Origin of the sequence: Comamonas sp. E6 (genome assembly GCF_001010305.1) — a bacterium.
In the GTDB taxonomy this organism is placed as follows: domain Bacteria; phylum Pseudomonadota; class Gammaproteobacteria; order Burkholderiales; family Burkholderiaceae_C; genus Comamonas; species Comamonas thiooxydans.
Genome location: NZ_BBXH01000008.1, coordinates 113736 through 228184 on the forward strand (window position 1 = coordinate 113736; position 114449 = coordinate 228184).

The 114449-nt window shown below is 61.8% G+C and carries 98 protein-coding genes and 2 riboswitches (1 of these 100 only partly in view); of the genes, 46 read left to right on the top strand and 52 right to left on the bottom strand.

What is annotated here, in order from left to right; all coding sequences use genetic code 11:
* Nucleotides 1-201: 201 nt before the first annotated feature.
* The 5 genes from CSE6_RS07230 (at nucleotide 202) to CSE6_RS07250 (ending at nucleotide 7974) form a co-directional block, all read left to right on the top strand.
* Complete coding sequence (locus CSE6_RS07230; RefSeq protein ID WP_003055529.1) at nucleotides 202-3081, top strand: 2-oxoglutarate dehydrogenase E1 component; 2880 nt, start codon at nucleotides 202-204, stop codon at nucleotides 3079-3081.
* A 64-nt stretch (nucleotides 3082-3145) separates the two neighbouring features.
* The gene (gene odhB / locus CSE6_RS07235; RefSeq protein ID WP_034352343.1) at nucleotides 3146-4387 is read left to right on the top strand and encodes a 2-oxoglutarate dehydrogenase complex dihydrolipoyllysine-residue succinyltransferase; all 1242 of its coding nucleotides are present in this window, start codon (nucleotides 3146-3148) and stop codon (nucleotides 4385-4387) included.
* A gap of 81 nt (nucleotides 4388-4468) precedes the next feature.
* A complete protein-coding gene (gene lpdA / locus CSE6_RS07240; RefSeq protein ID WP_034352346.1) occupies nucleotides 4469-5896 on the top strand; it encodes a dihydrolipoyl dehydrogenase in 1428 nt (475 codons plus the stop codon).
* 151 nt (nucleotides 5897-6047) lie between these two features.
* Nucleotides 6048-7145 carry a cell division protein ZapE gene (gene zapE, locus CSE6_RS07245; protein WP_034352349.1) on the top strand — a complete coding sequence of 366 codons (1098 nt, stop codon included), beginning with the start codon at nucleotides 6048-6050 and terminating at the stop codon, nucleotides 7143-7145.
* Between the two features lie 67 nt (nucleotides 7146-7212).
* Nucleotides 7213-7974 (top strand): hypothetical protein, encoded by a 762-nt coding sequence (locus tag CSE6_RS07250; protein WP_059440215.1) that lies wholly within the window; start codon nucleotides 7213-7215, stop codon nucleotides 7972-7974.
* A gap of 118 nt (nucleotides 7975-8092) precedes the next feature.
* Here the strand turns inward: CSE6_RS07250 and CSE6_RS07255 are convergent, their stop codons facing one another.
* Nucleotides 8093-8866 carry a PP2C family serine/threonine-protein phosphatase gene (locus tag CSE6_RS07255; RefSeq protein WP_034395207.1) on the bottom strand — a complete coding sequence of 258 codons (774 nt, stop codon included), beginning with the start codon at nucleotides 8864-8866 and terminating at the stop codon, nucleotides 8093-8095.
* Nucleotides 8867-9002: 136 nt separating this feature from the next.
* On the opposite strand from CSE6_RS07255, the gene CSE6_RS07260 reads away from it, so the two are divergent.
* Nucleotides 9003-11081, top strand: coding sequence for an ATP-dependent DNA helicase (locus tag CSE6_RS07260; protein ID WP_059440216.1), 2079 nt, complete (start codon nucleotides 9003-9005; stop codon nucleotides 11079-11081).
* A gap of 56 nt (nucleotides 11082-11137) precedes the next feature.
* Here CSE6_RS07260 and CSE6_RS07265 read toward each other — a convergent pair whose 3' ends face one another.
* Entirely contained in the window at nucleotides 11138-11929 is a 792-nt protein-coding gene (locus CSE6_RS07265; RefSeq protein ID WP_059440289.1) for an outer membrane protein assembly factor BamD, read from the bottom strand.
* A gap of 240 nt (nucleotides 11930-12169) precedes the next feature.
* On the opposite strand from CSE6_RS07265, the gene dnaE (CSE6_RS07270) reads away from it, so the two are divergent.
* The 3 genes from dnaE (CSE6_RS07270) to clpA all read left to right on the top strand — a co-directional run bounded on the left by dnaE (CSE6_RS07270) (nucleotide 12170) and on the right by clpA (nucleotide 18654).
* Nucleotides 12170-15703: a DNA polymerase III subunit alpha gene (dnaE, locus tag CSE6_RS07270; protein ID WP_059440217.1), complete on the top strand. Its 3534-nt coding sequence runs from the start codon at nucleotides 12170-12172 to the stop codon at nucleotides 15701-15703.
* A gap of 198 nt (nucleotides 15704-15901) precedes the next feature.
* Nucleotides 15902-16267, top strand: a complete 366-nt coding sequence (clpS, locus tag CSE6_RS07275; protein WP_034349666.1) for an ATP-dependent Clp protease adapter ClpS — start codon at nucleotides 15902-15904, stop codon at nucleotides 16265-16267.
* Between the two features lie 62 nt (nucleotides 16268-16329).
* On the top strand, nucleotides 16330-18654 hold the full coding sequence (gene clpA, locus CSE6_RS07280) for an ATP-dependent Clp protease ATP-binding subunit ClpA (RefSeq protein ID WP_034352360.1): 2325 nt from the start codon (nucleotides 16330-16332) through the stop codon (nucleotides 18652-18654).
* Between the two features lie 351 nt (nucleotides 18655-19005).
* Here the strand turns inward: clpA and CSE6_RS07285 are convergent, their stop codons facing one another.
* Together CSE6_RS07285 and CSE6_RS26410 are read right to left on the bottom strand one after the other, a co-directional pair.
* A complete protein-coding gene (locus CSE6_RS07285; RefSeq protein WP_059440290.1) occupies nucleotides 19006-19257 on the bottom strand; it encodes a hypothetical protein in 252 nt (83 codons plus the stop codon).
* A gap of 73 nt (nucleotides 19258-19330) precedes the next feature.
* Nucleotides 19331-19483, bottom strand: a complete 153-nt coding sequence (locus CSE6_RS26410) for a hypothetical protein (RefSeq protein ID WP_238585653.1) — start codon at nucleotides 19481-19483, stop codon at nucleotides 19331-19333.
* A 244-nt stretch (nucleotides 19484-19727) separates the two neighbouring features.
* On the opposite strand from CSE6_RS26410, the gene CSE6_RS26010 reads away from it, so the two are divergent.
* Nucleotides 19728-19895, top strand: a complete 168-nt coding sequence (locus CSE6_RS26010; RefSeq protein WP_193751109.1) for a hypothetical protein — start codon at nucleotides 19728-19730, stop codon at nucleotides 19893-19895.
* 12 nt (nucleotides 19896-19907) lie between these two features.
* Here CSE6_RS26010 and CSE6_RS07295 read toward each other — a convergent pair whose 3' ends face one another.
* The 7 genes from CSE6_RS07295 to cyoA form a co-directional block, all read right to left on the bottom strand.
* On the bottom strand, nucleotides 19908-20444 hold the full coding sequence (locus tag CSE6_RS07295; protein ID WP_003069919.1) for a response regulator transcription factor: 537 nt from the start codon (nucleotides 20442-20444) through the stop codon (nucleotides 19908-19910).
* Nucleotides 20445-20459: 15 nt separating this feature from the next.
* Complete coding sequence (locus CSE6_RS07300) at nucleotides 20460-21761, bottom strand: ATP-binding protein (protein WP_059440218.1); 1302 nt, start codon at nucleotides 21759-21761, stop codon at nucleotides 20460-20462.
* A 120-nt stretch (nucleotides 21762-21881) separates the two neighbouring features.
* Complete coding sequence (locus CSE6_RS07305; protein ID WP_059440219.1) at nucleotides 21882-22664, bottom strand: SURF1 family protein; 783 nt, start codon at nucleotides 22662-22664, stop codon at nucleotides 21882-21884.
* Nucleotides 22665-22672: 8 nt separating this feature from the next.
* Nucleotides 22673-23098, bottom strand: a complete 426-nt coding sequence (gene cyoD, locus CSE6_RS07310; RefSeq protein ID WP_034379645.1) for a cytochrome o ubiquinol oxidase subunit IV — start codon at nucleotides 23096-23098, stop codon at nucleotides 22673-22675.
* Nucleotides 23099-23731, bottom strand: coding sequence for a cytochrome o ubiquinol oxidase subunit III (cyoC, locus tag CSE6_RS07315; RefSeq protein WP_003055501.1), 633 nt, complete (start codon nucleotides 23729-23731; stop codon nucleotides 23099-23101).
* The gene (gene cyoB, locus CSE6_RS07320) at nucleotides 23724-25730 is read right to left on the bottom strand and encodes a cytochrome o ubiquinol oxidase subunit I (protein WP_034352370.1); all 2007 of its coding nucleotides are present in this window, start codon (nucleotides 25728-25730) and stop codon (nucleotides 23724-23726) included. Before cyoB ends, cyoC begins: the two co-directional genes overlap by 8 nt.
* A 62-nt stretch (nucleotides 25731-25792) precedes the next feature.
* On the bottom strand, nucleotides 25793-26848 hold the full coding sequence (cyoA, locus tag CSE6_RS07325) for a ubiquinol oxidase subunit II (RefSeq protein WP_034352372.1): 1056 nt from the start codon (nucleotides 26846-26848) through the stop codon (nucleotides 25793-25795).
* A 338-nt stretch (nucleotides 26849-27186) separates the two neighbouring features.
* Here cyoA and CSE6_RS07330 point away from each other — a divergent pair, with 338 nt between their 5' ends.
* Entirely contained in the window at nucleotides 27187-28527 is a 1341-nt protein-coding gene (locus CSE6_RS07330) for an MFS transporter (RefSeq protein WP_034352375.1), read from the top strand.
* 117 nt (nucleotides 28528-28644) lie between these two features.
* Here the strand turns inward: CSE6_RS07330 and CSE6_RS07335 are convergent, their stop codons facing one another.
* Entirely contained in the window at nucleotides 28645-29643 is a 999-nt protein-coding gene (locus tag CSE6_RS07335) for a tripartite tricarboxylate transporter substrate binding protein (protein ID WP_034352378.1), read from the bottom strand.
* Nucleotides 29644-29831: 188 nt separating this feature from the next.
* On the opposite strand from CSE6_RS07335, the gene CSE6_RS07340 reads away from it, so the two are divergent.
* A complete protein-coding gene (locus CSE6_RS07340) occupies nucleotides 29832-30743 on the top strand; it encodes a LysR family transcriptional regulator (RefSeq protein ID WP_034352381.1) in 912 nt (303 codons plus the stop codon).
* 145 nt (nucleotides 30744-30888) lie between these two features.
* Here the strand turns inward: CSE6_RS07340 and CSE6_RS07345 are convergent, their stop codons facing one another.
* Nucleotides 30889-31677, bottom strand: coding sequence for an IclR family transcriptional regulator C-terminal domain-containing protein (locus CSE6_RS07345; RefSeq protein WP_059440220.1), 789 nt, complete (start codon nucleotides 31675-31677; stop codon nucleotides 30889-30891).
* Between the two features lie 180 nt (nucleotides 31678-31857).
* On the opposite strand from CSE6_RS07345, the gene pobA reads away from it, so the two are divergent.
* From pobA to CSE6_RS07365, 4 genes are all read left to right on the top strand, one after another.
* Nucleotides 31858-33033, top strand: a complete 1176-nt coding sequence (pobA, locus tag CSE6_RS07350) for a 4-hydroxybenzoate 3-monooxygenase (RefSeq protein WP_059440221.1) — start codon at nucleotides 31858-31860, stop codon at nucleotides 33031-33033.
* Nucleotides 33034-33230: 197 nt separating this feature from the next.
* Nucleotides 33231-34010, top strand: a complete 780-nt coding sequence (locus CSE6_RS07355) for a 2OG-Fe dioxygenase family protein (protein ID WP_059440222.1) — start codon at nucleotides 33231-33233, stop codon at nucleotides 34008-34010.
* Between the two features lie 189 nt (nucleotides 34011-34199).
* On the top strand, nucleotides 34200-34673 hold the full coding sequence (locus CSE6_RS07360; protein WP_059440223.1) for a hypothetical protein: 474 nt from the start codon (nucleotides 34200-34202) through the stop codon (nucleotides 34671-34673).
* 157 nt (nucleotides 34674-34830) lie between these two features.
* Nucleotides 34831-35268 (top strand): universal stress protein, encoded by a 438-nt coding sequence (locus CSE6_RS07365; protein ID WP_034352575.1) that lies wholly within the window; start codon nucleotides 34831-34833, stop codon nucleotides 35266-35268.
* A 66-nt stretch (nucleotides 35269-35334) separates the two neighbouring features.
* Here the strand turns inward: CSE6_RS07365 and CSE6_RS07370 are convergent, their stop codons facing one another.
* The 16 genes from CSE6_RS07370 to CSE6_RS07445 all read right to left on the bottom strand — a co-directional run bounded on the left by CSE6_RS07370 (nucleotide 35335) and on the right by CSE6_RS07445 (nucleotide 52878).
* Nucleotides 35335-35892, bottom strand: a complete 558-nt coding sequence (locus CSE6_RS07370; RefSeq protein ID WP_224650880.1) for a bacteriohemerythrin — start codon at nucleotides 35890-35892, stop codon at nucleotides 35335-35337.
* Between the two features lie 85 nt (nucleotides 35893-35977).
* A complete protein-coding gene (locus tag CSE6_RS07375; protein ID WP_059440291.1) occupies nucleotides 35978-36961 on the bottom strand; it encodes a tripartite tricarboxylate transporter substrate binding protein in 984 nt (327 codons plus the stop codon).
* A gap of 523 nt (nucleotides 36962-37484) precedes the next feature.
* Nucleotides 37485-38249: an SDR family NAD(P)-dependent oxidoreductase gene (locus tag CSE6_RS07380; RefSeq protein WP_080771240.1), complete on the bottom strand. Its 765-nt coding sequence runs from the start codon at nucleotides 38247-38249 to the stop codon at nucleotides 37485-37487.
* Between the two features lie 92 nt (nucleotides 38250-38341).
* On the bottom strand, nucleotides 38342-39055 hold the full coding sequence (locus tag CSE6_RS07385; protein WP_034352393.1) for an ABC transporter ATP-binding protein: 714 nt from the start codon (nucleotides 39053-39055) through the stop codon (nucleotides 38342-38344).
* Nucleotides 39055-39822 (bottom strand): high-affinity branched-chain amino acid ABC transporter ATP-binding protein LivG, encoded by a 768-nt coding sequence (gene livG / locus CSE6_RS07390; protein ID WP_003079486.1) that lies wholly within the window; start codon nucleotides 39820-39822, stop codon nucleotides 39055-39057. The genes CSE6_RS07385 and livG overlap by 1 nt, the downstream gene beginning before the upstream one ends.
* Nucleotides 39823-39877: 55 nt before the next feature.
* Nucleotides 39878-41116, bottom strand: a complete 1239-nt coding sequence (locus CSE6_RS07395; RefSeq protein ID WP_039048678.1) for a high-affinity branched-chain amino acid ABC transporter permease LivM — start codon at nucleotides 41114-41116, stop codon at nucleotides 39878-39880.
* Nucleotides 41116-42039 (bottom strand): high-affinity branched-chain amino acid ABC transporter permease LivH, encoded by a 924-nt coding sequence (livH, locus tag CSE6_RS07400; protein ID WP_004340658.1) that lies wholly within the window; start codon nucleotides 42037-42039, stop codon nucleotides 41116-41118. Before livH ends, CSE6_RS07395 begins: the two co-directional genes overlap by 1 nt.
* 96 nt (nucleotides 42040-42135) lie before the next feature.
* Entirely contained in the window at nucleotides 42136-43257 is a 1122-nt protein-coding gene (locus CSE6_RS07405; RefSeq protein WP_034352399.1) for a branched-chain amino acid ABC transporter substrate-binding protein, read from the bottom strand.
* Nucleotides 43258-43607: 350 nt separating this feature from the next.
* Entirely contained in the window at nucleotides 43608-44270 is a 663-nt protein-coding gene (locus tag CSE6_RS07410) for an RluA family pseudouridine synthase (RefSeq protein ID WP_034352402.1), read from the bottom strand.
* 20 nt (nucleotides 44271-44290) lie between these two features.
* A complete protein-coding gene (locus tag CSE6_RS07415) occupies nucleotides 44291-46471 on the bottom strand; it encodes an ATP-binding protein (protein WP_034405429.1) in 2181 nt (726 codons plus the stop codon).
* Nucleotides 46458-46664 carry a hypothetical protein gene (locus tag CSE6_RS07420; RefSeq protein WP_193751101.1) on the bottom strand — a complete coding sequence of 69 codons (207 nt, stop codon included), beginning with the start codon at nucleotides 46662-46664 and terminating at the stop codon, nucleotides 46458-46460. Before CSE6_RS07420 ends, CSE6_RS07415 begins: the two co-directional genes overlap by 14 nt.
* Nucleotides 46665-46713: 49 nt before the next feature.
* Entirely contained in the window at nucleotides 46714-49617 is a 2904-nt protein-coding gene (gcvP, locus tag CSE6_RS07425; protein ID WP_059440224.1) for an aminomethyl-transferring glycine dehydrogenase, read from the bottom strand.
* 90 nt (nucleotides 49618-49707) lie between these two features.
* The gene (locus CSE6_RS07430) at nucleotides 49708-50256 is read right to left on the bottom strand and encodes a MolR family transcriptional regulator (RefSeq protein ID WP_059440225.1); all 549 of its coding nucleotides are present in this window, start codon (nucleotides 50254-50256) and stop codon (nucleotides 49708-49710) included.
* Nucleotides 50257-50303: 47 nt separating this feature from the next.
* Nucleotides 50304-50678: a glycine cleavage system protein GcvH gene (gene gcvH / locus CSE6_RS07435; protein WP_059440226.1), complete on the bottom strand. Its 375-nt coding sequence runs from the start codon at nucleotides 50676-50678 to the stop codon at nucleotides 50304-50306.
* 122 nt (nucleotides 50679-50800) lie between these two features.
* Nucleotides 50801-51937 (bottom strand): glycine cleavage system aminomethyltransferase GcvT, encoded by a 1137-nt coding sequence (gcvT, locus tag CSE6_RS07440; protein WP_193751102.1) that lies wholly within the window; start codon nucleotides 51935-51937, stop codon nucleotides 50801-50803.
* A gap of 64 nt (nucleotides 51938-52001) precedes the next feature.
* Nucleotides 52002-52127: riboswitch (glycine riboswitch) on the bottom strand.
* A gap of 19 nt (nucleotides 52128-52146) precedes the next feature.
* Nucleotides 52147-52256, bottom strand: a riboswitch (glycine riboswitch).
* A gap of 88 nt (nucleotides 52257-52344) precedes the next feature.
* Complete coding sequence (locus CSE6_RS07445) at nucleotides 52345-52878, bottom strand: energy transducer TonB (RefSeq protein WP_238585654.1); 534 nt, start codon at nucleotides 52876-52878, stop codon at nucleotides 52345-52347.
* A gap of 192 nt (nucleotides 52879-53070) precedes the next feature.
* Between CSE6_RS07445 and CSE6_RS07450 the strand changes: the two genes are divergently transcribed.
* The 3 genes from CSE6_RS07450 to CSE6_RS07460 all read left to right on the top strand — a co-directional run bounded on the left by CSE6_RS07450 (nucleotide 53071) and on the right by CSE6_RS07460 (nucleotide 56056).
* Entirely contained in the window at nucleotides 53071-53604 is a 534-nt protein-coding gene (locus tag CSE6_RS07450) for a 2,4'-dihydroxyacetophenone dioxygenase family protein (protein ID WP_059440292.1), read from the top strand.
* 89 nt (nucleotides 53605-53693) lie between these two features.
* Nucleotides 53694-54959 carry an MFS transporter gene (locus CSE6_RS07455; RefSeq protein WP_052057572.1) on the top strand — a complete coding sequence of 422 codons (1266 nt, stop codon included), beginning with the start codon at nucleotides 53694-53696 and terminating at the stop codon, nucleotides 54957-54959.
* Entirely contained in the window at nucleotides 54956-56056 is a 1101-nt protein-coding gene (locus tag CSE6_RS07460; protein ID WP_059440229.1) for a 2,3-butanediol dehydrogenase, read from the top strand. The genes CSE6_RS07455 and CSE6_RS07460 overlap by 4 nt, the downstream gene beginning before the upstream one ends.
* A 28-nt stretch (nucleotides 56057-56084) precedes the next feature.
* Here CSE6_RS07460 and CSE6_RS07465 read toward each other — a convergent pair whose 3' ends face one another.
* Entirely contained in the window at nucleotides 56085-57065 is a 981-nt protein-coding gene (locus tag CSE6_RS07465) for a helix-turn-helix domain-containing protein (RefSeq protein WP_059440230.1), read from the bottom strand.
* Between the two features lie 157 nt (nucleotides 57066-57222).
* On the bottom strand, nucleotides 57223-58335 hold the full coding sequence (locus CSE6_RS07470; RefSeq protein WP_059440231.1) for an MBL fold metallo-hydrolase: 1113 nt from the start codon (nucleotides 58333-58335) through the stop codon (nucleotides 57223-57225).
* 150 nt (nucleotides 58336-58485) lie between these two features.
* On the opposite strand from CSE6_RS07470, the gene CSE6_RS07475 reads away from it, so the two are divergent.
* Nucleotides 58486-58815: a hypothetical protein gene (locus tag CSE6_RS07475; RefSeq protein ID WP_012838243.1), complete on the top strand. Its 330-nt coding sequence runs from the start codon at nucleotides 58486-58488 to the stop codon at nucleotides 58813-58815.
* 69 nt (nucleotides 58816-58884) lie between these two features.
* Here CSE6_RS07475 and CSE6_RS07480 read toward each other — a convergent pair whose 3' ends face one another.
* The 5 genes from CSE6_RS07480 to CSE6_RS07500 form a co-directional block, all read right to left on the bottom strand.
* Entirely contained in the window at nucleotides 58885-60498 is a 1614-nt protein-coding gene (locus CSE6_RS07480) for a DHA2 family efflux MFS transporter permease subunit (RefSeq protein WP_004340679.1), read from the bottom strand.
* 15 nt (nucleotides 60499-60513) lie between these two features.
* The gene (locus CSE6_RS07485; RefSeq protein WP_059440232.1) at nucleotides 60514-61824 is read right to left on the bottom strand and encodes an HlyD family efflux transporter periplasmic adaptor subunit; all 1311 of its coding nucleotides are present in this window, start codon (nucleotides 61822-61824) and stop codon (nucleotides 60514-60516) included.
* 151 nt (nucleotides 61825-61975) lie between these two features.
* A complete protein-coding gene (locus CSE6_RS07490; protein WP_059440233.1) occupies nucleotides 61976-63460 on the bottom strand; it encodes an efflux transporter outer membrane subunit in 1485 nt (494 codons plus the stop codon).
* Between the two features lie 61 nt (nucleotides 63461-63521).
* Nucleotides 63522-64097, bottom strand: a complete 576-nt coding sequence (locus CSE6_RS07495; RefSeq protein WP_012838247.1) for a MarR family winged helix-turn-helix transcriptional regulator — start codon at nucleotides 64095-64097, stop codon at nucleotides 63522-63524.
* 220 nt (nucleotides 64098-64317) lie between these two features.
* Nucleotides 64318-64788 carry a CopD family protein gene (locus CSE6_RS07500; RefSeq protein ID WP_059440234.1) on the bottom strand — a complete coding sequence of 157 codons (471 nt, stop codon included), beginning with the start codon at nucleotides 64786-64788 and terminating at the stop codon, nucleotides 64318-64320.
* Nucleotides 64789-64943: 155 nt separating this feature from the next.
* On the opposite strand from CSE6_RS07500, the gene CSE6_RS07505 reads away from it, so the two are divergent.
* On the top strand, nucleotides 64944-65192 hold the full coding sequence (locus CSE6_RS07505) for a hypothetical protein (protein ID WP_034352444.1): 249 nt from the start codon (nucleotides 64944-64946) through the stop codon (nucleotides 65190-65192).
* A gap of 106 nt (nucleotides 65193-65298) precedes the next feature.
* Here CSE6_RS07505 and katG read toward each other — a convergent pair whose 3' ends face one another.
* Nucleotides 65299-67500, bottom strand: coding sequence for a catalase/peroxidase HPI (katG, locus tag CSE6_RS07510; RefSeq protein ID WP_034405450.1), 2202 nt, complete (start codon nucleotides 67498-67500; stop codon nucleotides 65299-65301).
* Nucleotides 67501-67843: 343 nt separating this feature from the next.
* Nucleotides 67844-68386, bottom strand: a complete 543-nt coding sequence (locus tag CSE6_RS07515) for a PAS and helix-turn-helix domain-containing protein (protein WP_003055436.1) — start codon at nucleotides 68384-68386, stop codon at nucleotides 67844-67846.
* Nucleotides 68387-68460: 74 nt separating this feature from the next.
* Here CSE6_RS07515 and CSE6_RS07520 point away from each other — a divergent pair, with 74 nt between their 5' ends.
* The 9 genes from CSE6_RS07520 to CSE6_RS07560 all read left to right on the top strand — a co-directional run bounded on the left by CSE6_RS07520 (nucleotide 68461) and on the right by CSE6_RS07560 (nucleotide 82253).
* Nucleotides 68461-69159: a CoA transferase subunit A gene (locus CSE6_RS07520; RefSeq protein WP_003079441.1), complete on the top strand. Its 699-nt coding sequence runs from the start codon at nucleotides 68461-68463 to the stop codon at nucleotides 69157-69159.
* 3 nt (nucleotides 69160-69162) lie between these two features.
* Nucleotides 69163-69639: a DUF3806 domain-containing protein gene (locus CSE6_RS07525; RefSeq protein WP_059440235.1), complete on the top strand. Its 477-nt coding sequence runs from the start codon at nucleotides 69163-69165 to the stop codon at nucleotides 69637-69639.
* 30 nt (nucleotides 69640-69669) lie between these two features.
* Nucleotides 69670-70308, top strand: coding sequence for a 3-oxoacid CoA-transferase subunit B (locus tag CSE6_RS07530; protein WP_012838252.1), 639 nt, complete (start codon nucleotides 69670-69672; stop codon nucleotides 70306-70308).
* Between the two features lie 197 nt (nucleotides 70309-70505).
* Nucleotides 70506-71858 (top strand): HD-GYP domain-containing protein, encoded by a 1353-nt coding sequence (locus tag CSE6_RS07535; protein WP_034352451.1) that lies wholly within the window; start codon nucleotides 70506-70508, stop codon nucleotides 71856-71858.
* 283 nt (nucleotides 71859-72141) lie between these two features.
* Complete coding sequence (imuA, locus tag CSE6_RS07540; RefSeq protein WP_059440236.1) at nucleotides 72142-73065, top strand: translesion DNA synthesis-associated protein ImuA; 924 nt, start codon at nucleotides 72142-72144, stop codon at nucleotides 73063-73065.
* Nucleotide 73066: 1 nt separating this feature from the next.
* Nucleotides 73067-74575: a hypothetical protein gene (locus CSE6_RS07545; protein ID WP_059440237.1), complete on the top strand. Its 1509-nt coding sequence runs from the start codon at nucleotides 73067-73069 to the stop codon at nucleotides 74573-74575.
* Nucleotides 74568-77978: a DNA polymerase III subunit alpha gene (gene dnaE, locus CSE6_RS07550; RefSeq protein ID WP_059440238.1), complete on the top strand. Its 3411-nt coding sequence runs from the start codon at nucleotides 74568-74570 to the stop codon at nucleotides 77976-77978. The genes CSE6_RS07545 and dnaE (CSE6_RS07550) overlap by 8 nt, the downstream gene beginning before the upstream one ends.
* A gap of 181 nt (nucleotides 77979-78159) precedes the next feature.
* A complete protein-coding gene (locus CSE6_RS26680) occupies nucleotides 78160-80295 on the top strand; it encodes an autotransporter-associated beta strand repeat-containing protein (RefSeq protein ID WP_274522618.1) in 2136 nt (711 codons plus the stop codon).
* A 407-nt stretch (nucleotides 80296-80702) separates the two neighbouring features.
* Nucleotides 80703-82253: a methyl-accepting chemotaxis protein gene (locus tag CSE6_RS07560; protein WP_034352489.1), complete on the top strand. Its 1551-nt coding sequence runs from the start codon at nucleotides 80703-80705 to the stop codon at nucleotides 82251-82253.
* A gap of 183 nt (nucleotides 82254-82436) precedes the next feature.
* On the opposite strand, the gene CSE6_RS07565 is transcribed toward CSE6_RS07560, so the two are convergent.
* Together CSE6_RS07565 and CSE6_RS07570 are read right to left on the bottom strand one after the other, a co-directional pair.
* Nucleotides 82437-84650 carry an AsmA family protein gene (locus CSE6_RS07565; protein WP_059440240.1) on the bottom strand — a complete coding sequence of 738 codons (2214 nt, stop codon included), beginning with the start codon at nucleotides 84648-84650 and terminating at the stop codon, nucleotides 82437-82439.
* A gap of 279 nt (nucleotides 84651-84929) precedes the next feature.
* The gene (locus CSE6_RS07570; RefSeq protein ID WP_059440241.1) at nucleotides 84930-85880 is read right to left on the bottom strand and encodes a LysR family transcriptional regulator; all 951 of its coding nucleotides are present in this window, start codon (nucleotides 85878-85880) and stop codon (nucleotides 84930-84932) included.
* A 113-nt stretch (nucleotides 85881-85993) separates the two neighbouring features.
* Between CSE6_RS07570 and CSE6_RS07575 the strand changes: the two genes are divergently transcribed.
* From CSE6_RS07575 to CSE6_RS07605, 7 genes are all read left to right on the top strand, one after another.
* The gene (locus tag CSE6_RS07575) at nucleotides 85994-87109 is read left to right on the top strand and encodes an aryl-sulfate sulfotransferase (RefSeq protein WP_059440242.1); all 1116 of its coding nucleotides are present in this window, start codon (nucleotides 85994-85996) and stop codon (nucleotides 87107-87109) included.
* A 29-nt stretch (nucleotides 87110-87138) separates the two neighbouring features.
* Nucleotides 87139-88134 carry a tripartite tricarboxylate transporter substrate binding protein gene (locus CSE6_RS07580; protein ID WP_034405535.1) on the top strand — a complete coding sequence of 332 codons (996 nt, stop codon included), beginning with the start codon at nucleotides 87139-87141 and terminating at the stop codon, nucleotides 88132-88134.
* A gap of 85 nt (nucleotides 88135-88219) precedes the next feature.
* Nucleotides 88220-89137, top strand: a complete 918-nt coding sequence (locus CSE6_RS07585) for a pseudouridine synthase (protein WP_059440243.1) — start codon at nucleotides 88220-88222, stop codon at nucleotides 89135-89137.
* Nucleotides 89138-89222: 85 nt separating this feature from the next.
* Nucleotides 89223-89771, top strand: a complete 549-nt coding sequence (locus tag CSE6_RS07590; protein ID WP_034352504.1) for a TetR/AcrR family transcriptional regulator — start codon at nucleotides 89223-89225, stop codon at nucleotides 89769-89771.
* Between the two features lie 5 nt (nucleotides 89772-89776).
* Nucleotides 89777-91957 (top strand): MFS transporter, encoded by a 2181-nt coding sequence (locus CSE6_RS07595; protein WP_034384046.1) that lies wholly within the window; start codon nucleotides 89777-89779, stop codon nucleotides 91955-91957.
* A 16-nt stretch (nucleotides 91958-91973) separates the two neighbouring features.
* Complete coding sequence (locus tag CSE6_RS07600) at nucleotides 91974-93197, top strand: HlyD family secretion protein (RefSeq protein WP_059440244.1); 1224 nt, start codon at nucleotides 91974-91976, stop codon at nucleotides 93195-93197.
* Nucleotides 93194-94642, top strand: coding sequence for an efflux transporter outer membrane subunit (locus CSE6_RS07605; protein WP_059440245.1), 1449 nt, complete (start codon nucleotides 93194-93196; stop codon nucleotides 94640-94642). Before CSE6_RS07600 ends, CSE6_RS07605 begins: the two co-directional genes overlap by 4 nt.
* A 55-nt stretch (nucleotides 94643-94697) precedes the next feature.
* Here CSE6_RS07605 and CSE6_RS07610 read toward each other — a convergent pair whose 3' ends face one another.
* From CSE6_RS07610 to CSE6_RS07620, 3 genes are all read right to left on the bottom strand, one after another.
* Nucleotides 94698-95402: a ribosomal protein L7/L12 gene (locus tag CSE6_RS07610; RefSeq protein ID WP_059440246.1), complete on the bottom strand. Its 705-nt coding sequence runs from the start codon at nucleotides 95400-95402 to the stop codon at nucleotides 94698-94700.
* A 37-nt stretch (nucleotides 95403-95439) separates the two neighbouring features.
* Entirely contained in the window at nucleotides 95440-96204 is a 765-nt protein-coding gene (locus CSE6_RS07615; RefSeq protein ID WP_059440293.1) for a YwqG family protein, read from the bottom strand.
* A 127-nt stretch (nucleotides 96205-96331) separates the two neighbouring features.
* Entirely contained in the window at nucleotides 96332-97114 is a 783-nt protein-coding gene (locus CSE6_RS07620) for a type 1 glutamine amidotransferase (RefSeq protein WP_059440247.1), read from the bottom strand.
* A 218-nt stretch (nucleotides 97115-97332) separates the two neighbouring features.
* Between CSE6_RS07620 and CSE6_RS07625 the strand changes: the two genes are divergently transcribed.
* Complete coding sequence (locus CSE6_RS07625; RefSeq protein ID WP_193751103.1) at nucleotides 97333-99246, top strand: potassium transporter Kup; 1914 nt, start codon at nucleotides 97333-97335, stop codon at nucleotides 99244-99246.
* Nucleotides 99247-99297: 51 nt separating this feature from the next.
* Here CSE6_RS07625 and CSE6_RS07630 read toward each other — a convergent pair whose 3' ends face one another.
* Nucleotides 99298-99627: a carboxymuconolactone decarboxylase family protein gene (locus CSE6_RS07630; RefSeq protein WP_059440248.1), complete on the bottom strand. Its 330-nt coding sequence runs from the start codon at nucleotides 99625-99627 to the stop codon at nucleotides 99298-99300.
* A 126-nt stretch (nucleotides 99628-99753) separates the two neighbouring features.
* On the opposite strand from CSE6_RS07630, the gene CSE6_RS07635 reads away from it, so the two are divergent.
* From CSE6_RS07635 to CSE6_RS07645, 3 genes are all read left to right on the top strand, one after another.
* A complete protein-coding gene (locus CSE6_RS07635) occupies nucleotides 99754-101514 on the top strand; it encodes a VRR-NUC domain-containing protein (protein WP_083994689.1) in 1761 nt (586 codons plus the stop codon).
* Complete coding sequence (locus CSE6_RS07640) at nucleotides 101511-103955, top strand: ATP-dependent DNA helicase (RefSeq protein WP_059440249.1); 2445 nt, start codon at nucleotides 101511-101513, stop codon at nucleotides 103953-103955. The genes CSE6_RS07635 and CSE6_RS07640 overlap by 4 nt, the downstream gene beginning before the upstream one ends.
* A 99-nt stretch (nucleotides 103956-104054) precedes the next feature.
* Nucleotides 104055-105182 (top strand): suppressor of fused domain protein, encoded by a 1128-nt coding sequence (locus CSE6_RS07645; protein ID WP_034384066.1) that lies wholly within the window; start codon nucleotides 104055-104057, stop codon nucleotides 105180-105182.
* 81 nt (nucleotides 105183-105263) lie between these two features.
* Here CSE6_RS07645 and tsaA read toward each other — a convergent pair whose 3' ends face one another.
* Both tsaA and CSE6_RS07655 read right to left on the bottom strand, forming a co-directional pair.
* Nucleotides 105264-105746 carry a tRNA (N6-threonylcarbamoyladenosine(37)-N6)-methyltransferase TrmO gene (tsaA, locus tag CSE6_RS07650; protein WP_034384069.1) on the bottom strand — a complete coding sequence of 161 codons (483 nt, stop codon included), beginning with the start codon at nucleotides 105744-105746 and terminating at the stop codon, nucleotides 105264-105266.
* Entirely contained in the window at nucleotides 105746-106171 is a 426-nt protein-coding gene (locus tag CSE6_RS07655) for a molybdopterin-binding protein (protein ID WP_034384072.1), read from the bottom strand. Before CSE6_RS07655 ends, tsaA begins: the two co-directional genes overlap by 1 nt.
* Before the next feature lie 145 nt (nucleotides 106172-106316).
* Between CSE6_RS07655 and CSE6_RS07660 the strand changes: the two genes are divergently transcribed.
* Nucleotides 106317-106850, top strand: coding sequence for a GNAT family N-acetyltransferase (locus CSE6_RS07660; RefSeq protein ID WP_034395324.1), 534 nt, complete (start codon nucleotides 106317-106319; stop codon nucleotides 106848-106850).
* 165 nt (nucleotides 106851-107015) lie between these two features.
* Entirely contained in the window at nucleotides 107016-107297 is a 282-nt protein-coding gene (locus tag CSE6_RS07665; RefSeq protein ID WP_034384078.1) for a YkvA family protein, read from the top strand.
* Nucleotides 107298-107353: 56 nt separating this feature from the next.
* Here the strand turns inward: CSE6_RS07665 and CSE6_RS07670 are convergent, their stop codons facing one another.
* Nucleotides 107354-107554 (bottom strand): hypothetical protein, encoded by a 201-nt coding sequence (locus tag CSE6_RS07670; protein WP_034384081.1) that lies wholly within the window; start codon nucleotides 107552-107554, stop codon nucleotides 107354-107356.
* Between the two features lie 181 nt (nucleotides 107555-107735).
* On the opposite strand from CSE6_RS07670, the gene CSE6_RS07675 reads away from it, so the two are divergent.
* Entirely contained in the window at nucleotides 107736-108146 is a 411-nt protein-coding gene (locus tag CSE6_RS07675) for a hypothetical protein (protein WP_034352538.1), read from the top strand.
* A 167-nt stretch (nucleotides 108147-108313) separates the two neighbouring features.
* On the opposite strand, the gene CSE6_RS07680 is transcribed toward CSE6_RS07675, so the two are convergent.
* Both CSE6_RS07680 and CSE6_RS07685 read right to left on the bottom strand, forming a co-directional pair.
* Nucleotides 108314-109945 (bottom strand): ATP-binding cassette domain-containing protein, encoded by a 1632-nt coding sequence (locus CSE6_RS07680; protein WP_059440250.1) that lies wholly within the window; start codon nucleotides 109943-109945, stop codon nucleotides 108314-108316.
* A gap of 169 nt (nucleotides 109946-110114) precedes the next feature.
* On the bottom strand, nucleotides 110115-111032 hold the full coding sequence (locus CSE6_RS07685; protein ID WP_034352546.1) for a LysR family transcriptional regulator: 918 nt from the start codon (nucleotides 111030-111032) through the stop codon (nucleotides 110115-110117).
* Between the two features lie 439 nt (nucleotides 111033-111471).
* Between CSE6_RS07685 and CSE6_RS07690 the strand changes: the two genes are divergently transcribed.
* Nucleotides 111472-111894 (top strand): VOC family protein, encoded by a 423-nt coding sequence (locus tag CSE6_RS07690; RefSeq protein ID WP_059440251.1) that lies wholly within the window; start codon nucleotides 111472-111474, stop codon nucleotides 111892-111894.
* 111 nt (nucleotides 111895-112005) lie between these two features.
* Nucleotides 112006-112644, top strand: a complete 639-nt coding sequence (locus CSE6_RS07695) for a DUF2625 domain-containing protein (RefSeq protein WP_059440252.1) — start codon at nucleotides 112006-112008, stop codon at nucleotides 112642-112644.
* A gap of 87 nt (nucleotides 112645-112731) precedes the next feature.
* Here CSE6_RS07695 and CSE6_RS07700 read toward each other — a convergent pair whose 3' ends face one another.
* From CSE6_RS07700 to CSE6_RS07710, 3 genes are all read right to left on the bottom strand, one after another.
* A complete protein-coding gene (locus CSE6_RS07700) occupies nucleotides 112732-113271 on the bottom strand; it encodes a DUF1697 domain-containing protein (protein ID WP_045838915.1) in 540 nt (179 codons plus the stop codon).
* Between the two features lie 334 nt (nucleotides 113272-113605).
* Nucleotides 113606-114313: a hypothetical protein gene (locus CSE6_RS26015; RefSeq protein WP_193751104.1), complete on the bottom strand. Its 708-nt coding sequence runs from the start codon at nucleotides 114311-114313 to the stop codon at nucleotides 113606-113608.
* 79 nt (nucleotides 114314-114392) lie between these two features.
* Nucleotides 114393-114449, bottom strand: partial view of a hypothetical protein gene (locus CSE6_RS07710; RefSeq protein ID WP_034384266.1) — the final stretch only. Its footprint extends 618 nt past the window's final position; 57 of the gene's 675 nt are visible here — the last part of the coding sequence; the start codon falls outside the window, past its right edge — the gene reads right to left on this strand; it ends in the stop codon at nucleotides 114393-114395.

The window sequence follows — 114449 nt, forward strand, 5'->3', positions numbered from 1 at the left end:
GTTCCCGCAATGTAAGCGACTCCCAGGGGTGTAAACATCTTGTCTTTTATAAGACCAAGACTTTGAACAGTGGCACAATGGCTGCCGCAACTCAAGGCCCTTCCCCAGCCACAGTCGCATCCGCCAATCGGTACAGCCGTGTCGCGGGAGGTTCTACAAACCAGCTAATGCTTTCCGAAGGAAAGCGGAGGTCAGCGAGATATGAGCGATCAGTCAACGATCTATCAAGCCTATCAAGGCAACACCTATCTGTTCGGCGGCAATGCGCCCTATGTCGAAGAGATGTACGAGAACTACCTGGCCAACCCCGGCAGCGTTCCCGATTCCTGGCGTGAATACTTCGATGCCCTGCAGCATGTGCCTGCAGTCGACGGCACCGACAACAAGGACGTTCCCCACCTGCCCGTGATCAATGCTTTCGCAGAGCGCGCAAAGCAGGGCGGCACCAAGGTGGTGGTGGCCTCGGGCGCTGACTCCGAGCTGGGTCGTAAACGCACGGCCGTGCAGCAACTGATTGCAGCCTACCGCAACGTGGGTCAGCGCTGGGCCGACCTGGATCCTCTGAAGCGCACCGAGCGCCCCGAAATTCCCGAGCTGGAGCCTTCCTTCTACGGCTTCACCGACGCCGACCAGGAAGTGGTGTTCAACACCAGCAACACTTTCTTCGGCAAGGAAAGCATGACTTTGCGCGAGCTGATGAATGCTCTGCGCGAAACCTACTGCGGCACCCTGGGCGCCGAGTACATGTATGCCACCAATCAAAATCAGAAGCGCTGGTGGCAGCAACGCCTGGAATCCATCCGTTCCAAGCCCGTCTTCAACGCCGACGAGAAAAAGCGCATCCTGGACCGCCTGACCGCTGCCGAAGGTCTGGAGCGCTATCTGCATACCAAGTATGTGGGTCAGAAGCGCTTCTCGCTGGAAGGTGGTGAGTCCTTCATCGCCGCCATGGACGAGCTGATCAACTCTGCCAGCGCCAAGGGCGTGCAGGAAGTCGTGATCGGCATGGCTCACCGTGGCCGTCTGAACGTGCTGGTCAACACCCTGGGCAAGGCTCCCAAGGATCTGTTCGCCGAGTTCGACCACACTGCTCCCGAAGATCTGCCTGCCGGTGACGTGAAGTATCACCAGGGCTTCAGCTCCGACGTGTCTGCCAAGGGCGGTCCCGTTCACCTGTCGCTGGCCTTCAACCCCTCGCACCTGGAAATCGTCAACCCCGTGGTGGAAGGCTCGGTGCGCTCGCGCATGGACCGCCGCGACGACCCCATGGGCAAACAAGTGCTGCCCGTGCTGGTGCACGGTGACGCAGCCTTCGCCGGCCAGGGCGTGAACCAGGAAACCCTGGCGCTGTCCGAAACCCGTGGCTATACCACCGGCGGTACGGTTCACATCATCATCAACAACCAGATCGGTTTCACGACCTCTGACCCTCGCGACCTGCGCTCCACGCTGTATTGCACCGACATCGTCAAGATGATCGAGTCGCCCGTGCTGCACGTGAACGGCGATGATCCCGAAGCCGTGTGCCTGGCCATGCAGCTGGCCCTGGAATTCCGTATGGAATTCTCCAAGGACGTGGTGGTCGACATCATCTGCTTCCGCAAGCTGGGTCACAACGAGCAAGACACTCCTGCACTGACACAGCCTCTGATGTACAAGAAGATTGCTGCCCACCCCGGCACTCGCAAGCTGTACGCAGACAAGCTGGCCACTCAAGGCCTGGGCGACACGCTGGGCGACGACATGGTCAAGGCCTATCGCGCCGCCATGGACGAAGGCCGTCACACCCAGGACGTGGTGCTGACTAACTTCAAGAGCAAGTACGCTGTGGACTGGAGTCCCTTCGTGGGCAAGACCTGGACCGACGCTGGCGACACAGCTATTCCCTTGACCGAGTGGAAGCGCCTGGCCGAGAAGATCACGACTCTGCCTGCCAGTGTGAACCCTCACGCCCTGGTCAAGAAGGTGTACGACGATCGCGCAGCCATGGGCCGCGGCGATGTGAACGTGGACTGGGGCATGGGTGAAACCATGGCCTTCGGCTCCCTGGTCGCTTCGGGCTATCCCGTGCGACTGTCGGGTGAAGACTCGGGTCGCGGCACCTTCACGCACCGTCACGCCGTGGTTCATGACCAGAAGCGTGAAAAGTGGGACGAGGGCACATATATTCCTTTGCAGAACGCTGCCGAGAATCAGGCTCCGTTCGTCGTGATCGACTCCATCCTGTCCGAAGAGGCGGTGCTGGGCTTTGAATACGGCTATGCATCGAACGATCCCAACACCCTGGTGGTGTGGGAAGCCCAGTTCGGCGACTTCGCCAACGGCGCCCAGGTGGTGATCGACCAGTTCATCGCATCCGGTGAAGTGAAGTGGGGTCGTGTCAACGGCCTGACACTGATGCTGCCTCACGGCTATGAAGGCCAGGGCCCCGAGCACAGCTCGGCGCGTCTGGAACGCTTCATGCAGCTGGCTGCCGACACCAATATGCAGATCGTGCAGCCCACAACGGCCAGCCAGATCTTCCACGTGCTGCGTCGCCAGATGGTTCGTGGCCTGCGCAAGCCGCTGGTCATCATGACTCCCAAGTCGCTGCTGCGTAACAAGGATGCCACGTCGCCCCTGTCCGAATTCACCTCTGGTGGTTTCCAGACCGTGATCCCCGAGCAGGACGAAACCATCGTCAAGAACGCTGCCAAGGTCAAGCGCATCATCGCCTGCTCGGGCAAGGTGTACTACGATCTGGTCAAGAAGCGTGCCGAGAAGGAATCCAAGGACGTCGCCATCATCCGCGTCGAGCAGTTGTATCCCTTCCCCCACAAGGCGTTCGCCGCCGAAGTGAAGAAGTACGCCAACGCTACTGACATCGTGTGGTGCCAGGATGAGCCTCAGAACCAGGGTGCCTGGTTCTTCATCCAGCACAACATCCACGAGAACATGCGTGAAGGCCAGAAGCTGGGCTACTCCGGTCGCGCTGCGTCCGCTTCGCCCGCCGTTGGCTACGCACATCTGCACCAAGAGCAACAAAAGGCACTGGTGGAAGGCGCATTCGCCAAGCTCAAGGGCTTTGTCCTGACCAAGTAATACAGGCGACACCCCCTGTCCGAGGACAGGGGGGCACAAGAAACATCTTTGGAAAGAATTCAAAATGGCAATCGTTGAAGTTAAAGTCCCCCAGCTGTCCGAATCCATCACTGAAGCCACCATGCTGACCTGGAAGAAAAAGGTCGGCGAGGCCGTGGCCGTCGATGAAATCCTCATCGAAATCGAAACCGACAAGGTCGTGCTGGAAGTGCCTGCTCCTTCGGCTGGCGTGATCACTGAAATCCTGCAAGGCGACGGCGCAACCGTGGCCGCCGAGCAAGTGATCGCCAAGATCGACTCCGAAGCCGTCGCCGGTGCCGCTGCTCCTGCTGCCGCCCCCGCTGCTGCTGCGACTCCTGCCGCAGCCCCCGTGGCCGCCGCACCTGCCGGCGCCGACAAGAGCGGCGTGGCCATGCCTGCTGCTGCCAAGATCCTGGCCGACAACAACCTGTCCGCTGCCAACGTGGCCGGCACAGGCAAGGACGGCCGCGTGACCAAGGGTGACGCTCTGGGTGCCATCAAGGCCGGCGCAGCCATTCCCACCGGTGCTCCCAAGGCGGCTCTGCCTCAGGTGGCAGCTCCCGTGACCAAGGAAAACCTGGGTGACCGTCCCGAGCAGCGCGTGCCCATGACACGTCTGCGTGCCCGTATTGCCGAGCGTCTGCTGCAATCCCAGGCTACCAACGCTATCCTGACCACGTTCAACGAAGTGAACATGGCTCCCGTGATGGAACTGCGCAAGAAGTTCCAGGACCAGTTCACCAAGGAACATGGCGTGAAGCTGGGCTTCATGTCCTTCTTCGTCAAGGCTGCAGTGCACGCCCTGAAGAAGTTCCCCGCAGTCAATGCCTCCATCGACGGCAACGACATCGTCTACCACGGCTACTTCGACATCGGTATCGCTGTGAGCTCGCCTCGCGGCCTGGTGGTGCCCATCCTGCGCAATGCAGACCAGATGAGCTTCGCCGACATCGAAAAGAAGATTGTCGAATTCGGTCAGAAGGCCAAGGAAGGCAAGCTGGGCATTGAAGAAATGACCGGCGGTACCTTCTCCATCTCCAATGGCGGTACCTTCGGTTCGATGATGTCCACCCCCATCATTAACCCCCCTCAGTCCGCCATTCTGGGCGTGCATGCCACCAAGGATCGCGCCGTGGTCGAGAACGGTCAGATCGTGATCCGTCCCATGAACTACCTGGCCATGTCCTATGACCACCGCATCATCGACGGCCGCGAAGCCGTGCTGAGCCTGGTGGCCATGAAGGACGCGCTGGAAGATCCTTCTCGCCTCCTGTTTGATCTGTAATTCAGCAGATCGAGCTTCTACAAAGCCCACCACCAAAAGCGGTGGGCTTTTTTCGAGTTAAACAGAGAAAAGATTCAAATCATGAGCAAGCAATTTGACGTCGTCGTGATCGGCGCAGGCCCCGGCGGCTACATCGCTGCCATCCGCGCTGCACAACTGGGTTTCAACGTCGCCTGTATCGACGAGTGGAAGAACGCCGCTGGCGGCGCTGCCCCCGGCGGCACCTGCACCAACGTGGGCTGCATTCCCTCCAAGGCGCTGCTGCAGTCTTCCGAGCATTTCGAGCATGCCAAGCTGCACTTTGCTGATCACGGCATCTCCACCGGCAAGGTCGAGATGGACGTGGCCAAAATGATCGCCCGCAAGGAAGCGATCGTGAAGCAGAACAACGACGGCATCCTGTACCTGTTCAAGAAGAACAAGGTCACCTTCTTCCACGGCCGCGGCTCCTTCGTCAAGGCTGTCGAAGGCGGCTACGAGATCAAGGTTGCCGGCAAGGAAGAGGAAGTCATTACCGGCAAGCAGATCGTGGTGGCCACTGGCTCCAACGCCCGTGCCCTGCCCGGCGTGGCTTTCGACGAAGAAAACATCCTGTCCAACGACGGCGCTCTGAGCCTGGGCAAGGCTCCCAAGAAGCTGGGCCTGATCGGCGCCGGCGTGATCGGCCTGGAAATGGGCTCGGTCTGGCGCCGTCTGGGCACGGAAGTGACCGTGCTCGAAGGCATGGACAAGTTCCTGCCCGTGGTGGATGAGCAGATTGCTAAGGAAGCCAAGAAGGCTTTCGACAAGCAAGGTCTGAAGATCGAGCTGGGCGTGAAGATCGGTGAAGTCAAGTCCGGCAAGAAGGGCGTGACCGTTGCCTACACCAACGCCAAGGGCGAAGCCCAGACCCTGGAAGTGGACAAGCTGATCGTGTCGATCGGCCGTACCGCCAACACCATCGGCCTGAATGCCGAAGCCGTGGGCCTGGCCCTGGACGAGCGCGGCGCCATCGTGGTGGACGATCTGTGCAAGACCAATCTGCCTGGCGTGTGGGCTGTGGGCGACGTGGTGCGTGGCCCCATGCTGGCGCACAAGGCCGAGGAAGAAGCCGTGGCCGTGGCCGAGCGCATTGCCGGCCAGCACGGCCATGTGAACTTCGCCACTCTGCCTTCGGTGATCTACACCAGCCCCGAAGTGGCATGGGTGGGTCGTACCGAGCAGCAGCTCAAGGCCGAAGGCGTCAAGTACAAGGCTGGCTCCTTCCCCTTCCTGGCCAACGGCCGCGCGCGTGCACTGGGCGATACGACCGGCATGGTCAAGTTCCTGGCCGACGCCGAGACTGACGAAATCCTGGGCGTGCACATGGTGGGTCCCATGGTGTCCGAGCTGATTTCCGAAGCCGTGGTGGCCATGGAGTTCAAGGCATCGAGCGAAGACATCGCCCGTATCTGCCACGCTCACCCCTCGCTGTCCGAATCCACCAAGGAAGCGGCTCTGGCTGTGGACAAGCGTACCCTGAACTTCTAAGTTTTTTCAGTCTTGCGCGCAGGTTTTGACATGGCTGTGAAGTGCCCGCGCGCAGGCTGAGTTTCTTTTAGAATTCAGAACAAAATGGCTGCTAACGCTTAGTGCATAAGCGGTAGCAGCTATTGTTTTTTGAGCATCTGGAGACAAGACGGTGAATGTAAGACAAGCCTACGAGGCGGAACTGGCCGCCAAGGGTTTCAAAAGCGATCCCGCGCAGTTGCGTGCAGTCGATGCGTTGCAGCGCTGTGCCGACGAGTGGGCCGTGTACAAGGGCAAGCGCTCCAATGCTCTCAAGAAATTGATCAATCACCCCGATCTGCCCAAGGGCGTCTATATGTACGGCGGGGTGGGGCGCGGCAAGAGCTTTCTGATGGAATGCTTCTTCAATGCCGTGCCCCTCAAGCGCAAGGTGCGACTGCACTTTCACGAATTCATGCGCGAGGTGCACCGCGAGATGCATCTCATGCAAGGCACGCAGAATCCGCTTGATGCCCTTGGCGCCAAGATCGCCAAGAAGTACAAGCTGATCTGCTTTGACGAGTTTCATGTCGCCGACATCACCGATGCCATGATTCTCTACAAGCTGCTCGAGTCGCTGTTTGCCAACGGCGTGGGCTTTGTGACGACCTCCAACTTCGAGCCCGACGGTCTCTATCCCGGTGGCTTGCACCGCGACCGGATCCTGCCTGCGATTGCCCTGCTCAAGGAGCGCATGGAAGTGGTGAACGTGGACAACGGCACCGACTATCGCCGCCGCACTCTCGAAGATGCCAAGCTCTATCATTGCCCATTGGGCCCGGAAGCCGATGCTGCGATGCAGGAGACCTTCGATCGCCTGGCCGAAGCCCATGACGAAGAGCCGGTGATGCAGATCGAGACCCGCAAGATCGCGGCCAAGCGCCGTGCCGGTGGCGTCGTGTGGTTTGACTTCCGCGAACTCTGCGGCGGCCCGCGCTCGCAAAATGACTATCTGGAAATTGCCACGCAGTTTCACACCATCTTGCTGTCCGATGTGCCAGAGCTGCATGTGAACATGGCTTCGGCCGCACGGCGCTTTACGCTGCTGGTGGACGTGCTCTACGATCGCCATGTCAAGCTCATTCTGTCGGCTGCCGTGCCGCCCGAGAAGATCTATACCGAAGGTCCTCTGTCCCACGAGTTCCCGCGCACCGTCTCGCGTCTGAATGAGATGCGCTCCAAGGAATATCTGGCGCTTGAGCGCCGCGTGGTGGACACCAGCTTGACCTGATCGCCTGCGGGCAACTGCCTGCGGCTTTAAGATGCCAGCCTGTACTTCGAGTTCTGAGTTGATGACGATGCCCACTATCCTTGCCCAGCTGATCCGCCGCCGCATTGCAGGCTTTGCACTGGCGCCTCTGGCAGCCATCTGGCTGGCTTGTGTGCCGGCCATGGCCCAGGTAAAGGTGGATTCGGTGCAGCAGACCGACAAGCAGGCGCAGAAGGAGGTTGCCGACAAGGCGCGTCAGCAACTGCACCAGCAGCGTGAAGCCGAGCGCGACGAGATTCTCAGCAAGCGCGCCGTCATCGAGCAGCAGCGCGTGGCTGATGAAAAGCTCTGCTACCAGAAGTTTGCCGTGGAGGGCTGTCTGGCCGATGCCCGTAGGGCGGCACGTGAAAAAGATGCGCCGCTGCGTGCGCGCGAGCTGGAAATCAACGACGCGGAGCGCAAGGAAAAGGCGACGGCCAAGCTGAAGGCTATTGAAGAGAAAAAAGCCGAAAACGCTGCCGTTCCCATGAAGTCGCAGCAACGCGAGAAGAACGGCAAGAGCCAGCCCCAGCCCACCGGCCCGGGTGCCAAACCTGCGGTTGACGAGCAGGCGGCGCAGGCCCAGCGCCAGACCGAGGCTCAGCAGCGTGCCAGCAAGCAGGCCGACTATGTGCGCCGCCACGAGCAAAACCGTGTCCAGGTCGATCAGGGGCGAGCCGAGCGTGAGGCCAAGGCCCGGGCAGATCATGAGGCCAAGCTAAAGGCTGCAGCCGAGCACAAAGCCAGGGCTATGCAGCAGGCCAAGGAGCGCGGTCAGACGGCAGCGCCGCTGCCAGCACCTGCTCCCTGATGCATTTGAGGATAGACAGTGCTCTACTAGCAGGGTGCTACCGAAAGCATTGCTGCAAGCGCCCGTTTCCAACGGCGCTCAAGCAGTCTTGTCTGGATTGTCCGGACTGAATAGCTCTTCAAGCGTTTGCTGCTGCGGCTGAGGTATCCAGCTTGAGTATTGCCAGCGAGAGGTTGTCACCACCCCCTGCCGCGCGCCGCCTGGCTTTTTCAATCAGAAATTGCGAGGCTTCGCGTGGAGAGAGTCCGTCAAGCACAGTGCCCAGCTCCTGTGCGGTGAAGTAATGCCACAAGCCGTCCGAGCAGGCCATCAAGCTGTCGCCCGGCAGCAGTTTCTCAATCATGTGGTGGCTCATGGGCGGCGGCGGCTCGGCACCCAGGCAGCCCAGCAAGATATTGGACTGTGGGTGGTGCTGAGCCTCGGTTTCAGTGAGCTCGCCGCGGTCGACCAGTGCCTGTACATAGGAGTGATCAAGCGAACGGTGCATGAGGGAAGAGCCGCGAAAATGGTAGAGCCGTGAATCGCCTGAGTGCATGAAGTGGCAGCGACTGTCGGGCAGGACCACAAAGACCGCGATGGTGCTGTGGGGCTCCTGTTCCGCTGCTATGGCGGTAAGGCGAATGACGGTGTGGGCATCCTGCACAATGGTGCGCAGCATGCGTGTGCAGTCTTCCTTGGCGGGCTCAAAGCGCTCGAAAACCTGGCGGGCCGTCAGCATGACCTGATCGGATGCCTTTCTCCCGCCGCTGCGCCCGCCCATACCATCGGCTACCACGCCGAGAATGCAGCCCTTGGCATAGGGATGCGCCATGAGCAGAACCTGGTCCTGCTGGTATTCTCGGTCACCGCGATGAATGCCGGTGGCCGCCTGAATGCGGTAGCTGGATGACATGAGTGTGTGCGAGTGCGCTCGCGGAGCGAGATTTAACGTTGCGTTACATTTTATCGGCCAGAGGCTGGGCCTCGGCGAACATTTGCGATCTTATGTGAGCTTGCGCTGACTTGGCTTGTTGGAAGGTGAAACGGTTTTGACTCATTTGCAGGAGGCGGTCGCGCAGGTGTTTGCACAGCAAGGTGCGCTCTCGCTGGCTGAGCCCGCATTCACGCCACGCCCAGGCCAGACCCGCATGGCCCTGGCGGTGGCTCAGGCCATAGAGACGGGCGGGGTGCTGGTGGTGGAGGCCGGCACGGGTGTTGGCAAGACCTACGCTTATCTGGTGCCTGCCTTGCTCAGCGGTCAGCGCGTGCTGGTGTCCACGGCCACCAAGGCGCTGCAGGACCAGCTGTTTGCCCGTGATCTTCCGCGCCTGGTTCATGGTCTGGGCCTGCCTCTGCGCATGGCCAGGCTCAAGGGGCGTTCTTCCTATCTATGTACGGAGCGGCTGGAGCGTGTGCGCCAGGGCCGCACGGCTCCCCAGGATCCGCAGGTGCTGCGCGCCGTGGCCGATGTGGAGCGCTGGGCCAGGGTCACGCGTACCGGCGATCTTGCCGAGCTGACGGCGCTGGATGAGCGCTCCCCTGTGATGCCCTTGGTGAGCTCCACCAAGGACAATTGCATGGGGTCTGACTGCCCGCACTGGCAGGGCTGCCATGTCAATCAGGCGCGTCAGCAGGCGCTGGAGGCCGACGTGGTGGTGGTCAACCATCACCTGCTGTTTGCCGATCTCGATGTACGCGACAGCGGCATGGCTCATCTTTTGCCCAGCACCGGCGTGGTGGTGATCGATGAAGCCCATCGGCTCAACGACATCGGCGTGCAGTTTGCTGGAGAGGCTCTGTCCAGTCAGCAGTTGGTGGGGTATGCACGTGATGTCCTCAGGCTGACGCAGGAACATGCGCGCGGCATGGCCGACTGGCTGGTTCTCTGTGCCACGCTGGAGCAGGCCATGCGTGAGCTGCGCCTGCAGGCCGGCAAGCCTCCGGTCGGAGGGCGGCTTGCGTGGCAAGCGGTGACCCCGCAAGGACTGGATGCAGTGAAATGGCGTGCGGCACTGGTGCGGCTGGGGCAGAGCCTGCGTGGCCTGTTGATTCCACTCTCAAGCCTGGAGGGGGCAGGGGCAGAGCTGCAGCGTCTGTATGAGCGCGGCGCAGAGTTGCTCGCGCGACTGGCACGCTTTGCTGCTCCTGCAGATGATGAATGCGTGCGCTGGCTGGAGGTCGGAGCGCAGTATCTGCGCATGCTGGAGTCTCCGCTGTCGATTGCCCGCATCATGCAGCAGCGGCTGCTTCAGCGCTCGCTGGAGGATGCCGGCACGGACCAGGGCGAGGAGCCCGATTCTTCAAGGAAGAAGGCCTGGATCTTCACCTCGGCCACGTTGGGCAATGACGCCCAGCTGAGCTGGTTTGTCGAGTCCTGCGGCCTGCGCGGAGCACAGGTGCTGCAGGTGGAAAGCCCGTTCGACTACCATCGGCAAGCCGGTGTCTATGTGCCCCAGCCCTTTGCTGCGGCCGGCAGCGCACAGCACAGCCAGCAGGTCGCCCAGTTGGTGCTGGATGCGGCGCAGCGCATAGGCGGCCGCACCCTGGTGCTGACTACCACCCTCAAGGCCTTGCATGCGATCAGCGCATCGCTGCGCACCAGCCTGGGCCTGTTTGCTGATCTCGATGTGCTGGTGCAGGGCGAGGCGCCCAAGCTGGCCTTGATTCAGCGCTTTATGGCCGCCGGGGCAGCCGCCGGACGAGGAGCTGTTCTGGTGGCTTCCGCCACTTTCTGGGAGGGGGTGGATCTGCCCGGCGACATGCTGCAGCTGGTGGTGATCGACAAGCTTCCGTTTCCGCCACCTGACGACCCGCTGGTCGAAGCCCGTTCGCGACTGCTGGAGAGCGTGGGGCGAGGGGCGTTTCATGATTACATGCTGCCCGAGGCGGCACTGGCCCTCAAGCAAGGGGCCGGACGTCTGATCCGTAGTGAAGCCGATCGTGGCGTGCTGGTCATCTGCGACAGCCGCTTGATGACTATGGGCTATGGAGCGGAGTTGATGTCGGCGCTGCCTCCCATGCGCGTGCTGGGCAGTCAGCCGGAGTTCGAGGCGGCGCTGGAGCAGTTGTCGGCGCAACATGCCAGGCGCGACGGCGAGCAGACGCCGGCGCAGGATTCAGAGGCGTAGAAATGAAAAAGGATGCGCTTGACGCATCCTTTTGTCCCTTGGGCGGCAAACGCTGCTTACCAGAGCTTCCACCAGGATTCTTTTTTCTTCTCTACGCTTTGCTCGGTGTTGGTGCCATAGCTGCTCTCCAGCACGCGTTGGGCGTCGTCACGCAGCTGGGTCATGCCCAGGGCGTCATAGGATTTAACGAGGATCACCATGGCTTCGCGCACCGCAGGCACGTTCTGGTAGTCCTTGATGGCAGCCTGCGCACGGGCAATGGCCGCCACATAGGCGCCTCGGCTGTAGTAGTACTTGGCGACATGGACTTCGTACTGGGCCAGCGAGTTCACGATGTACTGCATGCGCTGGCGGGCATCATCGGAGTACTTGGAATCTGGAAAGCGGGTCACCAGTTCGCGGAAGGACTCGAAGGAGTCCTTGGCGGCTTTCTGGTCGCGCTCGGACAGATCCTGGCGGGTCAGCCAGCCGAACATGCCCAGGTTGTCATTGAAGTTGACCAGGCCCTTGAGGTAGAGGGCATAGTCCATGGCAGGGCTGGCAGGATGCAGCTTGGTGAAACGGTCCAGCGTGGCCAGAGCCTGCACTTTTTCGCCGGCCTTGTACTGGGCATAGGCTTTTTCCAGCTGAGCCTGCTGGGCCAGTGGCGTGCCGGCGGCACGGCCTTCGAGCTTTTCAAACAGCGGCACGGCCTTGTCATAGGCACCGGAGGAAGATTCATCGCGCGCTTCGGTATAGATGCGCTCGGGTGTCCACTTGGCCGTCGGGTCGTCCTTGGTGCTGGAGCATCCCGCCAGCGTGGCGGCGATTAACACGGCAGGGACTAGAGTCAGTGAAATACGCGGCATGGTGGACAGTTTTCTGACAATCATTAGCGGTAATAGGAGGCAGGCCCGTCGCATCTGGCGGCAAGGCGCAAAACCTACACCATACACCACCAGGACCGGACCTTCCTGAAAAAGGATCGACGCATTGTAATGGGCCGCCGGATCGCGCTCGCGAGTTGCTGGCGTCTTTACGCTACGGCTGCAGCGAATCTAGAGGCATTGAGTCCGCAGGGACGAAGCGCTCTTCCTACAATAGCGGCCATGTTTGTCCATCTGCGCCTGCACACCGAATTCTCCGTCGTCGACGGAACCACCCGCGTCAATGCCATGATCAAGGCCGCTGCCGAAGACGGGCAGGTGGCGATGGCCATTACCGACTTCAACAATCTGTTTGGCGGCATCAAGTTCTATCGCGAAGGCCGTGGCAAGGGCGTCAAGCCTCTGCTGGGCGCCGAGATCATGCTCGAAGGGCTGGGCGATGCGCCGCCTTCGCGGATCATCGTTCTTGTGCAGAGCAAGCAGGGCTACCACAATATTGCCGAGCTGCTGGCACGTGGCTGGACGCGCAATGTAGTGCGTGATCAGGCGCAGCACAAGTGGGAATGGCTGCAGGAACTGGGCGAGGGACTGATCGTGCTGTCCGGTGCGCAAGCCGGCCCCGTGGGCATTGCTCTCACCCGTGGTGATGAAAAAGGGGCGGCCGAGATTGCCCAGCGCCTGGCCACCATGTTCCCGCACCGCTTCTATATCGAGCTGCAGCGCGCGGGCCGTGCCGATGACGAGTCACATGTGCTGGCGGCCGTGAAGCTGGCCAGCCGCTTGAATCTGCCGGTGGTGGCGACGCACCCGATCCAGTATGCCAAGCCCGACGATTACGAGGCCCACGAGGCCCGCGTTTGCATTGCCGAAGGCGAGATCCTGGGCAATGCCAAGCGGGTGCGCAAGTTCACCCGCGACCAGTATTTCAAGACCGCTGCCGAAATGGAGCAGCTGTTTGCCGACATTCCGAGCGCGATCGAGAACACCATCGAAATTGCCCGCCGCTGCAGCCTGACGCTGGAGCTGGGCAACCCGCAGTTGCCCAATTTCCCCGTGCCGTCCGGCATGAGCATGGACGAGTTCTTCCGCCACGAGTCCTACCAGGGGCTGGAGGAGCGCCTGGTCCACCTCTATCCCGATGCGGCCAAGCGCGACGCCCAGCGTTCGCGCTATGTGGAGCGGCTGGAGTTCGAGCTGGGCACCATCATGAAGATGGGCTTTCCGGGCTACTTCCTCATCGTGTCGGACTTTATCAAGTGGGCCAAGGCCAATGGCTGCCCAGTGGGGCCGGGCCGTGGCTCGGGTGCCGGCTCGCTGGTGGCCTATGTGCTCAAGGTGACCGACCTGGATCCGCTGGAATACAACCTGCTGTTCGAGCGTTTCCTGAACCCCGAGCGCGTGTCCATGCCCGACTTTGACGTGGACTTCTGCCAGCAGAACCGCGACCGCGTGATCGACTATGTCAAGGATCGCTACGGCCGCGATGCTGTGAGCCAGATCGCCACCTTCGGCACCATGGCCGCACGTGCGGCCATCCGCGACGTGGGCCGCGTGCTGGACATGAGCTACACCTTCTGCGATGGCATCTCCAAGCTGATCCCGAACAAGCCCGGCCTGCATGTCACGCTCAAGTACCCGCCCAATCCGCCCAAGGAAGGCGACAAATACACCTATGCCATCAAGGAGGAGCCGATTCTGGCCGAGCGCATCGAGCGCGAGGAGGACGTCAAGACCCTGATCGAGATGGCGCAGAGCCTGGAGGGCATGACGCGAAACATCGGCATGCACGCCGGCGGCGTGGTGATTGCGCCGGGCAGGCTGGCCGATTTCTGTCCGCTGTACCAGCAGCCCGGCAGTACCTCGGCCGTGGCCATGTACGACAAGGACGACGTGGAAGCCGTGGGCCTGGTGAAGTTCGACTTCTTGGGTCTGGCCACGCTGACGATCCTGGAGATCGCGCGCGAATTCATCATGAAGCGCCACAAGGGTCAGGAGAACTTCCAGTTCGAGAACATTCCGCTGGACGACTACCCGACCTACAAGCTGTTCTCGGACGGCAAGACCGAAGCCGTCTTCCAGTTTGAATCGCGCGGCATGCAGCAGATGCTCAAGGAGGCCAAGCCCTCGCGCCTGGAAGACCTGATTGCGCTGAACGCTCTCTACCGCCCCGGTCCCATGGACCTGATCCCCACCTTCATTGCCCGCAAGCACGGGCAGGAAGTCGTGGAGTACCCGCATCCGCTGGTCGAGTCGGTGCTGGCCGAAACCTACGGCATCATGGTCTACCAGGAGCAGGTGATGCAGACCGCCCAGGTGCTGGGCGGCTACTCGCTGGGCGGCGCCGACTTGCTGCGCCGGGCCATGGGCAAGAAAAAAGTCGAGGAGATGGTCAAGCACCGGGGCATCTTCCGCGAGGGTGCAGCCAAGAACGGACTGAGCGAGGAAAAGGCCGACGAGGTCTTCGACCTGATGGAGAAGTTCGCGGGCTACGGCTTCAACAAGTCGCACGCGGCAGCCTACTCCCTGCTGGCCTATCACACGGGCTGGCTCAAGGTGCACTACACGGCCGAGTTCTACTGCGGCAATATGACCGTGGAAATGGACAACACCGACAAGCTCAAGGTGTTGTACGAGGACGCGCTCAAGATGGGCATCACTTTCGAGATGCCCGATGTGAACCGCGGCGTGTACCGCTTCGAGCCGGTGACCGACAAGGTCATACGCTACGGTCTCGGAGCCATCAAGGGAACGGGGCAGGCGGCCATCGAAGCCATTGTGGCTGCGCGCAACGGCGAGGGCACAGGCCCCAACGGCCACGAGAAAGGCCCGTTCAAGAGTCTGTTCGACTTCTGCCTGCGCGTGGATCGCAGCCGCATCAACAAGCGCACCGTGGAAGCCTTGATCAAGGGCGGCGCCTTTGACACGATAGACATGAACCGCGCCTCGCTGATGGCGACGCTGGACACGGCCTTCGGCTTTGCCGCCACCTCGATTGCCAATGCCGACCAGGGTGGACTGTTCGACATGATGGGCGATGACGCGCTGGGCTCGAGCACGGCGGAGCCACCCATGGCCGATGTGCTGCCCTGGGGCGTCAAGGAAAAGCTGACGCTGGAAAAAACGGCCATCGGCTTCTATCTGACAGGCCATCTGTTCGACGAGGTCGAGGCCGAAGTGCGCCGCTTCGTGCGCACCCCGATCGGCGAGATGCGCGACAGCCGCGAGCCGCAGACCATGGCCGGCATCATCGGCGGTCTGCGCACCATCAACGGCCAGCGCGGCAGGCTGAGCATCTTCACGCTGGACGACAAATCGGCGGTGATCGAGGCCTCGGTTGACGAAAAAACCATGGCAGCTTGCGCCGAAGTGCTCAAGGAGGACGAGTTTGTCGTGGTTTCGGGCCGTCTCCAGCCCGACCGCTTCAGCGGCGGCCTGCGAATGAAGGTGCAGCAGATGTGGAGCCTGGCCGATGCGCGCTGCCGTTTTGCGCGCTATCTGCAGGTCAGCGTCGGGGAGAAGATGCCCAATGTGCCGGCGCTGCTGCGCCAGTTCCCGGCCAAGGTCGAGGAAACCGAGAGCGGTAATATCAACCATGGCGTCAAGGTACGTCTGGACCTGATATGCCGCGACGAGCGCGGCTCGGCCAGTTGCGAGCTGGCGCTGGGCGAGAGCAGTCGCTTCTATCCCTCGGATGCCGCACTGGCTGCCTGGTATGGCTCGGCCGCGGCAGGCCAGGTCAAAGTGGTTTATGAATAGGCAGCATGGCAGCTCTTGCGAGCTGCCTGCACTCGAATGTCGGATAAGTGCCTGAATTTTTGATAGCGCAGAGCGCTTGCTGGTTAAGGGATTTCCATGGATTTCCCTTGGTTTTGCCAAATTTGCTTCCGGCCGCCTTGAAATCCCTAACAATGCTATGCATATGCCAGCGCAAAAACATTGCAACGGCTCGCTAGAATGGATTTCATGGCTACCCAACTCCCATCAATTCCCCCGGTCTCGCCAGCGATCAGAACGCCTGACGATGGAGATTCCTTGGTGCTCGAGCGGCGCCGCCAGCGGCTGCAGCCGCCACGCATGTATCAGGTGGTGATGCTCAACGACGACTTCACACCTATGGAGTTCGTGATTGCCGTGCTGCAGGAGCTGTTCGGCAAGGACCGCGAATCGGCCACGCAGATCATGCTCAAGATTCATTTGGACGGCCGTGGTGTCTGCGGCGTCTACAGCCAGGATGTGGCGGCGACCAAGGTCGAGCAGGTACTGCAGGCGGCCCAGAAAGCGGGCCATCCGTTGCAGGCCACATTCGAGCCTGTTGAATAAGCGCAGTCCGCCCTCAGATTAGTTAGCAGAGAGTCAACCAAGCAAGCCGAAAGGAGTCGCACATGATCGCTCAAGAACTGGAAGTCAGCTTGCACATGGCGTTTGTCGAGGCCCGTCAGCAGCGTCACGAGTTCATCACCGTGGAGCATCTGCTGCTCGCCCTGCTGGACAACCCCAGTGCAGCTGAAGTGCTGCGCGCATGCGCGGCCAATATCGACGACCTGCGTTCATCGCTGTCCAACTTCATCAAGGACAACACACCTCAGGTGGACGGCACCGAAGAGGTGGATACGCAGCCCACGCTGGGATTCCAGCGTGTGATTCAGCGCGCCATCATGCATGTGCAGTCCACAGGCAACGGCAAGAAGGAGGTGACGGGCGCCAATGTGCTCGTGGCCATCTTCGGCGAAAAGGACTCCCATGCCGTGTACTACCTACACCAGCAGGGCGTCACACGCCTGGACGTGGTCAACTACATTGCTCATGGCATCAAGAAGGGCGAGCCGCCCGAGCCTGCCAAGGCCGAGTCTCCCTCGGAGAGCGAAGAAGGCGCGGCTGGCGAGCGCAATGAAAAGGCCTCGCCGCTGGAGCAGTTCACGCTGAACCTGAACCAGGCTGCCAAGGAAGGCAAGATCGATCCGCTGATCGGGCGCGAGTACGAGGTCGAGCGCACCATCCAGATCCTCTGCCGCCGTCGCAAGAACAACCCGCTGCTGGTGGGCGAAGCCGGTGTGGGCAAGACCGCGATTGCCGAGGGTCTGGCCTGGCGCATCACCGAGGGCACGGTGCCCGAGGTGCTCAAGGAAGGCGTGGTCTACTCGCTGGACATGGGCGCGCTGCTGGCCGGCACCAAGTACCGCGGCGATTTCGAGCAGCGCCTCAAGGGCGTGCTCAAGTCGCTCAAGGACAAGCCGCATGCCATCCTGTTCATCGACGAGATCCACACGCTGATCGGCGCCGGTGCGGCCTCGGGCGGCACGCTGGATGCGTCCAATCTGCTCAAGCCTGCGCTGTCCAGCGGCCAGCTGCGCTGCATCGGTGCGACCACGTTCACGGAATACCGTGGCATCTTCGAAAAAGACGCGGCCCTGTCGCGCCGTTTCCAGAAGGTGGATGTGGTCGAGCCTACAGTGGCCGAGACCGTGGACATCCTCAAGGGCCTGAAGTCGCGCTTCGAGGAGCACCACAGCATCACCTATGCGCAGGAGGCCCTGCAGGCTGCTGCCGAGCTGTCGGCCAAGTACATCAACGACCGTCACCTGCCAGACAAGGCGATTGACGTGATCGATGAGGCCGGTGCTGCCCAGCGTATCGCGCCCGAAGCCCAGCGCAAGCAGACCATCGGCAAGGCCGAGATCGAAGCCATCGTTGCAAAAATAGCCCGTATCCCGCCGGCCAACGTCAGCAACGACGACCGCAGTAAGCTGCAGACGCTGGAGCGTGACTTGAAGAGCGTGGTCTTCGGTCAGGACAAGGCACTGGAAGTGCTGTCGTCTGCCGTGAAGATGGCGCGTTCGGGCCTGGGCAAGCCGGACAAGCCGATCGGCTCCTTCCTGTTCTCCGGCCCCACGGGCGTCGGCAAGACGGAAGCCGCCAAGCAACTGGCCTATATCCTGGGCGTGGACCTGATCCGCTTCGACATGTCCGAGTACATGGAGCGTCATGCGGTCAGCCGACTGATCGGCGCTCCTCCCGGCTATGTGGGTTTTGATCAGGGAGGTCTGCTGACCGAGGCCGTGACCAAGAAGCCGCATTCGGTGCTGCTGCTCGATGAAATCGAAAAAGCGCATCCGGACATCTTCAACGTGCTGCTGCAGGTCATGGATCACGGCACGCTGACCGACAACAACGGGCGCAAGGCCGACTTCCGCAACGTGATCATCATCATGACCACGAATGCGGGTGCCGAGACCATGAACAAGGCCACCATCGGTTTCACGAACCCGCGTGAAGCCGGTGACGAAATGGGCGATATCAAGCGCCTGTTCACGCCCGAGTTCCGCAACCGTCTGGATGCCATCGTCAGCTTCAAGCCGCTGGACGAGCAGATCATTCTGCGGGTGGTCGACAAGTTCCTGCTGCAGCTCGAGCAGCAACTGGCCGAGAAGAAGGTGGAGGTCACCTTCAGCGACAACCTGCGCAAGCATCTGGCCAAGAAGGGCTTCGATCCGCTCATGGGTGCACGCCCCATGCAGCGCTTGATCCAGGACACCATCCGCCGCTCGCTGGCCGATGAGCTGCTGTTCGGTCGTTTGACCAATGGCGGACGCCTGGAAGTGGACTGGGACGAAGCGGGCAACGAAGGCAAGGGTGATGTCAAGCTCACCATTACCGAGCTGCCCAAGGACGCACCCAAGGCCGAGCCCGAGCAGGCCGTGGCCGAATAAGGCCTTCGTCAGCGCCCGTATGGGGTGCTGAAACCAGAGACCGGCAGTGGCGACACTGCCGGTTTTTTGCTGTCCGCATGGCCTGTGTTTGCTCTTTTTATGAGAGCTCTTATCGCTTGTTTGGCATGTAATTCAGGTGCTTTTATGCCTGAGTACTGCTGGTCGCGGGCGAAGTCGGCTATGAATGATGATTCGCCCATCAGGTTCTATGGAGTGGTCCTGGCGGATGCAGCAGCTGCCAATGCGGTCGTTTCGGTGTTTGCAGCCTGAATGGGCGCAAGCTTTGGCGGAATGTTTTGTCCTGCGGACCACGATAGGGCCGCACGTCAATGCCCAGGCAGGGCTGCCTGATCAATCGCGCAGGTACAGAAGCAGCATGAAGATCGGAGTGCCGATCAGAACGCCGATGATGGAGAACAGGGGGCCGTAGACGAGCAGGCTTATCTCCAGGGCACGCATGCATTCCGCTATGCCTTCATTCAGGCAGCTGACCCCGTCGGGAGGCAGGAAGATGCTGTGAAACGGCAGAAAAAGCGCCGCCACGACCAAGCTGGCAAGCAGTGCCACAAAGGCGGAGAGAACAAGTCGGCCCAGGGTTTTCATGATATGCATCTCCGCTGCAACTATAGATGGTGGCGGGCTGCTGTGAGAAACCGGTACTGGATCCGGCGCCTGCCTAAGACTTGCCTCCGGTACCGCGCGCGACCATGCTGACGAAATTGAGCGCGGCGACGATGATGCCCTTGCTCAGAGGCAGCAAGGCAAAGAACAGAAAGAAGAGGTGGTTGGCCTGCCACAGCGGCATGGTGCGCAGATGTGCGAGCAACATGGCCGCCGGCCACGGCGGTCGCGATGGCGGTGGCAAGCAGGGCCAGCAGCGTGACGGCCAGGGCCTTGGCACGCTTGGATGCGCGCTCGAAGGCGAGCGTGACAGGGCGGATCAGGCAGCAGCCAAAGACCAGGGCGCAGAGAAAAGGCACCAGGTCCACGGCTTCGCCCCGTAGCAGCCAGGGCAGGGCAGTTGCATAGGACAGAACCAGCAGGCCGAGGCCGGTGGCTCCTATGAGTCGGGGTTGCCGCTGTTGCTGCTGCTTCATGGATGTCTGCCGGTGCGCTGGAACGAGGCCGCGAAACCAACGAAAAAAGGAGCTGTTATCGCTTGCTGCATGATGATTTCAGATACTTTTGTATTTGAAAGGCAATGCGGAGAAGCGGTGCCAGCTATCAACATTGCTGTTTGAGCCTGACGCCAGTCACTTGACCTGGCGCTTTTCCAGCTTGCGCGCCAGCGTGCGCCGGTGCATGCCCAGGCGGCGTGCGGCCTCGGAGATATTGAAGCCGGACTCGGCCAGGGTCTCGTGAATATGCTCCCATTCCAGCGTCTTGATGGAGGTGGTCTGGCTGCTGACCTCCACGTCGGTGCGGCCTTCGACTCGTCCGAAGGCGGCTTCGATATCGTCGGTATTCGAGGGCTTGGCCAGGTAGTGGCAGGCTCCGAGCTTGACGGCTTCCACCGCCGTGGCAATGCTTGCGTAGCCGGTGAGCACGACGATCAGCGCATCGGGGTTGTGCAGATGCAGCATCTGCACGCAGTTCAGGCCCGAGGCATTGCCGGCCAGCTTCAGGTCCATGACCGCATATTGCGGCCGGTGCTGGGTCAGCAGCAGCTGCACTTCCTCGCCGCTGGTGGCATGCAGCACACGGTAGCCCCGGCGCTCGAAAGAGCGCTTGAGGGTGCGTGCAAATGCCGCGTCATCTTCAACCAGCAGCAGTAAACGGTCTTCTTCCATGCAAACCACAATGTCTTAAATCGCGAGAGCGGACTGGGGCAGGCTGACCTCCACCAGAGCGCCGCCGCCTTGCTGAGCCGGCAGATTGCCGGCATGAACGCGGCCGCCCAGGGCGCGGGCCACGTTGGTCACCAGAAACAGGCCCAGGCCGCGACCGGGGCGCTCTTGCTTGGTGGAGACATGGCACTGGCCCAGCTGCTGCAGCACGACGGCATCGAAGCCCGGACCATGGTCGCGCACCTGGATGCGTATCTGGTCGTGATCGCTGCTCAGGGTCAGCTCCACCCAGTCGGGCGAGGCTTCGAGGGCATTGTCCAGCAAATTGCAAATCATTTGCTGCAATGCAGTATCCGAGAGCATGGCGAAGTCCTTCACGCCCTGCTGGTGCAGCGCAAAGTGCTGCAGGCTGTTATGGGTCTGCCAGTGGCTGACCACGCCTTGCACAAAGCTCGCAAAGGTGGTGCTTTCCGTGCCTTCGGCCCGGGTTTCGCCGGCGGACAGCAGCACGCCCGAGACGATGGACTTGCAGCGCAGCAGCTGGCGCTGCATTTCCTGCAGGTCCTCGCGCAGATCCTCGTCCTGCATGAGGGCCGGCATATGCTGCCAGTCGCCCAGGATCACGGACATGGTGGCCATGGGCGTGCCCAGCTCGTGGGCCGCGCCGGTGGCCAGCAGGCCCAGGCGCACGATATGTTCTTCCTCGCTGGCGCGCTGGCGCATATTGGAGATGCGCTTGTCGCGGCGGCGCGTGTTCTCGACGATGCGCGTCAGAAAGACGATGGTCAGGATGCTGGTCAGCGCAAAGCTGATGAGCACGCCCACCACATAGAGGCTGGGCAGGCCTTCCTGACTCACGAACTGCACATGCAGAGGCTGGTGAAACAGGGTCAGGCCCAGGACTCCGACAAAGGAGGCCGCGACCACGCACCAGGTGTAGTGGGCGGGCAGCAGAACGGCGCTCAGAATGCCCTGCAGCAGATACAGATAGATAAAGGGGTTGCTGGCGCCGCCGCTCAGGTACAGCTGAATGGTCAGGGCCAGCACATCGGCCAGCAGCGCATAGAAGACGCTGCGCGAGGTCACGGGGCGGTGCAGGCCCTGGCTCCAGTAGATATAGGCCAGGTTGGTGGCCACCAGGGCCACCAGCACCAGCGCCATGGGCAGCAGGGGCAGTGCAATCTGAAAGCCGTAGTGCACCAGCGAGATGGTGACGACCTGGCCGACCACGGCAATCCAGCGCAGCTGAATCAGCAGCTGCATGTTCTGCCGCTCGGTCAGGCGCTGTACGCGAAACAGGGAATCGGAAATTTGGCTCACCGTGCAATTGTCACCGAGCGGGGCTGCCACGGACGCCTCTGGGGCTATGCGTTCCTGATGTAGGCACCGCCTTAAAGGGCCGAAAAAAAGCGCTCCGGGGAGCGCTTTTAGGGGGATGCATCAGCTTTTGGCAACCGCCTTGTCGTGCCGGCGTACCAGCCAGGCCGCTCCGATCACCATGATGGCCAGCCCATACCAGGTAAGCGCATAGACCAGATGGCTGTTCGGGAAGCGGATGACCGTCATGCCGGGGCGCAGGACTTCGGTGCCGGCCTCTGCCTGGGCATAGGCCGGGTTGCTGGCGGGCACGCCCTGGTCTATGAAGTAGGGGGCGGGCCTGCCCAGGCCCAGGGCCTGGGCAATGGCGGCGACATCGCGTGAGTACCACTGGCCGTTGGCCGGGTCGTTCTTGCGCAGAAAGCCGCCGCCGGGCTCGCTCATGCGCATCAGGCCGATGACGGTGACGGTCTCGGCGGATGGCCCGGCTTCGGCAATCTGCCTGAGCCATTGGCCGCGCAGCTTCTCGGGCGTGAAGCCGCGGTTGACCAGAACCTGTGTGCCATCGCCCAGCTGCAGCGGCGTCATGAGCCAGAAGCCCGCGCCGGCCTCGGTCAAGGCCTTGGCCAGCACGCTTTGCTTGTCCAGCCATCGGCCTTGCGCCTTGACGGGCAGGTACTCGTGGCTGGCGGCATTGATCTGCGGCCATTGGCCGGGCTCGGGCAAAGCCACGGGGGCGCTGTGCACGCGCTGCTCCACGCGCTCGATGAGATCGACCTTCCAGGCGCGGCGCTGCACCTGCCAGGTGCCCAGAGCCATGAAGCCTAAAAACAAGGCGATGCCCACAAACGCGAGCATCGCCTTGGCGAAGGGAGAGCGCTGCCGCGCAGCGCTCTGGTTCTTCATGAGGTCAGTCAAGGTGTGACAGCTGCGGGAGCCGTGTGACCTGCGTGATCTGCATGGCCTGCGGCCTGGTGCATTTCATGACCGGGCATCATGTTGGTGTTCATGTGGAACATGACCCAAAGCGTGCCGGAGATCGCAATCGCCAGGAAGATCACCGTGAAGATGGTGGACAGCATGGTCCAGCCGCCCTGGATCTTGCCGTTCATGTGCAGGAAGTACACCATGTGCACGACCACCTGGATCACCGCGAACAGGCCCAGCACGGCCACAGCCGTGGTGCGGTCGGTGATGACGTTGTTCATGACCAGGTAGAAGGGGATGGCGGTCAGGATGACGGCCAGGATGAAGCCCTTTACATAGTCACCCATGGTGACGTGCAGGTCGTCGTGATCGTGGTGATCGTCATGACCGGCGTGGATATCGTGTGCGCTCATTTACAGCACCCCCATCAGATACACAAAGGTGAACACACCGATCCAGACCACGTCCAAGAAGTGCCAGAACATGGACAGGCAGTTGATTCGGCGCACGTTCTCGTTGATCAGGCCGTGCTTCTTGATCTGGATCATCAGGGTGATCAGCCAGACCAGACCGAAGGTCACGTGGATACCGTGCGTGCCCACCAGTGTGAAGAAGGACGACAGGAAGGCGCTGCTCTGAGGCGTTGCACCTTGATGGATCAGGTGGTGGAACTCATAGAGTTCCACGGCCAGGAAGGCTGCGCCCAGCAGGCCGGTGACGGCCAGCCACAGCAGAGTGCCGTTCACGTTCTTCTTCTGCTTTTGCAGCATGGCAAAGCCGAAGGTGATGGACGACATCAGCAGGAAGGCCGTGTTGACGGCCACCAGCGACAGATCGAACAGATCCTTGCCCGAGGGGCCGCCTGCATAGCTGCGGCCCAGCACGCCATAGGTGGCGAACAGTGCGGCAAAGATCAGGCAGTCGCTCATCAGGTAGAGCCAGAAGCCCAGCGAGGTGCCGTTTTCCGGATGAGGCTCGTGCGCGAGGTGGTACTCGCGAGTAGCCAGGGCGGCTGCGCCGCCAGCGTTGATATGTGTATTAGACATGGGCTGCTGCAAGCTGCTTGGTACGTGCTTCTTCCGATGTGGCCACTTCGGCCGCAGGGATGTAGTAGTCACGCTTGTAGTTGAAGGTATGAATGATCGAAGCCAGGATGGTCGCGACGAACGAAGCGATCGTCAGAGGCCACATATGCCAGATCAGAGCAAAGCCCAGAACGGTGGACAGGCCGGCAATCACCACGCCGGCGCCGGTATTGGCGGGCATGTGGATGGGCTCGAAGCCGCTCAGCGGACGCTGATAGCCATGCTTCTTCATGTCGGTCCAGGCGTCGATGTCGTGCACCACGGGTGTGAAGGCGAAGTTGTACTGGGGAGGGGGCGAGGAAGTGGCCCACTCCAGGGTACGGCCTTCCCATGGGTCGCCGGTCACGTCACGCAGCTCGTCGCGCTTCCAGATGGACACGGCCAGCTGGATGAAGAAGCAGCCGATACCGGCAGCGATCAGGGCAGCACCGCAGGCAGCGATGATGAACCAGATCTGCAGCGAGGGATCGTCGAAGTGGTTGGCGCGGCGAGTCACGCCCATCAGACCCAGGATGTACAGGGGAGTGAAGGCAACCCAGAAGCCGACCAGCCAGAACCAGAACGAAGCCTTGCCCCAGAACTCATTGAGTCGGAAGCCGAAAGCCTTGGGGAACCAGTAGTTGATGCCGGCAAACACGGCAAACACCACGCCGCCGATGATCACGTTGTGGAAGTGAGCAATCAGGAACAGCGAGTTGTGCAGCACGAAGTCTGCGGGAGGCACGGCCAACAGCACACCGGTCATGCCGCCGATGGCGAAGGTGACCATGAAGCCCACAGTCCACAGCATGGGCACCGAGAAGCGGATGCGGCCGCGGTACATGGTGAACAGCCAGTTGAAGATCTTCGCGCCCGTGGGGATGGAGATGATCATCGTGGTGATACCGAAGAAGGTATTCACGCTGGCACCCGAGCCCATGGTGAAGAAGTGGTGCAGCCACACCAGGTAGGACAGGATGGTGATACACACGGTGGCGTAAACCATCGAGGTGTAGCCGAACAGACGCTTGCGGCTGAACGTTGCCACGATTTCGGAGAACACGCCGAAGCAGGGCAGGATCAGGATGTAGACCTCGGGGTGGCCCCAGATCCAGATCAGGTTCACGTACAGCATGGGGTTGCCGCCCAGCTCGTTCGTGAAGAAGTTGGTGCCGACGTAGCGGTCCAGCGACATCAGCACCAGGGCTGCGGTCAGCACGGGGAAGGAGGCCACGATCAGGGCGTTGGTGCACAGGGCAGTCCAGGTGAAGACGGGCATCTTCATCAGGTTCATGCCGGGAGCGCGCATCTTGATGATGGTCACGATCAGGTTGATACCTGACAAGGTCGTGCCCACACCGGCGACCTGCAGGCCCCAGATGTAGTAATCAAGACCCGTGCTGCCGCTCTGGTGACCCAGATTGGACAGCGCCAGCCAGCCGGAGGTGGAGAACTCGCCCAGGAACAGGGAGATCATCACCAGCACGGCGCCGCCGGTGGTCATCCAGAAGCTGAAGTTGTTCAGGAACGGGAAGGACACGTCACGTGCGCCGATCTGCAGAGGAACCAGGTAGTTCATCAGGCCGGTCACGAAGGGCATCGCCACGAAGAAGATCATGATCACGCCGTGGGCCGTGAAGATCTGGTCGTAGTGGTGAGGAGGCAGGTAGCCCATGTTGTCGCCGAAGGCCATGGACTGCTGCAGACGCATCATCACGGCATCGGCAAAGCCGCGCAGGAACATGACCAGACCGAGGATCATGTACATGATGCCGATCTTCTTGTGGTCGATGGAGGTGATCCAGTCGTTCCACAGCGGAGCCCAGAGGCGGAACTTGGTGATGCCGCCGACCACGACGAGGCCGCCAAGCACCACGGCAATAAAGGTCAAGAGCACGATGGGCTCATGCGTCATGGGAATCTGGTCCCATGTGATACGGCCCAACAGCCAGTGGGAGGCCGGGGTTGTTGTTTCAGACATGTTGAGTCTCTTTTGTCGTATTGGAGCGGCTGGGCGGTGAGCGCATCCGCACCGTGAACTACTTATTGCTGTGCGACAGCTCCGGAGGCGGCGACTTCGTCGAGCAGGGCGACAACGCGGTCAGCGTCTTTGGAAGTGCAGACATCCAGGGGCAGGGCCACGCTGGAGGTCTTGCTGTGGTGTGCAGGTGCCTTGCCGCCGGCGGCGTCGATGGCCATCATTTCGTTCATGCACATCTTGCCGTCTTCCACGCAGCGGTTGAGGACCTTGTGGTACAGGCCTTCGTCCACGCTGGCGAAGCGTTCAACGGGGTTGCGCTCGCTGGGCTTGGCCAGATCGATATAGGCATCGCGTGTCAGGGCCTTGCCTTCGGTCTTGGCCTTGGCAACCCACTGATCGAACTGCTCGTTTTCCAGGCCGTGGAACTTGAAGGTCATGCCCGCAAAACCAGCGCCGCTGTAGTGAGAGGACTTGCCGCCATAGACACCTGGCTTGTTGATCACGGCGTTCAGCTCGGTCTGCATGCCGGGCATGGTGTAGATCATGCCGGCCAGATCAGGAACGTAGAACGCGTTCATGGTGTGGGTGGAGGTCAGCTTGAAGTGAATGGGGCGATCCACCGGGGCAGCCACTTCGTTGACGGTGGCAATGCCTTGCTCAGGGTAGAAGAACAGCCATTTCCAGTCCAGAGACACGACCTGGATCTCCAGAGGCTTGACGTTGGGGTCCAGAGCCTTGGTGGCGGAGATGCGGTCCAGGGGACGATAAGGGTCGAGCTTGTGGGTGCTGATCCAGGTAATGGCGCCCAAAGCGATGATGATGAGCAGGGGAACCGTCCAGATCACCAGTTCCAGAGCAGTGGAGTGGTGCCATTCGGGGTCGTACTTGGCTTCGGTGTTGGACTGGCGGTATTTCCAGGCAAACAGCAGCGTCAAAAAGATGACGGGGACGATGATGAGCAACATCAGCAAAGTGGCCGTAATGACCAGATCGCCTTGCTGCTTGGCGACATCGCCAGCTGGGTTGAGGACGACGGCCTTGCTGCAACCTGCGAGGGTTGCGGTCAAAGCGGCCGCTGAGAGCCACGCGGGCCCACGGATTTCCTTGATTTTTAACATGCTTTGGGCGTGACAAAGTCGCGCTTAGGTGTAAACGCGGATTACTGGATCTCGGCAAATGTAATACCAAACAGTGGCTTGTCCATTGGACATTTTGTCCAAGGTCAACAGCTCGAGATTGGAAATGCGCTATGCGACAAGGGTTTAGCGGCTTTGGCATGTGGACAAACTTTGAGCTGACAGGGCTTGAAATTGTCAAATCAGCCCTCAGAAACGGGGCCTGCACGGGGCTGGGCCGACAGTGTTCAGGGCAAAAACTCTATTGCAGCTGCACATGCTTGGGCGTAGAACGGAAAGCGTCCCCGGGACTGAAAAGTAAGACAAGGAGTTGTACCTTTATGACAAGCATGAACCCGTCCGTTGGTCTTACTCAGCAAGACTATGAGAACTCGGAAACCCTGGCCTATGCGCATACCGACGAGGATGTGACCCCCGGCGAGATTGCCGTGGGGGTGATCATCGGGCGCTCTTCCGAGTACTTTGACTTCTTCGTGTTCGGCATCGCCTGCGTGCTGGTGTTTCCCTCGCTGCTGTTTCCCTATCTATCCAAGCTCGATGGCACGCTGGCCGCGTTTGCCATCTTCTCACTGGCCTTTGTGGCCCGCCCCGTGGGCACGGCGCTGTCCATGGCCGTGCAGCGGGTCTGGGGGCGTGCCACCAAGCTGACTCTGGCGCTGCTTCTGCTGGGCGTGTGCACGGTGGGCATGACCTTCCTGCCGAGCTATGAGACAGCGGGCATGAAGGCCGTCTGGGCGCTGGTGATCCTGCGCATCGGCCAGGGCCTGGCGCTCGGGGGCTCCTGGGACGGCTTGCCTTCGCTGCTGGCCATGTCCGCGCCGCCGAACAAGCGCGGCTGGTATTCGATGATCGGTCAGCTCGGGGCGCCGCTGGGTTTCATCATTGCGGCGGCGCTGTTTGCCTATCTGTACTCCAGCCTGACGGCCGACGAGTTCATGAGCTATGGCTGGCGCTACCCCTTCTGCGTGGCCTTCGCCATCAACGTGGTGGCGCTGTTTGCGCGCCTGCGTCTGGTCGTGGGCCAGTCCTATACCCAGCTTCTGCAGGAGCGTGAGCTGGAGCCCATCAGCGTGACCAGTCTCATGGCCAACGAAGGCCGCAATGTGATGATCGGCGCCTTCGCTGCACTGGCCAGCTTTGCGCTGTTCCATCTGGTGACCGTGTTCCCGCTGTCCTGGATTTCCATGTACTCCGACCAGTCCATGACCGAAGTGCTGGTGGTGCAGATCATCGGTGCACTGCTGGCAGGCGCGGCCATCATGCTGTCGGGCTGGCTGGCGGACCGAGTGGGGCGTCGCAACACCCTGGGCACCATGGCCTGCCTGATCGGCATCTTCAGCTTTCTCGCGCCCTGGTTGCTGGGCAGCGGCAGCACCGGCAACAATGTGTTCATCCTGGTGGGCTTTGTGCTGCTGGGCCTGTCCTACGGCCAGGCATCGGGCACGGTGACATCCAACTTCTCGTCGCGCTACCGTTACACCGGTGCGGCCCTGTCCACGGACATGGCCTGGCTCATCGGTGCGGCGTTTGCGCCTCTGGTGGCCTTGGGTGTCTCGGCAAAGTTCGGTCTGGTGGCTCTGGGTATCTATCTGCTGTCGGGCGCCTTGTGCACGCTGGCGGCCCTGGGCATCAACCGTGCCATCGAGGCGCGCGACCAATAAGAAGTTAGTGAACTTCCCTGCAAAACGCCCGGTGCTTGCATCGGGCGTTTTTCTTGATGCCAGAGGACATGAAAAAGCCGCCTGCAAGAGGCGGCTTTTTATCGACTGGAAGACGGATCAGTCCAGTGCCAGACCGGCCTTCTTGATGACATCACCGAAACGCTTGCTCTCGGAGGCCATGAAGGCCTTGAACTCGGCAGGCGTGGGATTGAAGGATTCGTAGCCGAAGGCTGCGAACTTGTCCTTGACGTCCTGGCCTGTCAGGGCCTGGCGCACATCGGTGCGGATCTTTTCGATCACGGCGGGGGGTGTGCCGGGACGCACAGCCAGGGCATTCCAGCCGATGGCAGTGAAGTCCTTGGGGCCGCCCGATTCGGACACCGTGGGCACGTTCTCGAAGCCGGCAATGCGGCTGGGAGCTGCCACGGCCAGGAAGCGCAGCTTGCCGCCACGCACCAGAGGGCCTGCAGTGCCCAGGGAGCCCAGGGCAAAAGTCAGCTCGCCATTGGCAACGCCCTGGTACAGCTGGCTGGTTTCCTTGTAGATCACATGCTCCATCTTGGTGCCGGTCTGGTTTTCCAACAGGGCCGAGCCCAGGTGAACAGGGTTGCCAACGGACCAGGAGCCGTAGTTCAGCTTGCCGGGGTGCGCCTTGGCGTCGGCAATCAGGTCGCCGATGGTCTTGTAGGGGCTGTTGACGGGCACGCAGACAAAGAAGAAGTTGCGGAACAAGGGCATCAGGATTTCGAAGTCCTTGTTCAGGTCGTAGGGCAGCTTCTTGAACAGGTGGGGGTAGGCGGCGATATGGACGTTGTCCAGCTGGATCATGTCCGTGCCGTCGGTTGCGCCGCGCTTGAATTCGCTGATGGCGATGAAGCCGTTGCCGCCGGGACGATTTTCCACCACCACGGGCTGACCCCAGGCGCGGCCCAGCTTGTCGGCCACCAGGCGCGACAGGCCATCGGGGCCACCGCCTACCGGGAAGGGGTTGATGATGCGCGAGGACTTGGTGGGCCACTTGTCGCCCTGGGCGAACGAGGGGGCTGCCACGGCTGCGGCAATGGCGCCGAGTGCGAATGCAGCTTGGCGACGGCTCATATTGAGCTTATGGGTCATTTTGTCTCCCTGGAAGGATGTCGATGATGAATTGCGTGTGGACCACGCATTGTTGATATCGTCGGCTGTTATTTTTAGATATTCAGGCCCAGTTGATTACATTGTGTCACTTGGGTCATAAACACCTAGGTCTAGCTGAGGCTAGCAGCTATAGCAAAATAGCATAGCTTGTTTTGAAAGGTGTGAGCATGAATCTGCAGCAGATAGAGACCTTTGTTCGGGTGGCCGAAGTGGGGAGCTTCAGCAAGGCTGCGGTACTGCTGGACACTGCCCAGCCGGCGCTCAGCCGTCAGGTACGGGCCCTGGAAACCGAGTTGCGCGAGACCCTGCTGATACGCACCGGGCGCGGCGTGACGCTGACCGATGCGGGGCGCCGCCTGCTCGAGCATGGCCATGCCATCATGCAGCGCGTGGCCATGGCCAAGGAGGATCTGGGCAGTCAGCGCGACGAGCCCGTGGGGCGTATCACGGTCGGCTTGCCGCCGAGCCTGGCGCGGCGCCTGACCCTGCCCCTGATCGACGGCTTCAGTCGCGAAATGCCCAAGGCCAGGCTGGCGGTGGTCGAAGGTTTTTCGATGAATATCTCGGAGTGGCTGACTTCGGGGCGCATGGATCTGGGCCTGGTCTACACGCCGGAGCCGCACCCGCAGATCGAGGTCTCGCCCGTGCTCGAAGAGCGCCTGTGCCTGATCGGCCCGGCCAGCACGCTGGCAGGGCGCACCAGCATTCCGTTCGAGCATCTGGCCGAGTTCCCGTTGATCATGCCCCAGCACGGGCAGATTTTCCGCAAGCTGATGGAGGCCCAGGCCACGCTGTCCCAGGTCAAGCTCAATGTGGTCTGGGAGGTTTCCAGCGTGCCTGCCATTCTGGATCTGGTGCGCGGCGGCTATGGCTATGCGGCGCTGACCGATAGCGCCATGCACAGTCATGCCACGGATGCTGCGCTGGTGGAAGTGCCTATCAAGTCGCCGCATATCGTCAGCACCTTGTGCCTGGTGCAGCCCGCCAAAAAGAAGTCCACGCCGCTGATGCGCCGCACGGCCGAGTTGCTGCGCCGCCTCAGCATGCAGGTGTGCTCGGTGGAGAGCGGTCATATCTGAACGACTGGCCTGCTCCGGGGTATGGCCGCTGCTGGTTCATGCTCCTGTTAGGGGAGCTGGTTGCGCTTGTTGAATATGGATTTCAACCTTATTTTTATCTGAAATCAATGAAGGGCAAGCGCAATAAGCTTTGATATTAATAGCGTCAAAGCTGGGGGCGCAAGGTTCTCGCGGCTTCCTGCAGCAACGGCAGTATTTCCTGCTGCATGGTTTGCGGGCTCATGCGTTTGGCTGAAGTCACCACATTCAGCGCTGCCACGGTGCGTCCGCGCATATTGCGCAGCGGCACGGCCACGGCCTGAATGGCCAGTTCATGCTCCTCAAGCGCCATGCAGTAGTCGAGGCGGCGCACCTCGTCGAGCAAGGCCTTTAGCGCAGCTGCATCGGAAACTGTGTGTGCCGTCAGCTTCGGCAGGTCATAGGTGGCCAGCCAGTCGTCAAGCTCCGAGCTTGAGAGCGAGGCCAGCAGCACCCGGCCGGTGGACGTGGCGTGCGCCGGCAGGCGCGTGCCCAGATGCAGTCCGTGGGCCATCAGCCGTTCGCCCTTCTCATGAACGGCGCTACGCGCGACGATGACGACTTCGCGGCCCTCGCGCACCACGCAGGAGTAGGACAGTCCGGTCTGCGCTGCCAGTCTGTGCAGCACGGGTTGCACGATGCGCGGCAGCCGGGCCGAGGCCAGATAGCTGCCCGACAGGCGCAGCACCTTGGGAGCCAGCCAGAAATAGCTGCCATCGGACTCCAGGTAGCCGAGATAGGCCAGCGTGAGCAGATGGCGCCTGGCGGCGGCGCGCGTGATGCCGGCGCGCTCGGCGGCCATGGTGGCGTTCAGGCGCTGGCGCTCGGTGTCGAAGCTTTCCAGTACGGCCAGGCCCTTGGCCAGGCCGGCAATGAAGTCTGCCGGGGCGATGGAGGGTGAGCCATGGTCATTCATGGAGGGTTCCGCGGTTCTTGTTTTGCGCGATCATCGTTCTCATTGTGCGATTATCGCGCAAACATCGATTCTCTCCTTTGTCTTGATGCAGCACAAAACTTAGTCTTGCTGCACAGCGCAACCGGCGTCGTCACGCTCGCCGGTTGACAGGTTTTTGAGCCATAACAAGGAGTCACAATCATGCGTACACAAGTCGCCATCATCGGTGCCGGTCCCTCGGGGTTGCTGCTGGGGCAGCTGCTCTACAAGGCGGGCATCGACAACATCATCATCGAGCAGCGCAGCGCCGACTATGTGCTGGGCCGCATCCGCGCCGGCGTGCTGGAGCAGGTGACGGTGGATCTGCTCAAGCAGGCGGGTGCCGACAAGCGCATGAATGAGGAAGGTCTGCCTCATGACGGCATCGAGCTGCTGTTCAAGGGCAAGCGCCACCGCATCAATCTGCATGACCTGACCGGCGGCAAGCGCGTGATGGTCTATGGTCAGACCGAGGTGACCCGCGATCTGATGGAAGTGCGCGCCCAGGAGGGCCTGACCACGGTCTACGAGGCCAGCCATGTGCAGCCCGTGGACTTCGAGAGCGACAAGCCCAAGGTGCGTTACGAAAAAGACGGCCAGGTGCACGAGATCGAGTGCGACTTCATCGCCGGCTGCGACGGCTTTCACGGCATCTGCCGCGCCAGCGCTCCTCAGGACAAGATCAAGACCTTCGAGAAGGTCTATCCCTTCGGCTGGCTGGGCCTGCTTTCGGATACGCCGCCCGTGTCGCACGAGCTGATCTATGCCAACACCGAGCGCGGCTTTGCCCTGTGCAGCCAGCGCAGCGCCACGCGCAGCCGCTACTATCTGCAGGTGCCGCTGACCGACAAGGTCGAGGACTGGAGCGACGAAGCGTTCTGGGAGGAGCTCAAGAAGCGCCTGGACCCCGAAGCCCGCGCCAATCTGGTGACCGGCCCATCGCTGGAAAAAAGCATTGCGCCGCTGCGCAGCTTTGTAACTGAGCCCATGCGCTTCGGCCGCATGTTCCTGGCCGGCGATGCCGCGCACATCGTGCCCCCCACCGGCGCCAAGGGTCTGAACCTGGCAGCTTCCGACGTGGGTTATCTGTCGCAAGCCTTTGTCGAGTACTACAAGGAGCAGTCCGAGGCCGGCATCGACCGTTACTCCGAGCAGTGCCTGCGCCGTGTCTGGAAGGCCGAGCGCTTCTCCTGGTGGATGACTTCCATGCTGCACAACTTCCCCGGCGAGGGCGAGTTCAACACGAAGATGCAGGAAGCCGAGCTGGACTACATCGTCCACTCCGAAGCCGGCTCGACCTCGCTGGCCGAGAACTATGTGGGTCTGCCTCTGGTTTAAGCCCGAGACCGCCTGGCCTTCGTCACCGTGGTGATGAAGGCCCGGTGCCCGATTCCGGCGCCTTGCGTTCTGCCTGCATTGCTGTGTGCGATGCAGGCATTTTTTCATCCATGCAATTTGGTTGATGCTGCCTTGCGTAAATTTTGATGCCAAGGCACAAGCCAGCGGGGCTTGCGAGGAGTAAGCTTGCCGACCTTATGGCGCACATCATGTTTTCCCCTCCCTATATTGCCGCTGCCGAGGCAGCCCAGTCCTTGCGCACGCGCGGCTATGCCGTGCTGCAGCCCGAGGACTTCGCCCAGTGGATGGGCCTGAGTGTGGGCGATCTGCACGCCATGGATGCGGACTGGCAGGGGCTGCCGCCCGATGCCTTCCTCAAGGATGGAGGCCGCTATCGCCGCCGCCGCCATTCCTGCTTTGTCAGCGAAGGCGATCAGGTGCAGCAGGTGCCTCATCGCGCCCACTGGCAGCCCGTGGAATACAACGCTCTGCATGGCGGCATGCAGCGCATGTTCGAGCCCATGCAGGACAGCACCACCTCCAGCGCGGCCTGGCTGGCGATGATCAATGCCCTGGGCCAACTGGCCGATCAGGTGTTCTGCACCGACGAGCTGCATGAGCGCTGGTTTGTCGAGGCGCACCAGTTCCGCATCGACACCACGGACGGCATCGGCCGGCCCACGCCCGAAGGCGCGCACCGCGACGGCGTCGACCTGGTTGCCGTACTGCTGGTGGGGCGCAAGGGCGTCAAAGGGGGCGAGACCCGCGTCTTCGAGGCGAGCGGTCCCAACGGCCAGCGCTTCACGCTGACCGAGCCCTGGTCGGTGATGTTGCTCGACGATGCGCGCATGATTCATGAGACCACGCCGATTCAACCCGTCGAGCACGGCGGCGTGCGCGACACCCTGGTGCTGACCTATCGCCGCGGCAACTTCCAGGGTGCCGAGCTCCAGGAGCAGCAGGGTCAGGCTGCTTGATTGATCCGGACGCCTTTGTTCGGAAAATTTGAGCAAAACTGTAACGTGCTCAATACGTCAAAGTGACGTCATCAACACTGCATGATGCAGGCTTGTCGCGGCGAAGCTTTCGCCTCTTCGAGTCTTCCCTGCATCCAACAAGCCAGATCAGCTGGCCAACACCACGCCTTGCAGAGCGTGGTTTTTTATATGAATCGTTTTTACGCCCTTAGTATTTCAGTGCTGACCGCTCTTGTCACAGTAGCGGCCTGCAAGCCTTCGCAAGATCGTCCGGCGCAGGCGGCCTACACCAAGGAGCCCACGATCTACTTTCGCAATGGCCTTGAGATTACCCTCGGCGATGCCTCGGTACCGATTCACGGCGTGGAGGAGTGCCCTTATGGTCTGGCCGCGCCGGCCGGGGCCGTGGTCGAGCTCAATGATGCCAAGTGCATTCGACTCTCGGACGATACCAAGCAGATCGTCGTGATGCTGGACATGCCGGGCGGCATCGTCCGGGAGGAATGGACCGTGCGCCGCGATGCGCCCAGCAAGCCCCATGAGCCAGCCTTCAAGAATGTATCCCTGCTGCGCCCAGACGGCACTCGCATCACGATCACCGACAAGTCCGACACTCTTTTGGACAAATGCTACGAATACCAGACGGCCCATGTCTGTATCTGAATCAGACCTCAGTCAGCGTGAACTTCAGGGTTGATTCATGTCAACACGCTGAGGCATGATGAAGGCAGACTCAACGCTATTTCAAGAGCGGCATCTGCCCCGGGCCTCTGGCTTGACGTCCTTGTCGCCTGCAACCTGAAAGGAGAAACATATGTCCATGTTCAATCACATTCTGGTTCCGGTCGACGGCTCCAAGCCCTCCATGCTGGCGGCACACAAGGCCGCAGAGCTTTCCAAGGTCTTCGGCAGCGCCGTGACGGCGGTGTATGTGGTCGATCCCTATCCTTTCACCGGCGTGGGCGCCGACTTTGCCTACGGCCAGTCACAGTATCTGAGCGCGGCCACCGCCGAAGCCAACACCGCCCTGGATGCGGTCAAGGCCATCATGGATGAGGCAGGCGTGCCCGTGAAGACGCTGGTGGGCGAGGGCCATGCGGTGCATGAAGGCATTGTGCGCACCATGGAAAGCGTGGGTGCCGATCTCGTCGTCATGGGCTCGCAGGGGCGACGCGGCCTTGAGAAGCTGATGCTGGGCAGCGTCACGCAGCGCGTGCTTGGCGCCGTGCGTGTGCCGGTGCTGGTCGTGCGCGAGTGAGCGCGAGGCGGCTGCCCACGAAGCAACGGCTCCTCAGGGAGCCGTTTTTCTTGTGAGCAAGGGTGCTCAGCGACTGAGCAGCCGGGCCAGCCAGCCTTTTTTCTTGCGCTGCAATTCCAGCTCCTGTAGCACTTCCGCCTTGAGTCGTTCTTTTTCTGCCGTGTGTCCGCTCTCTTTGGACATCATGCGCAGATAGACCTTGGCCGAGTCCACATAGCCATGGTCTTCGTTGCGGATGTGGTTGAACAGCCAGCGCGAGAGCATGCCATGCAGTTCGGCGGCCACATCCTCACCCGCATCGAAGCGGGTCTGCATCTCGATCACGCGGCGCGTGAACAGCTCGTGCACTTTTTTGTGCGGCCCTGCGAACATATAGCCGGCGCTCTCGATCAGGCTTTCCTCGAAGACGAAGTGCGAGACGGTGTAGTCGATCATCTCGCCGATGACATCGCCCAGCCCTTCGCGATCTGGCGAGCTGCGCAACTCGTAAAGCCGGTTGATGTAATCGACGATGCGGCGGTGCTGCCGGTCGATCTCCGCAATCCCGGTGTCCAGTTCGGGGACCCAGACCAGCAATGCCATGATGTTCTCCAGAAATTCAAGGGTTTCCGGAGAAGTATTCACGAGCCTGTCATATGCCGCATTGATTCAGATCAGGTCTATCCGCGCCAGGCAGGGCGGCGCGAATCCTGAGCGCCGCGTCGGGATGTCACTCGATCTTGGCGCCCGAGGATTCGACGACCTGTTTGGACTGCTTGAAGTCGGCCTGGAACATCTTGTCGAAGCTGGCTGCGCTCATGGACTGGGGCTCGGCACCCTGGGTCAGAATGGCCTCGCGCATCTCGGGCATGGCCAGCAGCTTGTTCACTTCGACATTGACCTTGGTCACGATGGCTGCGGGTGTGCCCTTGGGCATGAACAGGCCGTACCAGGTACTCACATCAAAGCCCTTGAGACCGGACTCGGCCAGTGTTGGGGTGTCTGGCAGCGAGGACGAGCGCTTTGCCGAGGTCACGGCGATGGCGCGCAGCTTGCCGGCCTTGATCTGGGCTATGGCCGAGGGGACGGAGGACACCAGCAGATCCACATTGCCGGCCAGTGCATCCATCATCGCGGGGTTGGAGCCTTTATAGGGCACGTGAGTCAGATGAATGTCCGAGGCCTTTTCCAGCATCACGCCGGCCAGGTGGATGCTGGTGCCGTTGCCGGGCGAGCCGTAGGTGATCTTGGACGGGTTCTTCTTGGCTGCAGCCACCACGTCGGCCAGCGTCTTGTACGGCGAGTTGGCGGCCGTGGCGATCACGATGGGGGTGTAGGCCACATGAGCCACGGGGGTCAGATCCTTGCTGGGGTTCCAGGGCAGGTTCTTGTAGAGGTAGGGGCCAAGGACCACATTGTCCTTCTGGCCCATCACCATGTCATAGCCCGTGGGCGCCGCCTTGACCGCTTCGGTGATACCGATGGTGCCGCCTGCACCCGCACGGTTGTCGGGCACCACGGTCCATTTGCTGACTTCGGTGAGCTTGCTGGCAATCACGCGCGAGAGGATGTCGGTGCCGCCGCCAGGTGGGAACGGCACGATCATGCGCACGGGCTTGTTGGGGTAGTCGGCTGCGGGGTCTTGTGCAGCGGCTGAAAAGCTCAGGCCCGCGCTTGCGATCACGGCTGTGCTGATGAGAATTTGGCGAATCATGAAAAAGAAGCTCCAGAGACGAACGGGGGAGCGCTGGCCCGCAAACAAGGGCGGCGCAGTCGCGGCTGGTGCCTGAGCCTTGAGCTCGGCAGCCAGAGTCACGGAAGGTGGGCTTTTCGATGATCGGGGACGGTGGTTCCGCCATCAATGGGTATTTGTCTTTACCGGGGAGCGCGAGCCATGCCGTACGGACATGATCGCCATCCGCACGCGCTGCACGACAGGGTTGCTGCCGTTGCTAGCACGGAGGCAGCGTACCGATCGGGTGTCGCTGTCTTTGTGGCCCACGGGTGCGGATTGTGGTTCTGCGCACAGCCACGGAGGCTGCTGCAGACCAGTGGAAACATTCTGCCACGCATGAAAGACTTGCCAGGGCTTGGTTCGAGAATAGGCTGCGCCTGTTTCCAGATTTTTTGCTTGGTCCGGCAGTTCATGGCAACAAGAGCTGCAGGTGCCTTTGGTCATTGGTTTGGATAAGGCGGCTGCAGCCATGTTTTGGAGTCCAGCTGTTCTGAGTGCTATCTCAAGCCTGGCGTACGTCGGCAACCACCTGGTCGCCGAAGTCCGGTCGTGCCAGCCAGGCCAGCACGCGGGCTGCGGCGTCATCGGCCGAGGTCAGCTGCCCGTTGCTGTGCAGACCAGCAAAACGCCCCACGTCAGGGAAGTCGGTTGAAGCTGCGCTGCGCAGTTGTACCTGCATATCGGTGTCGATGACGCCTGGCGCCAGAGACACAATGCGTGCGCCGTTGGGCTTGGCCGCCTCTTCCAGCGCCACGCAGCTGCTGAACTGGTCCATGCCGGCCTTGGCCGTGCAATAGCTGGCTTGCGAGGCCATGGCGCGGCGGCCCAGGCCCGAGGAGATATTGAGCACCTTGCGGGGAATCCGCCAGCTTTCGGTTGCTCCGAGAAAGGCTCCGGTCAGGGCCATGGGAGCCTCAAGACCCACGCGCAGGGCATTGATCATGTCGGCTGAAGGCACCTGGGACAGTGGCGCAATCTGCGGGATGACGCCCGCATTGTTGATCAGGGTGATGCTGGCCCATTCACGCGGATCTATCGTGCCTAGCCAGGTCGCCAGGCGCTGCGCAGCAGCAGCGCTTTGTGCCAGGTCTTGCTCCCATTGCAATAGCTGTGCAGGCTTGCTGGCGCTGGAGGCTAGGGCGGCGCTGGTCTTGCGGGCAATGCTCAGCAACTGATGGCCTTGCTGCAGCAGTTGCTGTCCCATGGACAGGCCCATGCCGCGAGAGCCACCGGTCAGAATCGTTAAGTGCTTTGTCATGCGAAGCATCTTACGGTTGATTGAAGACTGAAAAGAGCAAGCCCCGCAAGACTTGCGTCCGGCGGGGCCTGGCAATGACCTCAGATGAGGTCAGTGAGCTGTCAATGACCCAGATAGGCCTTGCGCACCTCGTCATTGCTCAGCAGGTTGACACCGCTGTCCTCCAGCACCACCTTGCCGGTTTCCAGCACATAGCCTCGGTCGGCAATCTGCAGGGCGCGGTTGGCATTCTGCTCGACCAGGAACACCGTCACACCCGCTGCGCGGATGGTCTGAATGATCTCGAAGATCTGCGCAATGATGAGCGGCGCCAGGCCCAGTGTGGGTTCGTCCAGCAACAGCAGGCGCGGCTTGCTCATCAGTGCGCGGCCTATGGCCAGCATCTGCTGCTCGCCGCCCGACATGGTGCCCGAGCGTTGCGCTGCGCGCTCCTTCAAACGAGGAAAGAGCTTGAACACATGCTCGACGCCGTCGGCGATCTCGGCCTTGCTCAGGAAAAAGCCGCCCATCTGCAGGTTCTCGGTCACCGTCAGGTCCTTGAAGACACGACGGCCTTCGGGCGAGATGGCAATGCCGCGGCGCATGATGTGATGGGTGGACATCTGGGTGATGTCCTCGCCCTCGAACAGAATGCGCCCGCCGCTGGCACGAGGGTTGCCGCAGACCGTCATCAGAAGCGATGTCTTGCCAGCACCATTGCTGCCGATGAGGGTGACGATCTCGCCCTGATCGACATGCAGGCTGACATGATTGACCGCGCAGATCGCGCCGTAATGGGTGGAGACCTGCTCCAGTTGCAACATATGCTGGCTCATCAGGCCTCTCCCAGATAGGCCTTGATGACCCGTTCATCATTGCGAATCGCCTCGGGCAGGCCCATGGCGATGGGCTTGCCGTATTCCATGACCAGAATGCGCTCGGACACTCCCATGACCAGGCCCATATCGTGCTCGATCAGCAGCACGGCCACGCCGTACTGTTTGCGCAGATCGTCGATCAGATGCTGCAGGTCTTTCTTCTCCTGCGGGTTCAGGCCGGCGGCGGGCTCGTCCAGCATCAGCACGCGAGGCTTGGTGATCATGCAGCGCGCAATCTCCAGCCGGCGCTGGTGACCATAGGCCAGATTGCCGGCCTCGCGGTTGGCAAACTGCCGCAGGCCCATCACGTCCAGCCATTGGAGCGCGTTGTCGATCTTTTCCTGTTCGGCACGGCGATAGCCCGGCGTGTTGAACAGGCCGCCGAGCAGCGTGGCGCGCGACTGGCGGTGCTGTGCGACCAGCAGGTTTTCCAGCGCCGTCATGCTCTTGAACAGGCGCACGTTCTGGAATGTGCGCACCACACCGTGGTTGGCGACCTGGTGGCTGCTGTGGCCTGCAATGCTCTGGCCGTCCAGAACGACCGAGCCGCCCGAGGGCTGGTAGAAACCGCTGATGCAGTTGAATACCGTGGTCTTGCCCGCGCCGTTGGGGCCGATGATGGCAAACACTTCCTGAGGGCGTACGTTAAAGCCCACGTTGTCCACGGCCAGCAGGCCGCCGAAGCGCATGCACAGGTCTTTGACTTCCAGCAAATACTCGCTCATGCGTTTGCCCTGCCTGTGGTTGTAGTTATTGAAATAATAGCGTTCAGGTGCAGCTTCATGACTTCACCTCCACTTGGTGTCGCTTCATGGGCAGCAGGCCCTGGGGACGCCAGACCATCATCAAAATCATGACCAGACCGAAGATCAGCATGCGGTATTCAGAGAACTCGCGTGCCAGCTCGGGCAGTACGGTGAGGATGATGGCGGCCACGATCACGCCCAGCTGAGAGCCCATGCCACCCAGCACCACAATGGCCAGAATCAGGGCCGACTCGATGAAGGTGAAGGACTCGGGATTGACGATGCCCTGGCGAGCGGCGAAGAAGGCGCCGCCGAAACCCGCGAACATGGCGCCCAGCGTGAAGGCCGAGAGCTTGATCTTCATGGGGTTGAGGCCCAACGAACGGCAGGCGATTTCATCCTCGCGCAGCGCTTCCCAGGCGCGGCCTATGGGCATGCGGATCAGGCGGTTGCTGATGAACAGCGTCACCATGGCCAGCAGCAAGGCCATCAGGTAGACGAAGATCACCATGTGCATGGAGTTGAACTCCATACCGAAGAACTGATGAAATGTCGTGCCGTCCTCGGTCAGGGGCGAGCGGGTCATGGGCAGGCCCAGCACCGTAGGCTTCGGGATACTGGAGATGCCGTCGGGACCGCCCGTGAAGCTGGTCAGATTGGTCAGCAGCAGGCGGATGATCTCACCGAAACCCAGCGTCACGATGGCCAGATAGTCACCGCGCAGGCGCAGCACGGGAAAGCCCAGCACGAAGCCGAACAGAGCCGAGGCTGCGCCGGCCAGCGGCAGCGCTTCCCAGAACGTCCAGCCAGCCCAGTGGAACAGCAGCGCATAGGTGTAGGCGCCCACGGCATAGAAGCCCACAAAGCCCAGGTCCAGCAGGCCGGCAAAGCCGACCACCACATTCAGACCCAGGCCCAGCATGACGTAAATCATGGCCAGAGTCGCGATGTCGACGGCATTGCGGCCCGCGAAGAATGGCCAGGAGGCGGCCATCATCAGCACCACAAAGATGACGATGTTGCGTGTGCCCGACTTCATCTGCGGGACTGCCGGCAGATTGACCTTGGGCAGCTTGCCGGCGAGCAGGGGCTTGAGCATCTGCACGACGAAGATGGCAAGGCAGGCCCAGCCGGTCATGCTCCAGTCGGGGGTGATGATGGTGCGCACGCCGGCGCGCTCCAGGTGCAGGCTGAAGATGGGGGTGACGACGATGGCCGTCATCACGGTGGCGATCAGCGCATCGCGCAAAGCGGCGGAAAAGCTGTACTTCATCAGACTTTCTCCACTTCAGGTTTGCCCAGCAGGCCCGAGGGGCGGAACATCAATATGGTCACCAGCAGGCCGAAAGCCACGATGTCCTTGTATTCCGACGAGATGTAGGCGGCTGCAAAGGTCTCGGCTACGCCCAGGATCACACCGCCCAGCATGGCGCCGGGGATGGAGCCTATGCCGCCCAGCACGGCGGCCGTGAAGGCCTTGATGCCGGCGAGGAAGCCGATGAAGGGATTGAGCTTGCCCACAGCCAGCGCAATCAGCACGCCGCCCACGGCGGCCAGCACGGCACCCAGCACAAAGGTGAAGGAGATGACCTTGTTGGTATCTATGCCCAGCAGATTGGCCATGTGCATATCCTGAGCGCAGGCGCGCGAGGCACGGCCCATGCGCGAATGCTTGATGTACATGGTCAGTGCAATCATCAGCACCACGGTCACCGCGATGATGAGCACGCGGGTATAAGGGATGAAGACCTCGAAATTGCCCATGTGGAAATTGATGGCGCCCGGCAGCAGCGAAGGCACGGCCATATCGCGCGCACCCTGGCCCAGAGCCACCCAGTTCTGCAGGAATATGGACATGCCGATGGCCGAGATCAGCGCGACCAGGCGCGGGCTCTGGCGCACGGGCTTGTAGGCCACCTGTTCGACGACCAGGCCGTAGACGCCGGTTACGAATACGGCCACCACGAGCATCAGGCCGATGATGGCCCATATGGGCAGACCGCTTTGCGTGCCAATCGCCGAAAGCGTCACGAGGCCTATATAGGCCCCGATCATGTAGATGTCACCGTGTGCGAAATTGATCATGCCGATGATGCCGTAGACCATGGTGTAGCCAATGGCGATCAGGGCGTAAATGGCTCCGAGTGAGAGCCCGTTGAATAGCTGTTGTATCAGCTGGGGGAGAAAGTCTGACATGTAACGCCACCCTTGAAACAGGAAAAGGCCCGAGGGCCAGATAACAAACATCCGGAGGCATGGCCCCTGCCATTGCCTCCGGAGAGAGTGGTGGAATTACTTGGCGAGCGATTTGCTGCCGTCCTTGTGCCACTGGAAGACCTGGAAATCGAAGGAGTTCAGGTCACCCTGCTTGTTCCAGGACACGGGGCCCAGCACGGTGTCCACGCCGGTGGATTTGTGCATCCAGTCCGCCACCTTGGCGGGGTTGTCGCCAGCGGCCTTGATGGCGGCCAGCAGCGATTGAGTTGCGGCAAACGAAGTCAGCTGGAAGGCACCCGAAGCATTGCGCTTCTTGTCCTGGAAGGCCTTGACCACGGCGGCGTTCTTGGGGTTGGCGGCAAAGTCGGCGGGCAGAGTCACCAGCATGCCTTCGACGGCAGGGCCTGCAATGGCGTTGACTTCGGGGTTGCCCACGCCTTCAGGGCCCATCATCTTGACCTTCAGACCTTGCTCGGCAGCCTGACGCAGCAGCAGACCCATTTCGGGGTGGTAGCCGCCGTAATAGACAAAGTCCACGCCTGCGCCCTTGAGCTTGGTGATGACGGCGGAGTAGTCGCTGTCGCCTGCGTTGATGCCCTCAAACAGAGCCACGTCGATCTTGGCCTTCTTCAGGTCGTCACGCACGGAAGAGGCAATGCCCTGGCCGTAAGACTGCTTGTCGTGCAGCACGGCAACCTTTTTGGGCTTGAGCTTCTCGGCAATGAACTTGGCGGCCGCCGGGCCCTGCTGGTCGTCACGGCCAATGGTGCGGAAGATGAAGTGGTAGTTCTTGCCGTCGGTCAGAGCGGGCGAGGTGGCAGAAGGAGTGACGACCACCACGCCTTCGTTGTTGTAGATGGGCGCTGCGGCAATCGAGGCACCCGAGCAGACGGGGCCGACCACATAGCCGATCTTGTTGTTGACCACGCGGTTGGCAGCGACGGGGCCTTGCTTGGGTTCGCAGGCATCGTCCACGGGTACCAGCTCGATCTTCTTGCCATTGACACCGCCAGCGGCATTGGCCATTTCAACGGCGGTGGTGGCGCCTTCCTTGACCATGTCGCCGTACTGGGTCAGCGCACCGGTGGTGGGGATGACCAGGGCGATCTTGATTTGGGCATGCGCGGTGGAGACCAGGGCGGCACCAGCCAGGCCCAGGGCGGCAACAACGGTTTGCATGCGGAACGGAATGCTCATGAGGACTTCCTTAATCTCGAGAGATGTTCGAAAAGCGCGATTGCTGCCATAGCAGTTCGCGCAAAGAAGCTCAGATTAATCGAGTGGTCAACGAAGGCAACAGGGTATGCAGGGGCTGGTGCAGGCTTTCGGTTTTTGCTATGTCGTGCATAGCAGCTAGTACGCAAGGGCTATGGCGCAGCCTGCATTTGTGATGTATACGCACAGTCCATGCCTGAACTGTAGGCAAGTATCTGCATCAGCGGTCTTTTTGTGCGGATTTCTGTCCTGCCCCAGCGCAGTTCTGAAGGGTTTTTTGTTGCGGCGTGGCAACTTTGAGAGCTTGACGGCTGCTGCCGATTTGAGGGGGATTAAAAAAGTGGATCGCTTTTTAGCTGCAGCAGTCCGCCGGTGACCGGGTGCACCAGCTCCAGTGCTGCCGCATGTAGCAACAGGCGTGGGCTGGCGCAGGCCACGGCTTCGCTGGCATATAGCGCATCGCCCAGCATGGGATGGCCTATGGCCGCCATATGCAGGCGCAATTGATGGGTGCGCCCCGTCAGCGGGCTCAGCAAAACCCGGGTGCAGGGTATTCCTGGTTGGACGGTGTGCTCGATCACCTGCCACAGCGTTTGGCTGCTTTTGCCGGTTTCGTGGTTGATGACACGCAGCGGCCGACGCTCCCAGTCGGCCGCAATCGGCAGGTCTATCAGTTGCCAGCCCCTGTCATTCGCTGCTTCGCTGTGCGCCTGCAACTCGCCGGCCACTACGGCGATATAGCGCTTGTCGACCTTGCGTTCGGCAAAGGCCTGGCTGAGCTGGCGTTGGACGGCCGGATTGCGAGCCATGACGACCAGACCCGATGTGGCCTGATCGAGCCGGTGCACGACCAGTGCATCGCCGAAATGCCGGAGGGCACGCAGGCTCAGGCAGTCTTGCTTGTCGGGGCCGCGACCGGGCACGCACAGCAGGCCCGAGGGCTTGTCGAGCACCAGCAGGTGCTCGTCTTCATACACACAGTTCAACGCACTCATTCAAACAGCTATCGATTGCTTCAGGGGTTGAGCAGTTCATGCACAGTGGCACAGAACTCCTGCACATCGTTGGGCTTGTGGATCAAGGCTCTGGCTCCGGCTGCAATCGCAGCCTGCTCGATTTCGGCCGTCACATAGCCGGAGGCCAGTGCAACCGGCAGTTGAGGGCTGATCTGCAGAGCCTGTCTGAGCAGGTCCAGTCCGCTGAAACCGGGCATGTTGTAGTCGGTGACTATGAGGTCAAAACGCTGTGGCTCCTCATGCAGGGCGGCCATGGCCTCATGGGGATCGGTAAAGCCCGAGACTTCATAGCCGCGACGGCGCAGCAGGCGCTGAAACAGGAAGACCAGAGCCTGATCGTCGTCCACATACATGACATGGCTGGCGCGCGTGGCCAGGACAGGTTCGGGCAGCGGGGCTTCGGGCTTGTCCATGCGCATGGGCGGCAGCGCAGAGTGGCTGGAAGTCGGGTCGCTGAGAGGAAAGTACAGCGTGAAGCAACTGCCCTGGCCCAGTTCGCTGTGCACATCGACAGCGCCGCCATGGGTGCGCATCACGCCATGTACGACCGAGAGGCCCAGGCCTGTGCCCTGGCCGACCGGTTTGGTGGTGAAAAAAGGCTCGAAGATGCGTCGCTGAGTCGCGACGTCCATGCCTGGGCCGGAGTCCTGCACCATGAAGACCAGGTATTCGGCCACGGCCAGACCCAGGCGTTCGCATTGGTAGCTGTCGGGAGCAATGCGCATGGCCCGCATCTGGATGATGCCGCGCTGACTGCCAATGGCCTGCATGGCGTTGTTGCAGAGATTGAACAGCGCCTGTTCCACCTGAGTGGGGTCGGCCAGCAGCGGCGGCAGATCGTTGGACTCCTGCACCTGCAGCTCTATGGAGGGAGGCAGAGTCACGCGCAGCAGGCGAGCCGTGTCGGACATGACTTCCTGCACCTGAACCGGACGGCGTTCGGGCAGGTCATTGCGGCTGAAGGTCAGAATCTGGCGCACCAGATCGCGGGCGCGGCGACCGGCCTTTTCGATCTCGCGCAGGCTTTCCATGGCAGCCGGGTTGCCGCAGCTATCGGCCTTGGCCAGCTCCACATTGCCCAGGATTGCGCCCACGATGTTGTTGAAGTCGTGGGCAATCCCGCCGGCCATGGTACCTACGGCCTGCATCTTGTGGGATTCGCGCAGCTGGGTTTCCAGCGCATTGCGCTGGGCTTCGGCGCGATTGCGGCTGGTCAGGTCGCGCGCAAAGATGGTGGTGGTGTCGCCGCTGCTGTGGTGTTCGAAGGAGACGCTGATTTCCATGGGAATCTCACGCCCCGACAGGGTCAGCCCCGTCATCTCGCCTAGCACGGCCTGTGTGGTCAGCGAGGAAAAAGCCAGTGCCCGAGCGGCATCGGGTAAAAAGCGCTCCAGCGGGCTGCCCAGGGCATCCTGAGGCGAGCACAGAAACAGGGCCGCCGCCGTGGGGTTGAAGACAGTGATGCGCTGATGCTGATCGACGCAGATGATGGCGTCCAGCGCGGAGTTGATGACCGACTCCAGTCGCCTCTCGCTGGCATAAAGCTGCTGGTTGCGCTCTTGCAGCGCCTTGCGCTCGGCAAGCAGCGGGCCCTGGTTGACAACGGCGCACAAATACTGCCAGGTGGCCGGACCGTTTTGCTGGGGCACGACCACGCCGGCCACATGCAGGTCGCCGCAGAGCTCGAATTCTTCGGTGATCTGGAACAGAACCTCGTGTACCTCGGCGCGTCCCATCGCCTTGGCCTGCTCGAAGGCCGTAGTCACGCGCTCTGCGTCGTTGACATGCACAAAGGGCTTGAAGTTGATCAGCAGCCGGTCTTTTTCGGTGGGCTGAAATGCGCGGTGAGCCATGGCATTGGCCTGGACCACCATATCGTATTCATCAACCACCAGCAGCGGCAGCGGAATGCTTGCAAACAGCGTTTCAAACCGCTCCGATGCGCTCTCGGCCACGGCCTGGCTGTAATTGAGTACCTCGTTTTGCAGCTCCAGCTCGTGCTGGTAGTTGCGCAACTCCGCCACCAGGGCCTGCAGCGGGTCTTCATCCTCCGGCACCAATGGCTGGGTGTTGGCGCTCAGGCCCAGCGGCGCAGCACCGGGGGCCAGCAGGGCATGCAGAGGCAGGCCGCCATCAATGACTGGCAGCAAGGGAGGGGGAGTGGGTTCAGAGGAGCTCATGAGACAGGCAGAAGACCTCGGCAGTGTAAGCCGGTCCCTGCACCTGCTCTTTAAAAAGGCGGGCAGTCAACCGGTATTCAGGCAACTCGATGCTCGGTTTGGCGGCAGCAACGCCGATTGCGTTGATGTCGTGAATACATTCACTGCCGGCGAACAGCAATGGGCTGGCTGGTGTTCGACATTGCTTGAGCATAAAAAAGCCAGTGCGGCAGAGCGCACTGGCTTGGGGGAGACCCTGGCTATCAGTCTTCGTAAGCGTCCATGGGTACGCAGCTGCAAAACAGATTGCGGTCACCATAGACGTTGTCCACGCGGCCCACGGGGCTCCAATATTTGGCGCGGCGCAGGGCAGGCACGGGATAGGCGGCGGTTTCGCGGCTGTAGCCATGCTGCCAGTCTGCGGCCAGCAAGGCCTCTGCCGTATGGGGTGCGTTCTTGAGCGGGTTGTCGTCCCTGGGCAGTCTGCCGGCCTCCACTTCGGCAATCTCGGCACGGATGGCGATCATGGCTTCGATGAAGCGGTCCAGCTCAGACAGGCTTTCACTCTCGGTCGGCTCCACCATCAGCGTGTTGGGCACGGGAAAGGACAGCGTCGGTGCGTGGAAGCCGTAGTCGATCAGGCGCTTGGCCACGTCCTCGGCCATCACGCCGCAGCTGTCCTTGAAGTGGCGCAGATCCACGATGCACTCATGGGCCACGTGACCATACTCGCCCGCGTACAGCGTGGGGAAGTGTTCCTTGAGGCGTGCGCTGATGTAGTTGGCGTTGAGGATGGCGGTCTCGGTCGCCAGCTTCAGGCCCGGCTCTCCCATCATGCGGATATACATCCAGCTGATCGGAAGAACGGCTGCATTGCCCAAAGGCGCTGCGCTGACAGCTCCCACCTGGCGGACGTCGCCTGCGGTGGCATGCCCCGGCAGAAAGGGCACCAGATCCTCGACCACGCACACGGGGCCGACGCCGGGGCCGCCGCCGCCGTGAGGAATGCAGAAGGTCTTGTGCAAGTTCAGATGGCTGACATCGCCGCCGAACTCGCCGGGTGCGGCAAGACCTACCAGGGCGTTCATATTGGCGCCGTCCACATAGACGCGGCCGCCATGGCTGTGCACCAGCTGGCACAGCTCCTTGACCTCGGTCTCGAACACGCCGTGCGTGCTGGGGTAGGTGATCATGATGCAGGCCAGATTGGCGCTGTGCTTCTCGCAGGCCAGCTTCAGATCCGCCATGTCCACGTTGCCGTTGTCATCGCACTTGGTGACCACGACCTGCAGGCCCACCATTTGCGCGCTGGCCGGGTTGGTTCCGTGGGCGCTGCTGGGAATCAGGCAGATATTGCGGTGCGCCTCGCCGCGTGATTCATGGAAGGCCTTGATGGCCAGCAGACCTGCGTATTCGCCCTGGCTGCCTGCATTGGGCTGCAGGCTGATGCCCGCGTAGCCCGTGGCCTGGCACAGCCAGTCGCGCAGCTGCTGATCCAACTCGGCATAGCCTTGCAGCTGGTTGGCGGGCGCAAACGGGTGGATGTCGGCGAACTCTGGCCAGGTTATGGGAATCATCTCGCTGGTGGCATTGAGCTTCATGGTGCAACTGCCCAGCGGGATCATGCTGCGGTCCAGCGCCAGGTCCTTGTCGCTGAGGCTGCGTATATAGCGCAGCATGGCGGTTTCGGAGTGGTGGGTGTTGAAGACCGGGTGGGTCAGATAGGCCGTGCTGCGCTGCAGGGATTCGGGGATCAGCGAGGTCGGGCCTTCGTCCATGGCCTCGATGGTGGGCAGGGCCTGACCCTCCTGGGCAAAGATGCTCCAGATCAGCTCGACATCGGCCCGGGTCGTGGTTTCGTCCAGGCTGATGCAGAGATATTCGTCCCAGGCCTTGCGCAGGTTGACGCCTCGGGAGACGGCGCGAGCCGCCAGGGCGTCGGTGGCCTCCCGGGTGTGCAGGCTCACGGTGTCGAAGGCTGTGTCGTGGTGGTGGGCGCCAAAGCCCAACTGGGCCAGGCCACGGCTCAGAATCGCTGTGAAGCGTGCCACACGCTGGGCAATGCGCCTCAACCCCTGGGGACCGTGGTAGACGGCATACATGCTGGCAATCACGGCCGGCAGGACCTGGGCCGTACAGATATTGGATGTCGCTTTCTCGCGGCGGATATGCTGTTCGCGTGTCTGCAGAGCGAGGCGGTAGGCGGGCTTGCCATGCGCATCGACGCTGACACCCACCAGACGGCCGGGCAGGCTGCGCTTGTATTCGTCGCGACAGGCCATGAAGGCCGCGTGCGGACCGCCCGCGCCCATGGGCATGCCGAAGCGCTGGCTGTTGCCCACGACAATATCGGCATCCCATTCGCCGGGCGGTGTCAGCAGGGTCAGAGCCAGCAGGTCGGTGGCCACGATGGCGGCGGCCTGCTTGGCGTGAATGGCTTGCACATCGGCCTTCCAGTCCACGATCCAGCCGCTGGACGCGGGGTACTGGATGACGGCAGCAAACAGATCGCCTGCCAGCGCAGCCTCCCACTCTTGCTGGCTGTTGGCGATCACCACTTCGATGCCGATCGGCCGGGCGCGGGTCTCGATGACTTCAATCGTTTGCGGGTGCAGATCGCCGGCCAGCACGATGCGATGGCTTCTGGATTTGACGGAGCGCCTGGCCAGCGTCATGGCCTCGGCGGCTGCCGTGGCCTCGTCCAGCATGGAAGCATTGGCAATCGGCATGCCGGTCAGGTCGGTCACCATGGTCTGGAAGTTGACCAGCGCTTCCATGCGGCCTTGTGAGATTTCTGCCTGGTAGGGGGTATAGGCCGTATACCAGGCTGGATTCTCGAGGATGTTGCGCAGGATGACGCCCGGCGTGTGCGTGCCGTAGTAGCCCTGGCCGATAAAGCTCTTCAGAACCTGATTCTTGCTGGCGATGGCCTTGAGTTCGGCCAGCGCAGCGGCTTCGGTAATCGGCGCCGGAAGATCCATGGGCCTGGCGCGTGCGATGGAGTCGGGCATCACATCGCGAATCAAGGCGTCCAGCGAGGGCTTGCCGATGGCGGCCAGCATTTTTTGCTGCTCATCGGCGTCCGGGCCTATATGACGGGGGATGAATTCGTGGCTGTTTTCCAGCGCTTCCAGGGAAGCGACGGGGGCGGGAGGCGACATCAGCATGGGAGGGACCTATTCTCAAATACTGTGACTGACGGTTTGCATGCCAGGCATGCGTGAATGCCGTATGCCTGAAGGCATGCGGCCGGTGCTTCAAGCAGCGCTGGCTTGTTCCAGCGCGGTGTTCATCAGAGCTAGGCGTTCGCTTTCCTGGTCGGCATATTCCCAATCGGGATATTTGCTGCGTGCCACGGTGTTCAGCCATTGCTGGCAGGCCAGGGCAAGCAGGGCCTGCTTGTGCAGATCGGCATCGATGCTGCCTGTGATCTTGAGCTGACCAAAGGCGGTGGCCACGTGTGCGCGGCAGACCGAGCGCAGATAGCTCTGGTTCATGTCGTCGCTGGCCAGCCATCGGGCCTTGGCCGCATCGTCATGAGCCAGCATGTCCTTGGGCACGGGCAGATCCCAGTCGCTCAGTTGTTGGTGCAGAAAGCGCAGGGCCTTGGCGTTGCCGCCTGTTTGCTCCTGGTACCACTCTTGAAGAGCGGCCAGTGTGTCGCTGCCGTCATCGCTGCCGAAGGGGCTGAAGTCGTCACCGCCGTCGTAATAGAAGTCCTGGGCTGCGATGCGCGCAAAGGTCGGGTGGCTGGTCTCGCGGGCGAGACCGACGTCCGGATCGTCAAAATACAGAATGGTGCTCATGGCTGCATGCAAAAACGGCCTTCGCAATGCGAGGGCCGTTGATACGCTTAGTTGTCCTTGGCGAAGTCGTTGTAGGCGGTCTCTTCCATCAGAGCTTCGAGCTCGCCCACATTGCTCATCTTGACCTTGAAAAACCAGCCTGCGGCCAGTGGGTCGCTGTTGGCGAGCGACGGGTCATCGCGCAGGGCTTCGTTGACTTCGACGATCTCGCCGGTCACGGGCATGTAGACATCGGCAGCGGCCTTGACGGATTCGACCACGCCAGCCACATCGCCGGCCTTGAAGGTGGAGCCCACGGCAGGCAGGTCCACAAACACCACATCGCCCAGCGCATCCTGTGCGTGTACGGTGATGCCGACGATGGCGGCATTGGTGTCAGCGGCGTTGATCCATTCGTGTTCTTTGGAATACTTGATGCTCATGGAAAGCTCCAGATGGGGGATTCAGGGGAATCGGGTGTTGTTTGAGAAAGGTCCAGCTCGCACTTTAGCGGTGTTCTGGCCGCTGTTTGGCAAACTGGCCCGTCTCATGCGCGGCGGCAGACCTAGCCGCGGTAGTAGCGGGTGGGAACGAAGGGCGTGGCGACCACCTTCATGGGCACGGGCTTGCCGCGCACCATGGCGAAGATTTCCGTATCGATGGCGGCGTAGTCGGGCTCGACATAGGCCAGCGCCACGGGCTGGTTGAGCGTGGGGCTGAGCAGGCCGCTGGTGATGTGGCCGATATGCTGTCCGTCCATGTTCTCCAGCACGGCGGGCTCGCGCACGGGAATGCGTTCCAGCGCAATCAGGCCCACGCGCTTGCGGCGCAGAGACTGAGGGTTCTGCAATTGCTCCAGCACGATGGCCGCACCAGGAAAACCGCCTTCGCGCTCGCCGCCGGTGCGGCGTACTTTCTGCATGGCCCAGTTCAGCGCAGCTTCCACCGGGGTGGTGCTGGTGTCTATGTCGTTGCCGTACAGGCAAAGTCCGGCTTCTAGGCGCAGCGAGTTGCGCGCGCCCAGACCGATGGGGGCTACCTCGGGCTGTGCCAGCAGAGCTTCGGCAAAGGCTTCGGCAGCTTCGCCGGGCAGGGAGATTTCAAAGCCGTCCTCGCCCGTATAGCCGCTGCGCGTGATGTAGAGCGCATGGCCTTGCCAGTCGAAGTAATTGCCGGTCATGAAGACCAGTTGCGTCACACCGGGAATCAGACGCGAGAGGGCAGTGACGGCTTGCGGGCCTTGCAGGGCCAGCAGGGCGTGCTCGGGCAGTGGGACGACCTCGCCGCGGCTGGCGATGCGGTTCTGGATATGAGCGATATCGGCCTCTTTGCAGGCACCGTTGACGATGAGGAACAGATCATCGCCGCGGTTGACGAACATCAGGTCGTCGAGAATTCCGCCTTGTTCATCGAGCAGCAGGCCGTAACGCTGTTTGTGCAGGCCCAGGTCCATGACATCGACGGGCATCAGCGATTCGAGCGCGGCGGCGGCATCGGGGCCGCGCAACAGCAACTGGCCCATGTGCGAGACATCGAACAGGCCGGCGGCCTTGCGCGTGTGCAGATGCTCGGCCATCAGGCCTTGAGGGTATTGCACGGGCATTGAGTAGCCGGCAAACGGCACCATGCGGGCACCCAGTTTCTGGTGCAGTGCAAACAGCGGTGTGGAACGCAGATCGGAAGAGGTGTCAGCAGCAGTCACAGGCAAGCGCTCCGGTGGTCAAACCAAAATGAGTGGCCATGCATGGCGGGGCCATGCGTGGCGGGCTTGCCCTGCTGTCCGCTTTACCTGAGAGATTCACTGCATGCATTGCATCGGGCAGTTTGCTCCTTCGGTGGATGCCGGCGCACATACGAAATGACGGCCTGCATCTCTCTCCAGCAAGGGACGCTGCAGGTTTGCATACCTTGCAGCGCTTGTCAGTCCTTTTGCCTGAGCGTTTTGACACCGGGTTGGGGTCTGCGCCTTCGGCGGTGCGAGGCAGCTTCAAGCTGCAGGCACTCTCTCCTGACCTTGGCGATTCTAGCGGTGGGCAAGGGGCTTGCACCACCGAATCGGATGGATTCTGGGGTTTTCGAGCACAGATCGCTGGAATTGAGCTTGCGGTCTCACTGCGGTTCTGTGTTCATGGCGGGTGTTCGAGGAATATCGATCTCCTGGCGCGGAAACACCAGTTGGTAGGGCTGCTCGAAGCAGGACGTCACGGGCTGGCCCTGGCGCATGCCGGGCTTGAACTTCCAGCGTTCGAGCGAGCGCAGTATGGACTTCACGATGCGGGGATCGGCATCGGCAGGCTGGTAGGCCACACGGCCGAGCTGACCCTGAGCCGTGACTTCCAGGCGGAAGACCACCGTGGTCTCCAGCCCGTTCGGAAACCAGTGGGCGCTGATGAAAGGCGTGGTGTGGCGGCGTGGCTGCGGTTGCCGATCGAGCTGGGCGGGGGGTGTGCAGTCAGCATTGATCCAGGCAGGCCAATTTACGGTTTGGCCTCCGGAAGCCGAGGCGGAGTCAGCCTGGGGCTGGGGAGTGATGTCGGCCACCTTAGGCGCCATGGCTGGGTTGCCGGCGCAGGCACTGAGCAGCAGAGCTCCCAAGACGGCCGCGTATGCAGCAAGACAGCGTGAGTGGCGTGAAGTATCCATGGCGGCATTCTCGGTCATCCCCAGTCGATTTCGGCAGACCTGGTGGAGTCGGTCGTTCAGCCAGGGCCGGGCTGCCTTGCTCCAGAGCTTGTCCTGCAGGGGCAAACATCATGTCCGGCAGGGACTAAACAGAATTTTCCCCATGGATAGGATTATGACGTTCGTCAAAAAATGTTTATTCAAGGAGAGAAAATGCCCGAAAAAGCCACGAATGAATTCTGGAAATATCTGAAGCCGATTCCTGAATGTTTTCAGCCAGATGCGCAGCCAGAGGTTTATATTAAGAACGCTCCAACGGAGGATGAGCGTTATTATGTTCCATTCTCTGAAACCGTTTCCTCCCGTCCCCTCTGGATTTCTCCATCACAAAACAAATGGTGCGATATTCTGATGGCGAAGGAGGCCGGTCTGGTGAACCGCCATTACCATCCGCACGAAGTGTTTGCCTACACGATTTCGGGGAAGTGGGGCTATCTGGAACATGACTGGACAGCCCGCGCCGGTGATTTCGTCTACGAGACCCCCGGAGAAGGCCATACCCTGGTGGCCTATGAACATGAGCAGCCCATGCGTGCGTTCTTTATCGTCAAGGGACCGCTGATCTGGCTCGATGATGACGGAAAGCCTGACGGATATTTCGATGTTCACAGTTACATAGAACTATGCCGAAAGCATTATGAAAAAATCGGCATAGGTGCAGATTATGTGGACACGCTGTTTCGGTAGTTATCCGAAGCTGGATTGAAAATCCATCAATGAAAGGCGGTATTTCCTGAAGAATGAAATAGCCCGCCAAATACGGAATGGAGAGAGACATGAAAAATCAAGATGAAAATCTAAAAAGCGGGTGGGTGAGCTATGAAAACAAGCTGCTGATCATTCTGTTTTTTACTTTCGGGATTGTTTTTTTTGACCGGCTGGCATTGTCGTTTTTATTTCCCTTTGTCTCCAAGGAGCTGGATCTGAACAATGCCCAGCTGGGCATGCTGTCGTCCATTCTGGCATTGGCATGGGCGGCTTCTGGTGCATTCTTCGGGGCCTATACAGACCGCAAGGGCGGACGCAAAACGGTGCTGATTCTTTCGGTGCTGATGTTCTCTCTTTGCTCGGCCCTGTCGGGTCTGGTGGGCGGTTTTGTCGGCCTGCTGTTGTTGCGAGCGCTGATGGGCCTTGCCGAAGGGCCGGTGCTGCCGCTGTCGCAGACACTGATGGTCGAAGCCTCCACGCCAAGCCGTCGCGGCCTCAACATGGGCTTGCTGCAGGGATCGTCTGCGGGCTTGCTGGGCGCCGTGATCGCACCGCCGGTGATTGTTGCGTTGGCCGTGGCCTATGGCTGGCGCACGGCGTTCTACCTGACCTGTGTTCCCGGGCTGATTGCCGCCGCGCTCATCTGGCTTCATGTGAAAAACACAGATGGCGGGCGTGCAGATGAGCTCGCTGCAGCCCTGCAGACAGGCTCGCGCTGGGCTCTGCTGCGTGAACGCAATATCTGGTTGAGCGTGCTGATCAGCTGTGTTTTCATGGCCTGGTTTGTGATCATCATCTCCTTTGCGCCGACCTATCTGGTCAATGCCAAGGGTTTCGGGCCGGGCACGATGAGTGCTGTCATGAGTTGCATGGGTGTGGCCTGGGTCATCTGGGGCTTTGCCGTGCCCGCCATTTCGGACCATATCGGTCGCCGTCCGGCACTGATCTTTTTTTCCTTTGTGGCGGCTTGCTGCCCTCTGGCCTTTCTGTATGCGCAATCGCCGGTGGTGATGGGCGGCTTGCTGCTACTGACCTATACCGGCCTGGGCTGCTTCACGCTCTTCATGGCCACGATTCCGGCCGAGACCGTTCCGCGAGCAGCCATGGCCACTGCATTGGGGATGATCATGGGTTTTGGCGAGTTGATCGGCGGTTTCATCGCCCCGACCCTGGCCGGGGTGGCAGCCGACCGGTGGGGGCTTGATGTGGTGATGTGGGTGGCTGCTGCAGGAGCCTTGCTTGCCGGCTTGCTTTCCTTGGGGCTGATTGAGACAGCGCCCAGGCGCGTTGACGACAGGCAGCCGGCTGCAGCATTGAAGGAGTCGCAGGCATGAAGGCTTTGAAATGGCATGGTGCCCGCGATCTGCGCCTGGAAATCATCGAACGCCGGCCCTTGAAGGCCGCAGAAATCCGTATCGAGGTCGCGTACTGCGGGATCTGCGGCAGCGATATGCACGAGTATCTGCATGGACCAGACTCTATACCGGTCGAGGTCCCGCATCCCTTGTCCAACAGTGTCGCACCCATAGTCATCGGCCACGAGTTCTGCGGCACGGTGGTGGAGGTGGCTGCGGATGTCACAGGGCTGCATATCGGAGACAGAGTCGCCGTGGAGCCGGAGTACCGCTGCGGCCAGTGCAGCTATTGCTGCGGGGGGCGCTATAACCTGTGCGAATCCATGGGCTTTGTGGGGCTCATGGGAGACGGCGGAATGGCAGAGGAAGCTGTGATTCCCGCTTATATGGCATATGTGCTTCCCCCGTCCTTGAGCTTCAGGCAAGCGGCGGTGGCCGAGCCCGCAGCAGTGGCATTGCATGCTGTGCGCCAAAGCGCATTGCGCCCTGGCGAGGCCTGCGTCATCTTCGGCATGGGGGCTATTGGTCTGCTGCTGGTGATGATGGCCAAGCACCATGAAGCGGGCCGCATTATTGCCGTCGACGTCGATGCCCGGCGCCTGCGCCTGGCGCGCGAGCTCGGCGCCTGCGACACGCTCGATGCCAGCCAGGGCGATGTCGTGCAGCAAGTGCGCGAACTCACAGGCGGGCAGGGCGTGCCGGTATCGTTCGAAGCCGTGGGTCGCCCGGAAACCTTGAGAGGGGCGCTTGGCGTACTGAGCAAGGGCGGTGAAGCCGTGCTGCTGGGGCTCATGCCCGAGGCGAGCATCGATACCTTCGACCTGGTCAACCGCGAGCTGCGCATTACCTCCAGCGTGGGCTATCGGGGCTTGTATCCGGAGCTGCTGGCGCTGATGGCTTCCGGGGCTGTGGATGCCGGACGTATCGTGACCCATACCGTTAGTCTGGATGCCGCCATACAGGACGGTTTCGAGCGACTGGCATCTGCCGGGGATGCTATCAAGGTGCTGGTTCAGCCGCAGCCGGATGCCGTTGCCCGATTCGCCCGTCCCCACGCTTTTGCCCACAGCTCCTGAGCCTTGCTGGCGCCTGCAGCTTCTGCCGCTAAGTCATGGCACGTAGCTGACCGTGCTGCGCACGCATCTGTGTGGGCGTCATGCCATGGTGTGAGCGGAACCTGCGTGCAAAGTGGGCCTGGCTGGCAAAGCCGCAGCGGTAGGCGATCTCGGCAATGCTGTAGCGGTTCAGCGCAGTCTGGCGCAATTCCATGGCTGCACGTTCCAGGCGGCGCACGAGAATCAGCTCGGTCACGCTGTATCCCTCGGCCTGCAACAGCCGGTTCAGGTGCCTCAGGGAGACACCTGAGGCGGAAGCGACTTCGCTCGCATCCAGCGAGTGGCGGTGCAGGTGTTGGTCGATATGGGCGCGCGCGGCCAGCAGGTGGGAGGCGCGTAGTGCACTGCTGCCTGCTGCTTCTCCAGCCAGCATGGTGCGCAGCAGGTCGCAGGCCTCGAACTGCATGCGATCCTGGTCCACCCTTTCGGGGTGGGCCATGGCATTGCCTACCAGCTTCTGGAACGCGCGATTGAGCACGCGTCCGCTGCCCGTCGCCCCCGACACACAGATCGGGCCGGGAAGTTGCGCGCGGCTGCAGTTGCGGTAGAACCAGTCGGCAGGCGTATCCACGAGGAATTGGTGCATCTGGTGGGTGAAGCCGAACAAATAGGCATGCCGGGTGTCATAGATCACCAAGTCGCCCGGAGCGAGATGGATGCAGCTGTGTTCCTGATAGAAGAAGGCACCGCTGCTGAGCACCAGTGAAACGAAAACCGACTCCTTGGGATGCTGGCGCACCAGCTGTGGCGTGCGCTCGATGACATGGGCATTGCCGTCGATGTCTGCCAGGGCCAGCTGGCCCAAGCGCATATTGCTCTGCCGCGCGTTCAGACCTTCGTCGGCGTAGGATGAGCAGCGCAATCCGACCAGAAAAGAAGCGTTATAGGCTTCCCATTGGTCCAGGCGCTGGCTGGCGGGAAAGGCATCCGTAGCGATCCGGTTCACCGCACATGGCGCAAGCGAGGGCATGGGGGTCTCCTTGGCAGGTTCTTATAGTGTGTGCCGACCAAGTGGAGTCAGTAGATATCGGCAGTGCCGAGCAAACTCTAACATGCCATGTTTGCGCCTCGCTCCGTGAAGTTACGGGGTGGCAGGTCGCAAATCATGGTCGCGACGCCTGCGTGCATCAAGGCTGAGGGCGCGAATCCAGCCGCTTTGCTTTGCCGGCTGAAGAAGGGGAGTCCGCATCCGCTTTCATGTCGGCGCAGGCGCGCCACCAGGCTGAACCCGCATGCGGAGCGTTCAGGTCCAGGCGCTCGCCCATCATGGGCGTGGCGATCTCTATGCCGTGCTGCCTGCCCAGGCTCAGGATCTGCTCGAAGGGGTCCCACCAGGCATGCATGGCGAGGTTGAAAGTGCCGTTGTGTATGGGCAGCAGCCACTGGCCGCCGAGATCCCGGTGTGCCTGCACGGTCTGCGCCGGATGCATATGGACATAGGGCCAGTGGGCGTCGTAGGCGCCGGTCTCCATCAACGTGACATCGAAGGGGCCGAAGTGCCTGCCGATTTCGGCAAAACCGTCGAAGTAGCCGCCATCGCCGCTGAAGAAGACGCGCAGCGGCCTGTCGGCCTGGCGATCTTCTATGGTCCAGGAAGCCCAGAGCGTGCGGTTGCCGTCGCGCAGGCTGCGCCCCGAGAAATGCTGGGCCGGCGTGGCAGTGAAACGCAGGCCGTCGACCTCGCTGCCCTGCCACCAGTCGTGCTGCACGATCTTGTCGGCCGGCACGCCCCAGGCCAGCAGTCTGTCTCCCACTCCCAAGGGGCAGAGAAAAACGCCCACCTTGGGCGCGAGCACGCGAATGGTGGCGCGGTCCAGATGGTCGTAGTGGTCATGCGAGAGCAGCACGCCGCGCAAGGCAGGCAACTCGTCCAGGGCAATCGGCGGGGCATGAAAGCGCTTGGGGCCGGCAAACGATAGCGGCGAGGCGCGCTCGGAAAACACGGGGTCCGTCAACCACCAGCCGCCGCGCAGCTTCATCAGCAAGGTCGAATGGCCCAGGCGATACAGGCTGCGTTCGGGCGCGAGGTTCAACTCGGTCGTGCTCAGCGGCAAAACGGGCAGCGCCTTGCCCGGCTGGGAATCGGCCGGCTTGTTGAAGAAGAACTTCCATAGCGTCCCGGCATCGGGCTTGGGGCTGTTGGCCGGGCGCGGATGCGTGTTGCGAAAACGCCCGCCCGAATACTGGGGCGAGTCCTCGTAGTCGGTGATGGAGGTGGAGAGACTTGGTTTGCGAAACAAGATCGGGCGCCTTAGTAAGACATTGGCCGCAGTTTGGGACGGTTTGCAGCGCTGCAAGAGCCGGCTTGCAAGAGGCCGTAACACAGGCACGGCCATTCAGGTGCTTTCTCGGGGCGGATGCGACACTCGCTGTCTGAGGAGCAAATACACATGAATCCCATGGTTCACAATTTGGAGAGCATGCTGGCGGCCGGCAAGGATGGTGCGCTGCTGCGCTATACCCTGGGCAAGGCCTATGCCGACGACGAGCAGATGGCCGTGGCGCGCGAGCATCTGCGCAAGGCCACGGCGCTGGATGCCGAATACTCCGTTGCCTGGAAGCAGCTGGGCAAGGTGGAGCTGGCGCTGGGCGATGCGCAGGCGGCGCGAGCCGCCTGGCAGCAAGGGCTGAGTTGCGCCCAGGCCAAGGGCGATGCCCAGGTCGTCAAGGAGTTGCAGGTGTTTTTGCGACGCCTGGACAAGCAGGCTGATGGCGCTTAGGAACTATCAAAAAAATAGCTGAGAGCGCTTGTGAGTCAAGCGCTCTCAGCCAATTTATTCTGAAGTTAATCAGTGTGCGCCGGCGGCCGCGTCGGAGGCTCCTGCGGCAGAGGCCGGGCGCTTGGTGAACCAGATCAGCACGATCAGGCTCAGGAACAGAAAGGACGATGCCAGAAAGATGTCGTCGGCGGCCCGCGTGAAGGCCTGTTGATCGATCAGCCGGTTGATCTGGGCATAGGCCTGCTCGGCACTCATGCCTGCTGCCTGCAGATTTCTGACCGTGCTGGCAAACGTGCCCTGGCCTTGCACCAGCAGCTCGGTCAGATGGGCATGGTGCATGGAAGCCCGGCTTTCCCAGAGCGTGGTGGCAATCGAGGTGCCCATGGCGCCCGCGGTGATCCGCACGAAGTTGGACAGGCCTGCTGCGGCCGGAATGCGGTCCGGCGTCAGTCCGCTCAGCGTGATGGTAGTCAGCGGAATGAAGAAGAAGGCCATGGCGCCGCCCTGGATCAGCGTGGGAATCAGGATGTGGGCGAAGTCGGTCTCCACGGTGAACTTCGAGCGCATCCACAGCACCATGGCAAACACGATGAAGGCAATCGTGGCCATCTTGCGCGGATCCCAGACACCGACCTTGCGGCCCACCATGGGCGTGAGCAGGATGGCCAGCAGGCCCACCGGCGCCAGGGCCAGGCCGGCCGAGGTGGAGGTGTAGCCCATCCATTGCTGCAGCCACAGCGGCAGCAGCACCACATTGCCGAAGAACAGGCCGTAGGCGATCGATAGCGCGATCGAGCCGGCCGCAAAGTTGCGACGCTTGAACAGGCGCAGATCGACGACGGGATGGGCGTCGGTCAGCTCCCAGACCACGAATACGGCAAAGGCCACGACAGCGATCACCGCAAAGGCGATGATTTCATTGGAGGCAAACCAGTCCAGCTCCTTGCCCTTGTCCAGCATCAGCTGCAGCGCCGCCACCCAGAGCACGAGCAGGGACAGGCCCACGGTGTCGATGGGCAGCTTGCGCGTGGGCGTTTCGCGGTTGCGGTAGATGCTCCAGGTCATGAGGGCCGAGAGCAGGCCCACGGGCACATTGATGTAGAAGATCCAGGGCCAGGAAATATTGTCCGTGATCCAGCCGCCCAGCAGTGGCCCGACCACGGGAGCGACCAGCGTGGTCACGCCCCAGAGCGATAGCGCCACACCGGCCTTGGCGGGCGGATAGCTGGACAGCAGCAGGGTCTGCGACAGCGGAATCATGGGGCCGGCCACGGCGCCTTGCAGCACGCGGAACAGCACCAGCATCTCCAGCGAGGAGGCAAAGCCGCAGAGCCAGGAGGTCAGCACGAACAGCAGCACGCTCATGGTGAACAGGCGCACGGCGCCGAAGCGCTGGGTGAGCCAGCCCGTCAGCGGCACGGAGATGGCATTGGCCACACCAAAGCTGGTGATGACCCAGGTGCCCTGGCTGGGGCTGACACCCACATCGCCGGAGATAGCCGGAATGGCCACGTTGGCGATGGACGAGTCCAGCACGTTCATGAAGGTGGCCAGCGATAGTGCCAGCGTGCCCAGGGCGAGCTGCGCGCCCTTGAGCGGGGCTATGGCTGGCGGCATGGGGCGGGCCGCCGGAGCCGGTGGCGAGGCGCCTGCTCCGGGATTGGCAGAAGTCGAGGAAGTCATGGCTGATTCCGCGTCTTACTGCGCAGGCTGGGCAGCGGGTTGGGCGGGCACGGCCGGGGCCTGGGCGGGCAGATCGGCCAGCTGGGTCAGTGCCGGCAGCTTGTCGCCCGCGATGATGTGCTGGATGCGCTGCTCGGCCTGGGCCAGGCTGCCGTCATAGACGGTGGTCTGGGCCACGGGCTCGCTGCGCGGCGTGCTGGCCAGGGCCTGGCCGTCCTTGTCGCGGATATCGACCTTCGCGTCCATGGACAGGCCCACACGCAGCGGATGCTGCTTGAGCGCTTCGGGCTCCAGGCTGATGCGCACGGGAACGCGCTGCACCACCTTGATCCAGTTGCCGGTGGCGTTCTGCGCGGGCAGCAGCGCAAACGCCGCACCCGTGCCCGCACCCAGGCCCACGACCTTGCCTTCGTAAGTGGTCTTGTCGCCGTAGACATCGGCGGTCAGCTCCACCTTCTGGCCCATGCGCAGATCGGCCAGCTGGCTTTCCTTGAAGTTGGCATCCACCCAGAGCTTGTGCAGGTCGACCACGGTCAGCAGCGGCGAGCCGGCGGCCACGCGCTGGCCCAGTTGCACGCCGCGCTTGGCCACAAAGCCGTCCACGGGCGCGATCAGCCGCGTGCGCTGCAGGGCCAGATAGGCCTCGCGCACCTTGGCTGCGGCCGCCATGACGGCGGGGAAGTCCTCGGCCGTCGTGCCCTTGGTCTGGGCTTCGGCGGCCGTCAGCTGGGCCTTGGCTGCGCGCACCGCGGCTTCTGCGGCCGCCACGGCGTTGCTGGCAGCCGTGGCCAGGGCCTTGGCATGGTCAAACTCTTCCTTGCCCACGGCGCCGGTGGCCGTGAGCGGGCGGCGGCGCGCCACATCGTCGTTGGCCTTGGCGGCATCGGCCTTGAGGCGCAGCAGATCGGCTTCGCGCTGTGCCACCTGGGCGGCCAGCGGGGCGTTGTTGGCATACAGGGTGCGGGTCTGGCGCGCAGTCTGGGCCAGCTGCGACTCGGCCTGGGCCAGCTGCACCAGATAGTCGGCAGGGTCCAGCTGCACCAGCAACTGACCGGCCCGGACATAGTCGGTATCGTCGGCACCGATGCTGATCACGGTGCCGCCGACCTGCGGCGTGATCTGCACCACGTTGCCGGCCACATAGGCGTTGTCCGTGGTCTGGTAGTTGCGGGCCACCATCCAGTGCCAGCCGCCCCAGGCGATGGCGGCCACGGCGACAGCGGCCGCCACGATGGTCAGGCCCTTGCGGCGGCCCGCAGGGTTGGCGCTGGGCGTAGCTGCCGCAGGAGCTTGGGGAGCGTTCTGAGTAGGCTTGGTGTCGGTCATGATGTTGGCGCTTTGTTATCTGTGAAGCGGTTTTGCGCTATTGAAAAAGAGGAGCTGCTAGCGCTTGTCAATAAAAGAATTGAGAGTGTTTTTGCCTTGAATTTGATGGCAGTAAAGCGGTAGCAGCTATTGATTTTGTTGAGCCCGATGTTTATTGCAGGGCAACAGCCGGGGTGTCGTCGCTCCAGCCGCCGCCCAGGGCTGCGGCCAGGGCCACGCGGGTGTCGAGCTCGCGCGCCTGCAGGTCCACGGCCAGACGGCGCTGGTTGATGAGCTGGGTTTCGGTGTTGAGCACGGTGATCTGGCTGCCCAGGCCGGCCTGATAGCGCTGCACGGCAAAGTCATAGGCCCGCTCGGCCTTGGACAGCGACTCGGTTTGCAGCTGCTGCTGGCGCTGCAGCGATTGCACGGAGGCAATCGCGTCGCCCGCCTGCTTGACGGCATCGAGCACGGCGCCGTTGTACTGGGCGATGGCGGTGTCGAGGTCGGCCTGTTTGCCGCGCAGCTGGGCGCGCAGCCGCTTGCCGTCGAAGATGGGCAGGCGCAGCGCAGGCGTGATGCCCATCTGGCGCGAGCTGCCCTGCAGCAGATTGTCCAGACCCAGCGCGTTCAGGCCCACAAAGGCGGTCAGATTCACATCGGGGTAGAAGTCGGCCCTGGCGGATTCAATGCCTTGCGTGGCCGCTTCCACGCGCCAGCGCGCTGCCACCACATCGGGGCGGCGGCCCAGCAGATCCGCGCCCAGAGCCTGCGGCACGGGCTGGATGCGCAGCACCGACAGTCTGGGCGAGAGTGCATTTTGCGCATCGGGCGCCTGGGCGCAGAGCACGGCAATCGTGCGGCGCGCCAGCGTGATCTGCTCGCCAAGCATCTCGATCTGGGTTTGGGCATCGGGCATGCCGGCCTGGGCCTGGGTCAGTTCCACCTGGCTGTCGAGGCCCGCTCGGGTACGCTGCTCGCTCAGGCTCAGCAAGGACTGGCGCTGGCCCAGCGTGCGCTCTGCCACTTCCTTCTGCGCAATCAGCCGGGCCAGGGCGATATAGCTGCGCGCCACCTGTGCGGCCAGCTGGTTGGCGGCAGCAGCGCTGTCGGCCCTGGCGGCGCGCGCCTGGCCTAGCGCGGCCTGCAGGTCCGCGCCATGCTTGCCGAAGAAGTCGGGCGACCAGGACAGACCAGCCTGCAGATTGCCGCTGTTGTAGATATTGCCCGCGATGGGGGCGGGAATCATGCCGTTGGCCGTGTAGCGCTGGCGTGTGGCGTCGGCACTCAGCGTTCCGCGCACATCGCTGGCCGTGCTGCTGGCCGTGGCCAGGGCTGCGGCTTTTTCAAAGCGGGCGTTGCTGGCGGCCAGGCTGGGGCTGCCGGCCAGGGCCTGATCGATGAGCTGATTGAGCTGGGCATCGCCCAGACCTGTCCACCATTGGGAGGAGGCGAGTGCCGTGGCGTCCGCAGCGCTGAGGCTGGCGGAGTCGTTCAGGCCGACATCGGCCGAGCCCAGTCGTGCCAGCGGCTGGTGCGTGGGCCCTTGCGAGGCACAGCCTGCCAGTGCGAGCATGGCGGCCAGTGCTGCGGTTGTCAGCAGCGAACGGCCGGCGGCGCACTCGGTGGCGGGTTTGCGTGAAGGTCTAGAGGTCATGGAAAAGTGCCAGTGGTTTTTATTGAAATAGGGCGGTGAAAAAAGTAGGCAGCAGGTCAGCCTAGTCCCCGGGGTCGCGGCCTGCCTCGTTCGTTTGGATGGGGGGCTTGCCTGGCTCCTGGGTCAGGGCCTCTCGAAGCGCATCGCCGTTGACCAGCATGCGCTGCAGCATGGACAGCATCAGCGTGCATTCGCTGTGGCTGAAGCCGCGCAAATGGCCGTTGAGCACCTTGGTCAGAACCTTGGGCACCTGGGTGGCGACGCTGCGTCCCTCCTCGGTGAGCACCAGGTGCACCACGCGTCGGTCGGTGGTGGAGCGCTCGCGGCGCAGCAGCCCCTTGGCCTCGATGCGGTCCAGCGCGCGCGTCACCGAAGCCGGGTCCATGCCCAGGTCCTTGGCCAGCGTGCTGCTATTGGTGTCGGCGCAGATCAGCAGCTTGTACAGCGGCAGCCATTGCACATAGGTCAGTCCTTGCTCGGCCAGCTGGGCGTCGGCCAGCTGCAGGATGGAGCTGAGCACGCGCCGCATGAGAAAGCCAATGCTTTTGTCCGGCGCGTAGACCCCTGCCTGATAGAAGAAGCTGGATTCGTCCTGCGGGTCGATGATGGGGTCGGTCTGGTTTTGCAATGGCGCCACCAATATTTGCTTGATCAATGATTGAATTGGCAATTATTGTGTAGCTGCAAAGAAATGTCAGCAAGGTTTTGAATGGAGCCGGACCTGCCTGCGCAGTCTCTGTTTTTGTTGCTATGAAAACAAAAGCAGTTTGCGCATTGTTGGTATGCGCCAGAGCCTTGTCGGACTCATAAAAAAAGCCCGGCCATGAAGACCGGGCTTGCTGAAGGCTGCTTCAGGCTCAGAGCGGCACGCGCAGCACGACCACGATCACGAGACCCAGGGTCAGATTGAAGGAGACCCATTTGCGGATGCTCTCCAGCGCCTTGCCGCCTGCGGGCCAGTCCTTGAGCTGCACGGCCGCATCCAGGCGCTTGAACAGCGCAAAGCGGATATGACCGAACACGGCCATCATCACCAGGCCCAGAATGCTCATCACGATCCAGTTGACCGGCATGTTGAACTGGCCGCCGGCCTGGGCGGCCATGGCGTGAATGCTGCCTATCATGCCGATGCCGGTGGCCAGCACGACGACCACCAGCACGAGGACCCAGGCAAAAAAGCGCTGTAGCACGCCGTGCATCAGCGTCACGCGCTCGGGCGGCTGCAGTCCCTGGACGGCAGGACGCAGAAAGAAATGTGCGAAGAACATGCCGCCTACCCAGATGATGATGGCCAGAAGGTGCAGAAGTTTGAACAGAATGAAAAGCATGGTTTGTGGGGCTTGATTGGGGAGACATCGCAAGCCTAACGGAGATCGTCCTACGGGTGGAACACACAGGCCGAAATAGCAGGACTTTCGCTTTGCCCAGGTCTGATTAGACTTGGCTGTAATCCACAACAGCCAGCAATGGCGCAGGAGTCCTTATGTCAGAACAAGCCACCGTCGTCGCCTTCAAGCAGTCTTCCGGGCGGGTTGCCTTGCGCACCGACAACGGCCGCTTTGTGCTGGCCGAGCAGACCGATTCCAGCGCGCTGCGTGAAGGACAGAGTCTGAACGGCAATATGAGCGAGTTCGGCCCGGAGGTCTGGAGCGATGACAGCGGGCAAAATCATTACGAAGTCTTTGTGCTGGGCTGGGATCTGTCGCAGGAAGCGGTCGAGCTGGAGATGTGATGTGTTGATCCTGAAAAAACAGCTGCCAGCGCTTGATTGACAGGCGCTGGCAGCTTTTTCTTTTTGGATTTTCCTGGAGCCGGGGCTTTCACCCCGGCGCGCCCTGTTATTTCTTCAGGTCGAAGCGGTCCAGTTCCATGACCTTGACCCAGGCAGCAACGAAGTCCCGGTAGAACTTCTGCTCGTTGCCCTTTTCGGCATAGACCTCGGCCACGGCACGCAGAATGGCGTTGGAGCCGAAGACCAGATCCACGCGGGTGCCGGTCCACTTCTTGGCGCCGCTCTTGCGGTCCACGCCTTCGTAGTTGCCATCCTCAAGGGGCTGCCACTGTGTGCCCATGTCCAGCAGGTTGACGAAGAAGTCGTTCGTCAGCTTGCCCGGAGTCTGGGTCAGCACGCCATGGTTGCCGGCGGTGTTGATGTTGATGGCGCGCAGGCCGCCGATCAGCACGGTCATTTCGGGGGCCGTGAGCGTCAGTAACTGGGCCTTGTCGATCAGCAGGGCTTCGGCAGGTGCCGGGAAACGCCCTTGCAGGTGGTTGCGGAAGCCGTCGGCCTTGGGCTCCAGCGGCGCGAAGGATTCGGCATCGGTCTGCTCGTCGCTGGCGTCGCCGCGGCCGGGAGTGAAGGGCACGTTGATCTTCACGCCAGCGTCTGCGGCTGCTTTTTCAACGCCCGCGCTGCCGGCCAGCACGATCAGATCGGCCAGCGAGATGCGCTTGTCGCCCTCGGCAGCCTTGTTGAACTCGCGCTGGATTTCCTCGAGCTTGCCCAGTACCTTGGCCAGTTGCGCAGGGTTGTTGGCGGCCCAGTCCTTTTGCGGAGCCAGCCGGATGCGGGCACCGTTGGCACCGCCGCGCTTGTCCGAACCGCGGAAGGTGGAGGCCGAGGCCCAGGCCGTGGCCACCAGCTCCTGCACCGACAGGCCCGATGCCAGCAGCCTGGCCTTGAGGGCAGCCACATCGGCGTCGTTGACCAGCTCATGCTTGGCCGCGGGGATGGGGTCTTGCCAGATCAGCTCTTCCCGGGGGACTTCTGGGCCCAGATAGCGTGCACGCGGGCCCATGTCGCGGTGGGTCAGCTTGAACCAGGCGCGCGCAAAGGCTTCGGCAAAGGCCTGCGGGTTTTCGAGGAAGCGGCGCGAGATCTTCTCGTAGGCCGGGTCCATGCGCAGCGACAGGTCGGTGGTCAGCATGGTGGGCTTCTTGTTGGGGCCGCCATGCGCATCGGGGATGACATCGCCAGCGTCCTTTGCCACCCACTGAATGGCACCCGCAGGGCTTTTTTCCTGCACCCATTCATACTTGAACAGGTTTTCGAAGAAGAAGTTGCTCCACTGCGCAGGGGTCTGGGTCCAGGTCACCTCCAGGCCCGAGGTGATGGCATCGCCGGCCTTGCCGGACTTGTAGCTGCTGGCCCAGCCCAGGCCCTGGGCTTCCAGGCCGGCGGCTTCGGGTTCGGCGCCCACATGGCTGGCGGGGCCCGCACCATGGGTCTTGCCGAAGGTGTGGCCACCGGCGATCAGCGCCACGGTTTCCTCGTCATCCATGGCCATGCGGGCAAAGGTGTCGCGGATGTCATGCGCGGCCGAGAGGGGGTCGCCATTGCCGTCCGGGCCTTCGGGGTTGACATAGATCAGACCCATCTGCACGGCGGCCAGCGGGTTCTCGAGGTCGCGCTCGCCGCTGTAGCGGCTGTGCGGGTTCTGGGTGGGGGCCAGCCATTCCTTCTCTGCACCCCAGTACACGTCCTGATCGGGTTCCCAGGTGTCCACGCGACCGCCACCGAAGCCGAAGGTGCGAAAGCCCATGGTTTCCAGGGCGACGTTGCCGCACAGCATCATCAGGTCGCCCCAGGAAATCTGGTTGCCGTACTTTTGCTTGATCGGCCACAGCAGGCGGCGCGACTTGTCGATGTTGACGTTGTCAGGCCAGCTGTTGAGCGGCGCAAAGCGCTGCTGGGCGCGACCGGCGCCGCCGCGACCGTCCTGAATGCGATAGGTGCCGGCGGCGTGCCAGGCCATGCGGATGAACTGAGGGCCGTAGTGGCCGAAGTCTGCAGGCCACCAGTCCTGCGAGTCGGTCATCAGGGCACGCAGGTCGCGTTTGACGGCTTCATAGTCCAGCTTCTGGAAAGCCTGGGCGTAGTTGAAGTCTTCACCCAGGGGGTTGCTTTTGGCGGAGTGCTGGCTCAGCAAATCCACGCGCAGCTGATTGGGCCACCAGTCCTTGTTGCTGGTGGCGTTGCCTGCGGCGGCGGTTTCGCTGTTCTGTCCTTGGTGGAAGGGGCACTTGGATTCAGTAGTCATGGGGCTCTCCGTTTCAACGATCCGACAGGTCGGTAGGTCCAGGAAACAGATATCAATCAATGATTGATATCAATCAATTCAACTCAATAGCTATTTGCGATTGGTTGAGATGAATTATCGGTGCGCGGCTGGCCTGAAGGGCGTGTTGTGCTATTGAAATTACTAAGCAGCGCCATAGGAAGAAATATGGGTCGAGTCTTGAGCCGACGCAAAGTCGGGTTCAGATACTTCGCAAAGTGACTGAGACTGTGACTTTTTGAGCGTATGCGAGCCTGCCTGTTTACACAAGCATGAGCCATCAAATCAGGTCGTTGACCTACCTGGCATCAGCTGTGGCAGCGGCTCAGCCGGCTACCAGCTTGTGCACCAGATCGGCTGCGGTGGAGGCGCCGTATTTGCGCATCAGCCGGGCGCGGTAGATTTCCACGGTGCGATGACTGATGGCCAGTGCCTTGCCGATTTCCTTGCTGGTCATGCCTTCGAGAAGGCGCGCAGCGACTTCGCGTTCGCGGCCCGTGAGCTCGGCCTTGACGGGGCGATGGGCAGAGAGGTCCTCGAAGCTCCAGATGCCCGAGGCATGGGGATCGTTTCGGTCCAGCGTGCGGCCGCTGACATGACACCAGAACACCTCGCCATTGGCGCGCTTCATGATGCGGTTGTCGGAATAGATGCCTGTGGTGTTGAGAATCGGGGCAATGCGCGCGCCCAGGCGCTCGTATTCGTCAACGCTGGGATAAAGCACCTGAAAGGTCTGTCCTATGAGTACTTCGCGCGATGCATGGAACATTTCACACAATTGCCGATTACAGTCAATCATGATGCGGTTGCGCGAGATGACGAGACCTACAGGGGCGGCGTCGAACGCCAGCCGGTAATCCACAACCATGGTACTGCTCTTTACGAAAAACTACTTACTTAAGTACGTAGTATCGTAGCGCATCCAATTTCAAGGAGACATGTGTGAAAAAGCTCTACCCATCCGCAGAAGCGGCGCTGCAGGGCGTGGTGTCCGACGGGCAATTGCTGGCCGTTGGCGGCTTCGGCCTGTGCGGCATTCCCGAGGCCCTGATCGATGCGGTTTGCGCCAGCGGCGTCAAGAACCTCACGGTGGCATCCAACAACGCCGGCGTGGACGGCTTTGGTCTGGGCAAGCTGCTGGACACCCGCCAGGTCAAGAAGATGATCTCCAGCTATGTGGGCGAGAACAAGGAGTTCGAGCGTCAGTACCTGGCCGGTGAGCTGGAGCTGGAGTTCACGCCTCAGGGCACGCTGGCCGAGAAGATGCGCGCCGGCGGCGCCGGTATTCCCGCCTTCTTCACCAAGACCGGTGTGGGCACGCTGGTGGCCGAGGGCAAGGAATTGCGCGAATTCGATGGCGAGACCTATGTGATGGAGCACGCCATCGTGGCCGATGTGTCCCTGGTCAAGGCCTGGCGCGCGGACAAGAGCGGCAATCTGCAGTTCCGCCTGACGGCGCGCAACTTCAACCCTGCGGCAGCCACCTGTGGCAAGGTCTGCGTGGTGGAGGTCGAGGAATTGGTGGAAGTGGGCGAGATCGCTCCCGACGACATCCATCTGCCCGGCATCTATGTGCACCGCATCGTGCACAACGCCAATCCCGAAAAGCGCATCGAAAAGCGCACCGTGCGCGAAGCCTGAAATATGGCGGATACGTCCTATTCGCCCGAGGCTGCCGCCCAGGCCGACATACCGGTCTTTCGTGCGCTGGCTGCGCAGGAGCTGGAGCAACTGGAGCGCGAACGCTTGCTGGTGTGCCAGGTCGCGGCCCGTGAACTGGGGCTGAGCGATTGGAGCATGGACCGCTCTGGCCTGGCGCAGCTGCAGCAGTTGCTCGATCGTGGCCTGGTGTCGGCCGACAACCTGCTGCTGGCCCGAGGATTGGGTGTGGTGCTGGGGGACGCGCTGAGCTGCGAAATGGACGATATGGACTGGCATATGGTGAGCGACGACTGGGGAACCGACCCCGTTGTGCGCTACCGCGAAACCAGTATCCAGGTGGGGGCTCGCGACATGGTCCTCAAACGGCTCGAAGACGGCCAGAGCGTCGATCTGCTGCACTTGCTCGATGGTGTGATTTCGCACCTGCAGCCCATGATCGACTCCGGCGACTACCAATAACGTCAATCAAGATTTATTCAGGAGGCTCTTATGCCCTGGACCCAAGACCAGATGGCCGCGCGCGCGGCCCAAGAACTCGAAGACGGTTTCTACGTCAACCTCGGTATCGGCATTCCCACGCTGGTGGCCAACCACACGGGCGACAAGGAAGTGTGGCTGCAGTCCGAGAACGGCATGCTGGGCATCGGCCCCTTCCCGACCGAGGACCAGGTCGACGCCGACCTGATCAACGCCGGCAAGCAGACCGTGACCACGCTTCCCGGTTCGGCCATTTTCGGCTCCGACCAGTCGTTTGCCATGATTCGCGGCGGCAAGATCAATCTGTCCATTCTGGGCGCCATGCAGGTGTCCGAAAAAGGCGATCTGGCCAACTGGATGATTCCCGGCAAGATGGTCAAGGGCATGGGCGGAGCCATGGACCTGGTGGCGGGCGTCAAGCGCGTCATCGTGCTCATGGAACATGTGGCCAAGAAAAAGGACGGCACGACCGACCTGAAGATCCTGCCCAGCTGCACCCTGCCGCTAACGGGTCTGGGCGTGGTGGATCGCATCATCACCGATCTGGGCGTGATGGACGTGACACCCGAAGGCCTGAAGCTGGTGGAACTGGCCGATGGCGTGAGCTTTGACGAGATCCAGTCCAAGACGGGTGTGACGCTGCTGAAATAAGCGGCGCTGCGCTCCCAGGCAAGAACCGCTGCGGCGGTTCTTTTTTTGCGCCTTTTTCTGCAGCATTGGCAGAATTAATAGCTGTCGGGGTTGATAGGGCAAGCGATGCAAGCTGTTTTTGCTTTAATTGCGGCCCACAAATTATTGCAATCTGCAACAATCGAGTTTGATTGAGCAGACAGAAACAGAGCGCTTTGATGAGTGAGAACGCTGGTGCGCAGGGGCACGAGACCGATGTACATTTTTTGCGCGCAGTCACCGATATGGCCGAGCATACGGAGGTCATGACAGGCGATGCAATCTATACCGATAAGGGCATGAAACTGGTGGACAAAGGCACACGTGTTGACAGTCGTCTCTATGACCGTCTGGTCATGCACAAGCTGCGTGACCCGATCGATGCCAACCTGATCACGGGCGATCTGGTCGACGTGACATCCCTGGTCGCTCTGGCGCGCCAGCAATGCGAACAGGTCGATCTGCTGCATCGCATGGTGGCGTCCATCGGCGATATCGAGCGTCTGCTGGCGCCGCTCAAGAGTCTGCTGCTGCCCCAGGCCATTGCCTTCAAGCTCACCGTCATGCGCGAGCAGCGCAGCGACCTCTACCAGCACAGCCTGCAGATGACGCTGGTGGCGATCTTTCTGGCGCTCAAGAACGGCTGGACCGAGCGCGAATGCGTGCCGCTGGCCACGGCCGCGCTGCTGCACGATGTAGGCATGCTCTATATGGACCCGGTCTGGACCGACCCGGACCATCGCTTGAGCGGCGAGGAACGCAAGCATCTGGTCGCGCATTCCGTCACCGCCATGCTGGTGGTGCGCAGTACCGAACTGTATTCGCGCGCCGTGGAAATCGCCGTGCTCGAGCACCATGAGCGCATGGATGGTTCCGGCTATCCGCGCGGCATCAAGGGCAACGCCATTTCGCCCATGGGTCAGGTGCTGTTGCTGGCCGAGGTGGTCTCGGCCTTCTTCGAGAAATTCACGGACATGCCGGGCCAGCGCCTGTCGCTCATGCTGCGCATGAACCACAAGAGCTATCCGGCCGATCTGGTGCACCTGATTCTGCCGCTGCTCTACGACGAAATCAGTCCCGGCAAGCCACTGGCGCCGCTGCAGGCCGAGTTCTCCCACAGTATTGCGGCTCTAGAGGCTGCGCTGCGCAAATGGAGCGAACTCAGGCGCGACTTTCCCGAGCACTGGCAGCAAATGCCCGATGCGCAGGCGGCGGTGGCCGTGGAAGCCAGTCTTGCGCAACTGCAGAAACAGCTGGCCGAGGCAGGCTCTCACCCCAGCCAGCAACTGGACGTGCTGAGCTATTTCAAGGACGACGCCTTGGGCATGAGTGAGCTGGCCCTGGTCAACCGCGAGGCCCTGTGGCAGTTGCAGGCCATCATGAACGACTGCCTGCGCCGCTGGCCCACGCTGGGGCAGGGCGGCTCCACGCTGGAAGTCGCCGTGGCCGAATGGTGCGAGGCCTGTGCTCAGTTGATGCCGCAGGCAGGCCGCAGCTCGGCCATGAATGCCGACAGGCAGTCGCTGAATTGAAGGCATTGACCACGAGTTCCGCCCAGGACGGCTGGCCTCAAGTTTGATAGTGGCAGGCGCTTGATTGACAGGCGCTAAACCGGTATTTCTTCAAAATTCTGTGCATCACGCCGCAGCGCGGCGTGCTTTGCTGCTTCTGCTTGCGCCATCCTGAAAAAGTATTTTTGATAGCGCACGATGTCCGATCTACAAGGGTCGACTGTATCTGCTGCCGATATTAAGGTCTTGTTTTGCGCGGAAACTTGAATAACTGTATATTTGTACAGTATTCAAGAGCTTTCGCATGCATACCCAGCCCCTGACATCCTTGGCCCATCCTGGCTCACCGCCCGGCATGACGGAGTCTGTCCGGCAGCAAACAGGTGCAGAGCAGGGCGTGCGGCCGGGTCTGCCCGCTGCGGGCAGCCCGCATTTGTCCACCATACAGATTCCCGGTGTCTGGCGCGGCACGGACTGGCAGGCGGGCGCCGGCTCTCAGGTCTGGCCCAGCGGTCATGTTGCGCTGGATGCCGAGCTGCCGGGCGGCGGCTGGCCCGGCAATGCCTTGATTCAGCTGCAGCAACCCGCGCACTGCCATGCGGAGTGGGCCTTGCTGTTGCCGGCGCTGGCCGCCCGTGTCCGGCAGCATGCGGCTTCACGCGCGGATTCAGGGCTGGGCCAACTGGTGCTGGTGGCTCCACCCTATCTGCCTTTTACCCCGGCCTTGCAGGCCGCCGGTATTGACGCCAAGCGGCTGTGCGCGGTGCAGCCGGGGCGCAGTGCCCAGGATCTGGCCTGGGCCTGCGAGCAGGCTCTGCATTGCCGGGATGTGCTGGCGGTGCTGGCCTGGTTGCCCGAACTTCCCGCGTCCACGCTGCGCCGCTTGCAACTGGCCGCCGCTTCGCAGGGCCGGCCTCTGTGGCTATGGCAGGAGTCGCAGGCCGCGCCGCACAGCTCCCCCGCCGCATTGCGGTTGAGACTGGAGAGAGTCACGACAGTCTTCGCTGCCCAGCAGGCGCCGGGTTTGCAGATACAGATACTGAAGCGCCGTGGGCCTTTGCTGGAGCGCCCCATACAGCTCGCGCTTTCGCAGTGGGCCTGGCAGCCCGTGCTGCAGGCGCAGGCCCAAAGACATGCGCGCCAGAGCGAGGAGGCTGTCATGCTCATGCAAGGGCGCATGACAGTCGCCGCTCCTGCAACGGCCTCGCCTTGGATGACGGAGGCATGAGATGGGCAGTGCAGAGCACTGGATGGCCTGGCCTCTGGCCTGCCTGAGCGAGTCAAGCCCGGTGGCTGAGAGTGCCTGCTGGTGGGCGCTGGAGTTTTCGCCGCGTGTGGCCTTGCTCGAAGACGCCTTGCTCATGGAGACCAGCCTGGTGCAGCGTCTTTGGGGCGGAGCCGAGGTCTTGCTGGCGCGGCTGGACAGTGCTTTTGCGCAAGCTTGTCAGGCTGGCCCCCCGGAGTCCGGGGGCGGCGATGCGGCATTGCAGCCGCTGCGCGGCCAGGGCGGCACGGCCTGGCAGGCTTTGGCACGGCTGCGGCTGCAGCAGGCCCGGCCTTGCGGCTCCGTCCCTGTTTCCCTGTCCATGTCTGAGTCATCGCTGCATGCCGATGCGCTGCCGCTATGGACGCTGAGCGCCCTGGAGCAGCACAGCTCCGTGCTGCTGCGCCTGGGTTGCCGCAGCTGGGGCGATGTGCGAGCATTGCCGCGCGCGGGGCTGTCGCGCCGCATTGGAGCCAAGGCCTTGCGTGCGCTCGACGAGGCCTATGGTCTGCAGCCCCAGCCGCTTGACTGGCTGCAACTGCCCCAGCAATTCCTGCTGCGCCACGACCTGGGTTACCCGGCTCACCATGCCGATGCCGTGCTCCATGCCGCGCAGCCGCTGTTGCGCGCGCTGCAGTCCTGGTTGCAGGCCCGTCACCATGCGGTGCTGGCGCTGCGATTGCGCTGGCACCATGATCTGCGCCGTATCGACGGCCAGGAGCTGCCGGTCTGGGGAGCGCTTGTCATCCGCACGGCTCAGCCCACGCAGGGCATGGCGCATTTGCAGCGCCTGTTGCGTGAGCACCTGGGCCAGCAGCGCTGGCGCGCCCCCGTGGACATGCTGGAGTTGCAGGCGCTGGAGACGGTTCCCTGGGCGGCCGAGCCGCTGAGCTGTCTGCCGGCCGCCCAGGGCCAGAGCCCGTCGGACAGTCTGGCCTGGCATGAATGGGTGGAGCGCCTGAGCGCCCGCTGGGGCGAGGAGACCGTGCAAATGGTGCAGCCGCGGGCCGATCACCGCCCCGAGCAGATGCAGTGCTGGCAAGCTGCGGCGAAGCTGCTGCAGAGCCAGAAGCCAGGCGGCACCAGGGCTAGCGCCAGGGCCGAGGCGGGAGCCGGCTTCAGGCCACGCCGTCAGCCCGGCTGTGCCGACTCCTGGCAAGCCCTGTGGCCGCCCTGGCTGTTGTCCAAGCCCCAGGCCTTGCCCGTGCAGGACAATCGTCCCCAATGGCATGGGCCACTGCAGCTCAAGGCCGGGCCCTACAGGCTGGAGTCCGGCTGGTGGGATGCGGCTGGCGATGCGTTTGCCGATGCCCAGGCCGGCGCGCCGGTCGGCTTGGCCGTGCGTGACTATTTCGTGGCCTATAACGCCGTGGTCGGCCATGTCTGGATTTACCGCGAGCGCGCCCGTAGCGAACACCTGATGAGCATGACAGCCAGCCCCGCCAGCTGGTTTGCGCAAGGCGTGTATGGCTGAGCAGATCCTGGTCGAGCCGCCCGCTGCCGCACTGTGCCTCGCAGGGCCGCCGCCTGTCGCCATACCGGCCAGCCCCGTGGCTCAGGGCATGGGCAGAGGGCCGCTGGCCTATGCCGAGTTGCATTGCCTCTCGAATTTCAGTTTTCTGCGCGGTGCTTCATCGCCTGCCGAGCTGGTGCACCGGGCCAAAAGCCTGGGCTATGCGGCGCTGGCGCTGACCGACGAGTGTTCGGTGGCCGGTGCCGTGCGCGCCCATGAGGCGGCGCGGGACTGCGACTTGCACCTGATCCATGGCAGCGAATTCGCCTGGGGCTCGTTCAGGATCGTGGTGCTGGTGCGTGATTTGCAAGGTTGGGGCAATCTCTGTGAATTTATCACCGCTGCACGCAGCCGCTCAGGCAAGGGCGACTATCTGGTTGATGAATCCAGTCCCTGGAAGCTGCTGCAGCAAGGCTGCGAATGCCTGCTGCTGCCGCAGCGCGAGCAGCTCGATGCATCGGATTTGATAGCTGTAACCGCTCTTCTGGAAAACGTTTCAGCGCATTTTTCGACAAATAACCTGTGGCTGGGCGTGGAGCTGCATCTGGCGCCCGACGACAGCCTGTGGCTGCAGACCTTGCAGCAGGCGGGCGCGGCGCTGGGTCTGCCGCTGCTGGCCTGCGGCGATGTCCATATGCATGCACGCTCGCGCAAGCCGCTGCAGGATGTGGTCACGGCGATACGCCTGGGGCGCACCGTGGCCGAATGCGGCTTTGCACTGCAGCCCAATGCCGAGCGACATCTGCGCTCGCGTCTGCGGCTGGCCTCGCTCTATCCCAGGGCCATGCTGGAGGCGACGCTGGAGCTGGCCGGGCGCTGCAGCTTCAGCCTCGACGAGATTCGCTACCGCTATCCGAAGGAGAGCGTGCTGCCCAGCATGACGGCCACGCAGACCCTGGCCTGGCTGACCTGGGAGGGCGCGGCGGGACGCTATCCCCAGGGCATTCCCAAAGACGTGCGCGATCAGCTGCACAAAGAGCTGGCGCTGATCGAGGATCAGAAGTACGAGATGTACTTTCTCACCGTGCATGACATCGTGCGCTATGCGCGCAGCGTCGGCATTCTGTGCCAGGGGCGCGGATCGGCGGCCAATTCTGCGGTCTGCTACTGCCTGGGCATTACGGCGGTAGATCCGGAAAACAACAATCTGCTGTTCGAGCGCTTTATCAGCAAGGAGCGCAGCGAGCCGCCCGATATCGATGTGGACTTCGAGCATGCGCGGCGTGAAGAGGTCATCCAGTACATCTACGACAAATACGGGCGCGACCGCGCCGCGCTCACGGCCGTGGTCAGTTGCTGGCGCAGCCGTAGCGCGCTGCGCGATGTGGGCAAGGCGCTGGGCCTGCCTGCCGATCTGATCGATGCCCTGGCTAAGGGGCAGTATTGGTTCAGCGAGCATGCCCAGGCGCAAGCACAGACGCATGCAGAGGCGGCCGATTCGGCAGAGGAGGACCAGGCGCCCGAAGCACTGCCCGAAGACTGGGGGCAGCGCAAGCTCCAGGAAGCCGAGGTGCTGGCACGCGAAATGAATTGCGCAGTGGGCGCGCATCGGCTGCGCCTCTGGATAGAGCTGGCCTGGCAGCTCAAGGACAGCCCGCGCCACCTCAGCCAGCATGTGGGCGGCTTTGTGCTGACCGAGGGCAAGCTCACGCGCCTGGTGCCCGTGGAGCCCGCCACGATGGCCAAGCGCTCCGTCATACAGTGGGACAAGGACGATCTTGATGTCGTGGGCCTGCTCAAGGTCGATGTGCTGGCCCTGGGCATGCTCACCATGCTGCGCAATGCCCTGAACGAGCGCGCCCGCTGGCGCGGCGAGCCATGGGAGCTGCACCAGATTCCGCAGGAGGATGCCGCGACCTACGAGATGATTTGCCAGGCCGATACCGTGGGTACTTTCCAGATCGAAAGCCGCGCCCAGATGAGCATGCTGCCGCGCCTGCAGCCGCGCACTTTCTATGACTTGGTGGTCGAGGTTGCCATCGTGCGCCCCGGCCCGATTCAGGGCGGCATGGTCCATCCCTATCTGCTGGCACGTGAGCGTGAACGCCGCAAGCTGCCGCTCAAGCTTGAGAAGCCGGAGCTTGCAAATGCGCTCAAGCGTACCTTGGGTGTGCCCATTTTCCAGGAGCAGGTGATGCAGATCGCCATCGATGCCGCGGGCTTTTCGCCGGGCAGGGCGGACGAGTTGCGCCGCTCCATGGCCGCCTGGAAGCGAAAGGGCGGGGTGCATCGCTTCCGAGACGAGCTTGTCGGCGGCATGCTGGCCAAGGAATACAGCCCCGCATTTGCCAACGCCATCTTTGCGCAGATGCTGGGGTTTGGCGAATATGGCTTCCCCGAAAGTCATGCCTGCAGTTTTGCGCTGCTGGCCTATGCGAGCGCCTGGCTCAAGCGCCATGAGCCAGCCATCTTTCTGCAGGCGCTGCTCAATGCCCAGCCCATGGGTTTTTATTCGCCGTCCCAGCTGGTGCAGGATGCGCGCCGCCATGGCGTGCGCGTGCTGCCCGTCGATGTCTGTCATAGCCACTGGCATTGCACGCTCGAAGCCCCTCTGCAAGCCATGCGCGGCGTGGCCCAGCCCCAGCCGGCCGTGCGCCTGGGGCTGAACCGGGTTGCCAGGCTGGGCAAGGCCGCAGCGCTGCGAATCGAGGGGGAAGCTGCGCAGGCTCCGTGGAAGGACGTGAGCGATCTGGTCATCCGAGCCCGGCTGGACAAGGCGGATATGGAAGCCCTGGCCGCAGCGGATGCGCTGCGCAGCCTGGCCGGTCACCGTCGCCAGCAGATGTGGGATGCTGCTGCGCAGGCCAGCCTGCCACCCATCTTTGCCCAAGCTGCGATTCATGAGCCGAGGCTTGAACTGCCCCAGGCCGCCGAGGGCGAGGAAATCATGTTCGACTATGCCGCCACCGGTCTGAGCCTGCGCCGCCACCCGCTGGCCTTGCTGCGTCCCAGGCTGGCGCGCCATGGGCTGAAGACCGCAGCCGAGCTGCGTCATATGCTGCCAGGCCAGAAGGTACGCGCCTGCGGCATTGTTACCGTGCGCCAGCGTCCGCCTACCGCCAACGGCACGCTGTTCATCACGCTGGAAGACGAAACCGGCGTCATCAACCTGGTGGTCTGGAGTCAGACCTTTGCCCGCTGGCGCTCTGCGTTGCTGGCCTCGCGTCTGCTGGCCGTGGAGGGCATCTGGCAGCGCAGCACGGCCCCGCAACTGGAGACGCTGGAATCAGCAGGGGATATGCCTGCGGCCCAGACTGGGGATGAACCTGCGGTTCGCCATCTGGTCGTGATGAAGGCCAGGGATGTGACCCGCTGGCTGGGGCGGTTTGCCGAGGTCGGGCTGAACAGCCGGGATTTTCATTGAGCGAAAAGGGGGCTGAGCCGGTCGCATTGCAGAGTCGGAGCTGCAGAAAACTCAATCTCATTTTATTGATATGTCATAACGGATTCACGATCGCTTACCAAGATTGCGAGCTTTTCCGCCCTTTGAGATTGGCTTGCGTATGCAGACACCTGTTCATTTTTCCGCACACAAGAAAACATTCGTGCTTCGTGCCGTCGCCCTGGCAACAATATTGACTCTGGCTGGTTGTGGCGGTGGTGACGGCGGCAATCAAGACCAGGTGGCCGAGTACGTGATTCCCGGCCCGCCTGCAGGGCTGGGCACCGAGACGATCAACGTCACAGCGCAAGCGGCGACCAGCATGCCGGAGTCGCGCACCGATGTACCCAGATACCGCGAAGATGCCACCGTCTTCAACTCCGGCAGGCATGATGCAACGGCCAATGGTAACAACTCCTGCTACGCCGATCACACCACCAACAGCACGCTGCGCATTCTTTCGGGCTTTCTCGATATCTGGGAGCCTTCCGAGCGAAAGATGAACGGCTTCAAGAAATCCGATTTCGCTGGCATCTTCGCGCTTGGCGCGACCACACCAGATACCAACGTCGCCGGAAAGCAGGGGTGTGAGGCTTTCGCTCTGACCACGTGGAACGGTGTCTGGCATGTGCTTACAGCAGACAACATCAATAGCACGCCAGGTCAGGCACCGTTTGCAGGGACCACGGGAACGATCAAGAAGAACGAGCTATTCCTGCAGAATATGGAGTACTCGTCCAAGCTGACCACGCAAACAATCTACACCGATGCGCAGAAGGAAGAGATCAAGTTGGACGACACGGGCAACAAGGTCACGCGCACGGTCATGGGTGGCTCGCTGGGGCCGCTGGGCCAGGCATGGGATGATTTGGCAAAGAATCCCAGCTCTGGCTGGGGTGATACCAATATCCAGACCAACCCCGAGTTCGGCGCGGTGCTTCAGTTCGTTGACAATGCCACGGTCGGCAATATTGCTTCGGACAATGGGCCCAAAGGCTTTTACAAATTCGCCCGTCCGTATCGCTGGTCGGCTGCCGACAGCAGGCTGCCTGTCGTCAAAGTGCTGCCGGAGCTGATGTCGCGCCGCGCCGCAGGTGACGATGCCGCTGCGGCACAGGTCAAGGCGCAGCAGGACTCCGATTTTCCCAGCGGCCATACGGCCGAATTCGTGCGCTATTCAATGGCTATTGCCTATATGGCGCCACAGCGTTTCCATGAAGCCCTGGCGCGCGGGCTTGAGGCTGGTGAGAACCGCATTCGTGCGGGCATGCACTCGGCGCTGGGCGTCATGGGCGGGCGAATGCTGGGCTCGTCCGTATGGATGCCTTTTCTGAAGGGCGCAGGCGATCGAGGCCTTAGCTATACCGAAGCACAGCGTCAGCTCGTGTTTCAGCAAGCACAAGCGCAGTTGCGAAGTAAGCTGGGCGTGAATACCGGCGTGGAGCTTTGGAACGTTGCGCACTCGGCCAAGCCCGGCGAAGACCGCTTTGCGGATTTCACGACCACCAAGGCAGAATATCTCAGGCGGCTGACATTCGGTTTTGAACAAGACAAGGCCAAGGCTGGCAAGCCTGTCGTTGTACCCAAAGGAATGGAAACCCTGCTGGAGACCCGCTTCCCCTATCTGACGGCAGACCAGCGGCGAGCCGTGCTCAAAACCACGGCCATCGATTCCGGCTACCCAGTGCTTGATGATGAAGAAGGTTTTGGGCGACTGAACCTGTTCGATGCGGCCAGCGGCTACGGCAGGCTGGAGGCAGATGTGACCGTCACCATGAACGACAGCATCGAAGGCTTCTGTGCTTCGGGCTTCTGCACTTTTGACCGTTGGCGCAACGACATCAGCGGCGCGGGCAAGTTGACCAAGCGCGGAAACGGCACTCTGGCATTGGCAGGCGCCAATACATATAGCGGCGGCACGGTGGTTTCCGCGGGTACCTTACGTGCGGACTCTTCCTCTGCGATAGGCACCGGCGCGGTATACATCGATGGTGGTACTTTGGCGACCAACGGCGACCAGCTCAAGGTGAGCGGCTCTTACACCCAGAAGTCGGGGGAGTTGAACTTGGCGCTGTCCAGCAGCACTGCAGGCACGTTGGCGGTGGCCGACCATGCTGCACTGGCCGGTGCTTTGAACGTGAGCTTCATCAGTGGTTACACCCCTAAGGCAGGTGACAAGATTGTGGTGTTGACCGCCAAAGGCGTGCACAACAAGTTCACCAGTGTGGTGGTGGATGGCTTTGCAAAGTCCACTGCGAGCTATGACGACACCAGTGTGAGCATCACATTGGCCAGTTGATCGGGCTTGGGGTAGAAGGCCTGCGCGATCTCTTGGCGCAGGCCTTCTTGCGTTTGCAAAAGAGGCCCGCACTTTTCAAGATGCAATGACGCAGCGGTCTTTCCGGGGCGTGGCCGCTGTTCATCTATGTGACGAGATTTTGAACAGTGGCCTGCTCGAAAGCAATGGCCTTGCTATTTGCAGATGCGAGGAGGTGAGCCGTCGAGGTGATTTCTACAAAGCCTCTGCAGTCGTTGGCCAGCTAGCTCAATCCAGCGACGTAATCCCTTGATAATACTAATTACATTGTGTTGCGATTTGCGCTAAGCGAGTGATGCAGCAAGCGGCTTTGCCGGGTCGGCCCCATTTCATGTATCGGAGCGGCCGCTTTGCCGGCTATTTACTTTTCTATGGAATGGATGAAAGCGATGAGATTGACCAAGCTGAACATTGGTGCCCGACTGGGCCTGGGGTTCGCAGTGGTGTTGGCATTTGCCGTGGTGATCACGGTTATCGGCATCTGGCAGCTGCACTCGGTGGGCAAGGCCACGCAGCAGATGATGCAGGAGCCGCTGACCAAGGAGCGCCTGATCAGCGACTGGAACAGCAATGTCAGCGTGGCGGTGGCACGCACCACGGCCATCGCCAAGAGCAGCGACGCAAGTCTGGTGCAGTTTCTGGCGGTGGATGCGGCTGCCACTACCAAGAGCACAGCCAATGTGCTCAAGCAGATCGAGCCCCTGATCACCCAGCCTGCGGAGCGCGAGATCCTGGACAGGATCATGCAGGTGCGCAAAACCTATATTGCCAGCCGCGACAAGGTCAGTCAGCTCAAGGCCGACGGCATGGCCGAAGAGGCGGAGTCCACGCTGATCAACAGCTATGTGCCGGCCGCCCAGGGCTATCTGAAGCTGCTCGGCGAGCTGCTGAACCTGCAGCGCGCCAGCTTGGATGCCAAGGCGGCGGAGGTGGAGCAGATCGAGAGCAGCAGCAGGACGTACTTCCTGGTTCTGGCCTTGCTGGCTCTGGCCATCGGCTCTGTCAGCGCCTGGCGTCTGACGCAAGGCATCACCGCTCCGCTCAAGCATGCGGTCGGAGTGGCTCGCCGCGTGGCCGATGGTGATCTCACGGCTCAGATCCATGTGAGCAGCAGCGATGAAACCGGGCAGCTCATGCAGGCCTTGCACGATATGAATTCCAGCCTGGATAGGCTGGTGGGGCAGGTGCGTCAGGGCACGGACAGCATTGCCACAGCGTCGGGCCAGATTGCAGCGGGCAACCATGACCTGTCTGCGCGCACGGAAGAGCAGGCCAGTTCCTTGCAGCAGACCGCTGCCTCCATGGAGCAGCTCACTTCCACGGTCAAGCAAAATGCCGATAACGCCAGTCAGGCCAATCAGCTGGCGCTGTCGGCCTCCGATGTGGCTGTCAAGGGAGGCATGGTGGTGTCGCAAGTGGTGGAGACCATGGGCGCCATCAGCCAGTCTTCGCGCAAGATTTCCGACATCATCGGCGTGATCGACAGCATTGCTTTCCAGACCAACATCCTGGCGCTGAACGCGGCCGTGGAAGCGGCCCGTGCCGGCGAACAGGGCCGCGGTTTTGCCGTCGTGGCATCGGAGGTGCGCTCGCTGGCTGGCCGCAGCGCTGAAGCGGCCAAGGAAATCAAGCAGCTGATTCAGGCCTCGGTCACCAAGGTCGAGGAGGGCAGTGCGCAGGTCAGCCAGGCCGGTCAGACCATGGATGAAATCGTCAGCAGCGTGCAGCGCGTGACGGACATCATGGGTGAGATCACCGCCGCCAGCCATGAGCAGACCAGCGGCATCGAGCAGATCAACCGCGCGGTGGCCGAGATGGATCTGGTGACCCAGCAGAATGCCGCCCTTGTGGAAGAGTCCACCGCTGCTGCGCAATCCATGCAGCAGCAGACCAGCGACCTGTCGCAGATGGTCAGCATCTTCCGCCTCAAGAGCGCCTGATTCCGTGACGCTGCCGCAGTCCAGGCTGAAGGGCTTGCGGTTGCCGCTTTTGCTTTGCTGATCTCCGGGACATGAAATATGGTGTGAGGCACCTCCGCCATATTCCGTCCGAGTGGCTGCCTGCATTCTTTGCAGTGTGCCAGGACTCGATGCTGAGATCGGGCTGTGAGCTGCTTGCCCGTATTAGCGATTGCGTACTTGAGTCAGCAACTGCTTGCAGTTCACATCGTCGTCAGCGGCAGGCACGGTCAGCGGCACCAGTGCCAGTGCCGCTGGCGCAAAAACGGCAGCAGCCACTGCAGCGCCGGCACGGGCTGCCAGGGGGCCTGGCTCCAGGCCCACATCGGGCTTGGCAAAGCTGCCGCGCACATAAAGTGGCGTGCGCAACGAAAAGAACTTCCACTTCAGCGATTCGGGGACGATGCGCAGATTGAGCTGTTCCTGCGCCAGATTGATCTCGCCCGTGGCCTCGACAACGGCTTCTGTGGTGGCCAGCTTGGCCATGCGTGGGCGGGCAATGCCCTGTTGCACATTGAAGTCGGCCACGGCACAGCGCAGCTGAACTTCCTTGTCGCTGCCAAACAGCTTGGCGATGACAATGGAGCCTACGTTCAGCCCTGCGAGGTCCAGCAGTTGCGAGCTGAAAGTGCCGTCGCGTACAAACAGGCGTAGCGAGCCATTGCCCGTGCCCAGCCACTGTGCCAGTGACTCGCCCTGTCCGGTGAGCGCGACTGCGCCATCGAGCCGGCCCAGGCTTTTCTTCATCTTTTCAATCGTAGGAAACAGCGCGGAGAGCTTGAGCGACTGCACCTGTGCGTTGAGTTTGGCAGCAACGGGCTTGGCATGGCTGTCCACGGTGGCATCGATATTCAGCGTGCCTTCGGCGAGGCCGAACTTCAGTGGCGAGAGGGTGAGTCTGCCGTTGTCCAGCAGCGCATGCACGCTGAGGTCTTGCAGGGGCAGAGCTTCGGGCCGCAGGATATGGCTGCTTTCATAGCGCAGGTCGAGATCCATCTTGTCCCAGTTCTCGGTCTGGAACCGAACCTGCGGCAGTATCTTGCCGTTGACGGGCTGGGGCTTGTCGGGGCTACCTGACGGGGCTGCGCCTATGACCGGTCCCAGATCCACCAGTCGCAGTTGTTTGGAGTGCAGCTGTGCCGTCAGCTTTGGCCGGGGCTGGGCGGAGCGGTATTGGAGATCGCCGCGCAAATCGCTCTGACCTAGCTTGCCCTGAAACTTTTCGTACTGCCAGACGGCCTTGCCCGGCGCTAGGCTGCCGATCAGACGGCCGCTGGTCTCGAACGGCGGAGTGGCGGGCAGCAGCAGGCCGCTGAGCTCGAACAGGTCGGCCATGCTCTTGCCGCGTACCTGAACTTGAAAGTCCAGTCCGTCCAGTGTCTTGGGATTGTCGAGAATCCCCTCGGCAAACGCTTGCAGGCTGCCGGCCTTGGCCGATATGCGCAGCGGAAAGCGCAGCCTGTCCTGGCGTAGATCCAGTACCGGTCCCGCCAGACCCTGGGCCCGAATCTGCGTGCGGGTCTTGCCTTCATGCAGATAGCCAGCGAGGCCGAAGCGCACACCATAAGGTTGATCGGCGCTGACCGGTCTGCGCAGCGTGTCGATACGGGCGCGCACGGCCATGTTCTTGACGGCGTCGGACCAGCCCAGAACGCCGTCGCTGATGCGCAACTGGCCTATTTCAAAACTCCACTTCGGGCCGCTGCTTGAGGGCTTGTCAAATGTCCAGTTGTTCTCGCCCTTGTCGTTGCGGGCCAGCACCATATCCGGAGCCTGCAACAGCAAGGAGTCGAGTTGTACATGGCGCGCCAATAGTGGCCAAAGGCGCAGGCTGGCCGTGGCATTTGCTGCGGTGATCATGGTGCGAGCATCGCGTTCGGGCGGTTGCCGGCCGGCATCGGCTATGGCGTCGTCGTCATCTACGCTCGTCTTTTTCTCGCTCGCTGCCTGACCTTGCTCGGGCAGGCGACCGGTGTTGAGCTCCTTGGGCGTCGCAGGCAATACCGGCTGTTTGTCATCGGCTTTTTCAGGCGCCTGCCGAACCAGCCAGCCCTGGGGCTGCGAAAGTGTCAGATCGCTGGCATGCAGCACCACTCCGGGCACCCAGTGGCGCCAGCCGGTATCGAGGGGCTGTGGCCAGGTCCATTGCAGCTGCAGGTCACCATTGATGGCAAAGTCGCGGCCCGCGAAAGTGCTGACTTTTTCATTGATCCATGGCCTGAGCTTGTTCCAGTCCATGAAGGCAATCAGCAGTGCCGCAGCCAAAATCAAGGCCAGCAGCAGTGCCATAGCAATGGCCGCCCAGCGCAGCCAGTGGCGCATCAGGCGCTGATGTGCACGAGTGGAATCAGAGGCTGAAGTACTGGTGGTGTCGACCATGGCTGTTGCATCCTTTTTGCCACATGCTATTACGCATAGGTGAAATGCCTCGTCATCCAATTGCCTGATGCAGGTTTGCCCGCATGTGATCAGCTCAGACGCCGCGACCGATCCGGGATACGGTGTGGCAGTCTGAAGTCTGCTGGAGTCAAGAGTGCAAGCATCTGCAACAAAGGCTGCGGCGCTTCATGAAGTGCTGTGAAGTGCTGCGCCATTGCGCAAAGGCACCCATGGCGTTGAGGCGGCTGTGCGTCTCCGATGCTTGCCGATCCTGTGCGGTCAAACGGCAAGATTGCCGATGGACCAGGAAACACCGGTATCGAAGTTCGCCTTCAACTCGTCCGCAGCATGTTCCAGCTCGGTCAGAAACATTTCCGTTGCGGCTGCCATCGCATAGCCGGTGCGCTGATAAGCGCAGCTGTGCAGCAGCGAACCTGCATCGTGCAACGCACGCCAGCTCAGACGCTCAGCGGCCATGTCTTCCGCCACATTGTCCGGCAGCATGAAGGCCAGTGCCTGGCCGCTTGCCACCAGGCGCCGGGCCATGGGGATGCTGCTGGTCTCCACCATCGGCTGGATCCGGCTCAGCGCACCGTCGCCCAGACGCTCGAGCATGCTGCGCAACTCCATGTCGGGAGTCATCATGATCAGCGGATAGGCCAGGCAGTCACGAAGACGCAGCAGTCGCGGACGCATTCGCAGAGGGTGATCCGGAGCCATCACCACGCCCAGGGGCTGTGCCCAGGAGCGCATCTCCTCGACACCGGCAGGAGGTGTTCGGCGCAGGCAGTAGGCCACATCGATCTCGCCCTGAGCCACATGGCGCAGCAGCTCTTCACCGATTCCGGCACGCACGCTGAAGGTGATATTGGGATAGCGTTGATGCATTGCCGCAATCACCTGAGGCACGAGGTATTCGGCCGTCGCGTGGGGAACACCCACGCTTACATGCCCATGTCGCAAGGCATTCAGATCTTCGACCTGGGCCAGGGCATTGTCGAAGTCTCGCTGACTGCGCCTGACTGCTGCCAGCACGATCTCGCCCGCCACCGTCAGCTGCATGCCTCTGGGCAACCGGTCGAACAGAGGCTGACCGACCTGCGCTTCGAGATTGAGGATCTGCTGGTTGACCGCTGCGGCGGTCAGGTGCAGCGTCGCCGAGGCCTTTCGCACCGAGCCTCGGCGCGCCACCTCGTCAAAGCATCGAAAGGCCTGTGAAATCGCTGGCATGGGCTGAGTGTAAAGTTTTTTCTGACATCTATTAAAAAACAATCAGCTATTCCTGACGCTCCTGAACTTCTAGAGTGGCAGCCATCAATCCCTTCTGTCACAGAAAGAACCCCATGGCTACCACCGTTGACCAGGTCACTCAACGCCGACGCGGCACAGGTCTCATCGCTCATGACAGCACTCTCAGCGCTGGCGGCTACACATTGATCGCCCCCCAGACGGCCGATGGGCATGTCTACCTCATAGATATCCACGGTCAGGTGGCGCATGAGTGGAAGCTGCCCGTGCGCGCCGGCCGCCACGCCGTCATCCTGCCTAACGGCAATCTCGGCTACAACGGCAACCATCGTGAATCGCCTGATCTTTACGCACCCTGGTCCATGTGGCATGGCGGTGATTTCTACGAGGTCAGGCCCGACGGGGAGGTGGTCTGGCGCTATGAAGACCCGACACACCACCATGACGCACAGTGGTTGCCCAACGGTCATCTGCTCTATGCAGCCTGTGCCCCTGTTCCACAGGGCTTTGCCGAACGGGTGCCCGGCGGCACCTCCTTTGCTGCTGACGAGCTGATGTACGGCGATGTGATCCGGGAAGTGGACCGCACAGGTCGATTGGTCTGGGAATGGAAGGCCTGGGAGCATCTGGAGCCTGAGGACTTTCCCATTCACCCAGGCTTCGGCCGCTATCACTGGCCCCTGGTCAACGGCCTCGGGATGGCGGCCGATGGAACAGTGCTCATGAGTCTGCGCACGACCTCGGGAATCATTGGCGTGGACAAGGCCAGCGGCAGGGTGAAGCTGCATATCCCACCTTCGGTGGTCTCGCACCAGCATGCTCCGGTTGCGCTGGCAAACGGCCATGTCCTGACCTTTGACAACGGCAACTTCCGCCAGGGAGCCCATGTGGCTTTCTCGCGTGTGCTGGAGATAGATCCTGTTTCCCACGAGATCGCGTGGAGCTACCAGGACGAGATGGTCAACGCCTTCTACACCGCCTTCATGGGCAGCGCGCAACGTTTGTGGAACGGCAACACGCACATCACGGAGTCGGCCACGGGGCGATTGTTTGAGGTGACGCCGCAGGGCGAGCTGGTATGGGAATTCATTCTGCCCTGGTTTGGCGAGTACCCCGATGCCGCTGCACGCCGCACAGGCCCGGGGCGCTTGAACACGGTGTTCCAGACATGGCGCTACCAGGCAGAGCAACTGCCTTGGCTGCCCCGCTGAGCCATTCCAATCCCAGCAGAAAGATCATCATGCAAATACGACGCAGACAGTTTGCAGCCTGGGCGCTGGGCGCCCCGCTGCTGCAGCAGCTATCACTGGCAAGCCAGGCTGCTGCCCAGCCCTGGCCTGCCCAGGCACTGACGGTGGTAGTTCCCTTCGCGCCCGGAGGCAGTGTGGATGTGGCCGCCAGGCTGGTGATGCCGCGTCTGGCTGAGCGCCTGGGCCAGCCCGTGATCATAGAGAACATGGTCGGAGCATCGGGGACCATTGCAACGCAGCGTGTCATCAAGGCCAGACCCGATGGCTATACCTTGCTCTTCGGTGTGGCCAGCTCGGTGCTGGTCGCACCCATGATCTCGCCGACAAAGTTCCGCTACGACGGTCTGCATGAGTTGAAGCCCGTGGCACCCGTGGCCTCTTCGGTCTTTGCGCTTGTCGCACGCCCGGGCCTTGCTGCAGGCAGTGCGGACGATCTCATTGAACTTGCGCGCCAGAAACCGGGGCGACTGACCTTGGGCACCGATGGCATCGGCACCAGCCTGCACCTGACGGGGGAGCTGATTCAGCAAATGTCCGGTATCGATCTGGTACATGTTCCCTACAGGTCTGGTCCACAGGTGCTGACCGAGCTGGCAGGTGGTCAGATCGACCTTGCCGTGCTGCCTGTTGCGCTGGCTCAGCCGTTTGTCCTGGAGGGCAAGGTCAAGGCACTGGGCGTGACATCCCGCCAGCGCCTGGCCACGTTACCTCAGGCGCCAAGTCTTTCGGAGACACCGGCCCTTCGCAATCTGGAGGTCGAGGCCTGGCAAGGCTTGCTTGCTCCCGCTCATACAGATGCCCATATCGTGAAGCGTCTGGCCGATGAAATCGCGATCCTGCAAGCGGACCCCGAGATGGTCAGAAAACTGACGGAAGCGGGCTTCAAGCCCATGCGCATGGGGCATCCCCAGTTCCTGGCCTATCTGGAGCAGGAGAAAAGAGTTCTGGAGAGCACCATTCGCAAAGCCAATATCCGAACAGACTAGTCAGTGCGAAGTCGCATCATGGTCTGACCAGGGTCCATGCGGCCATGAAAGCCAGGAGTCGGGCCAGCCACTAAAATCCCGCGCCATGCATAACTCCCACGATCCCAAGGTTCTGCCCGTGCGCGATGGCGTCAGCCCCAGCTGTGTGGTGTTGCCCTCCCAGGGCGAGGGGCTGCTGATCGACTTTCTGTGCGAACGTCTGCCTGTCGTCGAACGCGCAGACTGGCTGCGCCGCATGGCTGCCGGTCAAGTGGTCAGCGAAGCGGGACACAAGGCCGGTCCGAATGCTGCATTCATGCCGGGGCTGCGCTATTACTACTATCGCGAACTGGAGGCCGAGCCAGAGATTCCGTTCGCGGCTGAAGTCATCCATCGCGATGCACATCTGCTCGTTGCGGACAAGCCGCACTTTCTGCCTCTGGTGCCAGCCGGCCACTATTTGCAGAACACGCTGCTGGTGCGGCTCAGGCGCGAGTTCGACCTGCCCGAGCTGTCGCCGATTCATCGCATCGACCGCGACACTGCGGGGCTGGTGGTGTTTTCGGTGCAGCGCGCCACACGTGGCATCTATCAGGGGCTGTTCAGGGACAGGGCGATTCACAAGGTCTACGAGGCCGTGGCGGCTTACCGCGCGGAGCTGAGCTTTCCGCGCGAGCACGCGAGCCGCATGGAGGAGAGTGGGCATTTCTTTCGCATGCATGAGGTCGCGGGCGAGCCCAATAGCCGCACCCTGATGGAAATCATCGAGCACAACAGTGCCTGGGCGCGCTACCGGCTCAGTCCGGTTTCGGGCAAGCGCCATCAGCTGCGTGTGCATATGGCGGCGCTGGGCCTGCCGCTCCGGGGCGATGCCTTCTATCCCGTGGTCAATGATCCGGAGCCGGGCGACTATTCCAGGCCCTTGCAACTGTTGGCTCGCAGCCTGGCCTTTGATGATCCTCTGACTGGACAACGGCGCGAGTTCACCAGCCAGCGCAGCCTGCAGGCGCTGCCGCGCGACTGAGCGCAGTCTTGCCCGACCCTTGCCAGGGCAGGGGAAACGCCGAGCTCTGCAATTTATCGGACAAAACTGTCCGATAATTGGCGCCATGTCCACCACCCGTCCTCCATCCGCCGAACGCCGCGCCCAGTTGCTGGACGCGGCCGATGCCGTGTTTGCCGAGCATGGCGTGACCGCACCCCTGGATCTCATTGTCGAGCGTGCCCAGGTGGGCCGTGCCACGCTGTATCGTCAGTTTCCGGACCGTCGCGCCATCATGTTGGCGCTGCTGGAGCGCTCGGTCGAGAAGACCCGCGCCGCCGCAGCCGCCTGGCATGACGACGACCAGGCCTTCTTCAAGCTGCTGGCTCTGGTGGGCGAGCGCATCGCCGTCTCCGCCACGCTGGTGGACTACTGGCGTACGGTGGACCAGAGCGATGCAGAAGTCATTCATGCGCGCCAGCAGATGTGGCTGGTGTTCGAAGAGCCCATGAAGCGTGCGGTGGCCAAGGGCCTGTGCAAGCAGGCCTTGAACGCCAAGGATCTGTCCCTGGTGTTCGGCATGCTGGGCGGTGCCCTGCGTGGCGAAACACCTGCCCAACGCAAGCAACTGGCGCGTCGTGCCTTGCAAATCATTCTGGACGGAATCAAGGCCTGAGGTTTATGAGTCAAGCTGCAGCACAAGCCAGTGGGGCTCAAGCCAATCAAGAAGGCCCGAAACCTCCCAGCAGCCAGGCTTCAGCTTCTCCAGCCATTCCGCAGGGGCCCGTCATCCTGCTGCGCCGCCCGCCGGACTGGGCCGAGCATGAAAAGCCCGCGCTGCCCGGCTCGCCGGCCATGCCCCATCACGAGCCCTGGATCCGCGTCTGCTATGGGCTGATTGCGGTCCTGGTCGGGCTGACCGGCGGTCTGGGCAATGCCTTGTTCACCGCAAATCTGCCCACGATTCAGGGACAGCTGGGGCTGACCTCGGTCGAGGCTGCCTGGCTGACGGGCGCCTACGTCATGTTCAATATGACGGCCAATCTGCTGGTCTACAAATTCCGCCAGCAGTTCGGCATGCGCCTGTTCACCGAGATCGGCCTGGGTTGCTACGCGGCGCTCAGCGTGCTGCATCTGCTGCTGGGCAGCTACGACAGCCTGATTCTGCTGCGTGCGGCCAGCGGCCTGGCAGCGGCGACCTGCTCCTCGCTGAGCACGCTCTACATGCTGCAGTCGGCACCGCGCACCTATGTGCTCAAGATGCTGGTGATCGGCGTGGGCGTGGTCCAGCTGGCCACGCCGCTGGCCTGGATTCTGTCGCCGGGTCTGCTCTATAACAGCGAGTGGCACAACCTCTATCTGTTTGAAGCTGGCCTGGCGCTGATGTCCTTTGCCGCCGTGGTGCTGCTCAAGCTGCCCTCGGGCCTGTACATCAAGACCTTCGAGAAGCTGGACTTCGTCACCTTCAGCCTGATGGTGCCGGGTCTGGGCCTGTTGATTGCGGTGCTGGTCCAGGGCTACTCGCGCTGGTGGTTCGATACGCCGGGGCTGGCCTGGATGCTGGTGGCGGCGATCGCGCTGCTCAGCGTCGCGCTTTACATCGAACACCATCGTGCCAACCCCATGTTCCACACGCGCTGGTTCGCGCAGATGCCGACGATCCGTTTCGTGATCGGAGCCATCTTGCTGCGCTTTCTTACGGCCGAGCAGAGTTACGGCGTGGTGGGGTTGATGCGCACGCTGGGCATGACATCCGACCAGATGCAACCGCTATTCATGGTGATTCTGCTGGGGACACTTATAGGTGTTGCATTGTCTGCTATTACTTTCGGTGTTCCCAATATGGGCAAGCAGATTGTGGTGGCGATTGCACTGTTTGCCGTGGCCGCATTTCTCGATCACCACCGCAGCAGTGTGGACCGTCCTTCGGACTTTTTCTTCAGCCAGTTTCTGCTGGCGGTGGGCTCGGGTGTCTTCATGGGCCCTCTGATGCTGACCGGCATCATCCAGGGACTGAAGTTCGGCGCCAACCACATGCTCACCGCCGTGGTCACCATCTCCATGACCCAGGCCATGGGCGGTTTGCTGGGTTCGGCCTTGCTGAGCACTTACCAGACCTACCGCGAGCAGATCTACTCCGTGGCCCTGGTGGCGCAGATAGACCCGACCGACCCCGTGGTGGCCGAGCGGCTCAAGATACAGAACCAGATCTACGGCAGGGTGACGCCCGATCCCGCCATGCGCGCCAACCAGGGAGCGCTGCAGCTGTCGCAGATCGTGCGGCGTGAAGCCAATGTCAGGGCCTATAACGATGTGTTTGCGCTGACGGCCGCCATCGCCTTGCTGTATCTGCTCTGGAGCCTGGGAGCATCAGCGCGCGTGCGCCAGGCTGCCGCCATGGTGCGCGCCATGACACGGCAAAGCGGCAACCAGGTGGCGGCAGCCGCCGGGACCGACGGTACGCCTCAGCGCGCACCTTCGGTGGCGCCGGTTGCAGAACCTGGGGCAGCGAGCGCTCATGAGCCCGATGTATCGCAGCGTGTCACGGTGGTGGTGCAGCCCACGGCCACCGATGCCTATGGCGATGTGGAAGAGGGCGCTCGGACCGAATCCGCCAGTCCGGCGCGGACCGTGGTGATCGAAGGTTCCGAGGCCAGGCGGCTTGCCGCCGCCGCGCAGGCGGCCGAGACCCGTGAGCAGGCCGTGCTGGCCAGCCGCGACCCTTTGCAGGACAACGCCCAGGCGCTCGAGCTCGAGGCCGAGCTGGAGCAGGAAATCGACAAGAACGCCCGCAGCAGCCCTGCGGCCGGTGATGGCGGTCGGGGTGGCTCCGGTCACCAGGCAAGGAACTCAAACCGATAACAGCAAGAGATTGAGCATGAGCGACAGTCAACAACCCCATTCCCCCGCCGCATCTGCGGCGACAGCTGCCCCTTCACCCGCTGCAGCATTGCCTCCCACGCCAAAGAAGATCAAGCCTTCTTTGCGCAGCGTGCTCATCATGCTGGTCGTGGCCCTGGCAGGCATGCTGCTCGTGTTGCGGGCCTGGAATCTGTGGCCTTTCAACAGCTCTGTGGTGACCACGGACAATGCCTATGTGCGCGGTGCCGTCACCGTGCTGGCACCGCAGGTCAATGGCTACGTGACCGAGGTGCTGGTCAGGGACTACGAGCAGGTCAAGGCCGGCCAGCCGCTGGTGCGCATCGATAGCCGCAGCTATGAAGCGGCCGTCGCCCAGGCCCAGGCGCAACTGGCCAATGCACAGGCGCAGCTGAGCAATTCCGAACAGACACAGGCCCAGAACCGTGCCACGCTGAGTGCCAGCCGCGCCGGTCTGGCTGCCGTGGAGGCAGAGGCCCAGCGCTCGCAGGCGGAGCTCAAGCGTGTGCAGGAGCTGGCCGAGCGAGGCTCCGTGTCTCTGAACGAACGCGACAAGGTGCGCGCCACCTCGCGCCTGGCAGCGACCAACGTGGCCAAGGCCCAGGCCGACATCGCGATCAACCAGGAAAAGATCAAGGCCACGACCGTGGGCCGTGACTCTCTCAAGGCCCAGGTACAGATGGCCGAGGCGCTGCTGCGCCAGGCACAGATCAATCTGGACAACACGGTGGTTCATGCGCCCAGCGACGGGCAGGTCAGCGAGGTATCGGTACGCAAGGGCCAGTATGTGGCGGCCGGTACGCAGCTCATGTATGTGGTGCCGCCCACTTACTGGGTGGTGGCCAACTACAAGGAAACCCAGACCGCCCGGGTGCAGATCGGCCAGGCCGTGAGCTTCAGCGTGGACGCGCTGGGCGGCTTGCGCCTCAAGGGCCATGTGCTGGAGATTGCGCCAGCCACGGGTTCGGAGTTCAGCGTGCTCAAGGCCGACAACGCCACGGGTAATTTCACCAAAGTCGTCCAGCGTCTGCCCATCAAAATCGCCATCGACGAGGGCCAGGCCGATGCCGCGCGCCTGCGCCCCGGCATGTCGGTCATCGTGCGCCTCGATACTGCACAAAAAGTAGAGCATTCAGCGCAGACCTCTCAAGCGATTGAGGCCGATTTGGCTCAAAAATCTCAAGCGCCCGCAGTTTCCGCATCCGAGCAGGCCAAGCCATGAAGAACGCCTTCCATACCGTGCGTGCCTTGCCACTGGCGCTTGCATTCCTGATGGCCGGCTGCAGCGTGCCCAGTTTGACCCGGGCTCCAGACAGCGCCCAGCCTGCAGTGCCTGTCAGCTGGAGCTCGGACCAGGCCGCAGGCGCTGCCGATGCTGTCCAGGCCGGCTGGTGGCAGGCCTTTGGCGATGCGCAACTGAGCCGCTGGGTGGAGCTGGCGCTCGAGCGCAACAACGATGTGCTCACCGCCGTGTCCCGGGTGGAGGAGGCGCGCGCGAATCTCGATGTGGCGGGCTCGGCGGCTGCGCCTCAGCTGTCGCTCAGCGCACCGGGCTCGGCCAACCGCAGCCTGAGCGCGCGAACCGGCCAGATGGTGCATGTGCGTTCGGCCCAGCCCGTGCTCCAGGCGAGCTGGGAGCTGGATCTCTGGGATCGCCTGGGCAGTCTGAGCCGGGCCGCCGATCGGCGTCTGCAGGCCAGCCAGGCGGATCGCGACGCGGTACGCCTGACGGTGGCCGCGACCGTGGCACAGGCCTATATCGCCCTGCGTTCGCTGCAGGCCCAACTGGCCGTGGCCGAGGACACGGTGAAGTCGCGCGAGGACGCGGTGCGTCTGCTCACCGACCAGGTGCGTGTGGGCTATATCTCGCAGCTGCAACAGAGCCAGGCGCTGGCCGAGCTGGAAAGCGTGCGGCAATCGGTGCAGCAGCTGTCTCTGGCGCTGCAGCGCCAGCGCATAGCACTGATGCAGTTGGTGGGCGGCAGCGGTGATGACCAGGCACAGGCCCTGGCCCGTACCACATTGAGCGCCCATGCTGGGCTCGAGTCCATGAGCTTGCCTGCGATGCCTGCACCTGGCTTGCCGTCGAGCTTGCTGGAGCGCCGCCCCGACATTGCACGGGCCCAGCTGCTGCTGGCGGCCAGCGACAGCAATCTTGCGGCACAGCGTGCGGCCTTTTTGCCGCAGGTGAGCCTGAGCGCGAACTTCGGCAGCCTGTTCATCAACGCGCTGGATTACAACCCGGCCCGGGTCTGGTCGCTGGGCGGCAGCATTCTGGCGCCGCTGTTCAACGGCGGTCGCCTGCAGGGTCAGTTCGATGCGGCATCTGCCCAGCGCGATCAGGCCGCCTACGCCTATCGCGGTGTGGTCATCAAGGCCTTTGGCGATGTGGAAACAGCCCTGGTCAGCTCCCAGCAACTGCAAGCTCAGTGGGAGCACGCCAAGGAGCGCGAAAAAGTTCTGGGTCGTACCCTGGGCTTTGCCAAGGATCGCTACGAGGCCGGCTATGCCAGCTATCTGGAGGAGCTGGATGCCCAGCGCAATCTGTTTGCCGTGCAGCAGGAAGTGCTGCGCCTGCGTCAGAGCCAGCTGGAAAACGCTGTGGCGCTGTACCAGGCGCTGGGTGGCGGCTGGCAACTGGCGGATACGACCGCCCCGCAACCTTGAGTTCGAGTCGAAAGCTCCTGAAAAGTGAGCTTTCTTCGCTTGTCTGTTATGGGTTTTAGGGCATCTTGAAGTAGTACCAAAGGCCGGCGGCAGCCAGTGCCAGTACCAGCAGCCACAGATACTGACCTTGTCCTTTGGGGACTTCGCCGGGCGCGGTTGCCGTGGCCCGAGAGTCGGTTTGCGCGCTGGCCCGCACCGATTGCCGTTGCAGGATCTGCCAGTCCAGCGCAATCCCATCCATGGCCGCATCGATATGGTCCTTGGCCTGGGCCAGACCCAGGCCCGTGGCCTCGCGCAGCAGCTTGATGGCTTCGATCTTGTTGCCGCGTGCCATGGCGTCTTCCACCTTGGCCCTGGTCTCTGCAGGCACTGCGTTTGCGCCGGACAGCAACACCTCTATGGCCTCTGCATGATCGCCGCTCACGGTGACGCTGGTGGTGGTCTTGCCATTGACGGTCGTGGTGGTGGTCTTGATGGAAGAGAAGGAACTGTTGGACGCGGCGTCGTCCCGATTCAGCTGGTCCAGCAGCAAAGTGGCATCCTTCATGCCCAGTTTTTCCAGCTGCTCGCGCAACTGCTGTATCGCCTGCGTCTGCTCTGCAGCGCCATGCTGGACAAAGTCCGGCTCGTCGCTGGCTTCCAGCAGGTCCTTGGCCTCCTTCAGACCCAGCCCGCCTTGTTCGCGCAGTTGTTTGATGGCTTCGATCTTGTGACCGTTTTGCCAGTGCTTGAGGATCTCTGGTGGAATCTGTGTGGGCATGGGCTGCTCTTCAAGGTTGTGGCTGTTGAACCAGGCGTTAGCCGCAGTCCACTTGCAGATGGCTGAAGTCCCTGGCGTGCAGCTTGGCATCCTCGATAAAGGCCATGAGCCGTGCGCCGTCCTGCCAGCACCAGTGGAATTCCTCGTGCGACTGCAGCGTCAGCAGCGAGCGCCAGTGCGAGCTGCCAGGGTGTTCCTCGGCCTCGGGCGTGGGGTCGTAGCCAAGGCTGTCCCAGGAGGGGCGGCCCAGCAGATAGTCGCGAGGCAGTTCGCCGCTTTCCTCAAGCCCATGGAGCCAGTCTTGGAGTTCATCGAACTCCACTGGCCAGTCCTTGCATAGCTCCTCGTGGCGAGGAAGGTCGATGCCGTTCTCAAACTGCAGCGCACGGCTGTCCGTGACCCACTGGTGGGGAGCCTGGATTTCATGCATGCCGCTGATGTCCGGCCAGTAGAACGCCTTGAGATAGTCCTGGTCGCGCCAGAAGATGGCATCGTCCTCGTCAAAGCCGTGGAACAGCGACAGAAGGCCGCTGGCCGGCAGCTCTGCAGGGCGGCCGGGCCCGCCCGGGAGCTCGGCAAAGTTGATCTGTCCGACAAACAGGTAGTGGCCGTCCGGATGCTCGGGCCAGACAAAGCCCGCGGGCACCACGGGCTGGCCGCCAAAGCGGCTTTGCAAGGGCTCGCCCATGGTGGGGCCCAGGCGAATGGCGACGGCGGGCTGGGCCAGATTCAGGAAGTATTGCTTGTGCGCCTTCAGCAGTGGCGAGGCATCCAGGTGTTTTTCAAGCGTTGTGAAGTCCATGAAGCTTGGGGCAGTGAGTTTGCCGGTCATTCTGACCCAGACAGCGGCCGGGCCTTGCCAGAGACCGTCCGCCAGATGCAACAAAACGTCTGTTCCCGGCCAGCCCAGGGGCGGCAAGTGTGCAGTCTCATAGCTGCATGCGAAGGTATTCGTCGGAGCGCAGGCGAAATCGGTTCAGAGTTTCCGAGGAACTGTTGCACGAAACCGAAACCGGCCTGTCCAACTGGTCGGTCCATGCCCTGTAGGTACGCAGTGCCATGGCATGCAACTGGTCTATGTGTTGCGGCAGTCGGTCCAGGATCTGGGCCTCGCTTTGTGCGGCCGGCCCCCGGGCCTGCAGCAGCTCGTCATGGCCCTCGCCGCACCATTGACGCACGCTGTCTGCGGTCACTTCCAGATGGCCTTGAAACGCCCATTGCCGGCCGTGGACAAAGCCCTTGTTCAGGCAATGCTGGCCGTACATGGTGCGCCTGGCGGCCGTCGGAATGTCGAATGTGTCGTAATGCCAGTTGAAGATGGTGGCTTGCGCGGGCAGGTTCATCAGTTGCTGGGCGTTGGGGGTGATGCGGACTTCGCTCCAGCCTATGTTCGGGCAGGGATTGCGCCAGACGCCTGCGCCCATGGCGCGGGCCAGCATTTGCGCGCCAAAGCAGTGGCCCAGCACGGGGATGTCGTGCTGCAGGGCACTTTGCAGCAGGCAGCGCTCTTCATCAATCCAGAGCAACTGCTCGTTGGCGCAATGGTTGCTGCCCAGCACGATGATGCCGCGATAGTCGCGCGCATTGGCCGGGGCCGCGCCTTCGGCACAGGGATCTATCAGCACATGGGCAATGTCTTGCTGGCGCAGATGGTCGAGCAGGATGCCGGGGCCTTGCGATGCTTCATGCTGGAGGATGGCGACAGGCTTCATGGGAGGCAGGCTTGAAGGGCAAGCCGGTTGTTGCGAAGCCTTGAATCTAGGAATTAAGGCCTCAAGCCCTTGCATGAATTATGGCTGCTGCTATCAAGATTGCATAAAGAAAGAAAGTTCGGTCCGGCGTCATCCAGGCTTTCCAATTTCCGTCAGCGTGCCATACTGGGCTGCCGCCGCCCGGCTGCGGCGGCCTCTATCACTGCAAAAGCATGGCTATGTCACAAAGCAAACACGGGCTTCAGGGGGCTGGGAATACGGGGCAGGGCAGCAGCCAGTCGGCACTGACATTGGCGGCTCTGGGGGTGGTGTTTGGCGATATCGGTACCAGCCCGCTCTATGCGTTCAAGGAGGCTTTTACCGGCGTCCATGGGCTGACGGTGGGCTCCGAGAATGTGCTGGCCGCGCTCTCGGCCCTGCTCTGGGCTGTGATCGTCATAGTCGCCATCAAGTATGTATGGGTGGTGCTCAGCCACGATAACGATGGCGAGGGCGGCGTGCTGGCGCTGACGGCGCTGGCCCACCGCGTGATGGGCGATCAGTCGCGCCGCTCGCGCTTTGTGGTCGGGGCCGGCGTGTTTGCGGCCGCACTGTTCTATGGGGATGCCATCATCACGCCGGCGATTTCCGTGCTCTCTGCCGTGGAGGGTATGAGCATTGCCACGCCGGAGTTCGAGCATTTCATCGTACCTATCACGATAGGCATACTGATCGGACTGTTTTCCATTCAGATGAAGGGCACCAGTGTGGTGGGGAGGCTGTTCGGCCCGGTCACCATTGTCTGGTTCCTTTGCATTGCCTGGGCGGGCGTGGCCAGCATTGTGCAGACGCCCATGGTGCTGCAGGCCGTCAACCCGCTGCATGCGCTTCGCTTCGCCGCGCAACACACGGACAAGGCCTTTTTTCTGCTATCGGCCGTGTTTCTTGCCATGACAGGTGCCGAAGCTCTTTATGCCGATATGGGTCACTTCGGCAGCCGGGCCGTGCGTCTGGGCTGGTATGGACTGGTGTTCCCGGCTCTGATGCTCAATTACTTCGGTCAGGGTGCTTTGCTGTTGCGCGATGCGACTGCGGCCAGCAACCCCTTTTTCTTGCTGGCCTCGCCGTCCTGGTTGCTGATTTTTGTGGTGCTGGCCACAGCTGCCACGGTGATTGCCTCGCAGGCGACCATCTCGGGGGCCTATTCCATGACGCTGCAGGCCAGCCGTCTGGGGTATCTGCCGCGTGTGCGCGTGCTGCATACCTCCGATCAGGAGCAGGGCCAGATCTATATTCCCAGCGTGAACTGGCTGATGCTGCTGGCCGTGATCGCGCTGGTGCTGGCCTTCAAGTCCTCGGGGGCACTGGCGGCGGCCTATGGCATTGCCGTGTCGGGCACCATGCTGATCACCACCATGCTGGTGGGCTTTGTGGTCTATCTGGGGCGCAGTCGCGCAAGATCCGTCACGCTCGCAGCGCTGGCCTGCTTTGCGCTGCTGGAGATAGGCTTTTTTGCCTCCAACTTGACCAAGCTGGAGCAGGGCGGCTGGCTGCCGCTGACTCTGGGCGCCATCATCTTCATCGCGCTGACCACATGGCGCGACGGTACCCAACTGGTGGCCGAACATCGCCGTCGCCTTGATATTCCCATGAGCGATCTGATGAGCTCGCCCATGAGCGGCGTGCCGGTGGTGTCCGGCACGGCCGTCTATCTGACTTCCGACCCCAAGCTTGTGCCGAATGCGCTGTTCCACAATCTCAAGCATTTCAAGGTCATGCATGAGCAGACGGTATTTCTCCACGTGATCAACGAGAACACGCCCTATGTGCATGATGGCGAGCGCCTGCAGCTGAAGCCCATGTGCAATGGGGTCTGGGCACTGAACATGCATTTCGGCTTTCGCGAGCAGCCTGATATTCCGGCGGCGCTCCAGCGGATTGCACCGGACGCCGATGGCGAGATACCGAACCTCGACCCCATGACCACCAGCTTCTTTGTGGCCAGGGTGCAGGTGGTGGACGGGCCCGGCGGTCTCTCGGCCTGGCGCTGCGCGCTGTTTGGCTGGATGTCTCGTCAGTCGGCCAGTGCGGCCACTTATTACAAGCTGCCTGCGAACCAGGTGGTGGAGCTGGGCACGCAGGTTGTGCTTTGACGGCTAGGTATGGCTAGCCAGACAGGCGCTGGCTGCTATCTTTTTAGAACGTTACTCGTCCAAAGCGTCCAGAGCGCGAGCCGAGTAGACCATGGCGGCGCCCGCATTCAAGGCCACAGCCACACCCAGGGCTTCGGCAATTTCTTCCCGGCTGGCACCAGCTGCCTTGGCAGCCTTGGTATGCACGGCAATGCAGCCGTCGCAACGCGTGGTCACGCCCACGGCAATGGCAATCAGCTCGCGTGTCTTGGCATCGAGATGGCCGGTCTTCCTGCCCGCACTGGACAAGGCCTTGTAGCCCTCCATGGTGCCTGGGCTCAACTCGGAAAACTCTCCAAGCCTGCCTGCCAATTCCTTGCGGTATTCGTTCCAGTCCAGCATTGCCTGCTCCTTGTTGAATGAAGCATTGATTGTGTGCCACTGTCACCGGGCATTCAAGTTGCAAGCGTTTCGTCCGCTGATCGGCAATCCTGGGTTCGGAGGAGTCTGCAGGGACTTATGGGCTGTATGAAAATACAGGTTTCATGGTCGGCATCCAGCCGTCTTTTCCCCGAGCATTTTGTGAGCGTCACCGTGACCGCATCCCAGGCCGCCATTCTTCCGCCGCACCGCTTCTACTATCTGCACAACTTCCAGCAGGCGCTGGATTGGCTGGCGCAGCGCTATGGAGATCTGCTCAGTGAGCAGGAGGCTGATTTCATCGCCGGCTTTGCGCGCTTGCCGCAGAACTCCAGGGCGCTGCTGGTACGCATGCTGATGCGGCGCGGGCCCTGGTTTCGCGCCAGCAAGCTGGCCTACGAGGAAATTCCGGTGACGGGCGACGCCGCAGCACCTTTGCTGGAGCGTGGCTGGCTCAGTACCACCGAGCCCATGGAGGCGGTCGAACTATTCGGCCTGCACACCAAACCCGAGCTGCTGCAGATCTTGACCGGCTTTGAGTTGTGCTCCTCGATGCGCAAGGCCGAGATGCTGCAACTGTTGGCTGAGAGGCAACCCGAGCCTCGGCCGTATGCCGTCTGGCATCCCGAGGCCGTGGAACCTGTCTGGCGCGTCATGGTGGGCGAGCTGGGAGAGCGTCTGAGGCTGATGTTCTTTGGCAATCTCTACCAGGACTGGTCGGAGTTCGTGCTGGCCGACCTCGGTATTTTCCGCTACGAGCCGGTGGCGCTGGATGCTGACTCGCGTGCATTTCAGCGCCGCGAAGATCTGGACTTCTATCTGGAGATATCGGCCCGGCGTCGGGACCTCGACGAAGGCGTGGAGCCGGCACAATTGCTGCCTGCGCTTATTGAAAATCATAGCGAGAACCCGTGGCTGGACATGCGCCGGGCCAAGGTTCTGCTGAAGCTTGGCCAGATGTGCGAGAGGCTGCAGGACTGGCCGCTGGCGGCTCAGGCCTACACGGCCAGCTGCTATGCGGGTGCACGCCACCGTCATATTCGCGTGCTGGAGCGCATGCAGCGCTTTGATGAGGCACTGGCTCTTGCCAGCGAGGCGCAAGCCGCGCCTGAAAGCGAGGAGGAGCGCCAGCGCGTGGCGCGCATGCTGCCGCGTCTGAGCCGCAGCCTGGGACTGGGGGGCACGGGGCGCCAGCCAGCTCTGGCCCCGGCCGTGGCGGCCCTGCGCAGTGATGTGCTGCTGGACCGACCCGCCCAGCCCATGGCGGTGGAGTACGCGCTGCAAGCTCATTGGCATAGTGCTGATGCGCCCGTGTTCTATGTGGAGAATGCGTTGGTCAACTCGCTATTCGGTCTGCTGTGCTGGCCCGCCATCTTTGCGCCGCTGCCGGGGGCGTTTTTTCATCCCTTCCAGAGTGGGCCGGCCGATCTGGGAGCACCGGATTTTGTGCTGCGCCGCCAGCCGCTGTTTGATGCCTGTCTGGTCGAGCTGGAGGATGGTCGCTACAGGGCCACGATTCGCCAGCGTTTTGCCGACAAGCAAGGAGTTCAGTCACCGTTTGTGTTCTGGGGCTCATTGACGCAAGAGCTGCTGGAGCTGGCGCTCGATTGCATGCCTGCCGCCCATCTGCGGACTCTGTTCACGCGGCTGTTGCTGGACGTGAAGGCCAACCGCACCGGCTTTCCCGATCTGGTGCGCTTCTGGCCCCTGCGGTCCGATGTCGGTTCACGCTATGAGCTGGTGGAAGTCAAAGCGCCGGGTGACAAGCTGCAGGACAACCAGATTCGCTGGCTGGCCTATTGCAAGGAGCAGGGCATTCCTGTGCGCGTCTGTCATGTGCAGTGGCGCGACGAAGGTGGCACGTCATGAAGCCTGCGCTTAGCGTGGCTGTACGCGCGCTGTGCGAGTTCACGGCGCGCGGCGGCGATCTGGATCTGCGCTTCACGCCCGCGCCCAGTGCGCTGGAGGGCATGGAAGGGCATGCCGTGGTGCAGAAACGGCGTGACAAAGTGGGTGGCTACGAGGCGGAGCTGGCGCTCAGCGGCTGGTTCGAAGAGCTGCAGGTTCGCGGTCGGGCCGATGGCTTTGATGCCATGAAGCAGCAGCTCGAAGAGATCAAGACCTACCGGGGCCGGCTTGACGGCGTGCGTCCCCATCATCGGGCACTGCATTGGGCCCAGGCCAGGGTCTATGGTCATTTGCTGTGTCAGGAGCGCGGTCTTGAGCGGATCAAGCTGGCGCTGGTCTATTTCCAGATCGGCAGCGCAGAGGAGACCGTGCTGGTGGAGGAATGTTCTGCCACCGAACTGCAAGCCTTTTTCGAATCGCAATGTGCCAGCTATCTCGTCTGGGCACGCGGCGAGGCCGCCCACCGTCAGGCGCGTAATGAGGCCATGGTGCAGCTGCAGTTTCCCATGCCGGCCTTCAGAGCAGGGCAGCGGGAGCTGGCCGTGGCCGTCTACCGCACGGCCCATGCCAGCGAAGGAGGTCGTTGCCTGATGGTCCAGGCCCCGACCGGTATCGGCAAGACTTTGGCCACGATTTTCCCCTTGCTCAAGAGCATGGGAGCCGTCATGGGCAAGGGGGCCACGGATTCAGCAGGGCTGGACAAGCTGTTCTTCCTTACAGCCAAGGGGACTGGACATGGGCTGGCACTGCACGCACTGTGGCAGCTGCAGCAAGCTTTGTCGGCATCGGCATCGGCATCGGCATCGGCATCGGCATCGGCATCGGCATCGGCATCGGCATCGGCATCGGTTGTGCCACTGCGTATCCTGGATATGCAGGCGCGCGACAAGACCTGCGAGCATCCCGACAAGGCCTGCCATGGAGAGTCCTGTCCGTTGGCGCGCGGTTTCTTTGACCGACTGCCTGCGGCCAGGCAGCAGGCGCTGCAACTGCCGCTATGGGATGCGCCATCGTTACGGACTCTGGCCCTGGAACATGGCATCTGCCCCTATTACCTGTCGCAGGAGTTGGCGCGCTGGGCCGATGTAGTGGTGGCCGACTACCACTATTACTACGACAGTGCCTCCATGCTCCATGCGCTGGCCTTGCAACAGGAGTGGCGTGTGGGCGTGCTGGTGGACGAGGCACACAATCTGCTGGAGCGCGCGCGCAGCATGTACACGGCACCGCTGTCCCAGTTTGATCTGGCGCAGGCCCGCCAGGCCGCGACCGGAGCTGTCAAAAAGGCACTCGATGCAATGCAGCGCCAGTGGCAGGCGCTGAACAAGGCCCAGGATCAGGCCAGTTACCAAAGCTACGAGAGCATTCCTGATGCACTGCTGGGTACCGTGCAGCGGGCCGTAGGTGCAATAGCGGATCAGCTGGCTGAGCAGGAGATAGCCGGCCATGCAGCTGCAGTGGGGCAGCCCGCACTTGCCGATGATGCCTTGCTGGGTTTTTACTGGGAGCTGCTGCATTTTCAGGCACTGGCCGATCAGTTCGGGCCGCATGCGCTGTTTGATATTCAACTGGCCACGCCGCCGCAGCGTGCGGGCAGAGTGCGTACGCCGGCATCCACGCTGTGCATTCGCAATGTGGTGCCCGCGCCGCATCTGGCGTCACGCCATGAGGCGGCACAGGCCACGGTGCTGTTTTCGGGCACGCTGAGTCCGCCCCAGTTCTACCGGGACCTGCTGGGACTGCCTGCCGATACTGCCTGGCTGGATGTCCCGTCGCCGTTTGCGGCCCGGCAGCTGCAGGTACATATCGCACGCCATATATCGACACGCTGGCGGGATCGCGAGGCATCGCTGATCCCCATGGCCGAGTTGATCGCGCAGCAATATGCGCGTCAGCCCGGCAACTATCTGTGTTTTCTCAGCAGCTTTGATTATCTGCAGCAATTGGCCGCCACCCTGGAGCGGCTGCGGCCGCAACTGCCGCTGTGGCTGCAGCAGCGTGGCATGGACGAGGCCGGGCGTGCCGAATTCCTGGCCCGCTTTGTCGAGGGTGGTCAGGGCCTGGGGCTGGCCGTGCTGGGCGGGGCATTTTCCGAAGGCGTGGATCTGCCCGGCAGCCGTCTGATCGGTGCTTTTATTGCCACGCTGGGTCTGCCCCAGCTCAATCCTGTCAACGAAGCCATGCAGCGTGCCATGGATCAGGCCATGGGAGTGGGGCTGGGCTATGACTACACCTATCTTTACCCGGGCTTGCGCAAGGTGGTGCAGGCGGCTGGCCGGGTCATACGCGGCGAGAACGATCGTGGCATTCTGGTGCTGATGGACGATCGCTTCGCGCGCGCCGAGGTGCGCGCACTGTTGCCTGCCTGGTGGCAGATCAAAGGGGTCGACCGAGGTTTCTGAACGCATGGTTGCCAGAAACGCTCGCTCACATCTCCGTTTGTAATCCCGCTCGAACGGCTTTCGCCTGCCTTGATACTTGGGGCAAAGGAGAAAAAGGCCATGAATTCCCGCGAAACCTACGACTCTCAAACCCACGCTGAAGGGCAAGAGGGCAGCCAGGGATGGGATGCAATCGATGGGGCGCTGCAGGCGGTTTATGGTGACCAGCAGCCCGCGCATTTCGGGACGCTGATCAAGTTTCGTCTTGGAGGAGAAGAGCCGCTGGACGGCGTCAGCGTCTATCGCAGCGAGCAGGGCGTGCCGCACTGGCACTATGTCAGCTATGGCTTCAGCGACCTGTATGGTGATCTGGACGACAGCTACGACATCGCTCCAGGCAAGCCCAGTGGCTATGGTTTCGAGCTGAGCTTCAGGCTGATGCGTGCCGCCAGCGAGCAGGAGCCGCCTAGTTGGCCTGTTAACTTCTTGCAAAATATTGCTCGATATGTATTTCGCACCGGCAATGTGCTGGCCCCCGGCCACTGGATGACGGCCAGCGGCCCGATCAAGGCCGATGCCGACACGCTGCTGACCGAGATGGGCTTTGTGCAGGATCCCGAGCTGGCGGCCATTCACACGCCCTATGGTGACCTGATGTTTCTGCAGCTGGTGGGGTTGACCAGTGACGAGTTGCGCGAGGTACGCCGCTGGAATGTGCTGGGAGCGCTGCAGTCCCTGCAGAGTTATATGCCGCTGTGGATCACCGATCTGGCCCGGCCCAGTCTGCATGACATGCCCGATATGCAGGCCGCCATCGATGCGGGGGCGGCCAGAGAAGGCTCCAAGACGTGCGTGCTCTACAACGATGTGCTTGGCTTCAGTCATCGCAAGCGTCTGCTGCGCAGTCCCCAGACCGTGATTCGCCTGGGCAGCCTGGGCGTGCGCGATCTCAAGGCCATGCTGCCTGCTCGCCTGCCCCATGGTCGTCCGCTGATTCTGGCAGGCGATGGTTCCACGCTGGAGTTGGTACCTGCCGGCGACAGTGAAGGCGGGATGCTGGACTGGCATAGCGACCATGAACTCAAGCTCAGCCTGACCCAGGCTCAGATGCAGGCCTGGAAGCAGGCCGTCAAGGGACGCGACGGCGAGTACACCGTGCCCGGACTCGATGGTCTGGTCTGGCAGGTCAAGAGCAGTGTGGTGACGGATAGCCAGGGGCGCGTGACCGGCAGGTACGAAGAGCGCTAGGTACCATGCCATGCATCAAGTAGCTGCATACGCTTTGGAGCTAGACGCATCAACTGTTCCAGCTCGGAAAACAAATAGCTTCTAACGCATGCGCTCGTCGGAGAGTCTGCCCGGCAACTGATCCAGCCCTCTGGCAAACCAGCCTATGCGTTCTGTCTCGCGCACATCCAGCTGCGGTACATAGGGTTTGATGTCGAGCACGGGCGTGCCATTCAGCATGTCGTTACCGCGGAAATGCAGCCAGCATCCGTCCATGCCAAGCAGCTCGACAATGGACAGACCGATGCGGTTGGGTCTTGCCGGTGCCCTTGTGGCAAAAACGCCATGGCTGCTGGTGTCCATAAAGGGCACGACTTCCAGCTTTTCCGTGGCCTCATGCAGGTGCGTGAGCAGGATCAGGTATTGAAACTCCTGCACATCGCGCAAGCCTGCGGCAAAAGGTGCAAAAACCTCGATCTTTCCCTCATGCTGCTGGGCAGCCACGGTCTGTATGGGCATGCCCACGGCATGCTTGAACGGGCTGTGTACACGGCCTATGGGCTGCAGAACAATGGATTCGTTCATCAGGGCAGCACCGCCAGCACGACCTGAGAAGCCTTGAACAAGGCCGTAGCCGTCCTGCCCACGGCAAGGCCCAGGTTTTCGGTGCTTTCCTGGGTGACCATGGCCACCACCTGCAGGCCCTGAGCATCTATGGTCACTTCGGCATTCACCGCTCCGGGCTTGATTCGGGTGATCTTGCCGTTGAGCTGGTTGCGCGCCGAGAAGCGCACGCCTTCGCAATTTGTCACCACCATCACGGACGGCGCCTTGACCATGGCGATCACCGTACTGCCGGCCTTCAGGCCCAGGCTGACGGCACTGCCATGCGTGATGGTCGCCACCAGCTCCGCATTGTGCTCGGTACGGATCTGGACCTCATCGGTGACGATGCCGTGGCTGATATGGGAGACACTTCCCTTGAACTGGTTGCGTGCACTGCTTTGCATGAGGGTTTCCTGAAAATACCGGCGGGAAGGAAGCTGAATCTATTCTTATAGCACCCGCGCCTGTGCAGTTAAACGCTGCGCAGGCCACGACTGCTTGGACCTTGCCCATAATACCGACTCTGATTTGGGTGCCTGAGGCCAAGAAATGAGTGATCTGAACATCGTGCAATGCACGCACGAACGCCACGCCGCTGCGATTCTGGACATTTTCAACGATGCCATCGTCAATTCCACGGCGCTCTACGACTACCAGCCGCGCACGACACAAAACATGGTCAGCTGGTTCGATGTCAAGCGTGCAGGCGGCTTCCCCGTCATCGGCATTGAGGATGCGCAAGGCCGGTTGCTGGGCTTTTGCAGCTGGGGAGGTTTTCGCGCCTACCCCGCCTATAAGTACACGGTTGAGCATTCGGTCTATGTCCATCCACAGCACCGGGGCCGAGGTTTGGGGCAGCAATTGATGGAACTGCTGATTGCCGAGGCCAGGCAGCGTGGAGATGTGCATGTGCTCGTCGGTGCCATCGACGCCGCCAACGCGGGCAGCATTGCACTGCACAAGCGGTTGGGTTTCGAGTCCGTGGGCCTGATGCCCCAGGTGGGCTTCAAGTTCGGCCGCTGGCTGGATCTGGCCTTCTACCAGCTCACGCTGCAGACGCCGGAAAACCCGATCGACGGTTGATTTGCTGTCAAATCAGCATCAATCTTTTCGATAAAAGGATTGATGCTTTGGGGTTTCAGCTGTTGGATACATTCTGTGGCAGACTGGCAATGCCTCGCTCTTGCCATCGTCCAGTTCGACCGCAGCTGAAGATTCGGTTTTTTCACTTTTGCCGGAGTGACTACTATGTGGAAACTGGGTCGTGCGCTGTCACGCTTTCGCAAAGAGCTGCTGCTTGCCTGGGCCGTGCTGCGGGACCCGCGTTCGCCCAAGGCGGCCAAGCTGGTCACCGTGCTGGCGGCGCTCTATATCGTCAGCCCCATAGATTTCGTACCCGACAGCATTCCCATTCTGGGATGGCTGGACGATGGCCTGATTGGCTTTTTGCTGCTGCAACTGGCTTTCAGGTTTTTGCCGGCCGAGCTTCTGGCGTCACTGCGCGAACGCGTGGGCACCAAGGCCGGCTAAGTTGCAATCACTACAACCATAGCGACCGGCGCTGATGCATCAGCGCTGGTCGCTTTTTACAAGCCCGCCAGACCTTGGATGCCCAGAAATTGAAACGGTGCCAAGGGCTCGAGTTCTGCAGTGGCATTGCCCGAAGAGGCATGGCTCTGGTCTGCGCCCAGCTCAAGCTTCCTGACCTTGTCGGTTTGCGGGTTGAAGTCCAATGCCTTGAGATTCCCCCAGAGGGCATGGAGCGTGGGGCCGATTCGAAAATACACAATTTGCGCTGGTGCTCTGACACCGTGCTCCAGGAGGGCGAGATATTGGGCTGCTCGCGCTTGTCGGTGTCGTAGGGCACGAAGACATTGGGGATCACACGGAATATGCAGGATGACTGCTTTGATTCTCCAACACGATTTCAGTCGTGGCGATGGCAAGCAACTGGCATACTGAACTCTCATGATCGCAAAGCCCTTGTTCTCCTTTTTGCTGCTGGCGCTGACAGGTCTGGCGGGCTGCAACTCTGGCGAAGCCCAAGCACCTCTGAGCAAACAGGCGCAAGCCACGCGCGATGCAGCGCCGGAGCAGGTCTTCAAGGGCGTGCTGGCAGGCCAGCCGGTGTTCCTGTTGGTCCACGATTGCGAGGTCTTTCTTGTGGAGCCTCTGGAAAAAGGCGAAGTCCGCTGGGAAAAAGTACTGGCGCCCGAGCCATACCCGTTCTTCACCTCCTGCCAGCGTCAATCCATCCGCTATGAGGAAGGCGTGCTTCGGGTCACACTGGGACGCATGGCCTTTGGTGCGGGCGGTTGCTGTGCCACGGGTGGTGACTATCGCTCCACGGACGGAAGAAGCTGGAAAAAGACCTCCTGAACCCCTGAGGTCGAAATCAGGGGCAAGTAGATGAATGGTCCGGGAGCTTGGAGGTGCCTTGAGCATTGCCGAACCGGGGGCAGAATGCACGGCGTTGCACAACCGAGATTCAACCGAGGGCTGGCCTTGCCAGCCGGTAGTGACCGTGACAGGGCCGGTTGCAGCGATCAGAGCGTTGTCAATGTCCATGTTTCAGCGGCAAAGCTCAGCTGGTGCGTCAACTTCAGCGCGCGGAGCAGCATGGTGTCGTGCGAAACGATAATTAGCGTGCCCGCGTATTGGCACAACATGCTCTCCAGCGCCTGCAGGGATGGCAGATCCAGGTGGTTGTCGGGTTCGTCCAGCAGCAGCAATTGCGCCGGCTCGTCACGGTAAAGCGCGCAGGCCATGGCGGCCTTGAGGCGTTCACCACCGCTGAGTTGCCCGCTAGGCTGATCGATATGGCGCGCATCCAGCCCGACTTGTGCCAGTCGCATACGTTGCAGCGACTCGGGCGTGCGCGGACTGGCGGCCAGTAACTGGCTCAGCACGGGTGATTCGGCTTGCAACAGACTCTGGTGCTGGTCCAGCATTGCAAACGGCGTTTTCAGGCAGCACTCGCCCGTCAGCGGTTGCAACTGCCCAGCCAGCAGTTGCAACAGCATGGACTTGCCGCAGCCATTGGGGCCGCTAACGGCCATGCGCTGACCGGCACGCAGCACCAGGTTCAGAGGAGGGTGCGGCTCAAAATGGGGCAGTTGCACATCACGCAGCTCGGCAACGATGCGGTCTCCCTGGCTCCTCGGCTCTTGAGGCGCATGCCAGTGGATGCCGTCGGCCTGCCAGTCCACCTGGCGCTGCAGTGCCTCGGCGGCCTCGCGCACGCTTTGGTTCAGGGCTTCGCGCGTTGAGGCCTGCTGGGTGGTCAGCTTGCCGCCCGAACTCTGGGCGCGTTCCTTGCTTGCGTCCAGCAGAATCTTGGCCTGGTTGCCGTTCTTTCCCTGCTTTTCACCACGTGCCTGCCTGCGACTCTGGCGTTCCTGCTGCGTGCGCAAGGCTTGCTCGGCGCGGCTGCGTTCCAGCTTGAGGCGGGCCAGCTCGTCTTGTGCATTCTGGCTTTTCTGGCGCTGGACTTCTCTATAGAAAGAGTAGTTTCCTCCATAGATGTTGATTGCGCTGGGGGTCAGTTCCGCAACGGAGTCCATGACCTCCAGCAAGACTCTGTCATGGCTGATCAGCAGCAGGCCGCTGCTCCATTGCTGCAGTTGCTGCGCCAGGGCAGAGCGGCTGGCAGCGTCCAGATGATTGCTGGGCTCGTCCAGAATCAGAAAGTCGGCCTGGGACAGTTGTGCACCCAGCAGCGCCACGCGCATGGCCTGGCCGCCACTGAGCTGGCTGGCAGGTGTTTGCGGTGCCAGCGGAGGCAGGCCGATCCGTTCGAGCTGCATCTGAAACTGCTGACGTATGTCCCAGCGCTCGGCTAGCAGTTCGTAGTCGCTGGCTTCGCAGCTGCCTTGCTCAATACGCTCCAGTGCCAGCAGCGTGTCGCTCAGGCCTGCCAGTGCAGCGATGCTCAGATCTGGACGGGATGCCAGAGGGTTTTGCGGCAGATAGTGAATGCGACCCGCACACGTTACGCCGCCGCAGCCGGGAGGCAGCTCGCCAGCCAGAATGCGGGCCAGTACGGTTTTGCCCACGCCATTGCGGCCCACCAGCGCCGTGCGCTGTGAGCCGAAGCTGCAGCAAAGATTGGAAAAGAGCGGCCGCCCATTGGGCAGTGTGTAGGAGACGCCATGCAGCGTCAGGCGAGCTTCTGTCATAGAACCATGCGATGGGTTGATGCCTAACATCCCCAGGCTGCACATGTGGACGGCAGCGATTGGGAGGAGGGGAGGTGGCCGTCAATCAGACGGCGGCATCAATGGCGCATGGGTGAAGAGCCTCGTTGGAAGGTTGAAGTGGTCGATTTTAGGCAGTGCGGCGCTGAGGTCAAGCAAGGCGTGGCGTGGATGCCGCTGCCTGATTGCCGAACTTCGCCAGCACCGCCAGCACGCTGGCGACCGCAGGGTTCAGCGTTGGCAATTGGCGATGGGCGATGGCCATGGGTCGCATCAAGGTGGGTGACAGGTGCCGTATCTGCACGCTGCTCTGTTGTTGCTGCTCTTCCATGGCCTCCAGCGGCAGCAGGGCTGCAGCCTGACCGGCTGCCGCCAGGCTTTTGAGCGCCTCGGTATAGGTCAGCGCAATGAACGGGCGAGGACTCAGTCCTGCCTGACCGAACCAGCCGGCAATCAGTCCATGCATCTGCGTGGCGGACGCAAAGCAGGCCCAGGGGCGACTTGCCAGCCATTCGGGGCTGACCCGTTCGGGGACCTCCCAGGCGGCAGGCAATAGTGCCACCATGGGATCGTTACGCCAGGGCGTGAGCATGATCTCGGCGCTCTCCGCCTGCGGGCTGGCGACCAGGCCGATATCGAGAGTTCCGGCCTTGAGGCGCTGCATGGAGTCGGCTGAGCCCACAGCCTCCAGCTTGATGTCAATGCCCGGGCTGTGACGGCTGAGGGCGTCGAGCATCAGCGGAAACAGCCGAATATTGACCCCGGCCGATACGCCTACCTTGACCAGCCCAGCGCGGCCGCTGGCGTGACGCTGCACCTGATCGATCAGGTCGTCGCCGGCCTCGAGCAGCTTGCGTCCTTTCTGCACCAGCACCTGGCCGGCCGATGTCAGCTCCGCCTGGCGCCTGCCGCGCAGCAACAGCGTGGCGTTCATGCGTGCCTCCAACTCCTTGATATGCAGGCTGACCGTGGGTGGTGCCAGATGCAGCGCCTGGGCTGCTGCGGCAAAGGTGCCGAGATCGGCGATGGCAATCAGCGTCTGCAGCTGATCGAGGTTCAGGTTCCGCATGGACTTTAAGTCAGATTTTCTGAACTGAATGGTCAGATCATTCAACTTTACAGATGTTTGGCCGCCAAAGACTATTGGTCGACCATGAAAAATCATCGAATTGAAGACCGCGGCGCGGGATATGACGCATTGGATGGCGGGGCTGCAGCTGCGCCCACACACAGGCTTGAAGCGGCAGGGCCCGGGGAGGCCCGCGCATGGCGCTGGCTGGCACAAGTCCGGAATTGGCTGGAGCGCGCCGAGGCGCGAGTAGGGGCGGGCTTCAGAGTGCCACCCAATGGAGGGTGAGGAGGAGGCTGGCATTCTCGGGGATCGATTACTCCTGGCTGCTGTGTGGCATGCTTCTCAGGCGATCTCAGCTTCTGCATATCGGCTGCTTTTCAGCACCAGGCCAGCGCTATATTTGTGGACCGCTGTTTTGCAGAGTCCTTGAGAGCCTATGTTGCTGAAGCAAATTGAATCCGTCGTGCTGTTTGTCCAAGATATTGATGCCACTGCTATCTGGTATGCCGAATTGTTTCAGACCGAGGTGCAATATGAGAATCATCACTACGCTTTTATCCGGACACCGGGTTGCCTGATTGGTTTCCATCCGCAGGACAGTAAGTGTCCGGGGGGAGCCGGCGGGGCGACAGTCTATTGGGAGGTAGCTGATCTGCAGGATGCGATACGGAGACTTGAACAAAGAGGGGCAGTTTTGTACCGAGGTCCTATTGTCACAAGCCTTGGTGCAACTGCGGCAATGCTGCTTGACCCCTTTGGCTGCACCATAGGGCTGAATCAGTCACACCCTCATTCGGAGCAAGCGCTCCAGACACTGCCAAGCGTCAGCCAGCAGCCGAAGCCGATGCCTGGTGAATGAGTCAGTCAATGTCGAGCCATGCACCGATTTGAAGCCTTTCACGAGGCTTCTGGATACCAAGATCAAATGTCAGAATTCCGATGTTGTTGACTTTTGCATCAAGGGGGATCGATGCGTGCACTGGCAGAACTTTTAGAACTTTTGGAGCGCGACGAGCCGGCCTTGTCGCTGATACAAGCTTGGGCGCAGGACACGAGCATTCCTGTCGAATGTCTTCCTCCGTCGGCTCAGAGAGACTCGGTGTTGCTTGCTTTGCAGGTCACGACACGCTCGCCGCTGGGGGCCATGGCTCATGGAACCGGTGGAATTCTCATCGACGGGGGCTGGCTCAGAATGCTGGGCTCGGGGCATCCCAGGCTCACACGCGATCTCGCGGCGTGGAATCGCGCGCGTAGCAGCGGATTTTTGCTGATTGCCGACGATGCGGTGGGTGGATTCTTTGCCATCAATGGCGGGGCCTTGGGCGAAGATCTGGGGGCTGTCCATTACCTGGCTCCGGACACCTGGGCCTGGGAATCGCTGGAGATGGGGCATACGGCTTTTGTGCAATGGGCTTTCACAGGTGGGCTGCGCGACTTCTACCGTGATTTACGTTGGGAAGGCTGGGAAGCCGAGGTGGCCGGCATGGGGAATGATGCTTGCATGAGCTTCTATCCCTTTCTCTTCACGGAGCAGGGCTCCGTACATTCGAGTGCGCGCAAGCCGGTACCGGCAGCAGAACACTATGCATTCATGAGCAAGAGTGGTTAGAGAGAGCCGGCCTGAGCCAAGACAATGGAGGAGACGTCAGTGGATGTACCGCTTTCTCCGCCTGCGTGCGACCGGCTCAAGCGGCTATCAGCGCTTTTTCCGTGTCGCAACCTCTTGGCGTGCTGTCGCCATTTCAACCAATTGGGCAATCGTGTTGATATTTCTGGCCGTACCTTGGGCAGCTGCTGCAATCCTGAGCTTGGAACTGCCCATTCCTGCACCATAAGCCACATAGATCTCTCGCCGTCCCAACTGAAGTTGTTCGTCCTTGCGGCCTTTGATCTGGGTCAGCGCGTCTGTTGGTGGTGCTTCATCGAGAAAGATGGCAACAGTGCGGTTGCCCGGGGATTCGGGAAAGGGGTTGTTGGCCAGCACCTCCATCATCTCCCGGGCCGTGCGCACGATGACATCCACGGGCTTACCCGCATAACTGGCCAGGCGTCGCTCCAATGTCGACTTGAGCTGCTGCTCGGTGCAATCTGCATCCAGCACCACATTGCCGCTGGCAATATAGGTCTGTACCTGCGCAAACCCTTCGGCCTCGCACATGGACTTCAACTCCGCCATGGGGAGTTTGCCGGTTCCGCCGACATTGACGGCCCGCAGCAGAGCTACATAGATGGGCATGACTGATAAATGGAGCGGATCTCGAAGGGGCAGGCGGAGAAATCACACACGATGTGACGGAGCACCAAGGCGCAAAAGAGGATGCTAGCGTCTCGCAACAGCCCGCGAGATTGGGGTTGCCTGGATAGAGAGGATTTAGGAGGACTTGCAGTCCACAATGGATCAGGCAGAGGTGGATTTGCCCTTCCACGAGACAGAAATTCCACAGCAGCACCAACCATGCTTGGCTTGGGGCAAAGCCCTAGTCATTGCACGGATTGCTGCTGCATTTCACAGAATTCGCCCAGGCTCAGGCTGCCCTTGTGTCCCCCGCCGGGATTGGCCTGAGCGCTTGTCAGTTCGGATAGAGGCTTGCCGTTTGCCTGGACTCGATTGCCTGCTCGAGACTGGTGCCAGAAACGGCCTGCGCGGTAGACGGTGCAGGACTGCCTTGTGCCGAAGCATCCGGCCCATAGAGGTTGCGGCGCTCATCTGCAGTCATGGATTGCGGGCATTTCGAACCCGTGATCTCCAGTGCCACGCGAGCGGCGGGATCCATGCAGTCCATTGCCAGCGAGGCTGCCTTCATGCCCTTGTTCCAGAGCTCACGGCTCATTTTCAGGCGTTTGCAATGCTCGTCCGTCCAGGTTGTGCCGAAGCTCACGCCAAAGCCAGGGCCGTTGGCACTGCCGCTGCTGCTGCCCATGCAGGTGTCATTGCTGGTCGTGAGATTGGGGCCGTTCACGCTGGGAACGTTCTTCACGGTGTAAGTACCGCTGTACTCGACGATGTTCCTGGATGTCCCGGATACCGTGCTGTTCAGATTCTGGGTAGTGGTTCCGCTGGTCGTTATGTTTTGATCCGAGCTTGAAGTCGACCTGCTTTCGATGCTGGATACCGATCGACTGTCCGCCGCAGCAACCGGATTGACGATGGTGATGGACTGATTCTGTTGTGCTCCCACTGCGGAAGAGCTGGAGAGGCTTTGTGCACTGCTATCGGCATTCTGCGCAAAACTGCACAGAGGGACACAAAGGCTTAGCAAGGCTATTGAGGCTTTCATGCTGTTTCTCCTTTGTCCCCGAGTCTTGACTTGGGAGGCCGCAACCCGGGGGCAATACAACTGAGTTCGCGGAGCTTATCTAGTTGGCGGCCGAGTTCGCCCATCCATAAGCATTGCCCGAAGTTCCGCCACCATT

What these genes read in the sequence shown, in the direction of transcription:
- CSE6_RS26410 (WP_238585653.1), bottom strand. Translation starts at nt 19,483, where the DNA reads ATGTTGCTCGCACATCTGCGCACCATGCCGCTGTGGCAGGCCAACCAC.
- CSE6_RS07580 (WP_034405535.1), top strand. Translation starts at nt 87,139, where the DNA reads ATGCAAATACGACGCAGACAGTTTGCAGCCTGGGCGCTGGGCGCCCCG.
- CSE6_RS07605 (WP_059440245.1), top strand. Translation starts at nt 93,194, where the DNA reads ATGAAGAACGCCTTCCATACCGTGCGTGCCTTGCCACTGGCGCTTGCA.
- CSE6_RS07330 (WP_034352375.1), top strand. Translation starts at nt 27,187, where the DNA reads ATGACAAGCATGAACCCGTCCGTTGGTCTTACTCAGCAAGACTATGAG.
- CSE6_RS07455 (WP_052057572.1), top strand. Translation starts at nt 53,694, where the DNA reads ATGAAAAATCAAGATGAAAATCTAAAAAGCGGGTGGGTGAGCTATGAA.
- CSE6_RS07620 (WP_059440247.1), bottom strand. Translation starts at nt 97,114, where the DNA reads ATGAAGCCTGTCGCCATCCTCCAGCATGAAGCATCGCAAGGCCCCGGC.
- CSE6_RS07570 (WP_059440241.1), bottom strand. Translation starts at nt 85,880, where the DNA reads ATGCCAGCGATTTCACAGGCCTTTCGATGCTTTGACGAGGTGGCGCGC.
- CSE6_RS07685 (WP_034352546.1), bottom strand. Translation starts at nt 111,032, where the DNA reads ATGCGGAACCTGAACCTCGATCAGCTGCAGACGCTGATTGCCATCGCC.
- cyoB (WP_034352370.1), bottom strand. Translation starts at nt 25,730, where the DNA reads ATGTCTGAAACAACAACCCCGGCCTCCCACTGGCTGTTGGGCCGTATC.
- CSE6_RS07250 (WP_059440215.1), top strand. Translation starts at nt 7,213, where the DNA reads ATGCCCACTATCCTTGCCCAGCTGATCCGCCGCCGCATTGCAGGCTTT.
- CSE6_RS07420 (WP_193751101.1), bottom strand. Translation starts at nt 46,664, where the DNA reads ATGCTCAAGCAATGTCGAACACCAGCCAGCCCATTGCTGTTCGCCGGC.
- cyoA (WP_034352372.1), bottom strand. Translation starts at nt 26,848, where the DNA reads ATGTTAAAAATCAAGGAAATCCGTGGGCCCGCGTGGCTCTCAGCGGCC.
- CSE6_RS07255 (WP_034395207.1), bottom strand. Translation starts at nt 8,866, where the DNA reads ATGTCATCCAGCTACCGCATTCAGGCGGCCACCGGCATTCATCGCGGT.
- CSE6_RS07500 (WP_059440234.1), bottom strand. Translation starts at nt 64,788, where the DNA reads ATGCTTTTCATTCTGTTCAAACTTCTGCACCTTCTGGCCATCATCATC.
- clpA (WP_034352360.1), top strand. Translation starts at nt 16,330, where the DNA reads ATGATCGCTCAAGAACTGGAAGTCAGCTTGCACATGGCGTTTGTCGAG.
- CSE6_RS07375 (WP_059440291.1), bottom strand. Translation starts at nt 36,961, where the DNA reads ATGATTCGCCAAATTCTCATCAGCACAGCCGTGATCGCAAGCGCGGGC.
- CSE6_RS07690 (WP_059440251.1), top strand. Translation starts at nt 111,472, where the DNA reads ATGTTGCTGAAGCAAATTGAATCCGTCGTGCTGTTTGTCCAAGATATT.
- CSE6_RS07585 (WP_059440243.1), top strand. Translation starts at nt 88,220, where the DNA reads ATGCATAACTCCCACGATCCCAAGGTTCTGCCCGTGCGCGATGGCGTC.
- CSE6_RS07680 (WP_059440250.1), bottom strand. Translation starts at nt 109,945, where the DNA reads ATGACAGAAGCTCGCCTGACGCTGCATGGCGTCTCCTACACACTGCCC.
- CSE6_RS07395 (WP_039048678.1), bottom strand. Translation starts at nt 41,116, where the DNA reads ATGAAGTACAGCTTTTCCGCCGCTTTGCGCGATGCGCTGATCGCCACC.
- CSE6_RS07480 (WP_004340679.1), bottom strand. Translation starts at nt 60,498, where the DNA reads ATGACTTCCTCGACTTCTGCCAATCCCGGAGCAGGCGCCTCGCCACCG.
- cyoD (WP_034379645.1), bottom strand. Translation starts at nt 23,098, where the DNA reads ATGAGCGCACACGATATCCACGCCGGTCATGACGATCACCACGATCAC.
- cyoC (WP_003055501.1), bottom strand. Translation starts at nt 23,731, where the DNA reads ATGTCTAATACACATATCAACGCTGGCGGCGCAGCCGCCCTGGCTACT.
- CSE6_RS07380 (WP_080771240.1), bottom strand. Translation starts at nt 38,249, where the DNA reads ATGCTTCGCATGACAAAGCACTTAACGATTCTGACCGGTGGCTCTCGC.
- CSE6_RS07485 (WP_059440232.1), bottom strand. Translation starts at nt 61,824, where the DNA reads ATGACCGACACCAAGCCTACTCAGAACGCTCCCCAAGCTCCTGCGGCA.
- gcvH (WP_059440226.1), bottom strand. Translation starts at nt 50,678, where the DNA reads ATGAGCATCAAGTATTCCAAAGAACACGAATGGATCAACGCCGCTGAC.
- CSE6_RS07645 (WP_034384066.1), top strand. Translation starts at nt 104,055, where the DNA reads ATGAATTCCCGCGAAACCTACGACTCTCAAACCCACGCTGAAGGGCAA.
- odhB (WP_034352343.1), top strand. Translation starts at nt 3,146, where the DNA reads ATGGCAATCGTTGAAGTTAAAGTCCCCCAGCTGTCCGAATCCATCACT.
- clpS (WP_034349666.1), top strand. Translation starts at nt 15,902, where the DNA reads ATGGATTTCATGGCTACCCAACTCCCATCAATTCCCCCGGTCTCGCCA.
- CSE6_RS07340 (WP_034352381.1), top strand. Translation starts at nt 29,832, where the DNA reads ATGAATCTGCAGCAGATAGAGACCTTTGTTCGGGTGGCCGAAGTGGGG.
- CSE6_RS07545 (WP_059440237.1), top strand. Translation starts at nt 73,067, where the DNA reads ATGGGCAGTGCAGAGCACTGGATGGCCTGGCCTCTGGCCTGCCTGAGC.
- CSE6_RS07295 (WP_003069919.1), bottom strand. Translation starts at nt 20,444, where the DNA reads ATGGAAGAAGACCGTTTACTGCTGCTGGTTGAAGATGACGCGGCATTT.
- CSE6_RS07700 (WP_045838915.1), bottom strand. Translation starts at nt 113,271, where the DNA reads ATGCCCATCTATGTAGCTCTGCTGCGGGCCGTCAATGTCGGCGGAACC.
- livG (WP_003079486.1), bottom strand. Translation starts at nt 39,822, where the DNA reads ATGAGCGAGTATTTGCTGGAAGTCAAAGACCTGTGCATGCGCTTCGGC.
- CSE6_RS07640 (WP_059440249.1), top strand. Translation starts at nt 101,511, where the DNA reads ATGAAGCCTGCGCTTAGCGTGGCTGTACGCGCGCTGTGCGAGTTCACG.
- imuA (WP_059440236.1), top strand. Translation starts at nt 72,142, where the DNA reads ATGCATACCCAGCCCCTGACATCCTTGGCCCATCCTGGCTCACCGCCC.
- CSE6_RS07535 (WP_034352451.1), top strand. Translation starts at nt 70,506, where the DNA reads ATGAGTGAGAACGCTGGTGCGCAGGGGCACGAGACCGATGTACATTTT.
- CSE6_RS07600 (WP_059440244.1), top strand. Translation starts at nt 91,974, where the DNA reads ATGAGCGACAGTCAACAACCCCATTCCCCCGCCGCATCTGCGGCGACA.
- CSE6_RS07335 (WP_034352378.1), bottom strand. Translation starts at nt 29,643, where the DNA reads ATGACCCATAAGCTCAATATGAGCCGTCGCCAAGCTGCATTCGCACTC.
- gcvP (WP_059440224.1), bottom strand. Translation starts at nt 49,617, where the DNA reads ATGCTGATGTCGCCTCCCGCCCCCGTCGCTTCCCTGGAAGCGCTGGAA.
- CSE6_RS07505 (WP_034352444.1), top strand. Translation starts at nt 64,944, where the DNA reads ATGTCAGAACAAGCCACCGTCGTCGCCTTCAAGCAGTCTTCCGGGCGG.
- CSE6_RS07450 (WP_059440292.1), top strand. Translation starts at nt 53,071, where the DNA reads ATGCCCGAAAAAGCCACGAATGAATTCTGGAAATATCTGAAGCCGATT.
- CSE6_RS07465 (WP_059440230.1), bottom strand. Translation starts at nt 57,065, where the DNA reads ATGCCCTCGCTTGCGCCATGTGCGGTGAACCGGATCGCTACGGATGCC.
- dnaE (WP_059440217.1), top strand. Translation starts at nt 12,170, where the DNA reads ATGTTTGTCCATCTGCGCCTGCACACCGAATTCTCCGTCGTCGACGGA.
- CSE6_RS07625 (WP_193751103.1), top strand. Translation starts at nt 97,333, where the DNA reads ATGTCACAAAGCAAACACGGGCTTCAGGGGGCTGGGAATACGGGGCAG.
- dnaE (WP_059440238.1), top strand. Translation starts at nt 74,568, where the DNA reads ATGGCTGAGCAGATCCTGGTCGAGCCGCCCGCTGCCGCACTGTGCCTC.
- pobA (WP_059440221.1), top strand. Translation starts at nt 31,858, where the DNA reads ATGCGTACACAAGTCGCCATCATCGGTGCCGGTCCCTCGGGGTTGCTG.
- CSE6_RS07475 (WP_012838243.1), top strand. Translation starts at nt 58,486, where the DNA reads ATGAATCCCATGGTTCACAATTTGGAGAGCATGCTGGCGGCCGGCAAG.
- CSE6_RS07660 (WP_034395324.1), top strand. Translation starts at nt 106,317, where the DNA reads ATGAGTGATCTGAACATCGTGCAATGCACGCACGAACGCCACGCCGCT.
- CSE6_RS07460 (WP_059440229.1), top strand. Translation starts at nt 54,956, where the DNA reads ATGAAGGCTTTGAAATGGCATGGTGCCCGCGATCTGCGCCTGGAAATC.
- CSE6_RS07365 (WP_034352575.1), top strand. Translation starts at nt 34,831, where the DNA reads ATGTTCAATCACATTCTGGTTCCGGTCGACGGCTCCAAGCCCTCCATG.
- CSE6_RS07430 (WP_059440225.1), bottom strand. Translation starts at nt 50,256, where the DNA reads ATGAGCACCATTCTGTATTTTGACGATCCGGACGTCGGTCTCGCCCGC.
- CSE6_RS07610 (WP_059440246.1), bottom strand. Translation starts at nt 95,402, where the DNA reads ATGCCCACACAGATTCCACCAGAGATCCTCAAGCACTGGCAAAACGGT.
- CSE6_RS07565 (WP_059440240.1), bottom strand. Translation starts at nt 84,650, where the DNA reads ATGGTCGACACCACCAGTACTTCAGCCTCTGATTCCACTCGTGCACAT.
- katG (WP_034405450.1), bottom strand. Translation starts at nt 67,500, where the DNA reads ATGACTACTGAATCCAAGTGCCCCTTCCACCAAGGACAGAACAGCGAA.
- CSE6_RS07655 (WP_034384072.1), bottom strand. Translation starts at nt 106,171, where the DNA reads ATGCAAAGCAGTGCACGCAACCAGTTCAAGGGAAGTGTCTCCCATATC.
- CSE6_RS07445 (WP_238585654.1), bottom strand. Translation starts at nt 52,878, where the DNA reads ATGGATACTTCACGCCACTCACGCTGTCTTGCTGCATACGCGGCCGTC.
- CSE6_RS07230 (WP_003055529.1), top strand. Translation starts at nt 202, where the DNA reads ATGAGCGATCAGTCAACGATCTATCAAGCCTATCAAGGCAACACCTAT.
- CSE6_RS07265 (WP_059440289.1), bottom strand. Translation starts at nt 11,929, where the DNA reads ATGCCGCGTATTTCACTGACTCTAGTCCCTGCCGTGTTAATCGCCGCC.
- tsaA (WP_034384069.1), bottom strand. Translation starts at nt 105,746, where the DNA reads ATGAACGAATCCATTGTTCTGCAGCCCATAGGCCGTGTACACAGCCCG.
- CSE6_RS07525 (WP_059440235.1), top strand. Translation starts at nt 69,163, where the DNA reads ATGGCGGATACGTCCTATTCGCCCGAGGCTGCCGCCCAGGCCGACATA.
- CSE6_RS07415 (WP_034405429.1), bottom strand. Translation starts at nt 46,471, where the DNA reads ATGAGCTCCTCTGAACCCACTCCCCCTCCCTTGCTGCCAGTCATTGAT.
- CSE6_RS07515 (WP_003055436.1), bottom strand. Translation starts at nt 68,386, where the DNA reads ATGGTTGTGGATTACCGGCTGGCGTTCGACGCCGCCCCTGTAGGTCTC.
- CSE6_RS07360 (WP_059440223.1), top strand. Translation starts at nt 34,200, where the DNA reads ATGAATCGTTTTTACGCCCTTAGTATTTCAGTGCTGACCGCTCTTGTC.
- CSE6_RS07490 (WP_059440233.1), bottom strand. Translation starts at nt 63,460, where the DNA reads ATGACCTCTAGACCTTCACGCAAACCCGCCACCGAGTGCGCCGCCGGC.
- livH (WP_004340658.1), bottom strand. Translation starts at nt 42,039, where the DNA reads ATGTCAGACTTTCTCCCCCAGCTGATACAACAGCTATTCAACGGGCTC.
- CSE6_RS07345 (WP_059440220.1), bottom strand. Translation starts at nt 31,677, where the DNA reads ATGAATGACCATGGCTCACCCTCCATCGCCCCGGCAGACTTCATTGCC.
- CSE6_RS07355 (WP_059440222.1), top strand. Translation starts at nt 33,231, where the DNA reads ATGGCGCACATCATGTTTTCCCCTCCCTATATTGCCGCTGCCGAGGCA.
- CSE6_RS07405 (WP_034352399.1), bottom strand. Translation starts at nt 43,257, where the DNA reads ATGAGCATTCCGTTCCGCATGCAAACCGTTGTTGCCGCCCTGGGCCTG.
- CSE6_RS07675 (WP_034352538.1), top strand. Translation starts at nt 107,736, where the DNA reads ATGATCGCAAAGCCCTTGTTCTCCTTTTTGCTGCTGGCGCTGACAGGT.
- CSE6_RS07285 (WP_059440290.1), bottom strand. Translation starts at nt 19,257, where the DNA reads ATGAAAACCCTGGGCCGACTTGTTCTCTCCGCCTTTGTGGCACTGCTT.
- CSE6_RS07595 (WP_034384046.1), top strand. Translation starts at nt 89,777, where the DNA reads ATGAGTCAAGCTGCAGCACAAGCCAGTGGGGCTCAAGCCAATCAAGAA.
- CSE6_RS26015 (WP_193751104.1), bottom strand. Translation starts at nt 114,313, where the DNA reads ATGAAAGCCTCAATAGCCTTGCTAAGCCTTTGTGTCCCTCTGTGCAGT.
- CSE6_RS07630 (WP_059440248.1), bottom strand. Translation starts at nt 99,627, where the DNA reads ATGCTGGACTGGAACGAATACCGCAAGGAATTGGCAGGCAGGCTTGGA.
- CSE6_RS07385 (WP_034352393.1), bottom strand. Translation starts at nt 39,055, where the DNA reads ATGAGCCAGCATATGTTGCAACTGGAGCAGGTCTCCACCCATTACGGC.
- lpdA (WP_034352346.1), top strand. Translation starts at nt 4,469, where the DNA reads ATGAGCAAGCAATTTGACGTCGTCGTGATCGGCGCAGGCCCCGGCGGC.
- CSE6_RS07530 (WP_012838252.1), top strand. Translation starts at nt 69,670, where the DNA reads ATGCCCTGGACCCAAGACCAGATGGCCGCGCGCGCGGCCCAAGAACTC.
- CSE6_RS07615 (WP_059440293.1), bottom strand. Translation starts at nt 96,204, where the DNA reads ATGGACTTCACAACGCTTGAAAAACACCTGGATGCCTCGCCACTGCTG.
- CSE6_RS07560 (WP_034352489.1), top strand. Translation starts at nt 80,703, where the DNA reads ATGAGATTGACCAAGCTGAACATTGGTGCCCGACTGGGCCTGGGGTTC.
- CSE6_RS07575 (WP_059440242.1), top strand. Translation starts at nt 85,994, where the DNA reads ATGGCTACCACCGTTGACCAGGTCACTCAACGCCGACGCGGCACAGGT.
- CSE6_RS07590 (WP_034352504.1), top strand. Translation starts at nt 89,223, where the DNA reads ATGTCCACCACCCGTCCTCCATCCGCCGAACGCCGCGCCCAGTTGCTG.
- CSE6_RS07410 (WP_034352402.1), bottom strand. Translation starts at nt 44,270, where the DNA reads ATGAGTGCGTTGAACTGTGTGTATGAAGACGAGCACCTGCTGGTGCTC.
- CSE6_RS07695 (WP_059440252.1), top strand. Translation starts at nt 112,006, where the DNA reads ATGCGTGCACTGGCAGAACTTTTAGAACTTTTGGAGCGCGACGAGCCG.
- CSE6_RS07635 (WP_083994689.1), top strand. Translation starts at nt 99,754, where the DNA reads ATGAAAATACAGGTTTCATGGTCGGCATCCAGCCGTCTTTTCCCCGAG.
- CSE6_RS07665 (WP_034384078.1), top strand. Translation starts at nt 107,016, where the DNA reads ATGTGGAAACTGGGTCGTGCGCTGTCACGCTTTCGCAAAGAGCTGCTG.
- CSE6_RS07305 (WP_059440219.1), bottom strand. Translation starts at nt 22,664, where the DNA reads ATGAAGAACCAGAGCGCTGCGCGGCAGCGCTCTCCCTTCGCCAAGGCG.